The sequence below is a fragment of the Caulobacter sp. DMC95 genome, from assembly GCF_056313785.1.
In genome coordinates this window covers 148,326-259,258 of sequence record NZ_JBQUZP010000001.1, presented here as the reverse complement: position 1 = coordinate 259,258, position 110,933 = coordinate 148,326, and the positions used below count along the sequence as shown (strand labels likewise).

Below are 110,933 nucleotides of genomic sequence, written 5' to 3'. Positions count from 1 at the left end.
GTCGAACAGGGTCGACATCCGCTCGTAGAACAGCGGCAGCCAGTGTTCGAGACCGGCCCGGCGACCGCCCTCGCTGACGGCGGCGTACAGGGGATCATCGCCCGGCGCGCCGAACTCGGCGACATAGCCCTTGCGGAAGCGCGAGATGCCGTCGGCGTCCAGCAGGGCCTCGCTGACCGGCAGGAGATCGATCTCCTTCAGTTGCCTGGTCGAGCGCTGGGTCTCGGGATCAAAGGCGCGGATGCTTTCCAGCGTGTCGCCGAACAGATCAAGACGCACCGGCTCCTCGGCGGCCGGCGGATAGACGTCGATCACCCCACCGCGGATCGCGAACTCGCCACGCTCCGAAACGGTGGAGGCGCGCGTATAGCCGTTGACCGCGAAATAGCGCTCGAGATCCTTAAGATCGACGCTGTTGCCGACTTTGGCCGAGTAGGAGGCGCGCAGCAGCACCTCCTTGGTCGGCACGCGCTGCAACAGAGCCGGCGCGGCGATCACCAGGATGGCGGCCTTGCTTTCGCCAAGACCCCGCGCCAGGCGCGAAAGCGTGGCCATGCGGGTCGCCGAGACGCCCGAGGACGGACCGATCCGGTCGTACGGCAGGCAGTCCCACGACGGGAACAACACCGCCTCGATCTCGGGCGCGAAGAACTTCAGCGCGTCGATAAAGGCGCCGGCCCGGGCGGTGTCGCGGGCGACGAAGGCGGTGAGACCGCCGCGCGCCCGGGCGATGTCGGCCATCACCAGGGCGTCGAAACCCTCCGGCGCGCCGGCGAGCGTGAGGCCGCCGGCGGCCTTGGCGATCTGCTTGGCGTCGTAGCTCATGATGTCAGGCGCCATCTCCAGCCGGGCGCGAAGCGTGCGCCTCGAACCTGAACGCGCGGATCATCGTCATGACGTCGGTCTCAAATTCCGCCGGCGTCGGTTCCTGTCCGACGATCCAGGCGTAGATCTCGCGATCCGACTGTTCCAGCAGCGTCTCAAGCGTGTCGAACTGCTCCGGCGTCAGGTTCGGCCCATGGGTGTCCGCGAACGGCCCCAGGATGAGGTCCGCTTCGCGAAAGCCGCGGTGCCAGGCACGGAAACGAAGGCGTCGAAGGCGGGAGTCGTGGTCGATGGTCATGTGCGGGCGGATATAGAGCGGCGTCAGGGCTTGCGCCACTCCATGATCACGTACCATGGGGCACGTCGGTATCTGTCAGCGCGCGACGGATCACCGCCGTTCGGCGCGGGTTCGTCGAAGTGAGTCAGGATGAGACCCTGCGCTAGGAACCACTGCATGTAGTCTCTGAGCGGCCGATGCCAGTTGATGATCCGGATGCCGCGCCATTCCTCCCACTTGGCGCGAACCTCCAGATAGTGGTCCATCGCGAAGTGCTTGGGGTGACCCAGCAGGTTCTTTTGCCAGCCCTTGTTTGCGCGCGCGGTGGAGAAACTCGTGAGGTTGGCGATCAGCAGAGTTCCTCCGGGCTTGAGGACGCGGGTCATCTCGGCGATGGCGCGATCGGCCGCCGCGATGTCGATCAGCGACAAACACGATACGACGAGATCAAACGTCCCGTCGGCGAAGATCAGGTCTTCGGCGCGCCCCTCGATATAACTTCCGTCCGGGTCGCGGGCCCGCGCCGCTTCCAGCAACTCGACCGTCGGATCCAGTCCGACCGGGTCAAAGCCTTCGGCGCGCAAAATCCTACAGAACCGCCCTTCCCCGCAGCCGACATCCAGCGCGCGGCCGCTGTTCAGGCGACGCAGGCGTGCGATCATCGGTCCGTCGAGAACATAGCGCCGACCGTAATCGCCCTGCTCGCCCATATCGGCGATCCAGGCCTTGGCCGAGGTTTTCCACCCGTCGTCGCTCATCTTTCGAATACTCCGCATCGCCTCTGCGACGATTGACTTTGCCGACTTTCCGCCTATTTATCCCCAGCTTCGGAGCAGGTCTGGCGAATCCGCGCCGCCCGCTCGCCCAAGCACGGGCGGCTCCGAGCAGACCAGCGTGTAAATGACCGAATTTTCCGACCTCGGGCTCTCGCCCACGACCCTGCAGGCGGTCGCCGACACCGGCTATACCACTGCGACCCCCATTCAAGCCCAGGCTATTCCCGTCGCCCTCGCGGGCCAGGACGTCCTTGGCATCGCCCAGACGGGCACCGGCAAGACCGCCGCCTTCACCCTTCCGCTGATCGACCGTCTGCAGTCGGGCCGCGCCAAGGCCCGCATGCCGCGCGCCCTGGTCATCGCTCCGACCCGTGAACTGGCCGACCAGGTGGCCGCCAGCTTCGAGAAGTACGCCAAGGGCACCAAGCTCTCCTGGGCCCTGTTGATCGGCGGCGTGTCGTTCGGTGACCAGGAAAAGAAGCTGGACCGCGGCGTCGACGTGCTGATCGCCACGCCGGGCCGCCTGCTCGACCACTTCGAGCGCGGCAAGCTTCTGATGACCGGCGTGCAGTTCCTGGTCGTCGACGAAGCCGACCGCATGCTGGACATGGGCTTCATCCCGGACATTGAGCGCATCTTCAAGATGACGCCGCCCAAGAAGCAGACCCTGTTCTTCTCGGCGACCATGCCCCCGGAAATCACCCGCCTGACCAAGCAGTTCCTCAAGGATCCGGTGCGGATCGAGGTGGCGCGTCCGGCGACGACCAACGCCAACATCACCCAGCTGCTGGTCAAGGTTCCGACGTCCGATCCGAAGGCCAAGCGCCTTGCGCTGCGCGCCCTGATCGAGAAGGCCGGCATCGAGACGGGCATCGTGTTCTGCAACCGCAAGACCGAGGTCGACATCGTCGCCAAGTCGCTGAAGGTGCACGGCTATGACGCCGCGCCGATCCACGGCGACCTCGACCAGACCCAGCGCATGAAGACCCTGGCGGACTTCCGCTCGGGCGCGCTGAAGATCCTGGTGGCCTCCGACGTCGCCGCGCGTGGCCTCGACATTCCCGCCGTCAGCCACGTCTTCAATTACGACGTCCCGCATCACGCCGACGACTACGTTCACCGCATCGGCCGCACGGGTCGCGCGGGGCGGACAGGCATCACCTACATGCTGGTGACCCCGGCCGATGACAAAGGCTTCGACAAGGTCATCAAACTGATCGGTTCCACGCCGGACGAAGAGAAGCTCGATCTCGACTACTCCAACGCCGTGACGGTGAAGCGTGATGGTGACCGCGATCGCAAGCGTGGTGGTCGTGATCGCGGCGAGCGCGGTGACCGACCTGCGCGCGGCCGCGGTCGTGGTCGTGAGCGCGGCGAAGAGACGGTCGAAGCGGCCGTCGCCGAAGTCGCTGAGGCGCCTGCGGCGACAGAAGAGCGTCCCGCGCGCGAACGCCGCCCTCGCCGCGAGCGTGAGCCCAAAGCCGCCGCGCCCGCGCCGGCCCCGGTCGAAGCCGAGCGTCCGGCCCGCCCGGAGCGTCCTGAACGCCCGGTGCGCGGCGTTCAGCCCGTCCGTGACCGCGACGATGATGATCGCCGTGTGGTCGGCTTCGGTTCGGATGTTCCGGCCTTCCTCGCCCGCCCCCCGCGCGGCGCGAAATAGTCGGCGACGAACAGTCGAACCTTACGAAGGCGCCGGGCGATCGTCCGGCGCTTTTTCGTTTGATGCTCGGGACGCCTACAGCGCGGCGTCGATGAAGCGAAGAAGGTCGTTCAGGTCTGGCCTGAACGCGAACTTGAAGCCTCGCCTCAGACGCGCCAGCAGCGGCGCCGCGTGCGCCGGACAGGGCGAGGCGCAGACATAGCCGCGCCACTCGACCCCGACCTGACGACAGGCCGCCCTCACCCATTGGCTTGTGAAGTTGGCCGGCTGGATCTCGATCACCCGCGCGCCCTGCGATAGGAAAACCGCGTTGGCCAGGGCGGCGCCGCTGGCGCCCACAACGACCTCTGCGTCGCGCATCAGGGCCACCTGTTCACGAGCGCGGAGGGTTTCAGGGCGCACGATCTTGAAGTCCCGAGCCTTCAACGCGCTTTCGAGGGCCGCCTCTCCGACCATCACTCGCATCGACTGGCCGCGCCGGGACAGATAGATGCGGCGGGCGCCCACACCCTGAGGTCCATTGGCGGCGACCCGCTCGGCCAAGGTCGCCAGAAGGCCGTTCGGGTGGTGGAGGAAATGATCCATGCTGGTGGCGAACACCGCCCGTCCAAGCCGAACAGTTGATGCGTCGACTTCCTGCAACCGGACCCCTGGCGCAGCCAGAGCGATCAGATCGCGCTGCCAATCCGTCAAGCGTGGAGCCAGAAGCGGCGTGTCCTTGAGAAGGCCCGATTGCTGGAGCGCCAGGATCGACGACAGCGCGTCGATGATGAAGTGCCCGTAGTTGAAGCCCGCGCCCCACGGCAGGAACACCGCGCCGCTTTCGAAGAACGGTGCCGCCTTGGGTGGAGACAGACTGGCGCCGCCTGGGAAGACGCCGGGGATCGCGGACAGATCGGTCGAGCCATGTCGGACCTCGCCGACCGTGGCGTTGTAGAGCGCGCCATCGGTCCCGATCACCGCGCCGAAGCCCGGATACCACCAGCAAGGCCCCACCGCGCATAAGGCGGGAACATTTACCGGCGGCGGCGTCGAGAGCGTGAACGGCCATGCCAACGCTGCGGGGCCGCCCAGCAGCCCCACGGGCGCGCCGTCCGAGGCATCATGCTCGGGAGACCAAGCCACGCCGGCTTCGCCCCGGGCGAAGCGTTCGCGCAGGGCGTCCGGCAGCATCGGCGGCAGGTCGCGCGCCTCCACCACGGGGCGCAAGGAAATCGGCGCGGTCATGGCCCGCTTGGAGCATGCCGCGCCGCGATTGGCTACTTCTTGATCTGCCCCGCAAGGTACTTGCGGATGCCCTCGCCGTAGGGCGGCCGCAGGCCCAGCATCGGTGCGATATCCTTCTTCAGCTGCTGGAACACCGCCTTGCGGTGGCTGAACTCCCGGAAGCCGTCATAGCCATGATAGGCGCCCATGCCCGCCGGACCGATACCGCCAAACGGCAGGTCTTCCTGGGCCACGTGGAAGATGACGTCATTGACGGTGACCCCGCCGCTGGTCGTGCGCTCCAGAACCCGGTCCTTCTCGGCCTCGTCAGTTCCAAACCAGTAGAGGGCCAACGGCCGATCATTTGCGTTCACATAGTCGACCGCTTCATCGACGGTCTTGTAGCTCTTCACCGGCAGCACGGGCCCAAAAATCTCCTCCTGCATCACCTTCATGTCGTCGGTGGGGTCGATGATCAGGGTCGGGGGGATCTTGCGATGCTCCTGTTGGGACAGATCCTCGCCGGCGGGGTTGATCTCGATGACCCGTGCGCCCTTGGCGCGGGCGTCGTCGACGTAGCCCTTCACGCGGTCATAGTGGCGCTGGGCCACGACGGCGGTGTAGTCGGGATTATCCTTGATCGTCGGGAAGTATCGGCTGACGGCGACCTGGGCTTCCTTGACGAAGCGCTCGACGTCCTCTTGCGGCGCCAAGACGTAGTCGGGCGCGAGACAGATTTGCCCGGCGTTCAGGGTCTTGCCATTCATGATCCGCGCCGCAGCCGTAGCCATGTCCGCGCCGCGCGAGAGGATCACCGGGCTTTTGCCGCCCAGTTCCAGGGTCACCGGCACCAGGTTTTCGGCCGCCGCGCGCATCACGTGCTTGGCCACCGACGTCGCGCCCGTGAACACCAGATGGTCAAATGCCAGGCCTGAGAACGCCTGCCCCACTTCGGGGCCGCCGACGAACACCGCGACTTCCTCCTCGTTGAAGGCCTTGGCGAACATGGCCTTCAGCAGATCCGAGGTCGCAGGCGTGTACTCGGACGGCTTGATCATCGCGCGGTTGCCGGCGGCGAACACACCGGCCAGGGGGGCGAAGGTCAAGTTGACGGGGAAGTTCCAGGGGCTGATCACGCCCACCACCCCCTTGGGCTGCCACTGCACCGTCGCCTTGGCGCCGAACAGGCCCAGGATGGCCGGCGTCGTCTTGCGCTTCTCCGGTTTCATCCACTTCGTCAGATGATCACGGGCGTGTTTCAGCGGCCCGATGGAGCCGGCGACGTCGGTCAGAGAGGTCGCTTCGGGCGAGCGCGAACCGAAGTCGGCGTTTACCGCCCTGGCGATCTCAGCCTGGTGTCCGACCAGCAGATCGATGCACCGGTTCAGCCAATCGATTCGCTTCTCGGCGCTGGGCGGACCCTCACGAAGGTGTGCGGCCTTCTGGCTCTGCAACACGTCGTTCATCGCCGCCTTGTGCGCGTCGAACGACAGATTCACCGGTGCGTTCATGGCTTGTCGCTCCTCCCAGGGGCCGGCCCAACGGCGCGGCGCTCATCTTATCAATGATCACCATGCGGGAGGCGGCGACGGGACGCAAGCGAACGTCGTTCGTTCTTAACGCCTCGTAAGAACTCTACAGCGTAACCTCCAGACCCAAGCGATCGACGTTGCCGCAAGGGCAGCGGCGATGAGGGAAGAAAACATGTCGGACGTCGAAACCACGCTGCGCGGTCCCGAGGCCTATAAGATCGCCTCGCGCGCCCTGGAGCTCATGGAGCGGCATCAGGTTTGGCCGACCGCGCTGAACTTCGAGCTTTGGACGCACTATGTGGCCGACCCGAACGGCGCCCTGGCGCGCGAGCTGACCCGGTTGATTTCGCTCGGTGAGCCGATGACTGAGTTGGTCAGCGAGGAACTCGCGGCGACCTTCTTGCCGAAGGCGCGCTTGAACGAACAGATCCGCGACGCGGGCGACATCCTTTCCAAGGAGCTGGAGGCGGTCTCCAAGGCGATCCAGAATGCTCAGAAGTCCAACGCGGCGTTCGGCAAGGAGCTGGCCGGCGCGAGCAAGAGCCTGGACACGCAAACCGACGTCGCCTCGATCAAGGCGGTCGTTGGCAGCATCGCCGAAGCCACTCGGCGCGTGCACAAGGAAAACCAGTCGCTGGAGGCGCGGCTCGCCGACTCGACCGCCGAGGTCGAACGCCTGCGCGAGCATCTGGAGCAGGTCCGCCGCGACGCTACGACCGACGGCTTGACCAACCTGGCTAACCGCAAGGCCTTCGACGAGGAGCTCGACCGCGCCTGCGCCGAGGCCGAGGAGAACGGCGCCTCGATTTGCCTCGCCGTCCTCGATATCGACCATTTCAAGGGGTTCAACGATACCTGGGGCCATCAGACCGGCGACCAGGTCATCCGCTATGTGGCGTCGGTCATTGGCCGTGTCGCCGCTCCGCCTCGCTTCGCCGCGCGCTACGGCGGCGAGGAGTTCGCCATGATCTTTCCGCGCGAAAGCGCCGCAGTCGTCGCCACCACGCTGGAGGAAATCCGGGTCGAGGTGTCGTCGCGGATGCTCAAGCGTCGCTCGACCAACGAGGATCTCGGCGCGATCACGGTTTCCTCGGGCTTCGCCGAGCGCAAGGCCGGTGAGTCGGGCCACTCTGTCATGGAGCGCGCGGACGCGGCGCTTTACGCCTCCAAGCGCGGCGGCCGCAATCGCGTGACGGCTGCGGAGTCCATGCCGGGCGCGGCCAACGCCGCCTAAGCTCTTTCAGCGTAAGACCTACCTTCACGCCGCCGGTCCATGATCGGCGGCGTTTCTGTTTGCGAAGATTTCGCTAGCCTTCCCAAGGGGCAAAGGCGCCTAGAGTCTGGCCCAACAAACAAGGGAGGCTCCGCCGTGGACTATCAGAAGATCCGTGTCTCGACGCAGGATGGCGTCGCCACCGTCACGCTCGCCGATCCCGCCACCTTGAACGCGGCCAGCCCCGAAGTTGCGCGTGAACTTCACCACGCCTTTTCGTCGATCGCCGCCGGTAAGATCGAGGCGCGTGCGGTCATCCTGACTGGTGAAGGCCGCGGCTTTTGCTCGGGCGCCAATCTGTCGGGCGGCGGCGCAGCCGGTCGCGAGGCGGACGTCGACGGCAAGCCAGACGCCGGTTCGGCGCTGGAGACGACTTATAACCCGCTGATGACGCTGCTGCGCGACTTCCCATTGCCGATCGTCACGGCGGTGAACGGCCCGGCCGCCGGGGTCGGCTGCTCGATCGCATTGATGGGCGACCTGATTGTCGCCGCCGAGAGCGCCTACTTCCTGCAGGCTTTCCGCCGCATCGGCCTCGTGCCCGATGGCGGTTCGACCTATCTGCTGCCGCGCCTGATCGGCAAGGCACGGGCGATGGAGATGATGCTGCTGGGCGACAAGGTTCCGGCCGCTACGGCTTTGCAGTGGGGGCTGGTGAACCGGTGCGTGCCGGATGGTGAGCTGATGGCCACGGCCCAAGCCCTGGCGCTGGAGCTCGCAAAGGGCCCAGCCGCGCTGGGCGTCATTCGCAAGCTGGTCTGGGAAAGCCTGGATAGCGATTGGACCGGTCAACTGCACGCCGAACGCAAGGCCCAGAAGATCGCCGGCAAGACCGAGGATTTCATCGAGGGCGTCACCGCCTTCCTGCAGAAGCGCGCGGCGGTCTTCAAAGGCCGCTAGCCGCCTTAGCCTGCAGGTCCACAAGAGTGGCCATCGCTTCCGCCGCCTGTTCGGCGGGGACAAAAACATGGTCGTGGCGCAACGCCGCGACCATGTTGCAGGCGATTCCGGCGGCGGCGAGCGCACCGGATACGGCGGCGGTCAGACCCACGCCATCAAGGGCCGAATAGACGTTCAGGGTGATCAGGGCCATGGGGTTCTCAATCGGGAACCCCGCCGCCGCCGCCACGTGACGCTCAAGGATCAGGCTGACGCCTTCAGCCTCGCGAAACATCGCCAGCGGCTGCAGAGGCTCCCAGTTATGGTCCCCAGCGGCGCAGAACACATAGTGTCCCGGCTTCAATTCCGGCGTCATGCCGGCGATCATTTCGCGAGCTTCGTGAACGACTTCCGTCATTTTTCCGAAGCGCCGAGGTAGGGCTTGTAGCTCTTCTCCTCGACGATCTCAGACCCGGCGACTTCGTTGATGGCGCGTTTGATCGCGGCGCGCTTGTCGTTGTCGATATAGACCCGGCGCGCCAGCGCCACGAAGCTAGGCCCAAAGTCCTGCCGACGCTCGCAGTCGCGCTTGCCGTCCTCGATGTCCCAGAGCGCCGCGTTGACGTCCGTCAGCTCTTCGGTGAGCTGGGCGATCTCGTTGTTTTCCGGCAGGTGCGCGCGAGCCGTCGCCTCCAGCAGCGCCAGCTCCTTGCGGACATTAGCCTCCTTGGCCGGATCGCCGATGCGCTGAGCCTTGACGCGCAGGATGGTGATCTTGTCGATCAGTTCGCCCGCCGAGATTGGCGCTAGGATGGACATTCAGGACGCTCCGGAAACCAGCTTCTCGAGCGCCTCCCAGGCCGCGTCGACCGGCAGGGCGCCCATGCCGCTTCCGTAGTCCTCCGCGACCAGCATCTCAAGCCGTTGGGCGGCGGGGCGGAACTTCACGGACTTGCGGCGATCCTGCTGCAGCGAGAGCAAGGGCGCGCCCCCAGCGGCCAGCATATGGCCAGGCCCCGCATCATTGGCGACCCCGGCGGCCATGCGGCCGGCTAGTGCGATGACCAGCAGCGGCCCCTTGACGGGCAAACCATCGGTTCGGTTCCGCTCTGGCTGCAGCGCTTGAGGAACTTCGCGCGCGGCGATGGCTGCGTCGTCGGCTTCGTCAGGACCGAACAGGAAGACCGGCGCCCAGCCCTTGCCGAGAATACGTCGGGCGAGGTCCAGATAGTTCTCCAGCGGCCAACGCTTGTCCTGACCGCCTGCGCCGGGCGCCAGACCCACATAGGTCGGACCGGCCGGCAGCAGGGTCTCAGCGGCCTTCAGGGCGTCGGGATGGGTCAGGGCCAGAGGTGTCGGACCGCCCTGCCCGTCGGTCGCCAGACTGAGCAGTCGCGCTAGGCGATCGGTGACCGCGACTGGCCAGTCCGGCGAGCGGGCCAGACGCGCCGCCGAGACGAAGCGTCCCGCCGCCCCACGCTTGGCGACGCCGTTACGGCGCAAGTTTTCCTGGGTGTCGATCACCAGGTCGAAACGGCGCCCGCCGAAGGGCTGCGACCACGGCAAGCTGTCCAGTGGCGCAGCGCCGTTGGCGCCCTCGACGATCACCTCGTCGATATAGCCGGCCACCACGGCCTTCAGCGGCCCGGTATAGACCGTCTCACCCTTGGCGGCGCACCAGCTGATCCGCGCGCCGGGAAACGCCGCGCGCAGGCCGGCGATGAAGGGCAGCTTGATCAGTCCGTCGCCGATCACCTCACCCATGGAATATACAAGAACGGTCTGGACCATGGCCGTGTGTCGCCGTCCGCCGGTCCACGGTCAATCACGGAAATGTAAGTGAGCGCTCACTTGCACTTTCGGTCCTACCTGCGATGCTCGTCTCATGAGCGCGAAACCCCGCATCGAGCGCGCGGCGCTAGAGGCCTTCGTCACTGAGGGCGTCGACGCAGCGACTACCAAGACGATCGCGGCGCGAGCCGGGGTGTCCGAGGGCGCCATCTATCGCCACTGGAAGAGCAAGGACGCCCTGGCGGTCAGCCTGTTCATGGACTGCCACCGGCGCCTGTCCGCCCTGATCGCCGACGAGGCCGCAGCCGCGAGCGGCATCAAGGCCAAGGCTGCAGCGCTGGTGAAGGCCTATTGCGCCGTAGCCGACGAGGACTGGCTGCTGTTCTCGTTCCACCTGCTGCAGCTTCACCATTTCCTGCCCTACTACCAGGAGGATGGGCGCGATCCTGTCACCCTGGTTGAGGACCTGATCAAGCGGGCGATGATCAACGCTGAGATCCCGCCGGGCGACCCGCGCGTGCTGGCCGCCATGGCCATCGGCGTGATCACCCAGACCGCCCAGAACAAGGCCTATGGCCGCCTGGGCGACGACGCCCTCTCCGCCCACGCCTCCCTGATGACCGCGGCCGTCCAGGCCGTTCTGTTCGCGCGATGAAAGGACACCCTTCGATGCGCAGCGTTCTGTTCAACGCCTACTATTGGGTTCTGTCGATCTTCTACGGCCTGTCGGCCGCCTTCGCGGCGCTGGCGCCCGGACGCGAGGCCGTGACCTTCACGCTGCGGCTCTACAGCCGCCGTATGCTGTGGGCGCTGGACGCCCTGGCCGGCGTCAAGGTGCAAGTGAAGGGCCAGGAGAACCTGCCCGCCGGCCCCTGCATCATCGCCGCCAAGCACCACAGCTGGGGCGATGGCTTTGTGATGTTCGCCCATGTCGACAACCTCAGCTTCGTCACGGGAGATCACCTGGAGAAGTTCCCGCTGGTCGGTGCGATTCTGAAGAAGTTCGGCGCCATCGTCGTCGACAGCTGCGGCGGTCCTGAGGCGCGCGAGGCGCTGTCCAAGAGCGCCGCCCAGGTCGCCGCCGAGGGCCGGCGCATCCTGATCTATCCCGAAGGCCACCTGGCCGCGCCCGGCGAGCATTTCCGCTATCGCACCGGCGTCTACTACATGAGCAAGGACTTCGGCCTGCCGGTCGTGCCGGTGGCGACGAACCTCGGCTGCTTCTGGAAGCAGCAGGAGAAGGCGAAGACGCCCGGCGTCGCGACGATCGAGTTTCTGCCCGCCTTGCCCCAGGGCCTGGAGAAGGACGAGTTCATGGCCCTGATGCAGGCGACGATCGAAGGGCGGACCAACGCGTTGATCGCCCAGGCGCGCGGCGAGCCGGTGAAGCCGTCCGTGCTGGTCGAGTGGGATGGCAAGAAGAACGTGCCTAGCGTCGGGCTGAAGGAACAAACCGTTGCCTGACGCCAATCTGGCGCCGCTGCCGCGCCGGGTGGCGCTGGCGACCATCCTGGGCGCATTGTGGACCTTAGCGATCCTGCCAGGCCTCTATATAGCCGGCTTCTCGGTGATAGCTGCCGACGCGCCAGGTTCGCACCAAAATCCTGCCATCGTGACCTTCATCTACGCGTGCTGGGCGTTTCCATTGCTCGCGGTCTTCGCGGCGCTCGGCGGACTCTTTGGAGCCCTGAAGGGGTGGAGCCGGCTGACTGCAATCACGTCCGTGCTTCCCCTCTTGGCGATCGTCGTGGCCGTAAGCGCGTTGGCCCTTTGGGCTCGCCAGTCCTAGACCTCGACCGGACACTCCGCCGGAACGCCCGCGAACGTGCCTTCGGCGCGGCGCTTGGCGAAGTGGGTCTGGGCGCAGCCGCTGGAGCACAGCAGGCCGGTGTCCGACCAGTACAGCGGCGCCTCGTCCTCATGCTTGAAGCGCGGTGAACCCCACGGCAGGCCGCATTCGACGCAGGACGGGGTCTTGGCCAGCATCAGTCGAGGGCCTCCGCCGCCGGTTGGATCGTCACGCTCTCGCCGCAACCGCAAGCGTCAGTTTCGTTCGGATTGTGGAAGACAAACTTCGAGGACAGCTTGGTGACCTCGTAGTCGATTTCGGTGCCGACCAGGAACAGCACGGCCTTGGGCTCAATCAGGATCGTGACGCCCTTGTCCTCGACCACCTCGTCGATCGGGCCCTTCTCCTTGGCGTACTCGAACACGTACTCCTGGCCCGCGCAGCCGCCGTTCTTCACACCCACACGCAGACCTGCGTAGGGCTGGTCGGCCTTTTCCATGATCTCCTTCACGCGCGCGGCCGCAGCGTCGGTCAGGGTGACGACCTTGGGGCGCGGGCGGCGAGGACGAACGGCGATCGTGGGTTCCATGGGGTCCAAACCGATCAGAACATATTGAGTTGCAGCTTGGCCTCATCGCTCATGCGCGAGGCGTCCCACGGCGGGTCGAAGGTCAGCTCGACAGTACAGGACTTAAGGCCGGGGATTTCCATGACCGCGTCCTTGACCCAGCCCGGCATCTCGCCGGCCACCGGGCAGCCCGGGGCGGTCAAGGTCATGTCGATGGCGACGTCCTTGGAGTCGCTGACATCGACCTTGTAGATCAGGCCCAGCTCATAGATGTCGACCGGGATTTCCGGGTCGTAGACGGTCTTCAGCTTTTCAATCAGCTGGTCCGTCAGCCGGTTCAGCTCGTCCTGGGTCAGAGCCGTAACGGGTTCCTGGGAGGCGGCGTCGGTCATCGGGAGCTCAACTGAAGAAACTGCGGGCCTTGGCCAGCGCGTCGACGAACGCGTCGGCCTCGGCCTCGGTGTTATATAGGGCGAACGAAGCGCGCGCGCTCGACGTGACGCCGAAGCGGCGCATCAAGGGTTCCGCGCAATGGGTTCCGGCCCGCACGGCCACGCCGTAGCGGTCCAGCACTTGGGCGATGTCGTGCGCGTGCGCGCCCTCGACCGTGAACGACAACACAGCGCCCTTGCCAGGCGCCTCGCCCAGGATCCGCACGCCGTTGACGCCGCGCAGGCGTTCGGCGACGCGCTCATAGAGGGCGTGCTCGTGGGCGAAGACAGCGTCACGATCCAGGCCGTTCAGCCATTCGATCGCCGCGCCCAAACCGACGGCCTCAAGGATCGCCGGGGTGCCGGCCTCGAAGCGGTGCGGCGGATCGGCGTAGGTGATCTTGTCCAGCGCCACCGAGCCGATCATCTCGCCGCCGCCCTGATACGGTGGCAGAGTGGCCAGGCGCTCGGCCTTGCCATAGAGCACGCCGATTCCAGTCGGGCCGTACAGCTTGTGGCCGGAGAAGACATAGAAGTCGACGTCCAGCGCTTTGACATCGACCTTGGTGTGGACGACGCCCTGGCAGCCGTCCAGCAGCACCGGCGCGCCGGCCGCGTGGGCCAGGCGGACGATCTCGGCGACATCGTTGACCGTGCCCAGCACGTTCGACATGTGGGTGACAGCGACCATCTTGGTCTTGTCCGACAGCAGGCCCTTGTAGGCCTCCATGTCGAGCCGACCGTCGTCCAGCACCGGGATGAACTTCAGGACCACGCCCTTGCGCTCGCGAAGGAAGTGCCACGGCACGATGTTGGCGTGGTGCTCCATCTCCGAGAGCACGATCTCGTCACCGGCGTTCAGGGAGAGACCGAACGAGGACGCGACCAGATTCACCGCCTCGGTCGCACTCTTGGTCCAGACGACCTCATCGCGCTCGGCGTTGATGAAACGCGCCACGGTTTCCCGCGCCTTTTCATAGGCTTCGGTCGTTTCGTTGGCCAACGTGTGCAGGCCGCGATGGACGTTGGCGTAGGAGGTGCGGGCCAGGCCCATCATCGCGTCCAGCACCGCGTCCGGCTTTTGGGCGCTGGCGGCGCTGTCCAGGTAAATCAACGGCTTGCCGTGAACTTCTCGCGCCAGGATCGGGAACTGGGCGCGGATTGCGGCGACGTCATAGGGGGCGTCAGAAGCCATCAGGCCTCGCTCCCCAGCTTGCGGGCGACCCAGGCGGCGGCGACCTCACGCGCGGCCTCGTGTTCGATGCGCTCGATCACCTCGCCGACAAAGGCCACGGTCAGCATGGCCTTGGCGTCCGCCTCCGGGATGCCGCGCTGCTCGGCGTAGAACAGGACCTCGTCGTCCAGGGCCCCGATCGTGTTGCCGTGGGCGCAAGAGACGTCGTCGGCGAAGATCAGCAGTTCGGGCTTGGCGTCGATCTCGGCCTTGTCCGACAGGATCAGGGCGTGGTGGCCCATCCGCGCGTCGGTCTGGTCAGCGCCCTTCTCGACGACGATCCGCCCCTGGAAGACGCCGCGCGCCTGGTCGGTGACCATGCCCTTGGTCAGCTGGCTGGTGACGCCGTCGAGGCCGCCATGGGTGACGACGCTGGTCAGGTCGGCATGGCGCTGGGCGTCCAGCAGATAGGCGCCGTCGAGGCGTACCTCGGCATGAGCGCCGGGATGGCTGACCCGCGTCTCGATCCGCTGGCGACGCGCGCCGGAGGTCAGGACGGTCTGGGCGAACTTGGCCCCGGGAGCGAGCGTGACTTCAGCGGTGACGACCGAGATCGCGTCCGCATCGTCGTCGGCGAAGATGATCCGTTCGACGATCGCGTCCTTGGCCAAACGGATATTGACCGCCACGTCCGAGACGTAGCCCTTGCCACGCCCTTCGTAGCTTTCGATCAGGGTCAGCTTCGCGCCTTCGGAGACATCGACCCAGAGCTCCGCGCCATGCGAGGTCGCATCCGTGGCGGACATGAAGCGCCAACCAACGAAGCGCTCTTCGCCCGCGTCGACAATGAGATCCGTGGGCCCGCGCCCGTTGACGACGCCGCCGGTCATATCGAGCGCGCCGGAAAGCGGGTTCTCCCAGAACCAAGCACGGCCCTGGGGTGAAGCCGGCGGCAGGGTCTTGAGCAGGCCCCGCAGGTCGGTCCAACGCCAGTCCTCGTCGCGCCGCGACGGCAGCGCCGAGAGGTCGCCGGTCTTGAGGGCGGTGGAGAGGGTCATGACAAAATCCTCCCCCCGACGGGGGAGGTGTCGGCGCAGCCGACGGAGGGGGAAGTCCTGGTGACGGCGGGGATGAACACTTCCCCCTCCGGTCCTGCGGACCACCTCCCCCGCTGGGGGGAGGATTTGATCAAGGTCGCCATCAAGCCGCCGCCCCCACGATGCGGTCATAGCCCTCAGCTTCCAATTGCAGCGCCAGTTCCGGACCGCCCGAGGCGACGATGCGACCGGCGGCAAGCACGTGAACCTTGTCGGGTTTGATGTGGTCCAGCAGGCGCTGGTAGTGGGTGATGACCAGCATACCGCGCTCGGGCGAGCGCAGGGCGTTGACGCCTTCGGAGACAATCTTCAGGGCGTCGATGTCGAGACCGGAGTCGGTCTCGTCGAGGATCAGGAACTTCGGCGAAAGCATCGCCATTTGAAGGATTTCCATCCGCTTCTTCTCACCACCCGAGAAGCCGACGTTCAGGCCGCGCTTGAGCATATCGAAGTCGATTTTCAGCGAGGCGGCCTTCTCCTTAGCCAGCTTCAGGAAGGCCGGCGCGGCGATCTCGTCTTCGCCCCGCGCGCGGCGCTGGGCGTTGAGGGCGGTGCGGATGAAGGTCAGGGCCGGAACCCCAGGAATCTCCAGCGGATATTGGAACGACAGGAACAGGCCCTTGGCCGCCCGCTCGTTGGGTTCCAGGGCCAGCAGATCCTCGCCGTTGAGCGTCGCCGAGCCTTCGGTGACCTCATAGCCGTCGCGGCCGGTCAGGACATAGGACAGGGTCGACTTGCCGGCCCCGTTCGGACCCATGATCGCGTGGACCTCACCGGCCGGCACGTCCAGCGTGACGCCCTTCAGGATCGGCTTGTCCTCGACGCGGGCGTGGAGATTCTGGATCTTAAGCATGGGTCTCGTTGAGTTTTCTGTACTCGGCGTCGTGCCCCGCGAAGGTTCCGGCGACGGCGATCTGGCCTTGGATGGCGGCGTTTAACAGCGAAAGATCCTCAGGCGGGATCCAGTATTCTTCGTGGCCGGGCGTACCCGACACCTTGTGCTCGTAGGCGTCTAGGAACGTCTTCGACACCGCGAACTGAACAACGTATCCGCGGCGATAGGTCGTATGCGCCGCGTTCCAGTCCCGCGCCAATTGGGCCGCGAAGACTTCGCTGGTGACCGGCCGGAAGATGGGCTGCTCGATGTCATGCGGCGGAAAGGCTCTCCAGTCCGACGCCTTGATCGCTTGCAGTTCCTCCAGGCCGACAGGCTGGTAGAGGGTGACGCTGGTCATCCCACGCTGCCCTCCAGGCTGATCGCCACCAGCTTCTGGGCCTCGACAGCGAATTCCATGGGCAGTTGCTGCAGCACGTCCTTGACGAAGCCGTTGACCAGCAGGGCCACCGACTCCTCTTCCGACAGGCCACGCTGCTGGCAGTAGAACAGCTGGTCGTCCGACAGCCGGGTGGTGGTGGCCTCGTGCTCGAACACCGACTGGCCGTTGCGGGCCTCGATATAGGGCACGGTGTGGGCCGCGCAGTCCTTGCCAATCAGCAAGGAGTCGCACTGGGTGAAGTTGCGCGCGCCCTTGGCCTTGGGGTGGGCCGAGACCAGGCCGCGATAGGTCGAGGTCGACTTGCCGGCGCTGATGCCCTTGGCGACGATCCGCGAGCGGGTGTTGGCGCCCAGGTGGATCATCTTGGTGCCGGTGTCGGCCTGCTGGTGACCGTTGGTCACCGCGATCGAATAGAACTCGCCCGAGCTCCCTTCGCCGCGCAGCACGCAGGACGGATATTTCCAGGTGATGGCCGAGCCGGTCTCGACCTGGGTCCAAGACACTTTGCTGCGGTCGCCCCGGCAGTCGGCGCGCTTGGTCACGAAGTTGTAGATGCCGCCCTTGCCGGTCTCGGGATCGCCCGGGTACCAGTTCTGGACGGTAGAGTACTTGATCTCGGCGTCTTCGAGCAGGACGAGCTCAACCACGGCCGCGTGCAGCTGGTTCTCGTCGCGCATTGGGGCCGTGCAGCCCTCAAGGTACGAGCAGTAGGCGCCCTTGTCGGCGATGATCAGGGTGCGCTCGAACTGGCCGCTGTCCTTGGCGTTGATCCGGAAATAGGTCGACAGCTCCATCGGGCAGCGCACGCCCGGCGGAATGTAGACGAACGATCCGTCGGAGAAGACCGCGCTGTTCAGGCAGGCGAAGTAGTTATCCGAGGTCGGCACTACGCTGCCCAGGTACTGGCGGACGAGGTCCGGGTGCTCGCGGATAGCCTCGCTCATTGAGCAGAAGATGACCCCGACGGCGGCCAGCTCCTTCTTGAAGGTGGTCACGACGCTGACGCTGTCGAACACGGCGTCGACGGCATACCGCGGAGCGCCCTCGACGCCGGCCAGAACCGCCTGCTCCTTCAGCGGGATGCCGAGCTTTTCGTAAACGGCCAGCAGCTCGGGATCGACCTCGTCGAGGCTTTTGGGGCCTTCCTTGGTTTTGGGCGCGGCGTAGTAGTAGGTGTCCTGATAGTCGATCGGCGGATAGCTGACCTTGGCCCAGTCGGGCTCGTCCATCGCCAGCCAGCGGCGATAGGCCTCAAGACGCCATTCCAGCATCCATTCCGGCTCGTCCTTCTTGGCCGAGATGAAGCGCACGATGTCCTCGGAGAGGCCCTTGGGGGCGAACTCCTGATCGATGTCGGTGGTAAAGCCGTGCTCGTACTTCTCGAGCGCGGCGACGGTTTCGACAGTCTCTTTGACCGCGGCCACTAAGCCACCTCCCGGCGCCGTGCGCCGATACGCTTCCAGGCGGCGAGCCAGGCGTCGCCGCACTTGATCCAATCGTCTTCCGTGCTCGCCCAGCCGCCGCTGATACGCAGGGCGAACGGGGCGAGATCGGCGCGGCCCATGGCTTCCACCACGCGGCTGGCCTTGACCTTGCCCGACGAGCAGGCGCTGCCGGCGCTGACCATGACGCCAGCCAAGTCCATGTTCATGACCTGGACCTCGGAGCCGAAGCCTTCGCCGGCGAAACACAGGGTTTGCGGCAGGCGCTCGGCGCCTTCGCCGAGCACGACCGCGCCTTGCGCCTTGAGCCGCTCGGCCAAGGCGTCGCGCCATTGGGCCTGTTCGGCCATCGAGGCAAGGCCTTCCCCGGCCGCCTTGGCCGCAACGCCGAAGGCGGCGATGCCGGCGACGTTCTCGGTGCCGGCCCGGCGGCCGCGTTCCTGGCCGCCGCCGTGCAGGCACCGGGTGACGGTCGCGCGGGTCCCGGCGATTAGCGCGCCAACGCCTTGCGGCCCGCCCAGCTTATGGGCCGACAGCGCCATGGTGTCGGCGCCGAGACCCGAAAAGTCGATAGCGACCTTGCCGGCGGCCTGGACGGCGTCGACATGCAGCCAGCCGTCGTGGGCGCGAACCAGCACGGAAGCCTCATCCACAGGCTGGATGACGCCAGTCTCGTTGTTGGCCAGCATCAGGCAGACCAAGGTCTTTACCGGCTTTTCAAGCGCTTGCGCCAGCCAGTCGAGATCGCCGACGCCGTTGTTATCCACAGGCAGGACGTCGACAGGCAAGCCCGAGGCCTTGGCCGTCTCGAGAACCGCGTCATGCTCGACGGCGCTGACAATGATGCGCTCGACGCCGGCCGCCTTAGCGCTTTCGATGGCCAAGGCGTTGGCCTCGGTGCCGCCGCTGACGAAGGTCACCGAGCCGGCCGGTACGCCGACCAGGGCGCCGACCTCAGCGCGGGCGCGCTCGACCACGTCGCGGGCGGCGCGGCCAGCGGCATGGACAGAAGAGGGATTGGCCGGGCTCTCCAGGGCGCGCAGCAGTGCTTCCCGCGACTCTGGACGCATGGGCGCTGTGGCGTTGTAGTCGAGATAGACCGATGTGCGGTGCGTGTTCACTCGGCCGCGATCTCCAGCGGACGGGCGGGACGCAGTTCACCCGCCAACACGTCGGCCACCGACACGGAAGCCAGATAGCCGTGGATCTGCCGGCCCATCTCTTCCCAGAGATTGTGCGTCATGCAGCGCTCACCGCCGGCCATGCAGCCCTTGGCCTGACCCTTGGTGAAGTTGCAGCGCGTGGCGCGCAGCGGCTCGTCGACCGCCAGCACGATGTCGGCGATGAAGGTCTCATCCGAGGCCTTGGCCAGGCGGTAGCCGCCGCCCGGCCCCCGGGCGCTGATCACAAGCCCCTTGCGGCGCAGCCGCGCAAAAAGCTGTTCTAGATACGAAAGTGAGATCTGCTGGCGCGCGGCGATCTCGGCCAGCGCTACGGCGCGGCCATCGCTCTCGTCCTGACGCTTGGCCAGGTCGGTCATCGCCATCACGGCGTATCGGCCTTTGGTGCTCAGGCGCATGAGCCTTACCCCTTGCAGATTCCGCGCGCATCGGCTTTTGCGTGTGCTACAAGCCGCGACTTCGCGCGCGGACCGTCTGTCCGCGTTGCGGCTGCGATTTAGGAAGACCAAGCGCGGCGGTCAAGTATTCTGGCCCTCAAAATGCCGGGATCCGCCGTGGCCAGCTGAAGGGGACGATATGCCTGATGTGATTTTGACCGGCGCGTCCGGCCGGATCGAAGGTCGCTATTCTCCGGGCAAGACCGAAACAGCGCCGATCGCGCTGATCCTGCATCCGCACCCCAAGGCCGGCGGTCACATGAACCACCCGGTCTCGGTGCAGCTGTACCATCTGTTCATGAAGCGTGGTTTCGCGACCCTGCGCTTCAACTTCCGTGGCGTGGGCCGGAGCCAGGGCGAGTTCGACGCCGGCATCGGCGAGCTGGCCGACGCGGCCACGGCGCTGGACTGGCTGCAGACCAGCAACCCGACCGCCAGCCAAACCTGGGTCGCCGGCTTCGACTTCGGCGCCTATATCGGCATGCAACTCCTGATGCGTCGCCCGGAAACGGACGGCTTCATCTCGGTGTCGCCGCCGACCAACATGTACGACTTCAGCTTCCTGGCCCCCTGCCCGGCCTCGGGCCTGTTCCTGACCGGCTCGGCCGACACCATCACCCCGCCGGTCGAGGTGGAGCGCGTGGTCACCAAGCTGCGCACCCAGAAGGGCATCACGATCGACTACGAGGTCATCGACAAGGCCACTCACTTCTGGGCCGAGCACCTGCCCAGCGTCGAAAAGAGCGTCAGTGACTATCTCGACAAGCGCCTGGCGGAGAATCCGATCTAGCGACTTTCAGAAGGCCTCCCCCGCGGAGGCCTTCTTCGTTTCAGGGCTCCACAATCCGGCCGCCGGTCATGGGCGCTTTCACGCCCGTGGTGCCGGGGAAGCTGATCGGCAGCCCCTGAGCCGTCCGCGCCGCCAGATAGGCGAAGGCTTCCGCCTCGATGCTGTCGCCGCGCCAGCCATAGGCTTCGGCGGCCTTAACCGGCACGGGCGCGCGCCGGGCGAGAGTCTTCATGATCGCCGGATTGTGCCGGCCTCCGCCGCAGACGATCAAGGCGCTGGGCGTCTCGCCGGTTTGGGCGAAGGCCTTGAAAACCGCCTCGGCGGTGAAGGCCACCAGGGTCGCCGCAGCGTCCTCGGCGGAGAGATGATCCACTGGCGTCAGCAAGAAGTCATAGCGATCCAGCGACTTGGGCGCCGGCGCGTCGAAATAGGCGCTGTCGAGCAGGCTCGCCAAGGCGGCCTCGTCGACACGGCCGGCCAGGGCCAGGCGGCCGTCCTGGTCGAAACGACCCAGGCCCCGCTCCTGCAGCATCAGGTCGATCATGCCGTTGCCGGGTCCGGTGTCAAAGGCCAGCAACGCGCCGTCCGCGCCGATCAGGGTGATGTTGGCCACGCCGCCTACGTTCAGCGCCGCCAGAGGGGCGGTCAGGCCCGAGGCCCGGGCGCGCGCGGCGTGATAGATCGGCGCCAGCGGCGCGCCCTCCCCGCCGACGGCGACATCGGCGGTGCGGAAGTCGAACGCGACCGGACGCCCGGCGAGGCGCGCCAAGCGCTCGGCGTCGAGCAGTTGCACCGTGCGCCCCACCCGCTCGGCCGTCGGCCGCTCGTGAAGGACGGTTTGGCCATGCACCCCCAGCAGGTCGAATTCGCGCCAAGAGAGACCGTGCTCATCCAGAAAGCTCTCGGCGGCCTGGAAGTGCTCATCGGCCACGGCGCGCCGAGCTTCGTCGAAGATCGCAGGCTCAGGCTCGCCGCGCGGCCAGGCGCGGGCGATGTCAGTGGTCTTCAGCAGCAGGTCGCGGGTCGCCTCTCGCAACTTGCGCTCGCCCGCCGGACCAAAGGCGTGGATCTCCACGCCATCGGTCTCCAGCACCGCCATGTCGACCGCATCCAGCGAGGTGCCGGTCATGAATCCCAGGATCTTCATGGGAACGTTGACTGCCATGCCCGTTAAACGGTAGCTAGGCCCCATGATCGACGCTTTCGTCCTGGCCCGCCCCTATTACCGCCCGCTGCCATAGCGGGAGGCCGACCAGACACGTCGCTTAGCCCCCGCCTCGCCGGGGTCGTTTCTTTGCAGTCGATCATGCGCTCCGGTCGCCCAACCCGGAGTCTGAAATGATACCCTCACACACCGGCCAAGCCGTGCTAGACGGCCCGCCACGTCAAATAGAGAGTCGATCCATGCCCGCCGCCTCGTCCTTCAAGTCAGAGTTCCTGCGAACCCTGGAGGCGCGCGGCTACATCCACCAGATCACCCATCCGGAGGAATTGGACACGGCGGCGCAAGGCGGCCCGATCGTCGCCTACATTGGCTTCGACGCCACCGCGCCCAGCCTGCATGTCGGCTCACTGATCCAGATCATGCTGCTGCGCCGCCTCCAGCAGGCCGGCCACAAGCCGATCGTCCTGATGGGCGGCGGCACGACCAAGGTCGGCGATCCCACGGGCAAGGACGAGAGCCGCAAGCTGCTGAGCGACGCCGACATCCAGGCCAATATCGCGGGCATCAAGACGGTGTTCTCAAAGTTCCTGACCTTCGGCGATGGCCCCACCGACGCCATCATGGTCGACAACGACGTCTGGTTGTCGAAGTTCGGCTACGTCCAGTTTTTGCGCGAATACGGCGTGCACTTCACCGTCAATCGGATGCTGGCCTTCGACTCGGTCAAGCTGCGCCTTGAGCGCGAGCAGCCGATGACGTTCCTCGAGTTCAACTACATGCTGATGCAGGCGGTGGACTTCCTGGAGCTGAACCGCGCCCATGGCTGCGTGCTGCAGATGGGTGGTTCGGACCAGTGGGGCAACATCCTCAATGGCGTCGAACTGACCCGCCGCGTCGACCAGAAAAGCGCCTTTGGCCTGACGACGCCGCTGCTGGCGACGGCCTCCGGCGCGAAGATGGGCAAGACGGCGGCGGGCGCGGTGTGGCTGAACGCCGAACAGCTGAGCCCCTACGACTACTGGCAGTTCTGGCGCAACACCGAGGACGCCGACGTCGGCCGGTTCCTCAAGCTGTTCACCGACCTGCCGCTGGACAAGATCGCCGAGCTGGAAGCCTTGGAAGGCGCCCAGATCAACGAAGCCAAGAAGGTGCTGGCTGACGAAGCCACCCGTATGGCCCACGGCGAGGAAGAAGCCCGCAAGGCCCGCGACGCGGCGGAGAAGGCGTTTGAGCAAGGCGCTCTGTCGGCCGACCTGCCGACCTTCGAGATCGCTGCGTCGGAGCTGGAGGCCGGTGTCGTTCTGGCGGCTCTATTTGCTGACGCGGGTCTCGCAGGTTCACGCGGCGAGGCGCGTCGCCTCGCCCAGGGCGGCGGCCTGAAGGTCAACGACAAGGCCGAAGCCGACGCGAACCGCGTGATCACGTCGGCCGATCTCGTCGAGGGCGTGGTCAAGCTGGCGGCGGGCAAGAAGAAGATCGTGTTGGTGAAGCCTGTTTAGTTATGAGTTGATTGTCGTCCCGCCCCTGGCGTAGCGAAGGCGGGACTCGGCTAGACTCAAGGCCATTGGCGGTCCCGGCTCGGCGCACTTCGCGCTGGGCCGGGACGACAAACTTCAAGGAAGCGCTCGATGCTGCAGCCCGGCGACAAGGCTCCCGATTTCGACCTGCCGACCGACACCGGTCGTGTCAGCCTGGCGGCGCTCAAGGGCAAGAACGTCGTCCTGTACTTCTATCCTAAGGACGACACCGCCGGCTGCACTTCCGAGGCGCTGCAGTTCTCGTCGGAAGTCGAGGAGTTCCAGAAGCTAGGCGCGGTGGTCATCGGCGTGTCCAAGGACAGCGCCGCCTCGCACGCCAAGTTCCGCGCTAAGCATGACCTCACCATCGAACTGGCCGCCGACACGCTGGGCGACGTGGTCGAGGCTTATGGCGCTTGGGTCGAAAAGAGCATGTACGGCCGCAAGTACATGGGCATCGACCGTTCGACCTTCCTGATCGACCGCGAGGGCGTCATCCGCGAGATCTGGCGCAAGGTGAAGGTCCCGGGCCACATCAAGGCGGTGATGAACGCCGCCAAGGCGATCAAATAGCCCGCTGCGCTCGCGTTAGGGGCGCGCGCGACTGTTGCAACAACGCATCGGCGTGTGGCGTTTCGGCGAGGAACCAAGGTTCCTGCGTGGCCGTTCCGGTCAGAGATCGTTAAGCATTGAGGCGCAAGGTTCAATTTTGCGACTCGCGCTCTCTTTGGGCGCGAAGACGCTTGCGCGCTTCCGTTTTATCATTGCATATCGCCGGGACCTGAAACGGGGGGTTTCCTGGGGCGATGGCGATCAAACGCTTCAAGCGACTGCGGCAATCTCTGGAAGCCCTTTTTCCCGAACGGCACATCTACATCCGCTCTGGCGGTGAGATGCGCGGCTACGTCTTCTCGACCAACAAGCAGCTGCTTGGCGCCGCAGGCGTGGCTGTCAGCGCCCTCTGGATGGGCGTCTGCACCGCGGCGATGATGGTCAACGCCCTGGCGGTCAGCTCCACTGACCAGCAGGTCATCAAGCAAAAAGCCTACTACGAGCGCCTGAACGCCGACCGTCAGGCGCGCTTGAACAGCGCTGTAGCGCAACTCTCGGCCACCAACGGCTCGCTTGAAGAACTGGCCGCCTCGGTCGAAAAGCGTCATGCCGCCCTCGCCCTTCTGGTCTCCGATTTCAAGGGCGTTCCCGGCGCCGCCGAAGCCCTGACCGTGGCCAAGCCGCGCTTGCTGGCCGCCAGCCCGGTGCAACGCGTCCAGGCCACCCGGATGGACCAGGAGCGCCTGATCGACGCCGCCGAAAGCTTCGCCAAGAGCCGCGCCGAACGGCTGCGGCTGGCCATGCGCATGGCCGGTCTGGACGCCGGCAACTACACTGGCCGCGGCGTGTCGCTGGGCGGCCCGCTGATCGAAGCTAAGGATCCCCGCGCCCTCGCCGCTGTCCTGGACGTTGACGAAGACTTCGCCACCCGGATCCAGCGCGCCGCCAACGACATGTCGGACATGCGCTCGCTGGGTGCGGCGGCCAAGAAGCTTCCGTTCTATCGCCCGACCAGCAACCCGGCCCTGTCGTCCAGCTATGGCGTTCGGTTCGATCCGTTCACCCGCCGGCCGGCCTTCCACTCGGGCCTAGACTTCCCTGGCGGCTATCACACCCCAATCATGGCCACCGCCCCCGGCGTGGTGTCGTTCACCGGCGTCCGTTCGGGTTATGGCAAGACGGTCGAGGTTGATCACGGCGGCGGTTTCAAGACCCGCTACGCGCACCTCGCCGCCATTAGCGTCCGCGTCGGTGAGCGTGTCGCGATTGGCTCGCGGGTCGGCGGCATGGGCTCGACCGGCCGCTCGACCGGGCCGCACCTGCACTATGAAGTCTGGGTCAATGGCAAGGCTCAGAATCCCAACCGCTTCTTGAAGGCTGGTGAGTATGTTCAGCAAGCAAGCTAAGTCGAACAACAAGACCCCCGCGCGCATCGAGCCGCTGCCAACCCCAATGGCCGCCGCGCCGGCTGAGCCCGCGCGTCGCGCGCCGCCCAAGGTCGCCTCGCTTCTGTCGGCCGACCTGACCATCGAGGGCGGCGTCACCGGCGAAGGCGAACTGCAGATCGACGGCGTGGTCAAAGGCGACGTCCGCGTTGGCCGTCTTACGGTCGGGGAAACCGGCCACGTTGAAGGTTCGGTCTATGCCGAGGCCGTCGAGGTGCGCGGCCGGGTGGTCGGTTCGATAACCTCCAAGCAGGTTCGCCTTTACGGCACCTCGTACGTCGATGGCGACATCACGCATGAGCAACTGGCCATGGAAACCGGCGCCTTCTTCCAAGGCCGCAGCCTGAAGTTCCAGCGCCCTGCTCCCGCGCCGTCGCAGCCGGCGCCGCATCCCGAACACCTGACGATCGCCAAGACCGCCGGCTGATTTCCCACCGTCGGAACAGCAAAACGCCCCGGATCGCTCCGGGGCGTTTTCTTTTGGTGGTCAGAGGCCGACGTGCGCTAGGCGCCCTCGCCGCCGTCGCGGGTGTGACCCACGCGCTGCGCCAGGGACGCGGCCATGAAGGCGTCGAGATCGCCGTCGAGGACGCCTTGGGTGTCGGAGGTCTCGACGTTGGTCCGCAGGTCCTTGACCATCTGGTAGGGCTGCAGGACGTAGCTGCGGATCTGGTGACCCCAGCCGATGTCGGTCTTCGTGTCTTCCAACGCCTGCTGCGCGGCCTCGCGCTTCTGGAGCTCGGCCTCGTAGAGGCGCGCCCGCAGCATTTTCCAGGCCTCTTCGCGGTTCTGGTGCTGCGAGCGGCCGGCCTGACAGGCCACCGCGATGCCGGTCGGAATGTGCGTCAGACGCACGGCCGAGTCGGTCTTGTTGATGTGCTGACCGCCCGCGCCTGAGGCGCGGTAGGTGTCGGTGCGCACGTCGGACGGGTTGATCTCGATCTCGATATTGTCGTCGACCACCGGATAGACCCAGGCCGAGGCGAACGAAGTGTGACGGCGCGCGCTGCTGTCATAGGGGCTGATCCGCACTAGGCGGTGCACGCCCGCCTCGGTCTTCAGCCAGCCATAGGCGTTCGGGCCCTTGACCAAAAGGGTCGCGGACTTGATGCCCGCTTGGTCGCCGTCGGTTTCTTCGATCAGCTCCGTCGACATCCCGTGGGCGTTGGCCCAGCGGGTGTACATGCGCAGCAGGATCCCGGCCCAGTCGCAGGACTCGGTGCCGCCGGCGCCGGAGTTGATTTCGACATAGCAGTCGTTGCCGTCGGCCTCGCCCGAAAGCAGCGCTTCCAGCTCGGCGCGACCGGCCCGCTCCTTCAGCGACTTCAACTGGGCGCGGGCGTCGTTGAGCGAGTCCTCGTCGGACTCCATCTCGGCCAGTTCGGCGTATTCGAGGGCGTCCTTCAGGTCGCGCTCGATCGACTGCACGGCCTCGACCTTGGCGGCCAGGTTCGCACGCTCGCGCGACACGGCCTGAGCCTCGGACGGGCGGTCCCAGAGGGTCGGGTCCTCGACCCGGGCGTTCAGCTCATCGAGCTTGCGGAGAGCGACATCCCAGTCAAAGACGCCTCCTGAGCAGTCCCACGGACTGCTCGATGTCAGCCGCAGCGGCCTCGACATCCGGTCGCATCACGTAACTCCGTGACAGTGTTGAAGGGCGCGGGACATAACTTGCGTCGCTGTCCCACGCAATGGAAGTCAGTACAGCCCGCTCAGGGGATCTGGCTTTTGAGTAGGCTTGCCGGGCTGCGCGGCCGGCGGCGGAACTGGCGGCAGGCCCGGCGGCAGATCCTGATACGGGACCGGACCGTCGGTCGGCGCGACCTCGACCTTGGGCTCGGTGCCCGGCCGGAAGGCCTCGCGCACGCCGCGCACCATGGCGAACTTGGCGTTCTTCGGCGGCTTGAAGTCGACCACCGGCTGGCCCTCCAGGGCCACCTTCATGAAGTCCATGAACATCGGCACAGGGCCGGTCGCGCCCGTCTCGCCTTCGCCCAGCGACCGGTTGTCGTCGAAACCGATGAAGACGCCGACGATCAGGTTCGGCGAATAGCCGACGAACCAGGCGCTGCGATACTCGTTGGTCGTGCCGGTCTTGCCCGCCAGAGGGCGTCCCAGCGAACTGACGGCGGCGGCGGTGCCGCGCTGGACCACGCCCTGCAGCATCGAGGTCACCTGGTAGGCGGTGACCGGGTCCATAACCTGCTCGCCCGGCGCGGCGAAGCGGGGGCTCTCGTCGCCATTGAACCCAGCGTCGCAGCGCTCGCAGTCGCGCTTGTCGGCGCGGAAGATCACCTTGCCTTCGCGGTCTTGGACCAACTCGATGAGATGAGGTTCAACGCGGCGGCCACCATTCACAAATGGCGCGTAGGCGGCGGTCAGTTTGAACGGCGTCGTCTCACCGGCCCCCAGGGCCATGGCAAGCACGGGATCCATGTCGCGAACCACACCGGTGCGCTTTGCGAAGTCGACGATCTTCTTCATGCCGACGCCTTGGGCCAGGCGCACGGTCATGGCGTTGATCGACTGCTCCAGGCCCTTGCGCAGCGGCTGCGCGCCGTAGAACTCCTTGTGATAGTTCTCGGGGCTCCACTCCTCGCCGTTCGCGCCCTTGAAGGTGATGGCGCTGTCGACGATCACGCTGGCGGGCGTATAGCCGTTCTCGAGGGCCGCAGCGTAGACGAACGGTTTGAACGACGAACCCGGCTGGCGCATCGCCTGGGTGGCGCGGTTGAAGTTCGAGAGCGAGTAGCTGTAGCCGCCGACCAGCGCCACGACACGCCCCGTGTAGGGCTCCATCGCCACCAGGGCGCCATTGACCGCCGGGATCTGCCGTAGGCGATAGCCGCCTTGAGCGGTCTTCTCCACGAACACCAGGTCGCCGGCCTTCAAGCCCTTGCCGGCCTTGGCCCACGCCATGTCTTCGGCGACGATCTGCCCCTCGCCTTCCTTCTTGACCAGGCGGACACGGCCATCGTTGGACGTCACCAGCGCCGCGCGCCATTGACCCCGCTCGGAAGGCGCGGCCTTGGCCAGCGCCGCCTTTTCCCAGTTCAGGTCGCTGGGTTCCACATGACCCCATGCGCCGCGCCAGCCATGACGGCGGTCGTACTTCTCCAGGCCGTCCATCAGCGACACCCGAGCCGCGCTCTGCAGGCGCGGATCCAGAGTGGTGCGCATGTAATAGCCGCCCTCGTTCAGCCGCGGGCCCAGCGTCGCCATGCCGCGCTGGCGGACTTCCTCGACGAAGTAGTCGGCGTCGCGATAGGCGGCCCGCTTGGGCGCAGCCTGGACAGACAGCGGCTCGGCCATCGCCTTCTGGGCGTCGGCCTTCGAGACCCAGCCCTGCTCGGCCATCTGACCCAGCACCCAGTTACGACGAGTGATCGCCTTGGCTCGGTTTCGGATGGGGTGATAGTTATCCGGCCCCTTGGGCAGCGAGGCCAGATAGGCGCACTCGGCCAGGGTCAGATCCGGCAGAGCCTTGCCGAAATAGTTGTAGGCCGCAGCCCCGACACCGAACGAGCGATAGCCCAGCCAGATCTCATTGAGGTAGAGCTCAAGGATCTGCTGCTTGGTCAGCGATTGCTCCAGGCGATGCGCCAGGATGGCTTCCTTGAACTTGCGGCCGACCGTGGCGTCAGAGGTCAGCAGGACGTTCTTGGCGACCTGCTGGGTGATCGTCGAGCCGCCCTCGAGGCGGCGTCCGCGCACTGCGTTGCCGACGTTCTTGATCATGGCCCGCGACAGGCCGCCCACGTCGACGCCGCCATGCTGAAAGAAGTTGCGATCCTCCGCCGCCAGGAAAGCCTGCGCCAGCTGCGGCGGGATCTGGTCGTAGGGGATGAAGATCCGCCGTTCCTTGGAGTACTCGCCGATCAGGGTGCCGTCCCAGGCGTAGACTCGCGTCGCGGTCGGCGGACGATAGTCCTGCAGCTCGCCGGCGTCGGGCATGTCGTGGAACAGCCATGCGGCGTAGATCGCGATCGCGAATCCCGCGACGGCGATAGCCGACAGCACCGCCACGCCCGCGATGGCCATCCATCGTTCGGTGGGTTTCAGATCCACGCGACCTCCGTCGAGCGAGCCCCCTCGCCCGCTACACACTCTTAACTAGATCGCTTGGCGCGGAACCGTAAGCGGTTTCGCGGTCGCACCTCGACTGGTGCGACGCGATCATTCTCGTCTGTGATTAGAGCGCGACAGTCGAAAGGGGAAGCGTGGTCGCCTAGGACTTGCGAACGCCCGAGGAGAAATACGCCTCGATCGAGTCCCCCACCGCATCGACCAGCCGCGCACGGCTAGCCTTGGAGCTCAGGAACGCCTCATCGTCTGGATTGGTGATGAAGCCCATTTCCAGCAACACAGCTGGAACGTCCGGTGCGAGCAACACGATGAAGCCCGCGTCGCGGTGACTGCGGCGCAGCAGCGCGGTCTCTTCGCCCACATTGGCTAGAAGCAGCTGTGCAAACGCCGCCGAACGGTTCTTGGTCGCCCGTTGCGAGAGGTCGAGCAGGATCTGGCTCACCGCTCGGTCACGGCCAGGCATGTTGGCCTTCATCAGCCAATCATCCTTCTCGAGCACGCGCCCCACCCGATCAGCGCCCTTCTCGGACAGGGTGTAGACCGAAGCGCCCCGCGTCGTCGCGTCGGGCCCAGAGTCCGCGTGGAGCGAGATAAAGAGGTCGGCGTCGGCGCGCCGCGCGATCTGCACGCGCGATTCGAGCGGCACGAAAGTGTCCGTCTCACGCGTGAGCACGACCTGGAAGCGCCCTGTTCTTTCGAGGCGCTCTTTCAGCGCCTTGGCCGCTGCCAGAGTCACTTCCTTCTCGTAGATGTTCGCGCCGACCGCGCCAGAGTCCTTGCCGCCGTGACCGGCGTCGATCACGACCACCTTCTTCAGGCGCAGTGGCGGCGCCTTGACCGGGGCCGAGACCAGCGTCGGCCGCTGGGCCGGGGGCGCGACGGCGCCGTCCACGGCCTTGAGGTCGATCACATAACGATATGCGGTCGCTCCATCGCCCGGCGGTAACAGGAAGCGCCGACGGACTTCGACCTTGCTCGCCAGATCCAGCCGCAGCCGCGCGCCACCGGCGACCTCGTCGATCAGCCACCGCTTGACCAGACCCTGACCGGCGCCCTGCAGGTCGCCGGAAACCATGACGTTCGGGAGCGCGATGACGAGACGCTGGTCGGCCGCGCCATCGGCGAGCAGCTTTCCAGCCGCCGCACGGTCGAGATCAATCACGACCCGCGTCTCGACGCGATCCCCGCCAAAGCGAACCTTCTGCACCCCCGCAGGCGCAGCAGGACCTTTCGCCGTGGCCACGGCCACGCCGGCGAGCGTCATGCCGCTGACGATCAGCATGGCCCTGACCCAGCCCATCCGAGCGAAACTGATGAGACGTCTACGCATTCCCGCCCGCGACACCCGGAACTGGTCAACTGAAGCTCAATATCGATCACCCCGGGTAGCGAAAGGGTTAAGTCACGTTCGTCCTGGGAAACCTTTTCTTTTGCGCGCCAATGTGGCTACAGTCCCGCCGCACGTGAAATCCGTGATCGTCACGACTCCGCGTGAGCCGTTCAGGCGTCGAATTTGGTCTTGAACCCCTTTCGACACTGGAGCGGCAGTTTAGATAGTGTTCGAGACGTGGTCGACCTGGCGGGCAAGACGCCTGCAGAGACGCCGCGCCACGGGGCCCGCGTCGGGCTCAAACGCCGTCCCGGCGACGACGCGCCATCCAATCCCGCGCCAGACGCGGTAGGGACAAACGAACCTCAATGGGCTGCGCCGCACCCGACCGCCTTTGGCACCAGACCCTTCGCAACCGCGCTGACGGTGCGACGGTCGGCGACGCGCGCGCCCTTCATTCATATCGGCGACCGGGCCTCGCGCCCGCAGCGCGCCGCGGAGAATTCCTTTATGTCGAAGAAGATGCTGATCGACGCAGCACACGCCGAAGAGACGCGTGTGGTCGTCGTGGACGGTACCCGGGTTGAAGAGTTCGATTTCGAAAGCCAAACCCGCAAACAACTTCGTGGAAACATCTATCTCGCCAAGGTGACGCGCGTCGAACCCAGCCTGCAGGCTGCGTTCATTGAGTACGGCGGCAATCGTCACGGTTTCCTGGCGTTCAACGAGATCCACCCCGACTATTACCAGATCCCGGTCGCCGACCGTGAAGCGCTGATGCGCGACGACTCCGGCGATGATGAGGACGACACCCCGATCTCGCGTCGCGCCTCAGGTGGCGACGACGAGGACGACGTCAATGGCGGCGATCGCGCGATCGACGACGACGAGGACGACGTCGAGGAAGAACTGGCGCGCCGCAAGCGCCGCCTGATGCGTAAGTACAAGATCCAGGAAGTGATCCGCCGCCGGCAGATCATGCTGGTCCAGGTCGTCAAGGAAGAGCGCGGCAACAAGGGCGCGGCCCTGACCACCTACCTGTCGTTGGCTGGCCGCTACGGCGTTCTGATGCCCAACACGGCGCGTGGCGGAGGCATCAGCCGCAAGATCACTGCGGTCACCGACCGCAAGCGCCTCAAGAGCGTCGTCCAGAGCCTGGATGTGCCGCAAGGCATGGGCCTGATCGTCCGCACGGCCGGCGCCAAGCGCACCAAGGCCGAGATCAAGCGCGACTATGAGTACCTCCTGCGTCTGTGGGAAAACATTCGTGAGAACACGCTGCACTCGATCGCGCCCGCGCTGATCTACGAGGAAGAAGACCTCGTCAAACGCGCCATCCGCGACATGTACGACAAGGACCTCGACGGCATCTGGGTCGAGGGCGACGCCGGCTACAAGGAAGCGCGTGACTTCATGCGCATGCTGATGCCGAGCCAGGCCAAGAAGGTCTTCAACTACCGCGATCCGACGCCGCTGTTCGTCAAGCACAAGATCGAGGACCATCTGGCCCAGATCTATTCGCCGGTCGTGCCGCTGCGCTCCGGCGGTTATCTGGTGATCAACCAGACCGAGGCCCTCGTCGCCATCGACGTCAACTCGGGCAAGGCCACGCGCGAACGGAACATCGAAGCCACCGCGCTGAAGACCAACTGCGAAGCGGCTGAGGAAGCCGCTCGACAGCTGCGCCTTCGCGACCTGGCCGGCCTGATCGTCATCGACTTCATCGACATGGATGAAGCCAAGAACAACCGCACGGTCGAGAAGGTCCTGAAGGACGCGCTCAAGGACGACCGCGCTCGCATCCAGATGGGCAAGATCTCGGGCTTTGGCCTGATGGAGATCAGCCGCCAGCGTCGCCGAACCGGCGTTCTGGAAGGCACCACCCATGTCTGCGAACACTGCGAAGGCACCGGCCGCGTCCGCTCGGTGGAGTCCAGCGCGCTGGCCGCCCTGCGCGCGGTCGAGGCCGAGGCCCTGAAGGGCTCGGGCAGCGTGATCCTGAAGGTCTCGCGCTCGGTCGGCCTCTACATCCTCAATGAGAAGCGCGACTACCTGCAGCGCCTGCTGGCCACGCACGGCCTGTTCGTGTCCGTCGTGGTCGATGACAGCCTGCACGCCGGCGATCAGGAGATCGAGCGCACCGAACTGGGCGAGCGCATCGCCGTGGCGCCGCCGCCCTTTGTCGAGGAAGACGACGACTTCGATCCGAACGCCTACGAGGACGAGGAAGAAGAAGACGAGATCATCCTCGAGGACGAGGACGATATCGACCGCGAGAACACGGACGATGACGACGCGTCGGCGCGCAAATCGGCTCGTGACGACGATCGTGGCGACCGCAAGGGCCGTCGCGGGCGTCGTGATCGTGGCCGCGGCCGTGGTCGCCGTGATGAGCGCGAAAGCGACGGCGACGGCGAGGGTGAAGACGAGGATGTCGCCGCCGAGGGCGCGGATGAAGATCGCGCCGAATTCGGTGATGACGATGACGGCGGCCGTCGCCGTCGCCGTCGGGGTCGTCGGGGTGGCCGCCGCGGTGGTCGCGAAGACGGCGATCGTCCGACCGACGCCTTTGTGTGGATTCGTCCGCGCGTGCCCTTCGGCGAGAACGTCTTCACCTGGCACGATCCGGCTGCGCTTGTTGGTGGCGGCGAGTCCCGTCGTCCCGCGCCTGAGCCGCGTGCCGGGGCGTCGGCGGAGGTCGCGCCGCGTCCCGAACGCGCCGAGCGCGAGGACCGCCCGGGTCGCGAACGTGGCCGCCGGGGTCGCGACCGTGGCCGTCGCCAGCGCGATGAGGCCCCGGTCGCCGAGGTGACCGCCGTCGAAAGCGTGAGCGCCGAACCGGCCGAACCGTTCGAAGCGCCGATCCTGGCTCCGCCCGTGATCGCCGCGCCGCCTGCTGACGTTTGGGTCGAGCTGCCGGAAATCGACGAAGCGCCCAAAAAGCCCAAGCGCTCGCGTTCGCGCGGCAAGAAGGCCGCCGAAGCTGCTGTCGAGGCGGTGGAAGTCGTCACCGAGACGACGACGGAGGCTCCCGTGGCCAACGCCGCTGAGTCTGAGGCTGTCGAGGTGGCGCCGCCTGCTCCAGCGGTCGAGGCTGCGCCGGAGCCTGCGCCGGTCGTCGAAGCCGTCGAAGACGCCAAACCCGCCGAGCCCGATCCCAACGAGATCACCGCGCCGCCGGAGAAGCCCCGTCGGGGCTGGTGGCGCCGGTAGGCTCCAATGATAGCGGCCCGCGCGTCTTCCCGGCGCGCGGGCCGAATTCTTTCGCAGGACGAGCAAGAACCCTTGTTCCCTCGCCTTCGCGATCCAAGTTAGACTGGTGAGAGCTCGCGGGGGCGCGATCTGGAGTTCACTTGATGACCTCGCGTAGCGGGCGGGCCAATCGGAGACTGGGTGGGGCTGTATGCGCCCTCGCCGTGCTCGCCTCCACTCTATCGACGCCCCAATCGGTGAGGGCCCAGAGCGACGGCCCCTCTTTGATCCGTGACACGGAAATCGAAGAGATCCTGCATCGTGACTCTGATCCGATCTTCGCGGCGGCGGGCCTGGATCCGAAGAACGTTCGAATCCTGATCGTCGGCGACAAGTCACTGAACGCCTTCGCGACCCAGGGCCTGCAGATGGGCCTGAATACGGGTCTGATCCTGCAGACCGAGAACCCCAATCAGCTGCGGGGCGTCATCGCTCACGAGACTGGCCACCTGGCCGGCGGCCACCCCATCCGTTCCGACGAGATGATGCGTGCGGGCCTCAAGCCGATGATTCTGACCATGGGTCTTGGCGTTCTGGCCGCGCTCGCGGGCGCGCCTGACGCCGGCGCCATGCTGATCGGCAACGCTCAATACGCCGGCGCTCTCGGCGCCCTTGGCTACAGCCGCGAGCAGGAGTCGCGCGCCGACCAGGCCGGCGCTGGATTCCTGGAAGCCACCGGCCAGTCAGGACGCGGCCTGGTCGAGTTCTTCGACAACTTCCGCTACCAGGAAGTCTTCGATCAGGCCCGGCGGTACGCCTATTTCCGCAGCCACCCGCTGTCCTCAGAACGGATCGAAGTGCTGCGCAGCCGCGTCGAACGTCAGTCGCACTACCAGGCTGTCGACACCCCCGAGGATCTGGCCCGCCACGAGGTGATGAAGGCCAAGCTTGAGGGGTTCCTCAACCCGCAAATCGCGCTGATGAAGTACAAGGAGACCGACACCGGTTTTCCGGCCCGCTACGCGCGCGCTATCGCCTACTACCAGATGAAGGAGCCTGATCGGGCGCTGAAACTGCTGGACGGTCTGATCGCCGACCATCCCGACAACCCCTACCTCTGGGAGCTGAAAGGCCAGGTCCTCTTCGAATTCAACCGCGTGGAACAAGCTGAGGAGCCGCAGCGCCGCTCGGTGGCGCTGAAGCCGGACGCGGCCCTGCTGCGCATCAATCTGGGCCAGACGCTGATCAACCTGAATGATCCCAAGAAGGTCGAGGAAGGCGTTCAGGAGCTCAAGCGCAGCCTTCTGAACGAGCCTGACAATCCGGTGACCTGGCGCTTGCTGGCCCAGGCCTATGACAAGCAGAAGAAGGATGGCGAGGCGCGTCTGGCGACGGCCGAGCAGTACTTCTCGCTTGGCGCCGTTCGCGAGGCTAAGGTGTTCGCCATGCGCGCCCGCGAACTGCTGACCAAGAACACGCCGGACTGGCGTCGCGCGACCGACATCGTTCTGGCCTCGCGCCCCACGAATCAGGAACTGAAGGACCTGGCGAAGGAAAGCGCCATGCCCTCCTCCACCGGTCACTGACCGCCCCGCCTCCAGAGACCTCCATGACCCTGCTTCGTCGCGCCGCGCCCCTCGTCCTTCCCTTGACCATCGCCGGGCTGGCCCTTTCGGCCTGCGATCAGTCCAAGCCTGACAAGGCGTTTGGTGAGAAGGTTCGCGCCTACCTGCTGGAACACCCCGAAGTTCTGATGGAGGCTAGCCAGAAGCTGCAGGAAAAGCAGGCCGCGCAGCAGGCGGTGTCGTCGCAAAAGGCCATTGGTGAGTACCGTCAGGCGATTGAACGCGATCCGCGTGACATCGTCATCAATCCGGCGGGCACGATCACGGTGACCGAGTTCTTCGACTACCGCTGCGGCTTCTGCCGCCAGGCCACGCCGGCGGTGCTCGAGCTCGTTCAGAAGAACCCGGACATCCGGCTGGTGCTGAAGGACTTCGTGATCTTCGGCAACGACAGCGAGGCGGCCGCGCGCATCGCCTTGGGCGCCAAGGACCAGGGCAAGAGCCTGGAGTTGCACAAGGCGCTGATGGCCGAGAACGCGCTCGACGCTAGGGGCGCCCTGCGCATCGCCGAGGGTCTGGGCATCGACATGGCCAAGGCCAAGGCGGTCGGCGAAAGCCAGGCCATCACCCAGCATCTGGCCGACACCGACGCCCTGGCGCGGACCCTGAACCTGTCCGGTACGCCGGCTTTCATCGTCGGCGACACCCTGGTGCCCGGCGCCGACATCAACGCCCTGAAGCTGGCGATTGAGCAGACGCGAGCCGCCAGGGCCAAGGCCAGCTGATCTAGATCAGCCCCGCCAGCGGCGAGCTGGGATCGGCATAGAGGCGCTTCTGCATCCGGCCCGCCAGATAGGCCTCGCGACCAGCGATGACAGCGTGCTTCATCGCCTTGGCCATTCGGATCGGATCCTTGGCCTCGGCGATGGCGGTGTTCATCAGGATGGCGTCGCAGCCCAGCTCCATGCCGATCGCCGCGTCTGACGCCGTGCCGACGCCGGCGTCGACCAGCACCGGCACCTTGGCGTTCTCGATGATGATCCGCAGGTTGACGCGGTTCTGGATGCCCAGGCCCGAGCCGATCGGCGCGCCCAGCGGCATGATGGCGACCGCGCCCGCTTCTTCGAGTTTGCGGGCGTAGACCGGGTCGTCCGAGCAGTAGACCATCACCTGGAACCCGTCGGCGACCAGCAGCTTCAGCGAGCGCAGGGTCTCTTCCATGTCTGGAAACAGGGTCTTGGGATCGCTGAGAACCTCGAGCTTGACGAGGTCCCAGCCGCCGGCCTCGCGGGCCAGGCGCAGGGTGCGCACCGCGTCCTCGCCGGTGAAACAGCCGGCGGTGTTGGGCAGATAGGTGAACTCGGTCGGTTTGACGTAGTCGACCAGCAAGGGCTGGCTGGGATCGGTCAGGTTCACGCGGCGCACGGCCACCGTCACGATCTCGGCCCCGGCGGCGCGCGCGGCGGCAGCGTTGGTCGCATAGTCCTTGTACTTGCCCGTGCCGACGATCAGGCGCGAGCGAAAGGTGCGGCCCGCGACAGTCCAGGTTTCGTCGGAGTCAGCGGCGGCGGCGTTGGGGGAAACATGCGCGTTCATGCGGCTGGTTTACGCCCCGTCAGCCGCCGTTTCAAATACGCAGGATCAACCGCCGCCGATAAAAGTGACAATCTCGATGCGGTCGCCGTCAACCAGCGCCGTATCGGCGTAGCTGGAGCGCGGCGCGATCTCGAGGTTGCGCTCGACCGCCACTTTGCGGGCGTCCAGGCCCAGGCTGGTCACCAGATCAGCGATCGTGACCACCCCGGCCACATCCCGCTCTTCTCCGTTCAGTAAAAGCCTCATCTCTCCTCCGAAGCGAGCCGTGCTTGTGACCCGGCGGAAGCGGCTATACAAGACCCTCGGAATCGACGGCGGAGCCGCATGGTAAAACCGATCCACGTGCTGAGCGGGCCCAACCTCAACCTGTTGGGAACACGCGAGCCCGAGATTTACGGCAAGGACACCCTCGATGATGTCCGGGCGCGCTGTGAGGCGCGGGCGGCTTCGCGCGGCGTTTCGGTGGTCTTCCGCCAGTCCAACCATGAGGGCGTCCTGATCGATTGGGTGCACGAGGCGCGTGAGTCGGCCTCTGCACTGGTCATAAATCCGGCCGGCTACGGCCATACCTCGATCGCGCTTCTGGATGCGCTCAAGACCTTGAGCATCCCCGTGATCGAGTGCCATCTGTCCAACCCGGCGGCGAGGGAGGAATTCCGCCGCCATACCTACGTTTCGCTGGCGGCCACGGGGATCGTCTCCGGCTTCGGCGCGGCGAGCTACGAACTGGCGATCGAGGCCGCCTTCGGCCTGATCCGCGAATAGCAACGATAACGTCCGGCGCCTTCCGCCGCCCGACGCAGCAGAAGAACAAGGTAAGCTTCCATGTCGAACCCCAAGGCCCCCGCCGATCCGGTCGAAGCTCCTGCGATCGACGCCCGTCTGGTCCGCAAGATCGCGGACATCTTGAAGGACACGGGCCTGTCCGAGATCGAAGTCGAGCACGCCGGCCTGAAGATCCGTGTCGCGCGTGAACTGACCGCCGCGCCCGTCAACTATGTCCAGGCCGCAGCGCCGACCTACGCCCCGGCGCCCGCCGCCGCCCCGGCCGCCGCAGCGCCCGCTCCGGCCGCTGAAGCCGCCCCGGCGCCCGCCGCCGCGCGTGGCGACGCCGTCAAGTCGCCGATGGTCGGCACGGCCTATCTGTCGCCGCAACCGGGCGCTGACGCCTTTGTGAAGGTCGGCGACACGGTGTCGGCGGGCCAGACTCTGCTGATCGTCGAAGCTATGAAGACCATGAACCCGATCGCCGCCCCGAAGGCCGGCAAGATCGTCGAGATCCTGGTCGCCGACGCCCAGCCCGTCGAGTTCGGCGAGCCGCTCGTCGTCATCGAGTAACGCTCATGTTCGACAAGATTCTCATCGCGAACCGGGGCGAGATCGCGCTCCGGGTTCACCGCGCCTGTAAGGAAATGGGCATCGCCACAGTAGCGGTCCATTCCGAGGCTGACCGCAACTCCATGTGGGTGCGCCTGGCTGACGAAAGCGTCTGCATCGGGCCGGCGCCCGCCGCCAAGAGCTATCTAAACATCCCGTCGATCATCGCGGCCGCCGAAATCACCGGCGCCCAGGCGATCCACCCGGGCTATGGTTTCCTGTCGGAGAACGCCCGCTTCGCCGAGATCGTCGGCGCGCACGGCTTCACCTTCATCGGCCCAAAGCCCGAGCACATCCGGATGATGGGCGACAAGATCACCGCCAAGCAGGCCGTGAAGGACGTCGGCATCCCGGTCGTTCCAGGCTCTGACGGCGGGGTCTCGACCGAGGAAGAAGCCTTCGAGGCCGCCGAGAAGATCGGTTTCCCGGTGCTGATCAAGGCCGCCGCCGGCGGCGGCGGTCGCGGCATGAAGGTCGCCCAGACCCGCGAAGACCTGGCCGAAGCGGTCTCGACCGCCCGCGCCGAGGCCCGCGCCGCCTTCGGCGACGACACGGTCTATATGGAGCGCTACCTCCAGAAGCCGCGCCACATCGAGCTGCAGGTCATCGCTGACAGCCACGGCAATGTGGTGCACCTGGGTGAGCGCGACTGCTCGCTGCAGCGCCGCCACCAGAAGGTGCTGGAAGAAGCCCCCTCGCCGGCCCTGTCGGCTGAAGGTCGCGCCAAGATCGGCAAGATCGTCGTCGATGCGGTCAAGGCCATTGGCTACCTGGGCGTTGGGACCATTGAGTTCCTGTGGGAGAACGACGAGTTCTTCTTCATCGAGATGAACACCCGCCTGCAGGTCGAACACCCGGTCACCGAAGCCATCACTGGCATCGACCTGGTGCGCGAGCAGATCCGCATCGCCGCCGGTCTGCCGCTGTCGTTCACCCAGGACGACGTCGTCTTCGAAGGTCACGCCATCGAGTGCCGGATCAACGCCGAGAACGCACGGACCTTCACGCCCTCGCCCGGCACGATCACCGACTTCCACGCTCCCGGCGGTCTGGGCGTTCGCCTGGATTCGGCGATCTACACCGGCTACGCCATCCCGCCCTACTACGACAGCCTGATCGGCAAGCTGATCGTGCACGGCCGAGACCGGGCCGAGTGCATCGCGCGCCTGAAGCGTTGCTTGGGCGAGATGGTGGTCGGCGGCGTCGAGACCACGATCCCGCTGTTCCAGGACCTGCTGGTGCAACCCGACATCTTGGCCGGCGACTACAACATCCACTGGCTGGAACGCTGGATCAAAGCCCAAGAAGCTTGAGGTCCGGTTTGCGATGGACGACGCCTTCACGGTCGACGATCTGATCGCCTGCTATGCGCGCGGCGTCTTTCCGATGGCCGACGCGCGAGAGGACGAGAGCCTCTTTCTGATTGATCCCGAGCGGCGCGGCGTGCTGCCGCTCGGGACTTTCCATATTCCCAAGCGCCTGGCCCGCACAGTTCGCAACGGGCCCTATGAGGTCCGTGTCGACACCGCTTTCGACGCGGTCATCGAAAACTGCGCCGCCTCAAGGCCCGGGCGGCTGGACACCTGGATCAACCATCCGATCCAGCGGCTGTATGGTCAGCTCTATGCGCGAGGCCTCGCCCATAGCGTGGAGACCTGGCTCGGCGACGAGCTTGTCGGCGGGCTCTATGGCGTGTCGCTGGGCGGGGCGTTCTTTGGCGAGAGCATGTTCTCGACCGCTCGCGACGCCAGCAAGGTGGCCCTCGTCCACCTCGTCGCGCGGCTGGTAGCGGGTGGGTACCAGTTGCTAGACACTCAGTTTCTGACCGAGCATCTGTCGCAGTTTGGCGTTACCGAGATCAGCCGCGCGGACTATCGCCGCCGGCTTTCCAAGGCGCTGGCGATACAAGGCGACTTCTACGGTTTAGCGGCCGGCGCGACCGGGATCGACTGTTTGCAGGCGATCAGCCAAGCGTCATAGACTGGGTGCTGCAGCGGGTTCAGGCCCGGCGAACTGGCGTACATCCAGCCCTTGTAGATTTGACGCCCTGGCGGGGCGGCGCGACCGGCCTGAGCCTTGGGCTGGGTATCGACCACCACATAGGCCGCTGATTCTGGCGCGACCTCGTCGGCGGCGGCGGTTTCGCAGGCGCGCACGGTGAAGATCAGCGTCTTGTATCGGATCGGCTGACCAATCGGGACCTCGAAGCGCATTGTCTCGGTCGTGACCTTGTCCAGCGCCTGGACAATCGCCACAGAATAGCGCGCCCGCTTCGCGGGTTCAGGCGGTTTGGTCGTCGTGGCGGTCGGCTTGGCGGCAGGCGCAGCGCCCGGCGCTGGCGACGCCGGCGGATTTGGATTGGCGGCAGCGGGCGCGACCTGGACTGGCTGGGCGGGTCTAAGCTCTCCGGCCGGCGTCGTAGGAGCCGGCCTTGGAGAAGGCGCCGCGGGCGCTGAAGTCGCGACGGGGGCGGCGGCCGGGGTCTGGGCTTGAGGCGCAGCCGCCTGACGCGCGACGGCCATACCTGCCACAGCCAAGCCGGACAGGACGCTAAGCGCCGCGATCAGAGACGCCCCGCGGGCCATCGCCCTATTCCGGCGACCAGGCTTGATAGTCGCTTGTCGCGGCTTGGCGCTCACCGCCGCGGGTCAGCGACCCCTTCGGACGCCAGGCGTGCACGGTGCCGGTCAGGTTCGGAAGCGTGTCCTTCTCCCATTCGCGGCGCTTCAGAGGCTCACGGGTCGGCGGCTCGTCCAGCGTATAGTGCAGCCAGCCGCTCCACTCGGCCGGGACCTTCGAGGCCTCGGCGTAGCCGTTGTAGATCACCCAGCGGCGCTTACGCTGATCGTAGCTGTCGCTGTTGTCGCGCGCTTCGAAGTAGCGATTGCCGTAGTCGTCCTGACCTACGAAGACACCGCGGCGGCCAATGTGGAAACGCTGCCCGAGGGTCGCGCCGTTCCACCACGTGAAGATCGCTTTCAGCACTACGTTCGCACCTGAATCTGCAAGGCTTTGCGCGTCCGCGACAAGCGCGGCGAAGCGGGCGGACCATAGCGCCCCGCGCCGTCACCGTCCAGCCGCGCGCCGGTCGCGGCGAACTTCAACATCTTGTGGATTAGCACCGCACGACCCTCAACATCTATTGAGGGTCGCGAACCAAGGTTCTAACTTGTGGTGCGACCTTACGCCCATCCCGACCGTGTGGAATCACGCGTTAGGGATTTGGTAAGCACTCACGCTGGCGCCCAGACCAGGAAACACCCATGCGCAACGCCGCCAAAGCCGCAGGTCTTGCTCCCGCGATGGAATGGCGCGACCTGGAGCGGGCTGACAGCGTGACGGTCGTGTCAGCGCCTGCGACTTGGTCTGACGCGCGGGTTGAAGCCTGGCTGGACTGGGGTGGCGAGATCGAGCCCAAGGCGCCGCTGGGCGGCGGTCCGGCGCGATACGCCGCCCGCGTCGCGCAATTGGGCCTCTCGCGCGGCCTATTCGGTGACAAGGCCGATGCAAACGCGTTCCGCGACGCGCTGCTGACAACCATGCTGGCGGGGATCGCGACGCCGACCGCAGGTCAAGCCGGTGCGAGGCTACTGCCGGACATCAACGAGTTCGAATTTCAGAGCCAGGCGCGAGACATCCTGGGGCAGCGCCGCGCAAGCGTCTTGGCCTCTCAGGCCGCTGCGCGATTGAACGCTGCGCTCGATCAGGTCGCTGACGCGGTGCGTCGCTGCCAGGGCGACAGCCGTGCTTGCAGCGACGTGCGCAAGAATCCCGCCCTCGCCCGCGCTGCGCGGAAAGCACGCGACCTCGGCGCTGACGACCAGACGATCCTCGACGCCATCGCCCTGGCCGACCAGCCGCGCTCGCCGCTGACCTCATCCGCCGTCAAGGCTGAGCAGCCCCTGGTCGCCGCCGCGACGCGCCAAGCCGTCTCCGCCGGCGATGAGGCCGCGAGCTTGGCCGCCCAAGTCGGCTGGGGAACCAACACCCTGACCCTGGCGCTGTCACCGACCGACGCCGAGGCTCTATCGCGAGGCGCCGCGATCGGCGCGGCGATCGACGCCAGCGCTTTTCTGGACGCCGACGGCTTCGACATCGAGCGCTTCACTTTCGTCTGCCATCTGTGGGCCACGGCGCTGGAGCTGGATCGCGGCGAGCGCCCCGCCCGGCTTTCGCTCGCCGGCGTGGGCGACTGTCTGTTGAGCCAAGGCTACAGCCAGACGAGCATCGAGGGCAAAGACGGCGCGGCCGCCCTCTGGGCTCTGGCCGTCGGCGCGGCCCTCTCGGCCAGTGCTGAAGCCGCCGCCGTGCTAGGGCTGGACCCGGTGTTCGACCAGGACCGCCAAGGCGTTCTCAAGACCATAGCCGAGCGCCGCGTACGGGCCGCCGCCCTTCGCTCGGCGCTGGCCACGGAAGCCGCCGCCGCGCTGGCGACCGCCCACGCGCTGGCCCGCAAGCATGGTTTGCGCTCGGCTGGCCTGGTCGGTCCGTTCGTCGACGCCGAAGCAACGCTGCGTCTCGGCGGCGCCCCCGTAGGCGCGGCGGGCGCGATGGCGCCGGTTTCGGTGGCCCAGACGGCTGACGGTTTCCTGATGCCGACGTTCAGCGCCGCCGCGTTCGAGGCGCTGTCGACCGAGGGTGTCGACCTCGACGCCGCCCGTCGTCATGCGCTGGGCCACGGTTCGCTGGCCGAGAGCCCCGCGATTGACCACGCCATGCTGCAGGCGCGCGGCTTCACCGCTCATGAGATCGAGAAGGCCGAGAACGCCCTTCGGGAGCATCACGGGATCCGCGCAGCCTTCGCCCCATCCGTGGTCGGCGCCGGCTTCCTGCGCGACGTGCTGGGCGCATCGGCTGAGGATGTCGCCCGCCGGGATTTCGACACCCTGGCCTTCGCCGACTTCTCGGTCGCGGAGATCGCGGCGGCGGAACGCCACGCCTTGGGCGCGGGTACGCTGGGCGACTGCGAGGCGCTGAATCCCGATCTTCGCGAGGCCTTCCGTTCCGTCGAGAACGCCACGTTCCCAGAAAGCCTGGCCATGTTGGCGGCCGTGGAAGGCTTCGCCTGTCTGCCAACGGCGGTGACGGTCGTGATCCCGCACGACGCGCGGCCGGCCGATGCGGTGCGGGCTCAGGCGGCGGCGGCCAGAGCCGGCGTTCGCGCCCTGCAGCTGCAACGCGCGCCGACGCCCGCCGACTTCAAGCTTGACCTACCCGAAGACCTCGCGACCGAACCGCCCCGGCCGGCCCCTCAGCGCGAGCCGGTCGTGACCGAACGTGTCGTGGAAAGGATCGTCGAACGAGACCGCTCGCGCCGCCGCCTGCCCGACCGTCGCAAGGGGTACATCCAGAAAGCGGCCATTGGGGGCCACAAGGTCTATCTGCACACCGGCGAGTACGAGGACGGCGAGCTCGGCGAGCTCTTCATTGATATGCACAAGGAGGGCGCGGCCTTCCGCAGCCTGATGAACAACTTCGCCATCGCCGTCTCTCTAGGTCTGCAGCACGGCGTGCCACTGGACGAGTTCGTCGACGCCTTTGTCTACACCAAGTTCGAGCCGGCGGGTCCGGTCACGGGCAACGACTCGATCAAGTCTGCGACCTCCATCCTCGACTACATCTTCCGCGAACTGGGCGTGTCGTACCTTGGCCGCGACGACCTCGCTAACGGCGATCCCGGCGAGTTCAACGCCGACGGACTGGGCTCAGGCAAGCGCTTGGCCGAGGATGACCTGCTGGACGACGAAACAGATCCCGTTCCAGCCAGCCGCTTCATTTCCAAGGGTTTTTCGCGCGGCGCTACGCCCGACAATCTGGTGTTCGCCAGTTTCGGTCGGCGTCGTGTCGAAGGCGCCGATCGCCCCGGGGCGGATGGTGAGATGTGTCCGGCGTGCGGTGATCTTTCGCTGGTGCGCCGCGGCGGCATGACCGTCTGCGACACCTGCGGCGCCCAATCCGAACGCCCCGGCCCGGTTGCGTCCTCTTGAGGTCGTTTGGCTGGCGTTAAGTTTGCTGGGTCAGGGTGCGGATAAGTCCTTCCGCTCGGAACCTGCGCTAGAATGAAATTGATCGCTTCGCTCGCAGCCGCCGCCCTTGGCGTAGTGCTGGTCGCCGGCCCGCCAGCCAGCGCCCAGAACGCCAGCCAAATCGCGGCCGTGCGCAACGGCGCCAATTGCCCGCGCTGCAACCTTTTCCAGGCCGATCTCTCCAACCTGACCTTGAAGGGCAAGAACCTCGCCGGCGCGCGGTTGCGGCAGGCGGATCTCTCGACGGCCGTCATGAACCGAACCAGTTTCGCGGGCGGCGACCTTCGGGACGTCAACGCCTACGGCACGGTGCTGACAGGCGTCAGTTTTGCCAGGTCCGACCTCACCAACGCCAGCTTCGTCGGCGCCTATCTGCAGGGCGCGAATTTCGCGGGCGCAAGGCTTTCAGGGGCCAACTTCTCAGGCGCCGAAATGGACCGAGCGACGGGTTTGAAGCAAAGCCAGTTGAGTCAAGCTTGTGGCGATGACTCCACGTTGTTGCCGCGCGGGCTCTCCATTCCCCGCTGCCGTTAAATCCCCGTCATTACCGCAATTTAAGTGGTCTCTGGCCCTCCGACGGTTCAAACCGTAACTCACACAGTCGCGTATGGACTGCACGGAGAAGTCGATGTTCCGCTTGGGCGCTTCCATCGCCGCCTTGACGCTGAGCCTGCTGGCCATGACCAGCCCGGCCCACGCGTCGGTTGAAGACAAGGACGTCGCCAAGCTGACCTCCTTTGGCGGCATGTGCGCCAGTTGTGATCTGGCGGGACGTAAGCTGATGAACGCGAAGTTCACCGGCGCGAACTTCGCCAAGGCCGTGATGATTGGGGCCGACCTGCGCGGCGCGATGTTCTATGGCAGCAACTTCGGCGGCGCCGACCTTAGCCGCGCCGACATGCGCGGCGCCGAGATGCGCGGCGCCAATTTCCAAGGCGCGAACTTTACCGACGCGCGAATGTCAGGGGTTGAGAGCAGCGGCGCGAATTTCCAACAGGCGATGCTGCTACGTGTCGATCTGTCGTCCTCCGAACTACACGGCGCGCACATGGTGGGCGCGAACCTGCAGCGCGCGCGCCTGTCAAACGCCGAACTGACCGGAACCAACCTGGCCAGCGTCAATGCTCGCGACGCGGACTTTTCGAACGCCGATATCAACCACGCCAATTTGAGCGGCGGCCGTTTCGACGGCGCGAGCTTCCGCAACGCAGATATGACCGGCTCCAGCCTTCGGGGCGCCCTGTTTGGCGGAGCGGATTTCAAGAACGCCGATCTGACCATGGTGAACCTGGGCGGCGCGGATCTGTCGGGCGCGCGCGGCCTTGATCAGGATCAGTTGGACGAAGCCTGCGGCGACAGCGGAACGCGCCTGCCCTCGGGCCTCAGCGTTCGCTCCTGTAACGGCCTCCGCGGTAGCCAGCACTTCATGCTCCTGCGCGCTGTGCCCAAGGCTCCGCCCGCCCCTCCGGCTCCGCCGAAGCCCCCCAAGTCGCCCAAGTAGTGAGCTCCGACGCGAGAAATAAAAAGCCCTCCGATCACCAGACCGGAGGGCTTTTTGATGCTTAGGTCGAACTGGCTCTACACCTTGATCGGCGGCGCCGTGCGGATGTGCAGCTCCTTGAGCTGCTTGTCGAGCACGTTGGCCGGCGCGTTCATCAGCAGGTCCTGGCCCTGCTGGTTCAGCGGGAAGGCGATGACCTCGCGGATGGCGACCTGGTCAGCCAGCAGCATGACGATACGGTCGATGCCGGGCGCGAGACCGCCGTGCGGCGGTGCGCCGTAGCGGAAGGCGTTCAGCATGCCGCCGAACTGCTCCTCGACCACTTCCGGGCCGTAGCCGGCCGTGGCGAAGGCTTTGAGCATGATTTCCGGCTTGTGGTTCCGGATCGCGCCCGAGCACAGCTCGTAACCGTTGCAGACGATGTCGTACTGGTAGGCGCGAATGGTCAGCGGATCCTGGGTCTCCAGGGCTTCCAGACCGCCTTGCGGCATCGAGAACGGGTTGTGCGAGAAGTCGACCTTCTTCTCGTCCTCGTTCCACTCGAACATTGGGAAGTCGACGATCCAGCAGAACTTGAACTGGTTTTCGTCGACCAGCTTCAGCTCCGTGCCGACGCGGGTGCGCGCGAGGCCGGCGAACTTGGCGAACACCGCCGGATCGCCCGCCACGAAGAACGCGGCGTCGCCGGCGCCAAGGCCCAGCGTTTCCATCAGGGCTTGCGTCGGCTCGCCCAGGTTCTTGGCGATCGGGCCGCCCCAGCCGCCCTGGTCTTCAGACCAGAACACATAGCCCAGACCCGGCTGACCTTCGCCCTGCGCCCAGCTGTTCATGCGGTCGCAGAAGGCGCGGCTGCCGCCTGTCGGGGCCGGGATCGCCCAAACCTGGTTCTTGGCGTCGGCGCCCAGGATCTTGGCGAACAGACCAAAGCCGCCGTCCCGGAAGTGCTCCGAGACGTTCTGCATCTTGATCGGGTTGCGCAGGTCCGGCTTGTCGCTGCCGTACCAGGCCATCGATTGGGCGTAGGTCAGGCGCTCGAAGCCCTTGTGCTCAAACGATTGACCAAAGTCATTGGTGAAGGTGTGCGTGCCGTCGATCGGCGAAACCGGCTTGCCGTTCGAGAACTCTTCGAACACGCCGTGCATCACCGGCTCGATCGCCGCGAAGACATCCTCCTGGGTGACGAAGCTCATCTCGACGTCGAGCTGGTAGAATTCCAGCGAACGGTCGGCGCGAAGGTCCTCGTCGCGGAAGCACGGGGCGATCTGGAAATAGCGGTCGAAGCCCGACACCATCAGCAGCTGCTTGAACTGCTGGGGCGCCTGGGGCAGCGCATAGAACTTCTCGGGGTGCAGACGCGAGGGCACCAGGAAGTCGCGCGCGCCTTCCGGCGAGCTGGCGGTGAGGATCGGCGTCTGGAATTCGTTGAAGCCCTGCGCGAACATGCGGTTGCGGATCGACTGGATCACACGCGAGCGCAGGACGATGTTCTTGTGAAGCGTCTCGCGGCGCAGGTCGAGATAGCGGTGCTTGAGGCGGATTTCTTCCGGATAGTCCGGCTCGCCGAAGACCGGCAGCGGCAGCTCGGCGGCCTCAGACAGCACCTCGACGGCCGAGACGCGGATCTCGATCTCGCCGGTCGGCAGGTTCGGGTTCACGACGCTGGCGTCACGCGCGATGACTTCGCCGTCCACACGGATCACGCTCTCTGCGCGGAGGCGCTCGACCACGCTGAAGCCGGGGGTCTCAGGATGCAGAACCAGCTGCGTCAGACCGTAGTGGTCGCGCAGGTCAATGAAGACCAGCCCGCCATGGTCGCGCTTGCGGTGGATCCAGCCGGACAGACGCACGGCCGCGCCGGTGTCGGAAGCGCGCAGGGCGCCGCAGTTATGGGTGCGATAGGCGTGCATGGTGGTCATGAAAGTCTTGAATACGCGCTGATTTGCAAGGCGCGGTAAGGCGCACGTGGGCGCCGCGATGTCAAGGATTCTGGGACGGCCCGTGCGCCTGGACGGCCCGTCCCTAGAAGGTTGTTCGGGTCTAGACGGCGCGGATGATGGCCAGGAAGTCGGCCGCCTTAAGGGAAGCGCCGCCGACAAGGGCCCCGCCGACCTCCGCCGCGGCGAGAATTTCGCCTGCGTTCTCGGGCTTCACCGAACCGCCGTAGAGGATGGGAACAACCTCGCCCTGCTCTCGGAAGATCGAAATGAGCTCGGCGCGGATGGCGGCGTGCATCTCGACGATGTTGTCGACGGACGCGGTGCGGCCCGTGCCGATAGCCCACAACGGCTCATAAGCGACATTGAAGGCCTTGCCCGCCAGCGACGGCGGAATCGACTCGCGCACCTGGGCTACGACGAAAGCCACGGCGTCGCCGGCCTCGCGGGTTTCCAGGGTTTCGCCGACGCAGATGATCGGCTCCAGGCCAGCTGCTAATGCAGCCTCGGCCTTGCCCGCCACTTGGGCGGAGGTCTCGCCGTGGTCGGTGCGTCGCTCGGAGTGGCCGCAGATCACCAAAGATCCGCCCGCGTCGGCGATCATGTCCGCTGAAATGTCGCCTGTATGCGCGCCGCTGGCCTTGCCGTGGCAATCCTGAGCGCCCGTTGCGACGGGAGACCCGGCCACCGCTTCGCTCAGGCGAGCCAGAAGGGTTGAGGGCGGGAAGATCGCCACGCGGGCGACCGAGGGCTGGCTGTTGAGAGCGGCCGCAACGGCGCGGGCCTCATCCAGAGCGGCCGAAAGGCCGTTCATCTTCCAGTTTCCGGCGATCAAAGGCCGGGGCTTTGTGCTCGAAAGGGTCATGAGCGCCTTCTTGGGGTCACGCTCCCTTGGGAAGTCAAGCCCACGCCGCTTGCCCCCCCGCCTTCGGCTCTACTATACCCGCTGCTCTCGACCGTCGCGTTCGTATGCGCAGCGGTCTGTCTGGAAGGTTTTCGCGCTCATGCTCGCCGGTTTCCGCAAGTTCGCCAAATCGCCCTTCGCGGTGGTGCTGTTTGGCTTGCTGATTGTCAGCTTCGCCATCTTTGGCATCAGCGACGTGTTCAAGGGGCCGCAAGGTTCCGGCGTGATCAGCGCCGGCTCGCGGACCATGTCTGCGGCGGACTTCAAGCAGCGCTTCGACAACTATCGCAAGGCGATGGAGCAACGAAATGGCGCCACGCTCACGCCTGACCAGGCTGTCGAGCAGGGCGTCGATCGTCAGATCGTCCAGGAACTGGTGCTGCAAGAATCGCTGGCGGCCGCGCTGCACAAGATGGGCGTCGCGCCGTCTGACAAACTGGTCGCCGACACCGTGCGTGAACAGATGAGCCAGTTGCCACCCACGACGCGCCCATTCGACCCGATCACCGGCAAGTTCGATCCTCAGGCCTATGCGGTGCTTATGCAGCAAAACGGCATGACGCCGGAGGGCTATGAGGCTTCGCTGCGCGACGAAATCGCCCAGACCCACTTCTTCTCGGCGATCGCCGACGGCCTGAAGGCGCCGCGCATCTATGCCGCGCTTCAAGGCGCCTACATGCTAGAATCCCGGGAAATCTCGGCCTTTGTCGTCAATCCCGCTTCCGTTCAGCGTCCCAACCCGCCGACCGACGCCCAGCTGACGGCGTTCATGAAGGAGAACGCTGACCGTCTGACGCGGCCGGAGACGCGGGTTCTTTCGATCATGCGCGTGAGCGCTTCGGCGCTGGAGCCGTCGGTGACGATCAATCCAGCGGATGTCCAGAAGGCCTTCGACTTCCGGAAGGACAGCCTGGCCAAGCCGGAAACCCGGACGATCATCCAGATCTCCGCACCGGACGCCAAGGCGGCCACGGTGATCTCGCAGCGCCTCGCCAAGGGCGAAGACCCGGCCGCCGTCGCCAAGGCTTACGGCAAGGCGCCGCTGGTCCTTACCGACAAGCCCAAGACCGCCGTTCCGGATCGCAAAGTGGCGGCGGCCGCTTTCGCCCTCCAGGCTGGCCAGGTCAGCGGCCCGATCGCGGGCGACCTTGGCGTCGCTGTGGTCAAGGTGACCAAGATCACGCCCGGCGCCGTCGCCTCACTGGACAGCGTCCGCGCGCAGATCGAAGCCGAGGTTCGCGCCCAGACGGCGCAGGCCAAGGCCTATGAGCAGACTCAAACCTATCAGGACGCTCGTGATGCGGGCGCCGACCTGATCTCGGCGGCCAGCAAGGCCGGCGCGCTGGTGATCACGACGGCGCCGGTGACGGCGCAGGGCGCGGACCAGATGGGCCAACCTGTCGCTGGCCTCACGGCCGACATCGTCAAGACCGCGTTCGACCTGTCGCAAGGCGGGGAGAGCGAACTGGTCGAGGCGGGCAAGGGCGACTACTACGCTGTGAAGGTCGAGCGGATCATTCCCGCCGCCCTGCCGCCTCTTGCTGAAATCAAGCCGCAACTGACCGCCGTCTGGTTCGGCCAGGAAATGGCCAAGCGCATGAAGGCCAAGGCCGACGAACTCGCCGCCCGCGCCAAGAAGGGCGAAAGCCTGGAAGCGGTCGCGACAGCGGCTCAGTCGAAGGTCCAAAAGATTCCGGGCGGTCTGACGCGCCAGAACGCGCAGCAGAACATGGCCTTGGGCCAAGAGTTCTTGGGCGCGGCCTTCACGGCCAAGCCGGGCGCCATCTTCACGGCGCGCGCCGGTCAACAGGGCGAGGCCTATCTCGTCGCCAAGCTTGACGCGGTCCGCCCCGCGCCGACCGCCAACGTGGCGCAGATCACGGTGCTGGCCGCCGGCCAGGCCGCGAACGGCCTGATGCGCGATCTAGCCGAGGCCACGCGCGTCATCGCTCGCGCCCAGATGAAGGCCAAGAGCAACCTGACCCTGGCCCGCCAAGCCATCGGCGTTGACACCGACGCCCTGGCCAAGGCTGAGGCCGCCAAGGCTGGAAAGAAAGCCGAGTAATGAGCCTGGAGCCCGCGTTCGACGCCTTCTCGGAAGCCTATGGCTCCGGGCGGCAGCAAGTCGTTTGGACCCGCCTTATCGATGATCTGGAGACGCCGGTTTCGGCCTATCTGAAGATCGCGCAGGCTCGTCCTTACAGCTTCCTGTTCGAGAGCGTTGAGGGGGGCGCCTGGCGCGGTCGCTATTCGATCGTGACGATGAACCCAGACCTCGTCTGGCGCTGTCGCGGTGATCAGGCTGCAATCGCCGAGGGCGACGATATCGCCGCCGGTCGGTTCACGCCCCAACCCGGTGGCGCGCTGGACAGCCTGAGGGATCTGGTGGCGCGCTCGCGCATGGAGCTCCCTAAAGACTTGCCGCCGATGGCCGCCGGCGTGTTCGGCGCCTTGGGCTACGACCTGGTGCGCCTGGTCGAGCGCCTGCCGGACGTCAATCCGGACGCCTTGAACCTTCCTGATGGGATCATGACCCGCCCGTCGATCGTGGCGGTTTTCGACGCCATCGCGCAGGAGATTATCCTGACGACGACCGTGCGCCCCCAAGCCGGCGTATCGGCCAAGGCGGCGCACGACGCCGCCCGGGCGCGGATCGAAGCGGTGATCGCCGACCTGCACCGGCCCCTCGCCCACGACGCGCCGCGCGCGCCGCGCGGGCCGATGGATTTCACCACGCCGGTCAGCCGCGCCGACTACGCCGAGGTGGTCGCAAAGGCCAAGGATTACATCGCCGCCGGCGACATCTTCCAGGTGGTGGCCAGCCACCGCTTCCGCAGTCCCTTCGACCTGCCGCCATTCGCCCTCTATCGCTCGCTGCGGCGGACCAACCCGTCGCCATTCCTGTTCTTCCTGAACCTGGACGGCTTCAACCTGGTTGGCTCCAGCCCCGAGATTCTCGTGCGTCTGCGTGACGGCAAGATCACCATCCGGCCGATCGCGGGCACCCGCCCGCGCGGCGCGACCCCAGAGGAAGACGCCGCGCTCGAGGCCGAGTTGCTGGCCGATCCTAAGGAGCGCGCCGAGCACCTGATGCTCCTCGATCTTGGCCGCAACGACGTGGGCCGCGTGGCGATGCTGAACCAGCACGGCCGTAACACCCCGCCGGAACAAGCCCGCCCCAAGGGGCCGAATGTTCGGGTGACTGAGAGCTTCACGATCGAGCGCTACAGCCACGTGATGCACATCGTCTCCAACGTCGAGGGGACAGCGCCCGAGGGCGTCGATCCCGTCGACGTTCTGATGGCCGCCCTGCCCGCCGGCACCCTGTCGGGCGCCCCCAAGGTTCGCGCCATGGAGATCATCGACGAACTCGAGGTCGAGAAGCGCGGCATCAGCTATGCGGGCGCGGTCGGCTATTTTGGCGCGGACGGCGCCGTCGATACCTGCATCGTGCTGCGCACGGCCCTGGTCAAGGACGGCATGATGTACGTCCAGGCCGGCGGCGGCATCGTCGCCGACAGCGATCCGGACGCCGAGTACGACGAGACCCTGCACAAGTCCCGCGCGCTGAAGCGCGCGGCCGAAGAGGCCTGGCGATTCAGCTGAGCCTGAGGGCTGCTCTATCCGCTAGGGACCACCCAGCCTATCGTTGGGAAGGTGCTGCGTCACAGCTGGGGGCGCCAGCACCATGACGGTGGCGAAGCTGAGCGCGCAGAACGCGGCGAAGGCTGCGGCGGCCAGTACTGGCCCCATCTTCTGGACACGTTGCTTGGGCCGCAGCAGAGCGCGCACATAGGCGACGGCGACAGGGTCCAAAGCGGAATCACGCGGGTCCATGAGCCTATGATGCTCAACTCCGCGACCGCTGTAACCGTTACTGAAAGCCGCAGGCGAAAATGGCGCTACACATCCGCCCGCCTCGCGCTAGAACCGACCTCCGAAAGGCGGCGTCATGATCCTGGTCATCGATAACTACGACAGCTTCACCTACAACCTCGTTCACTATCTGAACGAGCTTGGGGCCGACACGGCCGTCTATCGCAACGACGCGCTCAGCGTGACCGAGGCGCTGGGCCTGAAGCCGGCCGCCGTGCTGTTGTCGCCGGGGCCCAAGGCGCCGGATCAGGCCGGCATCTGCCTGCCGCTGCTTGAGGCCGCGCCGGCCGACCTGCCGATCCTGGGCGTCTGCCTTGGCCACCAGGCGATCGGGCAAGCGTTTGGCGGCGAAGTAATCCGCGCTAAGGCCGTCATGCACGGCAAGGTCAGCAAGGTCCACCACAACGACAAGGGCATCTTCAAGGGTCTGCCCAACCCCTTCACCGCCACGCGCTACCACAGCCTGGCCGTCCGCCGCGAAGACCTTCCGGCCGATCTGGAAGTCACCGCCTGGACCGACGACGGCGAGATCATGGGCGTGCAGCACAAGACGCGTCCCATCTTCGGCGTTCAGTTCCACCCCGAGTCGATCGCCACCGAGGGCGGTCACCAGATGCTGGCCAACTTCATGGATCTGGCCGGGGTCAAGCGAGACGCGGCGGTCTGGGTCTAGGCTTTTCAGATGTCTGACGCTTTCAAGCCCCTGCTGGCCAAACTCGCCGATGGTCAAACCCTCGACGATAGCGACGCCGAACTGTTCTTCGCCGCCTGTCTGCGCGGCGAGCCGACGCCGGCCCAGGTCGCGGCCGCCGTCACCGCCATCCGCCTGCGTGGCGAGACCGTGGGCGAGATCGCGGCCTGCGCCCGCGCCATGCGCCGAGCAGCCATCCCGTTGGAGCATCCGTACGACGTTATCGACGTCTGCGGCACCGGCGGGGACGGCCTGCACACGCTGAACATCTCCACGGCGGTCGGCTTCGTGGCCGCCGGGGGCGGTCTCAAGGTCGCCAAGCACGGCAACCGGGCCATCACCTCGAAGTCGGGCACCGCCGACGTGCTGACCGCCCTGGGCGTCAATATCGACGCCACGCGCGAGCAGCAGCGCAAGGCCCTGGACGAGGCCGGCATCTGCTTCCTGTTCGCCCAGGCTCACCATGGGGCGATGAAGCATGTCTCGCCGATCCGCCAGCAGCTGGGCTTCCGCACCATTTTCAACCTGCTCGGCCCGTTGACCAATCCCGCCGGCGCCAAGCGGCAGGTGGTCGGCGTCTCGGCGCCGCGCTTTGTCGAGCCGATCGCCAAGGCGCTGGGCGCCCTTGGAGCCGAACGCGCCTGGTCGGTGCATGGCTCGGGGATGGACGAACTGACGACGACCGGCGAGACCGAGGTCGCCGAGTGGCGAGACGGCGTCGTCAGGCTGTTCAAGATCACGCCCGAGGCCGTCGGCCTGCCCCGCGCTGCTCTGGCCGATCTGACGGGCGGAGATCCTCATTTCAACGCCGCCGCCCTGACCCGTCTGTTTGACGGCGAGACGGGCCCCTATCGGGACATCGTCTTGCTCAACGCCGCCGCCGCTTTCCTGGTCGCCGACAAAGTCGAGACCTTGGTCGAGGGCATCGCCCTGGCGGGTGAGGTGATCGACAGCGGACGCGCCAAGGCCGCTCTCGCAGGCCTCGTGACCGCCACCAATACGGACGTAACCGCGTGACCGACATTCTGGCCAAGATCGCCGCCTACAAGCGCGAGGACGTCGCAAGCCGAAAGGCCGCACGCTCTCAAGCCCAGATCGACGCCGCCGCCAAGGGCGCTTCGGCGCCGCGCGGGTTCAAGGCCGCGCTTGAAGCGCGCCACGCCCCGGGGAAGCTGTCGCTGATCGCGGAGATCAAGAAAGCCTCGCCCTCGAAGGGCCTAATCCGCGAGGACTTCGATCCGCCGGTTCTGGCTAAGGCCTATGAAGCCGGCGGCGCGGCCTGTCTGTCGGTGCTGACCGACACGCCGAGCTTCCAGGGCGCGGATGAATATCTTGTCGCTGCTCGGGCTGCGGTCGCCCTGCCCTGCATCCGCAAGGACTTCTTGGTCGATCCCTGGCAGGTGGCCGAGAGCCGGGCCCTAGGCGCCGATGCGATCCTCGTAATCCTGGCGATGATCGACGACGTACTGGCGGCGGAGTTGATGGCCGAAGCCAAACGCCTGGGCATGGACGCCCTGGTGGAGGTTCACGATGAGGCCGAGATGGCGCGCGCTGGCGCGCTGGGCTCGGATCTGGTCGGGATTAACAACCGCGACCTCAAGAGCTTCGTCGTCGATCTGGCGGTGACCGAGCGCCTGTCAGCTCAGGCGCCGCCAGACGCGCTGCTGGTCACCGAAAGCGGGATCTTCACTCACGATGACGTCGTGCGGATGGAAGGCGCCGGCGCCAAGGCGATGCTGGTCGGCGAGAGCCTGATGCGCCATGCGGATGTGACAGCCGCGACGCGGATCTTGATCGGTTAAACCCAAAACGGGCTTTTCTGGCGCTGGCGCCTGAGGGCGAAACAGTCCCATCCTTCCAAATGTCGCCGCGCCGAGAACGCGGCTGAGGAAACGTGCATGAACTGGCTCGCGCGAGTCGTGAAATGGGCCCTGGCCACGAATTTCAAGCTGCAGGGCTGGAAGATCGAGGGCGCACCGCCCGAAACGCGGAAGTTCGTCGTGATCGCCGCGCCCCATACCAGCAATTGGGACTTCGTCTATTTCGTCGGCGCCGCCGACGCCCTGAACCTTGATCTCAGCTTCATCGGCAAGGCCTCGCTGTTCAAGCCGCCGTTCGACCAGATGATGCGGGATCTTGGCGGGATACCGCTTGATCGCGAGCGCTCCAAGGACATGGTCAAGGCGATGGTCGAGGAGTTCGGCCGCCGTGACACCTTCATGCTGACGATCGCGCCGGAGGGCACACGCGGCAAAGCCCGGCAGTGGAAAACCGGCTTCTATCACATCGCCATGGGCGCCGAGGTGCCGATGGTGCTGGGCATGATGGACTACAAGCGAAAGGTCGTGGGCCTTGGCCCCGCGATCTACCCGACCGGCGACTACGCCGCCGACATGCGGCGGATCGCCGGCTTCTACCAGAGCTGCACGCCCAAGTTCCCTGAGATGGCCACCGGGTTCGACGACCAGGACCTCACGACGGGCGCGTGAGCCGGAACGCTGGTTTATAAGGCGGGCGCCGTTCTGCGGGAGAATCGGATGCGCGCCTTGCTGACCACCTTGAAGCGCCTCGCGCAGCGTCCAATCAGGTCTACTCTCGGTCGACTAAGCCCAACCGCGCACGCTACCTCTGTCACCGCGCCGACCGACGGGCTCCAGGCCCCCCAGGAACTCTGGCACCTGGTCGGGGCCGCAGACGCCGACTTCGTGCGGGTCGGGCAGCAGTTCAAGGCGCTGTTCCTTGACGCGGGCCTGCAACCTCACCACGCCATCCTCGACGTCGGCTGCGGCATCGGACGCGCAGCCGCCCCTCTCGTCGACTATCTCGATGAGAACGGCCGCTACGCGGGCTTCGACGTCATGGCCGAAGCGATCGACTGGTGCCGCGCAAATATCGCCGTCGGAGACTCCAGGTTCGAGTTCCTCCACGCCGACATGCACAGCGACCGCTACAATCCGAGCGGAACCCAGCCGGCCAGCGCCTATGTCTTTCCCTACCCCAACGCCAGTTTTGACTATGTCTGGTTGGGTTCGGTGTTCACCCATCTGCTGGCGGCGGATCAGGCGCAGTTCGCGCGCGAGATCGCCAGGGTCCTGCGGCCGGGCGGCATCAGCATCGTCTCCTGGTATCTGATTGATGAGGAGGCGCGGGCCAACACCGGGTCCGGCCAGATCGCCTTCGACTTCGTCCATCCACTGGACGGTTGCTGGACGGCGACGCCCGACCTGCCCGAGGCCGTGATTGGCTACGATCTGGCGCACGTGCGAACGCAGTACGAGGAACTGGGCCTGGAGATCCTGAACCAAGCCCTCGGCGTCTGGCGGCGCGAACCGATGCAGGACCAGGACATCATCGTGGCGCGCAAGCGCTCCTGAAAGGCTTTATTAAGTTTTTGATTCTTCGGCGCTTTCCGATCGCCCCCACCCTAACCCCCTGAAATAACGCCGCTTTTCCCGTTAACGAAGCTCGGCTTGACTTTGACGCGGAACACCACGAGAACATTCGCAAGGTTTGCGGTTTGTTCCGCGCTCCACCTGAGGCCGACATGCTCACGCGCAAGCAGCACGAACTGCTGATGTTCATCCATGAACGGATCAAGGAAACCGGCGTCTCGCCGTCGTTCGACGAGATGAAGGAAGCCCTCGATCTGGCTTCCAAGTCCGGGATCCACCGCTTGATCACGGCCCTGGAGGAGCGTGGCTTCATTCGTCGTCTGGCGCATCGGGCGCGCGCGCTGGAGGTGGTGAAGCTCCCGCAGCAGGCTACGACCGCTGCGCCGCCCAAGGGGCGCGGCGCATTCCGCCCGCAGGTCTTTGAAGGCGGCGGGGCGCCGCTCCCGTCCAGCAGCACTGCCGTCCCGGCCAATGACAGCCGCGACCTTCCTATCCTGGGCAAGATCGCCGCGGGTACGCCAATCGACGCAATCCAGCACGAACGCGATCGTTTGCCGGTGCCAGAAACGATGCTCGGCGGCGGCGAGCACTATGTCCTTGAGGTCCAGGGAGACTCGATGATCGAGGCTGGGATCCTCGATGGTGACTATGTGATCATCAAGAAGGGCGACACCGCCACCTCGGGCGAGATCGTCGTCGCGCTGGTCGGCGAGGAAGCCACCCTAAAGCGCCTGCGCAAGAAGGGGGGCTCGATCGCTTTGGAGGCGGCTAATCCAAAGTACGAGACGCGCATCTTCGGTCCGGATCAGGTCGAGGTGCAGGGTAAGCTGGTGGGCCTGATCCGCCGTTATCACTAGACCCAGGCGCGCAGCGCTCCGGCGATTCAGGCCCTGATCCGACGAGGATCGGGGCCTTTCTCCTATTTGCGACTAGGGCGTAAGACGTCCGGCCTCCGCTAACCGTTGGGCTGCGGCGTCGAAGCCCGCCCAGGCCGCCGCCGCAAGCGCACCGCCGGTGCTGACCCGGCGCACGCCGAGCCCCGCAAGGCTCTCCACCGTCATGTCGTCGCCCCAGAGCAGAATATTTACAGGCTTGGGCGCGACCGCTTCGACGATCGCTCGAATCTCAGCCGGATCCGTAACGCCAGGCGCATAGAGGCAGTCCGCGCCAGCGCTGGCATAGGCCTTCAGCCGTTCGAGGGTCGCCCCAAGGTCACGGCGGCCACGCAGATAGCCTTCGGAGCGCCCCACCAGCATCACGTCGCGCCCGCTAGCGTCAATCGCCGCACGCGCCGCCTTGAGCCGCTCTACGGCGACGGAAAGTTCATAGAGCGCCACGCCCGACCAGTCCTCGATCGAGAGACCCGCGACACCCGCGTCTATGGCCAAAGTCACGCTCTCGGCGACCTTGGCTGGCGTATCTCCGAAGCCATTTTCGAAGTCCGCATTGACCGGTAGATCAGTGGCGGCGCAGAGCATCTTCAGGTGAGTGATCACCTCATCGCGCGTCACCGCTCCGTCGCTCTTGCCCAGCGCCCAAGCCATGCCTGCGCTGGTCGAGGCCAGGGCCTTGAAACCAAGGCCTTCCAGCCGCTTTGCGCTGCCGACATCCCACGGATTAGGCAGGATGAAGCAACCTTCCGCATGGAGGGCGCGAAATATGGCGCGCCGTGGGGCGTATGGATCTGACATAGTGGGGGCCTCCTGATAGAGCGCGGTCCGGCGCCCGATTCTAACCCGCCACGCACCAGAAGGCGTCAGTATCCGCTCCACGGTCGCTCGCCACGTAAGGGCTGCGCCCAGACAATGCGCCAACCGTCCGGCCGTCGGTAGAGTTCGGCTGAGCCTTGCCGTGCAAAGTCCTCGCCTGTCAGCAGCACGGTTTCGGCGCACAGCGGCGGCACGCGCGGCGGCGGCTTTCCGCGAACCACGACGATCTCGCTCCGAACGCATAGGCCGCTCAGCACCTCGGCGTCAGGCGTCTTGCGCGACCATGCCAGGGACAACCGCACAGGCGCGCCAAGTTTCGGTCCGCAAATCCATCGGTCGCAGCCGTAGAGACTCCAGGCTGTCGGCTCCAGACCCCGCCTCCGCGCCCAGAGCTCAGCGCCGAACCGCTTGGCGTCAGTCCGGAGCAGAACCGCCGCGTCACCCGATCGCACGGCGGCGGTCGCGCCGTCGGCGGCGACCCAGGCGTCGGGTGGTGATGGCCTGGGCCAAACGGCGACAGCCAAGGCGAGCGGCGCGCCGATCCAACGAAGACGCCCTTTCCAAAGGCAGAGGAGCATCAGCCCCAGGAACGCGAGCACGAGCACCTCTGGTGGTGCGCTGGCGACGACATGCTGCGCGCCGTGCGCTTGAGCGAACAGGTTCGCAACGCCGAGCATGGCGTCAACGCCCCAGCCGGCGATAGCCAGGAAGGGCGCGCTTAGTCCCAAGGGCTCCAGAAGAGCGCCGATAGCCAAAAACGGCATGATCACGAACGAGGACAATGGCGCCACGAGCAGGTTTGCTGGCAGACCCCACACCGCGACGCGGTTGAAATGCTGCATGGCGAACGGCGCGGTGGCCAAGCCCGCCACAAAGCTGGCCGCGACGCTGGCGGCCAACCAGGCGACGGCCGCCTGCGGCCCTTGGATCCACCAGGGTGTCGACAACTCCCGCACCGGCCGGGGCCAGGCCTCGGCTAGAGCCACGAGCGCGGCTGTCGCAGCGAAGGACATCTGAAAGCCCGGCTCGCCCGCCGTTTCGGGCTTGAGCAGAAGGATCAGCAGCGCCGCCAGCGCCAAGCCATGCAAGGTGATCGCGCGTCGATCAAAGAGGATCGCCAGGAAGGCTACGCTGGCTGTGATGGCCGCGCGTTCGGCGGGCGGTGGCGCACCGGATATGACCAGATAGCCCAGAACCGCGACCAGCCCGCCGACGGCGGCGATCTTCTTACCCGGCGCACGCAAGGCCAACCATGGCCAGGCAGCGACCCCGAGACGGAAAACGACAAAGACAAATCCGCCCACAATCGCCATGTGCAATCCGGAGATCGACAAGATGTGCGCAAGGCCGGAGGCGCGCATAGCGTCGGTCTGCGCCTCGGTGATCCAGGCTTCGTGGCCCGTCACCATGGCGGCGCCAATACCGCCGCTGGACGGCCCCATCCGGGCGAGGAGCCGCTGAGCCAGATTCCAACGGAGAGCGTTCACCGCCATGGCAAGGCGTAAGCGCAGCGGCGGCGGATCCAACTGAACGCTCTCGATCTCGCCAACGGTGAAACCGACGCCGCCAATCGAGTCGAACCACGCGTCCCGCGCGAAATCGTAAGCGCCGGGCGCGGCAGGCGGCGGAGGCGGTCCCAGCATCGCACGAAGGCGAATCGCTTCTCCGGGTTGCGGGACTGGATTCTCACCGATCGTCACGCGTATCCGGCGCGGCGTTTCTTCTGGCGACAATCCGGCGATCCTGACCGGAGCAATCAAGAGGCGCTGGCCGCCGGCGCCGGGGCTGACGACGTCCACGACGAACCCTTCGACACGCCGCACCAACCGTTCGCCGCTCATGACGGGTGCGGTGACACGCTCGCTACGGACCTTGGCGGCGAAGGCGCCCGCCGCGCCGAACGCCGCTAGACCCAACAACACCGCGATAATCGGCGGCGCATTCCAGCGGCGGGTCGCCCAGGCCGCAACACCAAGACTCGCCGCCATGACCCCCAGGACCCAGAGCGTCGGTTCGGCCCTCGCCTCCAGATACGCCGCCGCGCCCAAGCCGAAGGCCACGGGCGCCCACAGAAACCGGCGCTCAAGGTTATTCCCGACCTCGTCCGCGGCAGCACGCCCCATCCGCGCCCAACGCGCCGCACCGAATGCAGTCGCTGGCGCATTGGCCGGACGGTCAACGCCTAACACTCGGAAACCGCTGTATTTTTCGCGATCTTGCATCGCATTTCGCGTTGCGGAAAACCGCTAGGCCCGGCCATGAGCCGCGTGCTAAGACGCCTCGCCTGCGTCGCATCGCGGCGAACGTCTCCCAGCGCCGCCATGGCGCATTGTCCTGCAGCCTTGAAGTCCATGTCGAACCCCACACCCACCGGCGTCGTCACGCGCTTCGCCCCCTCGCCCACCGGTTTCCTGCATATCGGCGGCGCTCGTACGGCGCTGTTCAACTGGTTATATGCACGCCATACGGGAGGGAAGTTCCTAATTCGCGTTGAGGACACCGATCGCGAGCGTTCGACCGACGCCGCCGTCGCCGCGATCTTCGAGGGACTGGACTGGCTGGGCCTCAAGTCAGACGACGAGGTGATCTTCCAACACACCCGTGCCCCGCGTCACGTGGAGGTGGTGCATGAGCTGTTGGCCAAGGGCCGCGCCTATCGCTGCTGGATGACCGTCGAGGAACTGGAAGTCGCGCGCGAAAAGGCCCGCGCCGAAGGCCGTGCGATCCGCTCGCCTTGGCGCGACGCCGCCGAAGGCGACCTCAGCATGCCCCACGTGATCCGTTTCAAGGGCCCGCTGGACGGCGAGACCGTTGTCAACGACATGGTCAAGGGTCCCGTCACCTTCAAGAACATCGAGCTGGACGACCTCGTGCTGCTGCGTGCGGACGGCGCGCCGACCTACAACCTCGCGGTCGTGGTGGATGACCACGACATGGGCGTGACCCACGTGATCCGTGGCGACGACCATCTGAACAACGCCGCTCGCCAGACCCTGATCTATCAGGCCATGGACTGGCCTGTGCCGGCCTTCGCGCACATTCCGCTGATCCACGGGCCAGACGGCGCCAAGCTCTCCAAGCGCCATGGCGCTCAGGCCGTCGGCGAGTTCGCCGACCTTGGCTATATCCCCGAAGGCATGCGCAACTACCTGGCCCGCCTCGGCTGGGGTCACGGCGACGACGAGGTCTTCAACGACGAACAGGCGATCAGCTGGTTTGACGTCGCTGACGTCGTCAAAGCTCCCGCGCGTCTGGACTGGGCCAAGCTGAACCACATCAACGCCCAGCATCTGCGCAAGGCCGATGACGCCCGTTTGACTGCCCTGGCCCTGGCGGCGGCTGAGAAGCGGGGCGAGCCCCTGCCCGCCGATGCGGCCGACCGCATCGCGCGCACGGTTCCTGAGGTCAAGGAAGGCGCCAAAACGATCCTCGAACTGGTCGATCACTGCGCATTCGCGCTAAAGACCCGTCCATTGACGCTGGAAGAGAAAACCCAAAAACAGCTCACCGAGGAAACGGTCGAACGGCTGAAGCGTCTGCGCGACCAACTGGCCGCCGCCCCCGCCTTTGACGCCGCAACCCTGGAAACCGTGTTGAAATCATTCGCGGAATCGGAAGGTGTCGGCTTCGGGAAGTTTGGCCCGGCCCTGCGCGGGATCCTCACCAGCGGCGCCCCTGCCCCCGACTTGAACAAGACCATGGCGGCTCTCTCCCGCGATGAGGCGATTGGCCGTCTTGACGACGCGCTGGCGCCTCGCGCATGAGGCGCTATAACGCACCCGCGAAAAGCGAAAGTTGGACTGCCCGTCCCAATAATGAAGGGGTCTACGGATGACCGATAAAGCCACGCTGACGATCGGCGACAAGAGCTATGAGCTGCCGATCCTCAAGGGCAGCACGGGTCCGGACGTCATTGACGTCCGCAAGATCTACGGTGAGAGCGATCATTTCACGTTCGATCCGGGCTTCACCTCGACCGCCTCGTGCGAGAGCAAGATCACCTATATCGACGGCGACGCGGGCATCCTGCTGCACCGCGGTTACCCGATCGACCAGCTGGCCGAGAAGTCCTCGTTCCTTGAGGTCTGCTACCTACTGCTGAACGGCGAGCTGCCCAAGGCCGACGAGTTCGCCAAGTTCGAGCACAACATCACCTACCACACGATGTTGCACGCTCAGTTCGACCGCTTCTTCGAAGGCTTCCGTCGCGACGCCCACCCGATGGCGGTCATGACCGGCGCCGTCGGCGCCCTGTCGGCGTTCTATTCGGACAGCATCAATGTCGACGACGCGCGTGAGCGCGAGATCAGCGCCCATCGCCTGATCGCCAAGATGCCGACGATTGCCGCCCGCGCCTACAAGTACACGGTCGGCCAGCCGTTCGTGTCGCCGCGCAACGACCTGTCGTACTCGGAAAACTTCCTGCGCATGTGCTTCGCCGTGCCGGCCGAGGACTGGAAGCCGAATCCGGTGCTGACCCGCGCCATGGACCGGATCTTCATCCTCCACGCCGACCACGAGCAGAACGCCTCGACCTCGACCGTCCGTCTGGCCGGTTCGTCGGGCGCGCACCCGTTCGCCTGTATCGCCGCCGGCATCGCCTGCCTGTGGGGCCCGTCGCACGGCGGCGCCAATCAGGAAGCGCTGGAGATGCTGGAGACCATCGGTTCGGTCGACAACATCAAGGACTACGTCCAGGGCGTGAAGGACCGGAAGTACAAGCTGATGGGCTTTGGCCACCGCGTGTACAAGAACTTCGACCCGCGCGCGAAGGTCATGCAGAAGACCGCGCACGAGGTTCTGGCCGAACTGGGCCACAACAACGACCCGCTGCTGCAGGTCGCCCAGGAACTGGAGAAGGTCGCCCTGAACGACCCGTACTTCGTCGATCGCAAGCTGTACCCGAATATCGACTTCTATTCGGGCATCACCCTGCGCGCGATGGGCTTCCCGACCAACATGTTCACCGTGCTGTTCGCCCTGGCCCGCACCGTCGGCTGGATCAGCCAGTGGAAGGAAATGTTCGAGGACCCCACCCGCAAGATCGGTCGTCCGCGTCAGCTCTACACGGGCGCCACGCAGCGCGACTACGTCACGCTCGACAAGCGCTAAGCGCGAGCGTCTTGTGTTCACGGATCAGGCCCCGCTTTGGCGGGGCCTTTTTCGTTTCAGCGCTTGAGCAAGAAGCTCAGGACCTCGGCTACCGCTCGATAGAGCGCTTCGGGGATCTCCTCGTCGATTTCGATCGTCGAGAGCGCCTGGGCCAAGACAGGATCTTCCTCGATCGGGACCCCATGCTCTTTCGCCGTCTCGATGATCTTCTCACCAATCCAACCCTGGCCTGAGGCGATGACCTTGGGCGCATTCGGCTCCTCGTAGAGGAGAGCGACCGCGATCCGAGGTTTGGAGGACGGGCCGGAGATCCCGCTCATGAGGCTTGATCCACGAAGTGCCCCAACGGCCCGCCACCGGGCATCGGCGGCGCGCCTGAGTGCACTGCAACCTCCGGCGTCAGCTCCGCCTGGCGCAGCGCCGCGCCCAACGCCTCCTCGCCTGCTCGTAGTCTCGCAATGGTGTCTGATCGCTCCGCCCACAGCGAAACGCGGGCCCGTGAGCCAGCGAGAACCACCTGCGCATGCACCGGTCCTAGCGGCTCGACATCAATCGAAAAGCGCGCGCGATAGGTTTGCTCCAAAGTCGCCGCGCCGCCTCCCCCTGCGCCACCGCCATCGCGGCTGATCTCAAACTGTGCGACGGCGACGCCTTGCGGGGTGACGAACGGCAGGTCGAAATTCAGCTTCGCCGCGACCAGTCTAGCTTCTGCGGGCTCATGCTCGGGGACCAAGCCCTCGGGCAACGAAGCGATCTGCATCAAGTCCTGCCGCGCCAGAGCCGATTGCGTCCCCTTCAACAGGCGCCGCGCCACCGTTTCTGGCGTGCCCAATAGCGGCGGTCCTGGGTCCAGGGGCTTCTGCCCGGTCGTGGGTCCGCCGGCATAAGGTGGCGGCGGCGTCCGGGGTCGTTCTTCAGCCGCGCCGGCATAGCCGCGGGTGACGAGCGATCGAGGTTCCGCCAATGACGGACGCTGCGGCGCGTCTTCGCCGTCCTCCGGCTCGGCCTGCAACAGCGTCGGCAAGCTGCCCCCGCTGGGCGAAATCTTGCTCGGGGCGCGCTCTGCCGCCTTGTGCGGGATGGCGACAAACGCCCCAAACCGCGCAGCGAGTTCCGGGTCTGCGTCCTGGCTAGCAGGAATGGCGGCGGGGTTGATCGCAGGGCGCGCCGACGCAGCGTTGTTCGTATCCTCCGCAGTCATGGCCGCCGGAGCTTGAGCCTTGGCGAGCAAGGGCGCTTCAGCGGCGGCGGCGGCGGCGGCCGGGCGGCCTTGACTGGTCGGCGTGGCGGTCAGCGGGTTCGAGCGCGTGCTAGGGCTGTGCGCCAGCGTTTCTCGTACCGTTGGCCCTGGCGTGTCTGGCGCTTCGACGGTCGCGTTTTCACTTGCCAAAGAGACCGGCGGCCTGACGGCGTCGCCGGGGGGCTCGACCTTGGCCAGCCAGGCGGACAAGGCGCTACGAAACACCCAGAGCGCCGCCTTGAGGTCGCCTTCGGCGATGGGGCGGCGTGGTGCGCCGGCGCCCTGCGGCGAGACGGCCGCCCGGGCCAGGTGTGCTTCAAGCAGAACCCCAGATCGCTCGACCGCCTGACGAAGACCCGGTCCCGTCGTGATGTCGTGGATCGCCGGGGTCTTGGCTAGCAAAGCGCGCCCGGCGTCTCGGACGGCAGGTGGCGTGTCGGGTTCGTCAACAATGGCTCGGAGATCCGCCATGAGCGGCGCTAGGCCGGCTTGCCGCGGCACGGCCTCAGCTGTCGCCAACCGGACGACTCGCGCTGTGCGCGGATCCAAGGTCGGCTTTGGCGCTACAGGCCCCGTGGCGACCTGTGCAGGCGTGGATCGACCGTCGAGCGCAGCGGAATGACCAGCGTCCTTCGTCGCCGACTGTGAAGCCGTCGTTGCCTGTCCTAGAACCGATGCCGCGTTGCCTGCTGGCCCACCGGCAATTTCGGCGAGCTGGGCGGTCGCGCCAGCCAAGGCCTGCCGGGCTAGAGCCTGGGCGATCGCGCTGGACTCCACAGCGGTCCCAGCCGGAAAGGTTGGAATGATCGGAGAGACGGGCGCGGTCGGGTCTACAGCCACGACAACGACTCCACAGCGAGCGCTTCGTAGAGGTTAAGGCCGCGATCGTGAATCGGGGGTTAACTTTCGACGCCTCGCAAGGACCGGCCTATGCGGGGACTTCTGCGGGCGCGCGCAAGAAACTCAGCAACGCCTCGGCGGCGGCTTCAGACGGGTCGGGCATGCCACGCCCCATCTTGTCGAGCGCAAGGTACTGCTCCGCCACCTGCTTGCCGCGTAGAGCGGGGTCATCCAGCCTGATCGCGATCTCGCGCGCGAGACGCTCGCCCTGGCAGTCGTGTTGAATGAACTCCGGCGCCACCGCCTTGCCGGCTGCGATGTTGAATAGCGTGATCCACCGCGGCTTCATCAGCCGTTTGATGATGGCGTAGGTGACCGCGCCAGTCTTGTAACCCACCACAATCGGACGCCCAGCCAGGGCCAGTTCGGTGGTCACGGTGCCGCTGCACGCCAAGGCGACATCCCCTGCGAGGAAGGCGTCATCCTTGAGACCCTCGTCCTCGATCACATGTGCGCGGAACGGCCAACCGGCGACCCGAGCTTTCACCGCCTCGGCGACGGTGTAGGCGGCCGGAACCACAACCTGCAGCGCTGGCCGTTGCGCCTTCAGACGTCGAACCGCGTCCTCAAAGGCCGGCATCACGCGCTCGATCTCGGAGGGGCGGCTGCCCGGCAGGACCAGAAGTATCGGCTCGGAGGCTGACGCACCGATAGACGCGCGTAGGCGGGCGGGATCTGCGTGATCGAAACGCTTGGCGAGGGCGGAATTGCCGACAAAGACGTTCCGAAGGCCTGCGGCGTCAAAGTACGGCCTATCCATAGGCTGGATAGACAGCAACAGATCCACGGCCTTGGCGAGCGCATGGGCCCGGCTTTCGCGGTACGCCCAGACCTGGGGTGCGACATACTTCACGAGCGGCAGGTTTGGATCGAGCTTGCGCAGCGCATGCGCCAAGCGAATGTTGAAGCCCCAGCTATCGATCAGAACCGCCACGTCAGGCTTCTCGCGCGCGGCAAGGGCGATGGTGTCCTTCAACCGCGCCATCGCCCTTGGATAGGCCTTAAGGCTCTCCAGTATGCCAAGGATCGACAGTTGAGCGATATCGAAGGGGCTCTCGACGCCCTCCTCGGCCATCTTGGCCCCGCCGATACCGACAAAGGTCACACCATCTCCGAGGCGCGCACGCAGCGCCTTGGCGAGGCCCGCCCCAAGCGCGTCGCCGGACGCCTCGGCGGCGACGAGCATCACCTTGAGAGGCTTATCACCGTTCTTCGTCACGGCCGCTCCTGCGGGTCGACCCCCAGAATGAACAGGCCCACATCGTCTGCCGCCGCGATAACGGCCTCACGATCAACCACCAGCAACCGCCCAGTCTCGCCGACGATGCCCGCCAAGCCCGCCCGCGCGGCGCGGTGAACCGTTGCGACGCCGATGGTGGGCAGATCCACGCGCGTCTCCTGGATCGGCTTGGGCGCCTTAGCCAGAACACCCAGCCGGCGTTCGGCTCGTCCGCGGACCGCCTCGGGGAGGTCGGCCACGCGGCGGAGCATCGCGTCCGTTCCTTCCTGCGCCTCGACCGCAAGCACCAAGCCTTCGCAGACGACCGCGCCCTGCCCGATGTCCAGTCGCCCGATCTCGCGCGCGACGTGCAGCGCCTTGTCGATATCGGCCATGTGCTCGGGAGCCGGCGAGATCTTGCCAAGGCGGCCGCGCGGCAAGGTCATCTCGCCCATCACCTCATGGGCGCCCTCGATCTCGAAGCCTTCTTTCTCGAACTCGTCGAGCACGCGGCGGAGCAGCGCATCGTCGCCCTTTCGCGCGGCGACGATCAAACCTGGCAGAACCTTCAGCCCTCGTGCATCTGGCATCAGCGCGGAGAAATCAGGACGGCTGACGTTGCCCGCAAAGCAGACAACCTGACAGCCCTGATCTCGTAACGCCTTGAAGATCTTGCCGAACTCGCCCAGCCCCACCTCTGCGCCTGGGTGGCGCGCCAACGAGGCGTCCGCGAACGTGCGCAAACGCATAACGGCGAAGGCCCGTCCAGCGGCCTCGCAGTGGGACGCCAGTTCGACGGGAAGCGACCCGCCGCCAGCGATCAGGCCCAACTTGCGCATCGTGAAAACCTAGACTTCCCGCTCCGGAAGGCAGAGCGGGCGATTGGCGTCGGCGCGGATGAAATCGACGATCTCCATCACTTCGGTGTTGCCAGCGTGGATCTCGACAACGTCGTCGAGGCGCTCCTGGAAGGTGCCCTCGTCCGCGAACATGAGGCGGTAGGCCGCTCGCAGCGCATTGATGGTCTCGCGCGGGAAACCACGACGCTTGAGGCCCACGAGGTTCAGGCCCTCGAGGTGCGCGTGATTGCCCCATACTGAACCATACGGAATGACATCCTTGGTCACTGCGGCGAGACCGCCGATGAAGCTGTAACGGCCAATGCGGGAGAATTGGTGCGCGGCGGCTAAGCCGCCCATGAACACGTAGTCGCCGATCGTGACGTGGCCGCCCAGCGTCGCTCCCTTCGCCAGCACGACGAAGTCACCGACCGCGCAGTCGTGCGCGACGTGCGAGCCGACCATGTAGAGACCATCTGATCCGATCGTGGTCATGCCCTTACCGGAGGCGGTGCCGGTGTGCATGGTCACGTGCTCGCGGATGATGTTGCGCGGGCCGATAATCAGTTCGGTGCGCTCACCCTTGTGGCCCAGGTGCTGCGGGGGCCCGCCGAGGTTAGCGAACGGATGCACGACGCAGCCTTCGCCGATCGTCGTCGCGCCCTCCACCACCACGTGCGAGAGCAGGCGCACGCCAGCCGCCAGCGTCACATCCGGGCCCACGATGCTGTAGGGCCCGACCTCGACGTCCGGCGCGAGCTTGGCTTCGGGTGCAATGATGGCGGTGGGGTGAATGGTCATGCTTTGGGGCCCGTCTCGACGACCATGGCGGCGAACTCAGCCTCGGCGGCGACCTTGTCGCCGACCTTGGCCACGCCTTTGAACTTGAAGATCGAGGACCGCGCGCGCACGACCTCGACTTCCATGCGGATCACGTCGCCCGGACGGACCGGGTTGCGGAAACGCGCGTTGTCGACCGACATGAAGAAGATGGTCTTACCCTCGGTGTCGACTTCTAGCGACTTGCTCATCAGCACCGCGCCGGTCTGAGCCAGAGCCTCGATGATCAGCACGCCAGGCATGACCGGGTTGCCCGGGAAGTGACCCTGGAAAAATGGTTCATTGATCGTCACGCACTTGATGCCGACGATCGACTGATGGGGCTTGTAGTCTTCGGCCCGGTCGACCAGCAGGAACGGATAGCGGTGCGGGATACGCGCCAGGATTTCCGCGATGTCGATATCGGTCTGCACCGTTTGCTCGGCGTTCTCGCTCATGGTCTGCCCCTCGTGCCTCGACCGCCCGCCATGCGCGACAGCCATGCGGTCTCCCTGAGCCACCGCTTCAGCGGCCGCGCGGGGAATCCCGTCCAAGTTTCACCGTCCGGCACGTCCTTGAACACCGAGGCGGCGGCCCCGATGCTCGCGCCCGAGCCAATGTTCAAATGATCGGCCACCCCGGCCTTGCCGCCGAAGGCGACGCCGTCGCCGACGACTGTGCTGCCCGAAACGCCGGTATAGGCCGCAAGTACGCAATTACGCCCGATACGGACGTTGTGCGCGACATGAACCAGATTGTCGATCTTGGTGTTCTCGCCGATGGTCGTATCGTCGAAGGCGCCGCGATCAACGCAGCTATTGGCGCCCAGCGTCACGTTGTCCTGAAAAACGACACGTCCGAGTTGCGGAAGATCCACCATGCCACGGGGGCCAAGCGCGGCGCCAAAACCCGCCTCGCCAACGACAGCGCCGGCGGAGATCGATACGCCGTCGCCCAGCAGCGCGAACCCGATGACCGCGTTGGCGCCGATGCGGCAATCGCGGCCGATCAGCACGCCGGGCCCGATCACCGCGCCGGGGCCGATACGCGTTCCTCGGCCAATCCGGGCGCCCTGCCCGATCGTCACGTTCGGCGATAGCTCTACGCCAGTCTCGAGCGTTGCGTCGGGATGAACGGCAGCCGCCCCAGCTTGGTGGCGGCGCGGCGCGTACAGACGGTTGGCGGCGACGGCCCAGGCGGCCTGTGGCCGAGCAGTGACCAACGCAGCGCACGTCGCGGGCAGGAGATCCTTGTGCTCGGCCCGCACGAAACACGCCCCGGCCCGCGTAGCCGAAGCCGCATCCTTCCGCTTGATGTCGGAGAAGAAGGTGACCGCTTGCCCGTCCGCAGCGTCCAGCGGGGCGACGTGGGCGATCTGCCTATCGGCCAGGGAGACATCCGCCAGTTCGGCGGCGCTCGCCTGGGCCAATTCGGAAAGCAGCGCCGGACCCAGGTTATCGAAAAAACGCGGGTCCGGCATGGTTCCTCACGACGAAAAGGTCCCCCTACGTAACCACGTGGGGGACGATTCGCTTACCTGTTCGTCGGTTGCAGCGCCGCAGCGCCCGGAACTTGCTGGTCCAGACGCTCACGATCGAAGGTCAGCGTCTTGATGCGCGCATCCAGGGCGGCAACGACCGCGTCGGTGATGTCCATGGCCGGGTTGGCCAGCATCACGGACTCGCGGTCCAGCAGGATGCTGCACTTCTGGGCCTGATAGACCTGCTGGATCGGGGTGTTCAGCTCAGAATAGACGCGCGAGAGGGCCTTCTGTTCGGTCGCCTCGACTTCCTTCTGACGAAGCTGGCCTTTGCGCTGCCAGGCGTTGGCCTTGGCTTGCAGGGTCGCGGCTTGCTGCTCGAGAGCGTCTTGAGCGATGGTCGCCTTCTTGGCGTCCAGAGCCTTGGCTTCATTGTCGAGCGCGGTGCGCTCGCCGGTCAGCTCGGCGTTCACCTGCTGGATGATGGTCTTCAGGCGCGCATCGACGGCCTTGCCGACCTGCGAGCTGCCCACGGCGCGAGGGCTCGAGAAGATGCACACGCCCGGCAGGGCCGGGCCGTGCGTGACGGCAGGCGCGGCCGGCGGGGCGGCCGGAGCCGTCTGGGCCGCGGCGCTGGTCGCGATGGCGAGAGCGACAACGCTGGACGCGGCCGCGGACAGGAACTTGGACATGTCTATTGGAACCTTGTGGAGGTGGAGAACCGGAACGTTTCGGTTCGGTCGTAGCTTTCCTTGGACAGAATGCGGCTGAAGTCGAAGCGAATGGGGCCCATGGGGGACTTCCAGTCGATCGAGATACCCGCCGAGGCACGCAGGCCAAGGTTATCCCGGATGTTCGGATCGAAGACGCCAGGCGACTTCTGACGATCCACGTCATCCAATAGACCGGCCGTACCCACATCGCTAAACAGGGCGGCCTTGATGCCATACTGCTCAGGGAGGAACGTCGGCACGGTCAGCTCGAAGGTGCTGATGGCGTAGAGCTTCGCGCCCATCGAATTGTAGGAGCTCGAGATGTCGCGCGGACCGATACCGGCGATCTCGAAGCCGCGGAACGAGGTGCCGCCGCGATAGAAGCGGTCGTTGATGCGAACATTGTCGCCGCCCCAGCCCTCAATGTAACCGACCGAGCCGGTGGCGCTGAACACCAGATCCTTGGTGAAGCCCCAGTACCAGCCCGCGTCAGCCTCGGTCTTGAGGTACTTCACGTCGCCGCCGACGCCGGCCAGGTCCTGGTTCAGGTCGGCGAACCAGCCCCGGGTCGGGTTGATCGGGTCATTCCGTTTGTCGATGCGCAGGCCGTAGCCGATCAGCGAGGTGATGTAGGCGCCCCGCTGCAGGCAGAGGATCTGCGAGACAGAGCCGCTGGTGCAGAGGCTGTCAGCGACGCTCACCTCGTCCTGACGCACGGTGTAGCGCAGGCTCATCGACGAGTCGTTGGTCAACGGGAAGCCGAACCGGACGTCGCCGCCGATCGACTTGGTGTCGTAGGCCGCGTACTCCGACAGGTCGTAGCGGAAGGTGTAGAGGTTCACGCCCGCGACCAGGTTGCGGCCAAGGAAGCGCGGTTCGCTGAAGCCGAAGTCGATCTGCTGGCGCAGCGAACCCACGGACGCCCGGGCCCGCAGGTTCTGGCCGCGGCCGCGGAAGTTGCGCTCAGTGATGCCAACGTCGAGCACCAGCTTGTCGATCGAGCTGTAGCCCGCGCTGAACGACAATTCGCCGGTGGGCTGCTCCTCGACCTTGACCCGGAGGCTGGTGCGGTCGGGCGCGGAACCGGGCGCGTCCTCGATCTCGACTTCCTTGAAGAAGCCCAGGCGCCGCATGTTGTTCTTGGAGCGGTCGACCAGGACACGATTGTAGGCGTCGCCCTCGGCGACCTCCAGTTCGCGGCGCAGGACATAGTCGAGCGTACGGGTGTTGCCGACGATGTCGATGCGATCGACATAGACGCGCGGCCCTTCACGAACCTGGAACACGACGTCGACGGTCTTGGTCTCGCGGTTCGGCACATAGCGCGGGCGCACGTCGACGAAGGCGAAACCGGCCGCGCCGGCCGCGAACGTCAGCGCGTCCGTAGCCTGCTCGATCCGCTCATCTTCATAAAGCTGACCGGCGCGAACGGGCAGGATTTGGGCCAGCAGGTTGCCGTCCAGCTTTTTCAGTTCGGTTTCGACCGTGATCTTGCCAAACTTGTACTTGGGCCCTTCCTCAAGCGTGTAGGTGACCGCAAAGCCGTTCTTGTCCGGCGCAAGCTCGGCGACGGACGAAACCACACGGAAATCAAAGTAGCCACGATTGCGATAGTGCTTGCGCAGCTGCTCGCGGTCGTACTCGATCCGGTCGGGGTCGTAGTTATCATTGCTGGTCAGGATCTTGTACCAGCGGCTTTCCTTGGTGACGATGACGTCGCGGAGGTCGTTGTCCGAGAACTCGGCGTTACCCAGGAAGTTGATGCCAAGCACGCCGCTCTTGGCGCCTTCGCTGATCTCGAACACGAGGTCGACGCGCTTTTGCGGCAGCTCGACCACCTTAGGGGTAACCGTCGCAGAGATACGGCCGGAACGGCGATAGAGCTCGATGATGCGCTGGACGTCGGCCTGGACCTTGGCGCGGGTGAAGATGCCGCGCGGACGGATCTGCACCTCGTCCTTCAGCTTGTCTTCCTTCAGGGACGAATTCCCCTCGAAGACCACCTGATTGATGATCGGGTTCTCAACGACCTTCACGACAAGATCGCCGCCCACCATATCGATCTTCACATCCGCGAAGAGGTCGGTGCGGGCCAGTGTCTTAAGCGCCAGGTCGAGCCGCTGGGAGTCGACCGTATCGCCCGGTTGGATCGGCAGATAGGACAGCACGGTGCCTTGCTCGATCCGCTCGTTGCCCTGCACCAGAATGCGCTGGACCACGCCCGTCTGGGCCGCCTGAGCGAAGGCCTGCTGCGGCGCCACCAGGGCCGTGGAGCCGAGGAGCAGCGCCATACCCGTGGCGAACGCGGCGCTTTGGGCGCGAAGTTTGTTCATGTGACCAATCATGGACGGAGGACGGGCGTTCACGTGAAAAGCCCGCCGATGAATTTGAACACGTCGTAGCGGTTGAGGTCGTTCCATGCCGCGAACAGCATGAAACCCAGGATCAAGGCAAGCCCCGCGCGGAAGCCGGCGGCCTGGAACTCGGCCCGCAAAGGCCGTTTCGCAACAGCCTCATAGGCGTACATCACAAGGTGGCCGCCATCGAGAACGGGTATCGGCAACAGGTTCATGAAGCCGATGCTGACCGACAGGCTGGCGATGAGCCAGAACTGTGAATAGAGCAGACCAATGGCCAAGGCCTTGGGGTTCGGCGCCTGCTCGACCACGCCGTTGGTGACCGCGCCCGCCGTATGACCGATGCCGATGATCCCGCTGATCTGGTCGGCAGGAAGCTGCCCCATCAGGAGTCTGCCGAGGTAGAAGGCGATCGTTTTGATCATGTCCCAGACCTCGACCGTCGCGTCTGGGATCGCGCTGAGCAGCGAAGAGCGCTCGAACCGACCGCCGGGCGCGCTGCGCAGTCCCAGTTCACCGACCTTTACCCGGCCGCTGATCTCATTCTGGCGCTCCACGAGGCGCGGCGTGGCGGTGAGATGCACCGTGCGCCCCTCACGCTCGACCGCGAAGTCGATAGGCAGGTTGGCCCGCAAAGCCACATAGCCCTGGATGTCCTGGAACGAACGAATCTGACGGTTGTCCGCCTTCAGGATGACGTCACCCGGCTTGAAGCCAGCGGCGGCGGCCGGCGTACCGGCGACGACCTCTCCAACGGTTGTCGAGGTCTTCTGGGCCCCGAACGACACCAAGATCACGGCGAAGACGAGGATCGCCAGGATGAAGTTGGCCATCGGACCCGCCACGGCGATGAAGGCGCGTTGCCAGACGGGTTTGAAATGGAAGTATCGGTTGACCGCCTCGTCGCCCTCGCGGCGACGGATCTCGTTGCGCATCGCGTCGAGGTCGTTCTGGTCCGGCACGCTGGCGGCGTTCTCATCACCCGCGAAGCGGACGTACCCTCCAAGCGGGATCGACGCCACGCACCATTCCACCCCCTGCTTGTCACGCCAGGAGATCAGGGGCGCCCCGAAACCGATGGAAAAGCGCTCGATGGCCACGCCGCAAGCGCGCGCAGCCCAATAGTGTCCGAGTTCGTGCACCGTCACCACGACGGACAACACGAACACCAGCGACACAAGCATGATCAGAAAGCCGATCATCGCGCGAAAATACTCTCCCCGGTCAGGCCCGCAGACGCTTCTGCGCGACAACCTCGGCCGCAATGCGGCGAGCGCTGCCATCGATCAACATAGCGCTCTCGACAGCGTCGCCCTCAGAGACGGAGAGATCACCCAAGCTGTTCATACGCTCAAGGGTCCCCGCCACCGCGCCGGCAATATCGAGAAACCCGATACGGCGGTCAAGGAAAGCAGCCACAGCGACCTCATTGGCGGCGTTCATCGCCGCCGGCGCGGCGCCACCCAGCCGAAGCGCTTCGCGAGCGATCCCGATCGAGGGAAAGCGATCCAAGTCGGGCGATTCGAAGGTCAGTTGACCGTAGGCGGCGAGATCAAGGCGCGGCGCGGGCCATGGCAACCGATCGGGCCACGAGAACGCGCAAGCGATCGGCGCGCGCATATCCGGCGGACCCAGCTGCGCCAATGTGGAGCCGTCGACGTACTCCACCAGGCTATGAATCACCGACTGCGGATGAATCACGACGTCGACCCGGTCTTCCGGCGTTGAGAACAGATACGACGCCTCGATCATCTCGAGGCCTTTGTTCATCATGGTCGCGGAATCGACCGAAATCTTGGCGCCCATCGACCAGTTGGGGTGAGCGATCGCCTGTTCGGGCGTGGCGCGCGCCATCGCCGCCCGATCCCAAGTCCGGAAAGGACCGCCGGAGGCCGTCAGGATCAGTCGCGACACACGGTGAGCGCAGTCGGGCTGCAGCACCTGGAAGATTGCCGAGTGCTCGGAATCGACAGGAATGATCGCGCCGCCGGCCGCCTTGGCGATGGCGAGCAGCGCCGGCCCAGCGCAAACAAGGCTCTCCTTGTTGGCCAGCGCGACAACGGCCCCGGTGCGCGCCGCGGCGACTGTGGGCGCCAGGCCCGCCGCGCCGACGATCGCCGACATGACCCAATCTGCGCCCATCGCGGCGGCTTCGCTCACCGCCTTAGCGCCAGCAGCCGCCTTGACGCCCGTGCCGGCCAGCCCGGACCTCAGTTCATCGAGAAGGCTCTCGTCTTCGATCACCGCCAGGGCGGGCTTCCAGCGCGTCGCCTGTTCAATCAAGCGCTGGACATTTCGACCAGCGGCCAGCGCCAGGATCTGCACCGGCGCGCCAGACTCTTCGAAAAGGCTGAGGGTCGAAAGGCCGATCGATCCGGTCGAGCCCAGCACCACCACCTTGCGGGGCGAGATCAATGTGACCATCCGATATGATCAACCAGACGCACAGCGGCGATCACGATGGCAGCGAACATCAGCCCGTCCACGCGATCCAGCAGTCCCCCGTGCCCCGGGATCAGGTCCCCACTGTCCTTGACGCCAAACCGGCGCTTGAGCATCGATTCCCATAGATCGCCGGCCATTGTCGCCAGACCACCCAACAGGCCGATCAGCGCCGCGACAGGCCAAATCAGGTTGAGCTTGGCTGATGACGCGACAACGACGGCGCCGATCGTGGAGGCTGCAAGGCCACCAACAAACCCCGCCCAGGTTTTGTTTGGCGAGATCCGTGGCCACAGCTTCGGACCTTTGAAGATGCTGCCTGCGACATAGGCGAAGATGTCGGCGAACCAGGTCACCACGAAGAGCAGTAAGGTCCACCAGAGCCCGTCCTCCAGCGAACGCACCCAAACCAACGCGATGACTGCGGGCGCGATATAGACGACGCCATAAGCGGCGTCGGCGCGCCGCTCGACGGCGCCGCGCGCGATGAGCCCCGCCAGGAACGAGCCCGCCAGAACAACCGCCCAAGCGATAACAAATTGCTGAAAGAACGCCGAGATCACCGCGACGCCGCAGAAGACGCCCACGACGGCCCCGACGGCGTTCGGCGCCTTTGGCGCGCTGATCTTGCCCCACTCACGGGCCAGCAGCCCAACGCAGACTAGGGCTAGAGCCATGAACCAATAGCCGCCAAGCCAGACTGCGGCCACGACGGTGGGAACGAGCACGGTCGCCGAGACCACGCGCGTTCTAAGATTGCTCCAGTTGAAGCGCTTAGCCGGCGACGGCGACGTCATCGGCAGCGACCCCTCCATACCGGCGGTCGCGGCCGCGATACTCGGCGATGGCCGCCGCAAGCGCTTCGGGCCCATAGTCCGGCCAGAGAACGTCCTGGAACACGAGCTCGGCGTAGGCGCAGTCCCAAAGCAGGAAGTTCGAGATCCGACGTTCACCGCTCGTGCGGATAATCAGGTCGGGTGCCGGCGCAGACGCTGTCGATAGCAGCTGTTCGAAGGTCTTCTCGTTCAGGTCGGAAGCCTTGGCCTCGCCCCGCTCCACCCGTTCGGCGAACGCGCGTGCGGCGTCGGTGATGTCGGCCTGACCGCCATAGTTGAAGGCGACCTGCAGAACGAAGTCCGAGTTCTGCGCCGTACGCCGCTCGGCGCGCTCAATCACTTCGGCGATGTCCGCTGACAAGCCCGTGCGGCGCCCGATGATGCGAACGCGCACGCCGGCCTTGGCCAGTCGCTCAAGGTCTGATTCGACATAGGCCTTGAGCAGGCTCATCAGCTCAGAGACTTCTTGAGCCGGCCGGCTCCAGTTCTCGGTCGAGAAGCCAAACACGGTTAGAACACCGACGTTCTGGCTCTGAGCGCCCTCGACCGTACGCTTGAGCGCGTTGACGCCCGCGCGATGCCCCAGCACACGCGGCATGCCCCGCTGCTTCGCCCAGCGGCCGTTGCCATCCATGATAATGGCCACGTGCAGGCGCTCCGTGGACGGCTGCCCCCCGGCGCGCCCCGAAACATCCTGCGGACCGGTGGTCGCCGGCATTCGCTTCAACCTTCCCTCTTCGCTCCCCATGAAAACTCGCGAGGCGGGCGATCAAACCTGCATGATCTCATGTTCCTTGGTTTTCAAGGCCTCGTCGATCCGCTTGATGGCCTCGTCGGTCATCTTCTGGACCTCGGTTTCCATCTTCTTGCGCTCGTCCTCGGCGATGGCCCCGTCCTTCTCGGCCTTCTTGAGGTCGTCATTGGCGTCGCGGCGGACGTTACGCACGGCGATCTTCTGCTGCTCGGCGTACTTGCCGGCGATCTTCTGCAGGTCCCGTCGGCGCTCTTCGGTCAGCGGCGGGATCGGGATGCGCAGGTTCTGGCCTTCGACCACCGGGTTCAGCCCCAGGCCCGAGGCGCGGATGGCCTTCTCGACCGAGACCACGACACCACGATCCCAGACGCTGACATTGATCTGGCGCGGCTCGGGCACGCTGACCGACGCCACTGCGTTCAGGGGCGTCGTAGAGCCGTAGGCTTCGACCATCACCTGGTCGAGCAGGCTGGCCGAGGCGCGGCCGGTGCGCAGGCTGCCGAACTCTTCCTTCAGGGCGGAAACGGCCTTGTCCATACGGTCGCGATAGCGCGACAGGACGGGTTTTTCGGCGGCGGCCATGTGGCTCTCCTCGCTAGACTTGATTTCAGGCGGCGCGGTCTTCGGCGACCACGGTGTGGGTCCCCTCGCCTCGCAGGACCGTCAGCAGATTGCCGCGCCCCTTGATCGAGAAAACCACGATCGGAATATTGCTGTCGCGCATCAGTGCTACGGCCGAAGCGTCCATGACGCGGAGATCCTTGGCCAGGACGTCCATGTAGCTCAGGCGATCATAGCGTTGTGCCGTCGGATCCTTCTTGGGATCGGCGGTGTAGACGCCATCGACGCTGGTGCCCTTGAACAGGGCGTCACATTGCATCTCAGCAGCGCGCAGGGCCGCGGCCGTGTCAGTCGTGAAGAACGGGTTGCCGGTGCCGGCGGCGAAAATCACCACGCGCCCCTTTTCGAGGTGGCGCTGGGCGCGGCGGCGAATATAGGGCTCGCAGACGGTGGCCATCGGGATCGCCGATTGCACGCGGGTCTGCACGCCGATGCGTTCCAGGGCGTCCTGCATGGCCAGCGCGTTCATCACCGTGGCGAGCATGCCCATGTAGTCGGCGCTCGAGCGCTCCATTCCCTTGGCGGCCCCGGCCATACCGCGGAAGATGTTGCCGCCGCCAATGACCAGGCAAAGCTCGACGCCCGACTTGACGATCTCGGCGACGTCCTCAGCGACAGATTGAACCGTGTTGGTGTCGATGCCGTAGGGCGTGTCGCCCATCAGGACTTCGCCGGAAACTTTCAGCAGGATGCGGCGATATTTCTGGGGCGCGCTGGTATCGGACATGGGACCGCTATTCCTGAGTCGTCGGCACGCACATTACGTGCGTTCTACAGAAGTGGGATGGGTTTTGCCAACCAAGGTGCGTACGCCGGATGGCAGGCGTGAAAAGGGCGCGGCGCGCGTCGAACGCGCCGCGCCCAGTTTCTCGAACCGACGCCAGGTGGCGTCGGCGATCAGACCTTAGGCCTGGCCAGTCATCGAGGCGACTTCAGCCGCGAAGTCGTCTTGCTTCTTTTCAACGCCTTCGCCCAGGGCCAGACGCGTGAAGCCCTTCACAGTGACCGGAGCGCCCAGGGTCTTGGCAGCCTCCGCCACCAGTTGCTCGACGGTCTGATCCGGGTTCATGACGAAGGCCTGCTTCAGCAGCACGACTTCTTCCAGGAACTTGCGGATACGGCCTTCGATCATCTTTTCGACGACCGCCGGCGGCTTGCCCGACTCGAGCGCCTGCTCGGTGAACACGGCCTTTTCACGCTCGATGGCGGCCGGGTCCAGATCGTCCGGCGACAGCGACAGCGGGGCGGTCGCAGCGACGTGCATCGCGATCTTGCGGCCCAGTTCGCGCAGGGCGGCCTTGTCGCCGGTCGACTCGACGGCCACCAGCACGCCGATGCGGCCGAGGTCCGGCGCGGTGGCGTTGTGGATGTACGAGGCGACGACGCCGTTCTCGACCGTCCACTTGGCGGCGCGACGGACCATCATGTTCTCACCGATCGTGGCGATCAGGTTGGTAAGGTGGTCCTGAACGGTTTCGCCACCGGCCAGCTTGGCGGCGGTGATCGCATCGACCGAGCCGTCGGTGCCGAGCGCAGCGCCGGCGATCTGACGGGCGGCGCCCTGGAACAGGTCGTTGCGCGACACGAAGTCAGTTTCGGCGTTCACTTCGACGGCCGTAGCGGTTTCGCCAGCGCCTTGCTCGGCGGTGGCGATGGCGACGAGGCCTTCGGCGGCGGCGCGATCAGCCTTCTTGGCGGCCTTGGACAGGCCCTTGGCGCGCAGCCAGTCGATGGACGCTTCGATGTCGCCGTTGTTTTCCGACAGCGCCTTCTTGCAGTCCATCATGCCGACGCCGGACTTTTCGCGCAGTTCCTTGACGAGGGCGGCGGTGATCTCAGCCATCGAAAATCTCCAGATTCAAACGGTTGGCGTCCGGGCGTTTAGCCCGCCAAATCGATAAAGAGTTGGGACCGGACGTCTTAGTCCGGTCCCATGTCAGGGTCGCGACGGTCCCCGCACGGAGCGGGGACACGTTGGAAATCAGCCTTCGGCCGATTCCGCAGCCGGAGCCGCTTCGGCGGCCGGAGCTTCCGGCGCCATTTCGCGGGCCAGGGCCGGCTCGACCGGAGCGACCGAAGCGCCCAGGTCAACGCCAGCGGCGGCTTGGCCAGCGGCCAGACCGTCCAGGACGGCGTCGGCGATCAGGTCGCAGTACAGCTGCAGAGCGCGAGCGGCGTCGTCGTTACCCGGGATCGGATAGGTGATGCCGTCCGGATCGCAGTTGGTGTCGAGGATGGCGACGACCGGGATGTTCAGCTTGCGGGCTTCCAGGATCGCGATCGCTTCCTTGTTGGTGTCGATCACGAACATAATGTCGGGGATACCGCCCATGTCCTTGATGCCGCCCAGCGACAGCTCCAGCTTGTCGCGCTCGCGGGTCAGCTGCAGCAGTTCCTTCTTGGAACGACCTTGAGCTTCACCGGCCAGCACGCCTTCCAGTTCGCGCAGGCGAGCGATCGAGCCCGACACGGTGCGCCAGTTGGTCAGGGTGCCGCCGAGCCAGCGGTGGTTCACGTAGTACTGGGCGCAGCGCTTGGCGGCCGTGGCGACCGGGTCGCTGGCCTGGCGCTTGGTGCCAACGAACAGCACGCGACCGCCGGCGGCGGCGACTTCACGGACCTTCACCAGGGCTTGGTGCAGCAGCGGAATCGACTGCGACAGGTCAATGATGTGGATGTTCGAGCGCGAACCGAAGATGTAGCGGTCCATCTTCGGGTTCCAGCGGTGCGTCTGGTGACCGAAGTGAGCGCCGGCTTCCAGGAGCTGACGCATGGAGAATTCGGGAAGAGCCATCGGGCCTTTGTCCTTTTTCCGGTTGAACCTCCGTGGACACCCCCGACCCAGACCATTCTGGAGCGGGACCGGAACGGCGACGCCGGGATGTCTCCCCGGTGCAGCCGAACGTCCACGTGTGGAATGGCCGCGCAAATAGTCACTGTTGAGCGAAAAGGCAAGCCCGCTGTTGGGTCATGCGCCGCAAAGTCATACCGGATTGACGTTGATCCGACGCATCGAGCTGACCGTCGTCATCCACAGGAAGCGCTGGCGGTGTCGCAAATCTTCCATCGGATCATGGCTCAATGGCCCCGCTTGTAGCGCGGTGGAGATCGGCATGCTCGCGGTGTTCGACATGGACGGCACGTTGCTGAACGGCGACTCCACGGCGGTTTGGCTTTGGGAGCGCGCGAAGCAATCGCCTTTGCGGATGCTGGGCATGCTGGCCATCGCGCCACTCGCCGTGCCGATGGTGGCTGTGGCCGCGACCCGCCGCGTCGGCGCGTCAATCCTGTTATGGATCGCGACGGTAGGATTGACGGAGGAACGGCTCTTGGCGTCCTGCGACGACTTCGCCCGGGACTTCGTCGAGCAGCGATGCAGCCTGTCCTGGAAGCCACGCGCTCTCGCGACTTTAAACGATCACGCCGCCGCTGGCGACCGCGTGGTCGTCGTCACGGCGGCGCCGGCGTGCCTGGCGAACGCTCTCCTCCGGACCCTGGACCGACGCGTGGAGGTGCTTGGCACGTCGCTGAAACCCGGTCTCGGCGGTTGGATCGCCAACATCCATTGCCGCAACCAGCGCAAGTGCCAGGCTTTGGCCGAAGCCGGCCACGGCGCTCGCTGGGCCTATGCCTACACCGACAGCCTGGATGACCTGCCGATCCTGCGCGCTGCCGACAGGCCCGTGATCGTCAAAGGCGGCAAGGCGGCCGAGCGACGACTATTCCGCGCTGGGCTTCTGAACGGTCGTGCAGCCGCCTGGTGAGGCGACGCCACATCAGTCAGGCCTGCGCGCCGTGACGACAATCCAGGGCCGCCGACCTCGCCCGTAGTCGCCACCCTCAAAGCTTTGCACGGGCAGGACATCCCAGCCCGCAGACGTCCGATAGACGTCCTCAAGCGCCTCAGCCGCAGAATAGTTGAAGTAGCGACCCAGGCCATCGCGCCCATCGAAATCGCCGGCCCTATAGGTCGCCATATGCAGGCCGCCGGGTTTCAGCGCCCTGAAAATTCCAGCCAGGACAGAGGCAAGCGACGCACGCGGGACATGAAGCAGGCTCGCATTGGCCCAAACGCCGTCATAGGCGTTCCGAGCGTCCAAGTGATCGAACCGCATGAGACGCGTACGGCACGCTTAAGCTTGGCCTCGGCCCGTTGCGCCATGGCCGGCGCAGCATCCGTGGGATCCACAACGAGGCCGCGCACCAACATCGCCTCGCTGTCACGATCGTCACTGCAACCCAACTCCAGGACGTGCGCCCCAGCCGGGAGTTGGCTCAGAAAGCTATCGAGAAGGCGACTCGGCGCGTCCCGCGCCGTCGCCGCATAGGTCTCAGCTTCGTTGGCGTAAAAGCGCAACGTCGCGTGGTCATACGCAACATCATAATCCGCCTTCTCAGCCGAGGTCATTGCGGCGCCTCTCCAGGATTAGGGGCGCCAGGCGCAGGACCGATGCGGCATCCTCGCGCGAAGCCGCCTCGAACAAGACCGCACACAGCGCGTGTCTCGCCCCACTCTCGTCCAACGCGCTCCATCCACACCTACCTCAAGCGGACAGGGTATGGGAATATTTTCCTATACGTCTTCCAGGAGTGCGACGCCCGGCGCTGTCTTGAGAGCGCCCCGCAGAGCCGCATCCAAGGTATAGCGGCCAGGCAACCGTAGCTCGATCTCCCGGCCACCGCCGATCGCCGCGACGAAGGTGACCTCGCCGCCCTTCTGGGTCTGGGCCGGCTCAAGGCGTCGCTTCAAGGCGTCGATCTCGGCGGCAGACGGCGACAGGTGCACCCGCAGACCCGCTACAACATTCTCGACAGCCTTCTCGATCGGTTCGGCGTCATCACCGAAGAAGCGCACCTCCCCGTCCCGCGCCTTGGCGCGAACCTTGATCGCCACCGCCTTGCCGGGCTCCAGAACGTCTCGGCATTTACGAAGAGACTCCGGCGGATAAAGCACCTCGTACTCGCCCGTCGGATCAGAGAGCGAGACGAAGGCGAACTTCTCGCCGCTCTGCGAGGCCCGCTCCTGGCGACGGCGCACGACCCCGCACATCCGGAAGGCTTCCGCGCCGGCTTCGGCCTGGGCCATCGCCTCGGCGAGCATGACGGTCCGGCGGCGACGCAGCATGCCGACCATGTCCTCCAGAGGGTGGCCAGTCAGGTAGAAGCCGACGGCCGATAGTTCCTCATCCAGAAGATCGACCTGGTTCCAGTTCTCGGTCTTCGACAGACGTGGCCTGCCCGCGCCAGGGTCGGAACCGAACAGGCCGCCCTGCCCGCCCTGGCGGTCCGCGTGACAGCTCTGGGCGTGGGCGATCAACACATCGGCAGAGGCGACGATCTGGGCGCGGTTCTTGTGGATCGAGTCGAAAGCGCCCGCCCGCGCGAGGTTTTCAATGGCCCGTTTGTTGACCTGCTTGGGGTCGATGCGCTCGACGAAGTCAAAGACGTCGCGGAACGGCCCACCCTCCTCACGCACTGCCACCAGGTGCTTCATCGCCTCCAGGCCGACATTGCGAATGGCGCCGAGCGCGTATAGCACCTCGCCGTTCTCAACCTCGAAGTCCGCGCCGGACCGGTTCACGTCCGGCGCGCGCACCGTAATCCCAAAACGCCGCGCGTCCTGATGGAAGACCGCCAGCTTGTCGGTGTTCGACAAGTCCAGGCTCATCGACGCGGCGAAGAACTCAACTGGCGTATTCGCCTTCAACCAAGCGGTTTGATAAGAGATGAAGGCGTAGGCGGCGGCGTGCGACTTGTTGAAGCCGTAACCGGCGAACTTGGCGACCAGTTCGAAAATGGAGCCGGATTGCTCCTCTGGAACCCCCTTCTCCTTGGCGCCGGAGACGAAGCGGATCTTCTGGAGATCCATCTCCTCCTTCTTCTTCTTGCCCATGGCGCGACGCAGAAGGTCGGCTTCGCCCAGGCTGTAGCCGGCCAGGATCTGGGCGATCTGCATCACCTGTTCCTGGTAGACGATGACGCCGTAGGTCTCCTTCAGCACCGCCTCAAGCGACGGGTGCAGGGTGTCGACGGGCTTACGGCCGAACTTACAGTCCACAAACGTGTCGATGTTATCCATCGGGCCGGGACGGTAGAGAGAGATCAGCGCGGTGATCTCTTCGATCGAGCCGCAGCGCATCTTGCGCAGCGTGTCGCGCATGCCCTGGCTTTCCAGCTGGAACACGCCGACCGTCTGGCCGGAGGCGAGCAGTTCGTAGGTTTTGGTGTCGTCGAAAGGCAGCTTGCCGAGATCGATCTCGAAGCCGCGCTTCTTCAAGTGCTTCACCGCGCGATCCAGCACGGTGAGAGTCTTCAGGCCCAGGAAGTCGAACTTCACCAGACCTGCGCTCTCCACCCACTTCATATTGAACTGGGTGGCGGGGAGATCCGAGCGCGGATCCTTGTAGAGAGGCGTCAGTTGCGTCAGCGGCCGGTCGCCGATCACCACGCCGGCGGCGTGAGTCGAGGCGTTCCGGAACAGGCCTTCCAGCTGTAGCGCGACGTCAAGGCAAGCCGAGACGTTGGTGTCTTCCTTCTTGGCCTGCTTGAGGCGCGGCTCCAAATCGATCGCTTGGGCCAGGGTCACCGGCGCGGCCGGGTTGTTGGGCACCATCTTGCAGAGCCGGTCGACGAGGCCCAGTGGCAGCTGCATCACGCGCCCCACGTCACGCAGCACCGCGCGCGCCTGCAGCGAGCCGAAGGTGATGATCTGCGCGACGCGATCGCGACCGTACTTCTCCTGCACGTACGAGATGACCTCTTCGCGCCGCTCCTGACAGAAGTCGACGTCGAAGTCGGGCATCGAAACCCGTTCGGGATTGAGGAAGCGCTCGAACAGCAGACCAAATCGAAGCGGATCAAGGTCGGTGATGGTCAGCACCCAGGCCACCAGCGAGCCCGCGCCCGAGCCCCGCCCCGGACCGACGGGGATCCCGTGGGCCTTACCCCACTTGATGAAGTCCGAAACGATCAGGAAGTAGCCTGGGAAGCCCATCTTCTTGATGATGCCGAGCTCGAAATCGAGCCGCTTCCAATACTCTTCCTCGGGCGCCGACAGGGTCAGTCCCTCAAGGCGCATCTTCAGGCCTTCGCGCGCCTGATGCTCGAGCTCTTCGGCCTCGTTACGACCATCGCCGGTCGGGAAGCTGGGCAGGATCGGGTCGCGCTTGTGCACCATGAAGGCGCAGCGCCGGGCGATGTCGAGGGTGTTGTCGCAGGCCTCGGGCAGATCGGCGAACAGCTTGCGCATCTCGTCCGCCGGCTTGAACCAGTGTTCGGGCGTGACGCGCCGCCGCTCGTCCTGACCGACAAACGCGCCGTCGGAGATACACAGCAGCGCGTCGTGCGCCTCGTAGAACCCCGGCTTGGCGAAATAGACGTCATTGGTCGCCACCAGCGGTACGTCGTGATCATACGCCCAGTTGACGAGACCCGGCTCCGCCGCCGCCTGACGCGGGAGTCCGTGGCGCTGCAGTTCGACATAGAAGCGGTCGCCGAACACGCGATGCATCTCGGCCAGGGCGGCCGAGGCTTCGGCGGTCTTACCGGCCGCGAAGAGAGCGTCAACGGGGCCGTCAGTCCCACCCGACAGCAGGATCAGGCCCTCGCTGTACTCAGCCACCTTGGCCCAAGGCACGACCGGCTCCGGCAGTTCGGCGCTGTCGAGATAGGCGATCGAAGACAGTTCGGAGAGGTTTAGATAGCCCCGCTCGTTCTGGGCCAGCAACATGACGGTCGGCGCACGCGCCCAACGCTCGGTGGGGCCTCCGCCGATGCCGACCACGGGAATGGCGCAGCCGATAATCGGCTGCACGCCCGCATCCTTGGCGTAGGAGGAGTATTCAAGCGCACCAAAAAGATTGGCGCGATCAGCAAGCCCAGCGGCAGGCATCTTGGCCTCAGCGGCCAACTTGCCGATCTGGTCGGCCTTGATGGCGCCTTCCAGCAGCGAATAGGCCGAACGGACCCGAAGGTGGACGAACTCTTGCCCCTCCGTCTCCGACATGACCGACCTCCGCTGGATCATCGCCATCAGGCGACTCAGGCCACCAAGTTGGCCACCGTGCACATCATCCAGACGAAGCCGACGACGGAAACAAGGGCCAAAGACTCACGCGCGACACGGATCATCGGAACCTCCACAGATTTCTTGCTTTGTTCCATATTCCGGTTTTGTTCTGTTCACAAGATGTTCCACGCCACTCCCGTGCATTTTCTTCGCGCGGAAGTCCGATTAACGCCCCAGAACACCTCGAAACGGGTGGCCAAGCCGCGAGGAGTCGGCCAGACCAGCGCCATGCGCCTGATCATCGACACGGACACGGCGGGAGACGACGTGTTCTCCCTGATGCTCGCCCTGACCCGTCCGGGGGTTAAGGTTGAAGCCATCACCATCGCGCACGGCAATGTGGGCTTCGAGCAGCACGCCGAGAACGCGCTGGTCACGCTGGAGCGCTGTGGACGCGCTGGCGAGGTTCCCGTCTATCTGGGCGCCCAGTTCCCCTTGATGCGCGCGCCGCTGGACGCTGCCTACGTTTTCGGACGCGACGGCATGAGCGACAGCGGCTTCGCCAAGACCGCGCAACGCCCCGCAGACGGCCACGCGGTCGATGAGCTCGTGCGGCGGATCATGGCCGCGCCCGGCGAGATCACGCTGATCGCCCAGGCGCCTCTGACCAACATCGCCCTCGCCTATCAACGAGAGCCCCGCATCGCCACAGCGCTGAAACATCTGTGGGTCATGGGCGGCACCGATAACGGCGTCGGCAATGTGACGCCGGCGGCGGAGTATAATTTTTACGCCGATCCGGAAGCGGCCAAGATGGTGGTCAATGCGGGCTTCAACCTCTCCATCGCCACCTGGACCCTGACCCTGAAGGACGGCCTATGGACGACCGGGCAGCTCGACGCGCTCGCCGCCCTAGGCACCGAGAAGTCTCGGTTCTTCACCGACGTGAACCGCGCGTCGCTCGCCTTCGCGCGCGAGACGGAGGGCCTGGACGGCAGCCTTCATCCCGATGCGCTGACCTGTGCGATCGCGCTGGATGAGGCCCTGATCTTGGAGGCCGAAACCTGCGTGGTCGATGTCGAGACCGTAGGCGAGCTCACCCGCGGCTATCTGAGCGTCTCGCACGCGATCCTGCCCGATATCGAGATCGCCGACCCCGCGCTCAAGCGCCGTCCGCCGAACGCTCGCGTGGTCAAGGCCATCGACCGCGAAGGCTTCTTCGCAGCGATGCGAACCGCCTTGCTCTAGCCTCTCTGGACCTCGAGGTGGCCGTCCTTGAGGGCGACCACACGATCCATGAAGCGCGCGAGCTCCATATTGTGGGTGGCGATCACCGCCGCAACGCCCTGCTCGCGGCAGATCTGGTAAAGGGATTGGAAGACGGCGGTCGATGTCGCTGGATCCAGGTTACCCGTCGGCTCGTCGGCCAACAGGAGCTTCGGGCGATTGGCCAGGGCCCTGGCGATCGCCACGCGCTGCTGCTCTCCGCCCGACATCTGCGCCGGTTGGTGGTTCAGGCGGTGGCCAAGACCCAGCCCCTCCAGCAACGTCTTCGCCCGCGCTTCCGCGTCACGGCGGCTCTTGCCGGCGATGGTCAACGGCATGGCGACGTTCTCCAATGCGGAGAACTCCGGCAGCAGGTGATGGAACTGATAGACGAAGCCGACGGTGCCCAGGCGAATGCGCGTGCGCGCCCGCTCCGAAAGCGTGGAGCAGTCACGCCCCTCAAGGGCTACGAGACCAGCGTCGGGTCGCTCCAGAAGACCAGCTGAATGCAGCAGGGACGACTTGCCCGAGCCCGACGGGCCGATCAAGCCGACGACCTCGCCGGGATAGACGTCCAGATCGACGCCCCGCAGGACCGGCAGATCGCCCGCTTCGGTCTTGTAGACGCGCTTCAGGCCGCGCAGGGCGAGGACAGGGTCACTCATAACGGAGCGCCTCCACCGGATCGAGACGCGAGGCACGCAGGGCGGGCGGAAGCGTCGCCAGGATGCTCATCGCGGCCGAGGCCAGCACGATGCCGCCAACCTCACGCCAGTCGATCTTCGCCGGGATGTGGGACAGCATATAGACGTCTGCGTTGAACACGGACGTCCCGGTGGCCCATTCCACGAAGTTCTGGATCGGGGTGATGTAGGCGCAGAACAGCACGCCCAGCGCCAAGCCGCACAGGGTGCCGGCGACACCGATCGAGGCGCCAGCCATCAGGAAGATGCGCAGCACCGCGCCTTGGCTGGCGCCCATGGTGCGCAGGATGGCGATGTCCTTGCCCTTGTTCTTCACCAGCATGACCAGGCTGGAGATGATGTTCAGGGTCGCGATCGCCACAATGCAGAACAGGATCAGCCGCATCACCTTGCGCTCGACCTGCAGCGCGGTGAAGTAGCTGTGGTTCTTGTCCATCCAGTCGTTGACCAGCGCGCCCGGTCCACTGGCGACTTCGACCGCCTGCTTCAAATCCTTGGCCTTGTCAGGATCGTCGACCTTGATCTCGACATAGTCGACCGTGGTGTCGCGACCGAAGAACAATTGGGCCTGCTCCAGCGGCATGTAGATGAAAGCCTCGTCGAACTGGCTCATGCCGACGCTAAAGACGCCCCCGACGATATAGTTCTTCTCACGCGTCGAGCTGCCGAACGCCGTCGCGGGCCCCGAGGGAGAGATTACAGTGATCGGGTCGCCGGGCTGAACGCCAAGAGTCTGAGCCATGCGATCGCCGATGAGCACGATGTCGCCGCCGTACTCGCCCTGGCCGAAGCCCTCCATCGAGCCTTTCTTGATATTGCCCGAGATCAGGGACATGTGCCTCAGGTCGCTGGTCGCCACGCCGCGTACGATCGCGCCAGTCACCTGAGTGGGGCCGATCACCATCGCTTGGGCCTCGACCATCGGCGCAGCCTGGATGACCCCCGGCGCGGCCTTGATCCGACGGATGATGGTGTCTCGGTCCGGTCCGTTGATCAGCGGCGACTGGGCGTAGAGGTGCCCATTGAAGCCGAGGATCCGGCCGAGAAGTTCAGCACGGAACCCGTTCATGACGCTCATCACGGTGATCAGGGCGAAGACCGCCAGCATCACCGCGCTGAACGAGATGATCGAGATCAGCGCCACGCCGCCGTTCTTGCGCTTGGCGAACAGGTACCGGCGAGCGACAGAGCGCTCCCAGCGACTGAAGGGACCGGCGGCGCGGGCGTCTGGCATCAGGCGGTCTTGCTCTTGGTCAGGCCGTCCAGGACGGATTCCAGCGAGGCGGTATGGCGCTCGCCGGTCTTGCGGTTCTTGATCTCGACCACGCCATCGGCGATGCCTTTGGGACCAACGATCAGCTGCCAGGGGAGACCGATCAGGTCCATCGTGGCGAACTTGGCGCCGCCACGGGCGTCGGTGTCATCGTAGAGCACGTCACGGCCAGCGGCCTTCAGCGCGTTGTAGGCCGTTTCGCAGGCCGCATCGCACGCCGCGTCGCCTTGGCGCATGTTGACGATGCCGACATCGAACGGTGCGACGCTCTCCGGCCAGATGATGCCGCCCTCGTCGTGGCTGGCCTCGATGATCGCGCCCAAGAGGCGCGAGACGCCGACGCCGTAACTGCCCATCTGGACCGGGACCTGCTGGCCGTCGGGGCCCTGGACCGTCGCCTTCATCGGCTCGGAGTACTTCGTCCCGAACGAGAAGATGTGGCCGACCTCGATGCCTCGCGCCGACAGGCGGTCGCCTTCGGGCAGGGCGTTGAAGGCCGCCTCATCGTGCATTTCCTCAGTCGCGGCGTAGAGCGCCGTACGCTGGTTCACGATCGGCTGCAGATCCCCGTTGATCCAGTCGAGGTCCGGCCCCGGAGCCGGCATCTCCACCAGATCCTTGTGGCAGAAGACGGCGCTTTCGCCCGTTTCGGCCAGGACGATGAACTCGTGGCTAAGGTCGCCGCCGATCGGACCGGTATCGGCTCGCATCGGTACGGCCTTCAGGCCCATCCGCGCGAACAGGTTCAGGTAGGCCACGAACATGCGGTTGTAGGACTTGCGCGCGCCCTCGGCGTCGAGGTCGAAGCTGTAGGCGTCCTTCATGTAGAATTCGCGGCCGCGCATCACGCCAAAGCGCGGACGACGCTCGTCCCGGAACTTCCATTGGATGTTGTAAAGGTTCTTGGGGAGGTCCTTGTAGCTCTTGATCGAGGCGCGGAAGATGTCGGTGACGACTTCCTCGGCCGTGGGACCAAACAGCAACTCGCGCTTGTGGCGGTCGGTGATGCGCAGCATCTCGTCGCCGTAGTCTTCGTAGCGACCGCTTTCGCGCCACAGGTCGGCGAGTTGGATGGTGGGCATCAGCAGCTCGATGGCGCCGGCGCGATCCATTTCCTCGCGGACGATCTGTTCGATCTTGTTCAGCACCCGCAAGCCCAGCGGCAGCCAGGCATAGATGCCCGCCGCTTCCTGGCGGATCATGCCGGCGCGAAGCATCAGCTGGTGCGAAACGATCTGGGCGTCGGACGGCGCTTCCTTCAGCACCGGCAGGAAATAGCGCGACAAGCGCATCAGCTTGGAAACTCCGGGAATTCGAGAAGGGCCTGAGATAGCCCCTCGCCCGACAGCTTGGCAACGCAGTAGAGCCTGCCCGGTTCAGATCTTTGATCCGAACCGGACCAGCAGGCTCGTCCGCCCAAGCTTGGAAGCGCGACGATCGCAGAAACCGGCCACCACTTTCTGCGGTCGCGCTTCGGGCCAAAGTAAGGCTCCGCCGTAGAAAAAAGAGAGGCCGCGCGGATCGCCGCGCGGCCTTTCAGTCATCGTCGGGGAAGACGCCACAGAGCGAGACCGGCAAGGCCGATCTCCTGGGAACTACCCTACCGACCAAACAGCTGTTGGGGCACGGTCAACCGCCGGAAGCGCTAACAATGAGGCCATTCGCCCAAGCCTTGAGCGTTTGGAGGTAGATCGGTCGCCGTACGCCCAAGGCTTGTGCATTCGCACATCAGACGGCCGCCGGCAGGTCCGGAAGCGTTATGAGCTTGAAGTGTACGATCAGGAAGAACAGCCCAAACACCACGGCCGACAGCCAGGTGGTGGTGATGAACTTGCGCTTCAGGTTCGGATTCATCGGCGCCCCTGGGTCAACGCCCGGCGGTGGCTTGATCCCAGCTTCGAAGAAGCTGCGCGATCCCAGCGGCAGGACGGCGAAGAGCACCGTCCACCAGATGGTCATATAGATCGCGAACCAGGTGATCGGGCTCATCAGTGATGTGCGTCCTTCGGCGTTTCCATGAGCTCGACAAGCATGCCGCCCATGTCCTTGGGGTGTACGAAGATGATCAGCGTGCCATGGGCGCCGATGCGGGGCTCGCCCAACACCGTCGCGCCCTTGGCCACGAGCGCGTCACGCGCTTCGTAGATGTTCTCGACCTCGAAGCAGATGTGGTGCTGGCCGCCCTTGGGATTCTTGGCCAGGAAACCGTGAATCGGCGACTTCTCGCCGTAGGGTTCGATCAACTCGATCTGGCTGTTGGGCAGATTGACGAAGCAGACCCAGACTCCCTGCTCCGGCATCGCCCACTTTTCGGTGATGGACGTGGCGCCAAGCAGATCGCGGTACATCTTAACCGACTCATCGATGGAAGGCGTGGCGACGCCGACGTGGTTGAGCTTGCCGATCATCTGGAGGAACTCCCGCTGCTTTTCTGGTTGTTGGCTGTTGGCCTAGCACCAGTGCTGCAACGCGGAAAGATGGGGCGTCCACGGACCCGCCGCAGACGCCCTGTAGCTCAAAGCCGAAGAACTGTGGTTTCAACGACGGGCTTGCGTTCCCAAATGCGGAAAGCGGCCTTCTTCACGGCGCGGGAGATAGCCCCCTCGATCGTCTCGTCGATCTCGCGCGCGTCGCCGTCCAGCTTCTTGTAGGCGGTCTCGGCCTCTTCGCAGAGGTCGTCCAGCGCGTCTTCCAGCGAGTACTCATCGTCTCCCGTCAAGCCGATGCCGCGGATTTGCGGGCCAGAGACGATCTTGTTGCGGCCATCGAGCACGATCGACACCGCCAGCACGCCGTTGAAGGCCGCGTGGCGACGCTCACGCAGCGCTTCGCCGTTCTCTGGCGTCACCACGCCGCCGTCGACATAGAGGCGCCCTGCGGGGACCTCATCGATGATCCCGGGTTGGCCCGGCGCCAGCAGCACCATGTCGCCGTTACGCGGGCTGACGGCGTGAGGCACCTGGAGATCCTTGGCCAGGGCGGCGTGCTCGATCAGATGACGACGCTCGCCATGGGTCGGAACCGCGATATGCGGACGCACCCAGGCGTACATCTGGCGGAGTTCATCCCGGCACGGGTGGCCCGAGACGTGGATGCCGGGCGTGTCGCGCTCGGTGTGCAGGCGCACGCCGCGATCGGCCAACTTGTTCTGCAGGTTGCGGATCGGGATCTCGTTGCCAGGGATCACCCGCGAGCTGAAGATCACGTGATCGCCCGAGCCCATCTTGACGTGGGGATGGCTGCCGTCGGCGATCCGCGACAACGCCGCGCGCGCCTCCCCCTGGCTGCCGGTGCAGAGATACAGCACCTCGTTCTCGGGCAAATGCTTGGCCTGGTCGTCGTTGATAAACGGCTCCAGACCCTCTAGCAGGCCGACGGACCGCGCGGCGGCGGCCATCCGATGCATCGACCGACCAGCAAGACTGACTTTACGGCCGCAGGCCTGAGCCGCGCGGATCACCGTGTCCATCCGGGCCACGTTCGACGCGAAACAGGCCACTGCGATCTTGCCGCTGAGGCTCTTGATCAAAGCTCCAAGCGCCTCTCGGACATCGGCTTCGGAACCGGCCGAACCTTCCTGGAAGACGTTGGTGCTGTCGCAAACCATGGCCAGCACGCCTTCGTCGCCAAGACGGCGGATGGCGGCCTCGTCGGTCGGCGCGCCGAGTTGCGGCTCGGGGTCGATCTTCCAGTCGCCTGTGTGGAGCACAGTGCCCAAGGGCGTCTTGATCGCAAGGCCATTCGGCTCGGGGATCGAATGGGTCAGGGTGATCAGTTCCAGCTCGAACGGGCCCAGCTTGAAGCTGCCGCCCAGCGGAACCTCGGTGATCTCCACCTCGCCCAGCAGATCCGCGTCACGCAGCTTCTCGCGCAGCAGGAAGGCGGTGAAGGGCGTGGCGAACACCGGCGCCTTCAGGCGCGGCCACAGCCAGTGGACGGCGCCCAGGTGATCCTCGTGCGCGTGGGTCAGTACGATGCCGAGAATATCGTCGGCATAGGGCTCGATATAGGTCGGATCGGGCAGGATGATCTCGACACCGGGCGTGGTCTGATCGCCAAACGTCACCCCCAGGTCGACCACGATCCACTTGCGATCGTGCGCCGGCCCAAAGCCGTACAGGTTGAAATTCATGCCGATCTCGTTCGACCCGCCCAACGGCAGGAAGACGAACTCGTCGTTCTTGGACTTTTTCATCACGTCTCGGAGATGGTGTTTCGGCGGTAGATTTCGAGGAGACCCCGGATCGTCAGATCGGAGTCGAAGTGGTCGATGCTGTCGGTCGCGCCCTCGAACAGCGAGGCGACACCGCCCGTGGCGATGACGGTCATGGGCTCGCCGCGCTCGGCCTTGATGCGCGAGACGAGGCCCTCGATCAGGGAAATGTATCCCCAGAAGACGCCCGACTGCATAGCGGACACGGTGTCCGTGCCTACGATCTTGTTACCGGCGGGACGCTGGATGGCGATACGCGGAAGCTTTGCCGCCGCCTCGTGCAGAGCCTGCATCGACAGGTTGATGCCGGGCGCAATGATGCCGCCCTCGAAGGCGCCGTCGGCAGCCACGATGTCGAACGTCGTGGCCGTGCCGCTGTCGATCACCACCAGCGGGCCCGGATAGATCATGGCCGCGCCGATCGCATTGACCAGACGGTCAGCGCCGGCCTCGGAGGGCTTTTCTATCCGAACGTCTATGCCGAGCTTGGCGTTCTCGCCGATGACCAACGGCTCAACGTTGAAATAGCGCCGGCTGAGGTTACGCAGGTTGAAGATCGACTGCGGCACGACGCTGGAGATGATCACCGCATCGATCGCCCGGAAACCCAACCCCTGCATCGACAGCAGTTGCGAAAGCCAGACCACGTACTCATCGGCGGTGCGCGTGCTCTCGGTCGCCGAGCGCCATTGCGCCACCCACGCCGCCCCGTCGTGGATCGCGAACATGGTGTTGGTGTTACCTTGCTCAATGGCCAGCAGCATCAAGCGCCTCCAAAAAACACATCGCCGGCGGTGATCCGGCGCACACTGCCATCGGCCAGGCGCAGGCGAAGCGCGCCATCAGCGTCGAGAGCTTCGGCGATCCCCTCGACGGTCTCATGGCCAAGACGCGCCACGCAAGGCTCACCCAGCCCATGGGCGCGCGCGGTCCAGGCGTCCGCAATGGCGGGAAACCCCAGGACATCCCAGGTGCGGCGCCAGCGCTCGAAGGCGTCTGCCAGAACCTCGGCGGCCTCTTGCGGCGACGGCGGCGTCTCCAGATAGGTGGCGATGGCGGTCGCCGGGCGCTCAGCGTCGATCGGCTTGCGCCTGAGGTTCACGCCGATCCCGACCGCGAGCCAAAGACCGCCGAACGGCGAAGCGCCCGACTCGACCAAGATGCCGCTGACTTTCAGCCCGGCGAGCAGAGGGTCGTTCGGCCACTTCAGGCTGATCAGGTGGCTGGGGACGTAGCGGGCCAGCAGATCGGCGACCGCCAGGGCAGCGACGAACGAGACCTGCGCCGCCTCGGCGGGGGGCTTGTCGGCGCGGAGCAAGAGCGTCGCGGCGAGGTTGCCCTCCCCGGTCTCCCAGACACGCCCCCGACGACCACGGCCAGCAGTTTGCCGAAGACCCAGAAACCACAGGGGTCCCGCCTCGCCGGCTTCCGCCCGGCGACGGGCCTCGGCGTTCGTCGAGTCAATCTCGTCGAAAACGACGATGGGGGGGACAGTGACGGGCGAAACGCCCGTCACGTCACGCGTGACCAAAGGCGGCGGCGGCGGCCTTGGCGGCCGGCTCGAGCCAGACCAGGGCCACAAGCACGATCGGGAACGAGAAGATCGCCGCAGCGAAACCCACGGCCCGAGCCGACGGCGACGGCGCGTCCACGGCGCCCGCAGCGTCGTCGAACCACATCGCCTTGATCAGGCGAAGGTAATAGAACGCCGCGACCACGGAGCCGACCAGACCGATCACGGCGGCCCACTGCATCACGACATCGCCCGTGCCCATGGCTGCCTTGAAGACGAAGTACTTCGCCCAGAAGCCCGAGAACGGCGGCAGGCCCAGCGCCGACAGCGAGAACGCGGTCATGGCCAGGGCGACGCCCGGCCGCTGCTTCACCAGACCGGCCATATCCTGGATCGTCTCCATCGGCTTGCCGTCGCGGTTCAGCGCCTGGAGGCAGGCGAAGAAGCCCGTGACGTCCACCATGTAGAGCGTCATGAAGATCAGCATCGACTGCAAGCCGACCTCGCCGCCCGCGGCGACGCCCAGAAGCGCATAGCCGACATTGGCGATCGAGGAGTAGGCCCAAAGGCGCTTGAGGTTGCTTTGCGCCAGACCGGCGAAGGCGCCCACGAAAACCGATAGCAGAGCCGCGATCACCAGGACCTGGCGCCACTGCGCCTCGGACGCCGGGAAGGCGTCGCCGAGAACCCGGGCAAACATCATCATGGCGGCCAGCTTCGGCGCAGCGGCGAAGAAGCCGACGACCGGCGTCGGCGCGCCTTCATAGACGTCCGGCGTCCACATGTGGAACGGCGCGGCGGAGACCTTGAACGCCAGGCCGCAGATCACGAACACCAGGCCAAACAGCAGGCCCACGCCGTGCGAACCGCCGTGAGCGGCGGCCAGAGCGATCTGGCTGAAGTGGGTCGAACCGGTGAAACCGTAGATCAGCGAGCTGCCGTAAAGCAGCAGGCCCGACGAGAGGGCGCCGAGCACGAAGTACTTCAGGCCCGCTTCCGACGACTTGGCGTCGTCGCGGCGCATGGCGGCCAGGACGTACAGTGCGAGCGACTGCAGCTCGACGCCGACATACAGGCTGATCAGATCGCCAGCCGAAGCGGTGACGCCCATGCCGAGAGCGGCCAGGACCACGAGCACCGCGTACTCGAACTTCTGGTCGCCGCGCTGAGCCAGCCAGCGATCGCCAAGCACGACAGCAACGGCGCTCGACAGATAGATGGCGACCTTGGCGTAGGTCGCGGCGGCGTCGGCCACATAGACGCCGCCAAAGGCAGCGCCCTTGGGACCGAGCACCGCTGTCGCGGCGGCGGCGATCAGCGACGCGACGGCCGCCAGCGTGAAGATGGCCCCGACCTTGCCCCGAAAGGCGCCGGCGACCAGCAGAACCAGAGCCGCGATCGCGAGAACGACCTCAGGCAGGACGAGCGAGAAGTTGGCGGAAAAGGTCATTGGCTCCTCACCCACCCACGGCGGCGCGCCAGGCGCCGACGAGCGCGTCGACAGACGTCGCGGTCAGGTTGAACACGAGATTGGGATAAACACCCAGCACTAGGGTCGACACGATCAGCGGGGCGAAGATCAGGATCTCGCGCTTGTCCAGATCGGTGATCGTAGCCAGTTGAGGGTTGGTGATCTCACCGAACATCACGCGGCGGTACAGGGTCAGAGCGTACATGGCCGACAGGATGACCCCGGTCGCCGAGACGATCGCCGTCCAGGTCGAGGCCTTGTACACACCGGTCATGGTCAGGATTTCGCCCACGAAACCCGACGTGCCCGGCAGGCCAACATTGCCCATGGTGAACAGCAGGAACACCGCCGCGTACATCGGCATGCGGTTGGTGAGACCGCCATAGAAGGCGATTTCACGGGTGTGCATGCGGTCATAGACCACGCCGACGCAGAGGAAGAGCGCGCCCGAGATGATCCCGTGGCTCAGCATCTGGAACAGAGCGCCCTGCTCGCCCGCCGCATTGCCCGAGAAGATGCCCATGGTCACGAAGCCCATGTGGGCGACCGACGAATAGGCGATCAGCTTCTTGATGTCGGTCTGACGGAAGGCGACCAGCGAGGTGTAGACGATGGCGATGGCCGACATCGCAAACACCAGCGGCTGGAACATCTCCGAGGCGTGCGGGAACATCGGCAGGCTGAAGCGCATGAAGCCGTAGCCGCCCATCTTCAGCAGGATGCCGGCCAGGATGACCGAACCGGCCGTCGGGGCCTCGACGTGCGCGTCGGGAAGCCAGGTGTGGACGGGCCACATCGGCATCTTCACCGCGAACGAGGCGAAGAAGGCCAGCCATAGCCAGGTCTGCAGCCACGGGGCGAACTTGAAGGTCATCAGGTCGGGGATCGAGGCGGTGCCAGAGATCCCGATCATCGCCAGGATCGCGGCCAGCATCAGCACCGAGCCGAGCAGCGTATAGAGGAAGAACTTGTAGGCCGCGTAGATGCGGCGCTTGCCGCCCCAGATGCCGATGATCAGGAACATCGGGACGAGGCCGCCCTCGAAGAAGAGGTAGAACAGCACAAGATCCAGCGCGCAGAACACGCCGATCACCAGAGTCTCCAGGACCAGGAAGGCGATCAGGTACTCGACGACGCGCTTCTCGACCGACTTCCAGCTAGCCACAATGCAGATTGGCAGCAGGAACGCCGTCAGCAGGACAAACAGCACCGAGATGCCGTCGATGCCCATGCGGTAGTGCAGGCCCGCGAACCAGGCGACGTCTTCCACGAACTGGAAGCCGGGGTCCTTCGGGTCGAACTGTGCGGTAAGAACGATCGACAGACCAAACGTGACCAGCGTGGTCACGAGCGCGATCCACTTGGCCAGGGTGTCGGTCTTTTCCCCCGCGCCATGCAGGGCGCGCGCGGCGAGGATCACCGCAACGCCGGCCAGGGGCGCGAAGGTCGTAAGGCTGAGAAGGCCGCTCATGAGCTCCGTCCCCCTCAACGGAATGCGTACAGGGCGAAGGTCAGCAGGCCGGCGACGCCGAGCAGCATGACAAACGCGTAGTGGTAGAGATAGCCGGTCTGCAACTTTCCGGTGCGCTTGCCGACCTCATATGAGACCGCGCTCACGCCATCGGGACCCAGGCCGTCGATGATCTTCTGGTCGCCGCCCTTCCAGAACAGGTCGCCCAGGAACTTGGCGAAGCGCACGAACGTCGCCTCGTAGAGTTCGTCGAAGAACCACTTGTTATAGAAGAAGACGTACAGCGGCCCCTTGCGCTCGGCCAGCTTCAGGCCGAGGCGCTCATTGCCCTTGATCAGGTACACATAGACCGCGATCAGCAGACCAATCAGCGAGGCGATCAGCGGGCTCCACTTCACCCAGGTCGCCACCTCGTGCGCTTCATGCAGCACGTGGTTGGTCGGGGCGGTGTAGATGGCGCCGCGCCAGAACTCTTCCTGGTGGTGGCCGACGAAGTAGCCGGTGAACACGAAGCCGGCGGCGACGGCGCCGATCGACAGCACCACCAGCGGGAACAACATCACCCACGGGCTCTCGTGCGGCTTGTGGTCGTGGCCGTGGCCATGATCGTCGTGCGCATGAGCGTGGTCATCATGGCCATGCGCGGCGTGCCCATGGTCGTCGTGGCCATGGTCATCATGACCCCAGCGCGCCGTACCGTTGAAGGTGAAGAACGCCAGGCGCCAGGAGTAGAACGAGGTCAGACCCGCGACGAGCACGCCAATCACCCAGGCGAACATGGCGAGCGCGTTGTGACCGCCCGCAGCGAAGGCCGCCTCGATGATGGTGTCCTTCGAGTAGAAGCCGGCGAAGCCCAGGTGCAGCGGCGGGAAGCCGAGGCCCGTGATGGCGATCGTGCCGATCGTCATGGCGATGAAGGTCACCGGCAGCAACTTGGCCAGGGCGCCGTAACGACGCATGTCCTGCTCGTGGTGCATGCCATGGATCACCGAGCCGGCGCCCAGGAACAGCAGGGCCTTGAAGAAGGCGTGCGTGAACAGGTGGAACATGGCCGCGTGGTAGGCGCCGACGCCAGCCGCGAAGAACATGTAGCCCAGCTGCGAACAGGTCGAATAAGCGATCACGCGCTTGATGTCGTTCTGGGTCAGGCCGACCGTGGCGGCGAACAGGGCCGTCACCGCGCCGATGACCGTGACGATGTTCTTGGCCACAGGGGCGTATTCAAACATCGGCGACAGCAGGCACAACATGTAGACGCCGGCGGTCACCATGGTGGCCGCGTGGATCAGCGCCGACACCGGGGTCGGGCCTTCCATGGCGTCGGGCAGCCACGTGTGCAGGAAGAATTGCGCCGACTTACCCATAGCGCCGATGAACAGCAGGAAGCAGGCGATATCCATCAGCGGCCACATATGGCCGGCGAATTCCCAGGTCTTGCCGGCGTTGGCCTGGATCACCGGGAACAGCTCGGCGAACTGGATCGTGCCGAACGCCCAGTAGGTCGTCATGATGCCCAAGGCGAAACCGAAGTCGCCGACGCGGTTGACGACGAAGGCCTTGATGGCGGCGGCGCTGGCCGACGGCTTCTTGAACCAAAAGCCGATCAGTAGGTACGAGGCCAGACCCACGCCTTCCCAGCCGAAGAACAGCTGCATGAAGTCGGCGGCGGTGACCAGCGACAGCATGGCGAAGGTGAAGAGCGACAGATACGCGAAGAAGCGCGGCTTGCTGTCGTCCTCGGCCATGTAGCCCCAAGAATAGATGTGCACGAGGGCCGAAACCGTCGTGACCACGATCAGCATGGTCGCCGACAGGGCGTCAATGCGGATCGCCCAGTTGGCCTGGAAGTCGCCGATGTGGATGAACGGCAGCAGGTTGACCGTGAAGGCCTCCATGTGCCCCCAGGTCCATTGGCTGAACGTGTACCAGGACAGCGCGCACGACAGGATCAGCGCGCCGGTCGTGACCGACTGCGAGGCCACGTTGCCGATACGACGGCCCAACAGGCCGGCGATCGCCGCAGCGATGATCGGCGCGAAAACGAGAATGGTGACAAGCGTCTGCATGACGTCGCTTAGCCCTTCATCATGCTGGCGTCGTCAACCGCGATATCGCCGCGGTTGCGGAAGAAGGTGACGAGGATCGCCAGACCCACGGCCGCCTCGGCGGCGGCGACGGTCAGGACGAACATCGCGAAGATCTGGCCCGCCACGTCGTGCAGATAGGCCGAGAACGCCACGAGGTTGATGTTCACCGCCAGAAGGATCAGTTCGATCGACATCAGGATGACGATGACGTTCTTGCGGTTCACGAAGATGCCGAAGACGCCGATCGTGAACAGGATCGCGGCGACGACGAGATAGTGCGGCAGGCCGATCATTCGGAGATCCCCTCACCCGGCTTGATCTGAACCAGCTCCATGCCGGTCTTGGGCGTGCGGGCGACCTGCTTGCCGATGTCCTGGCGCTTGACGCCCGGCTTGTGGCGCAGGGTCAGGACGATGGCGCCGATCATGGCCACCAGCAGCACCAGGCCCGCCAGTTGGAAGAAGAAGACATAGTCGGTGTAGAGCACCCGACCGATCGCCTCGGTGTTGGGCACCCCGCCCGGCGAAGCGTTCGGCACGGCGTTCTTGGCGGCGGCGCCGTTCGTGGCGACGGCCGCGACGACCATCACCATTTCGATGGCGATCACTAGGGCGACCAAGCCGCCGAACGGCAGGTACTGCACGAAGCCTTGGCGAAGCTCGGCGAAGTCCACATCCAGCATCATGACGACGAACAGGAAGAGCACCGCGACCGCGCCGACATAGACGACGACCAGAAGCATCGCCAGGAACTCCGCGCCCAGCAGGACGAAAAGGCCGGCGGCCGAGAAGAAGGCGGTGATCAGGAAGAGCACCGAGTGCACCGGGTTGCGCGCCGACACGACGAGGAGACCCGCCGCTATGGTCACGAAAGCCAGTAGATAAAATGCGATCGCCTGCACGGGCATTGGCCCTGGGCTCCCCTGAAATCTTAAGTCCAACAACGGCGCGCCGTGTGACGCGTCGCCTACCCCGGATTCGGCCCCGTCTTTAACGGTACGGCGCGTCCAACTCCAGATTCTTCGCGATCAGGCGCTCCCAGCGGTCGCCGTTATCGAGAAGGCGTTCCTTGTCGTAGTAGAGCTCTTCGCGGATCTCGGTCGCGAACTCGGTGTTCGGGCCCTCGACGATCGCGTCGACCGGACAAGCCTCCTGGCAGAGGCCGCAGTAGATGCACTTGACCATGTCGATGTCGTAGCGGGTCGTCCGGCGGCTGCCGTCCTCGCGCGGTTCGGCCTCGATGGTGATCGCCTGCGCCGGGCATATGGCTTCGCAAAGCTTGCAGGCGATGCAGCGCTCTTCGCCCGACGGATAGCGGCGCAACGCGTGCTCACCGCGAAAACGGGGCGACTGCGGGTTGCGCTCGTTCGGATAGATCACGGTCTTCTTCGGCGCGACCATGTACTTCATGGCCAGGCCGAACGCGCCCGCGAAGTCCAGAAGGGCAGCGCCCTTGACCGCCTGAGTGATGCGCTGGAACACCAGAGCTCTCCTAACACTTTTCCTTAGGGAGGGGACGGACGTCCCTACCCTGCTCTTTTTGCTGCCGCCGCAACGTCTGCTCGAGGACGCACTTCTTGGTCTTGTCGTCAGCCTTGCGGCGCGCCTCGACCTTGTCCTCAAGCGTCCGCTCCGGCGGCCGCGGAATGCTTTCGTTCCAAGTCGAGCAGCCAGCCAAAAGGCCGATCACCGCCATCCCGAGAACGACCTGCCTCATGTCCCCGTCCGGGGAATGACGCAGGTGTAGTTCGATAGCTGGACAGGGTCGCCCCCGTCCTGCTTGGCCCGGATGGTTCCACCCGAAGCCTTGCACTTGTCGCCCTCGCGCCGGAGGTCGTCATAGCTGACGACGCCGTCGCCGAGGGAATAGGACCGATCCGGCGCCGAGACCGCCTGGCAGGCCGCCAGGGCGGCGCCGGTCAGGCTCAAGGCCAGGATCGTGGTCCGGCGCATCAGGCCGCCGGACCGAACACGCGCCAGGCGGCGACCGCGGCGACCAGCACCAGCGACGTCGGCAGGAACACCTTCCAGCCCAGACGCATCAGTTGGTCGTAGCGGTAGCGAGGCACGATGGCCTTCGCCATGGCGAACATGAAGAACCAGAAGCAGATCTTGGCGTAGAACACCAAGGCCAGGAAGAAATTGGCCGCGAACGGATGCCAGCTGTTCAGGAAGTCGGTCGGGAACCCGGGGTTCCAACCGCCGAAGAACGGGACGCTGATCATCGCGCACATCAGGACGATGTTTGAATACTCGGCGACCATGAACAGCAGGTAGGGGGTCGAGCTGTACTCGACCTGATAACCGGCCACGAGTTCCGACTCGGCTTCCGGCAGGTCGAAGGGCGGGCGGTTCGTCTCGGCCAGGGCCGAGATGTAGAACATGCCCATGGCTACGACCATGACAGGCAGCAGGATCAGATTGTTCAGCCCAGCGCCGCCGAAGACGTTCCAGTTCCAGATCCAGCCCGACTGCTTCTCGACGATGGTCGACAGGTTCATCGAACCGGCCAGCAGGATCACCGTGATGATGATCAGGCCGATCGACACTTCGTACGACACCATCTGAGCCGCAGAGCGCAGGGCGCCCAGGAACGGATACTTCGAGTTCGAAGCCCAGCCGCCCATGATGATGCCGTAGACGCCCAGCGAGCTCATCGCCAGCAGGTAGAGAATGCCGACGTTGAGGTTCGAGACGACCCAGCCCGGCGCGAAGGGCACGACGGCCCAGCCGACAAAGGCCAGGATGAGGCTGATCAGCGGCGCTAGGATGAAGACGACCTTGTCGGCGCCCGCAGGGATCACGATCTCTTTCAGCACGAACTTGAAGAAGTCGGCGAAGGACTGCAGCAGGCCGAACGGCCCCACGACGTTCGGACCCTTGCGCATCTGGACGCCGGCCCAGATCTTGCGGTCGGCCAGCAGCAGGAACGCCAAGCTCAGCAGCACCCAGATCACGACCAGCAGGATCCCGCCGGTGGTCAGCAGGGTCCAGGAGACGGCGGGGTTGGCGAAGAACGCTTGCATCGGCCTACTCCGCCGCGATCTTGGCGGCGCCCGAGGCCACGGCCGCGCACTCGGCCATGGTCACGCTGGCGCGCGCGATGGGGTTGGTCAGGTGGAAGGCCTTGATCGGGCTTTCGAACGGCGCGTCCGAGACCTCGCCGTCAACGCCCAGGGCGCCGACGTCGAACGACGTCGCCACCGAACCCGGCGCGTAGTCGATCTGACCGAAGGTCGGATGGTCGGCGAACAGCTTGGCGCGCAGTTGGTCCAGGCTGTCGTAGGGCAGCTTGTGGCCCAGCACCTCGGACAGCGCCCGCAGGATCGACCAGTCTTCCTTGGCCTCGCCCTTCGGGAACACGGCGCGGCGGCCCATCTGGACGCGTCCTTCCATGTTCACATAGAGGCCGTTCTTCTCGGTATAGGCCGCGCCCGGCAGGATCACGTCCGCCTTATGGGCGCCGTTGTCGCCGTGGGTGCCGAGATAGATCTTGAAGGCGTCCGAAGCAGCGGTTTCGCACTCGTCGGCGCCGAGCAGGAACAGCACGTCCAGAGCGCCGGGCTTCAGCATGTCGGCGGTCGCAAGACCGCCCTCGGCCGGGACGAAGCCCATGTCGAGGCCAGCGACGCGCGCGGCGGCGGTGTGCAGGACGTTCCAGCCGTTCCAGCCTTCGCGGACGACCTTCACGGTCTTGGCCAGGCCGGCGGCGGCTTTGAGGATCGCCGCGCCGTCGGCGCGGGCGAGAGCGCCCTGGCCGATGATGATCGCGGGACGTTCGGCGGCCTTGAAGGCGGCGACGAAGTCGTTCTTGCTCTTGGCCAGGCCCGACAGGGTCTTTGCGCCGGCGCCGAGATAGTCGTAGCCGAAAGTCAGGTCGGCCTGCTCGCCGACCACGCCGAAGCGGGTCTTGCCGGCCAGCCACTGCTTGCGGAAGCGGGCGTTGAGCACCGGGGCCTCAAGACGCGGATTGGCGCCGACGAACAGCACCACATCGGCGTTCTCGATGCCGGCGATGGTCGAGTTGAACAGCCAGCCTTCGCGCGGACCCGCGCCCAGGGCCGAACCATCCTGACGGCTGTCGAGGTTCTTCACGCCGAGGGCGGTGAAGAGATCCTTGGCCGCCTTCAGGCTTTCAGCGTCCTGCAGGTCGCCGGCGATGACGCCGACGCGCTCCGGCGCGCTCGTCTTCACCTTGGCGGCGATGGCGGCGAAAGCCTCGGCCCAGGTCGCTGGCTTCAGCTTGCCGCCAACGCGGACGTACGGACGGTCAAGGCGCTGACGGCCCAGGCCGTCAACCGCATAGCGGGTCTTGTCCGAGATCCACTCTTCGTTGACGTCGTCGTTGATGCGCGGAAGCACGCGCAAAACAGCCGCGCCGCGCGCGTCGACGCGGATTGACGAGCCCAGGGCGTCCATGACGTCGACGCTCTCGGTCTTCTTCAGTTCCCACGGACGGGCTTCGAAGGCGTAGGGCTTGGAGGTCAGGGCGCCGACGGGGCAAAGGTCGATGACATTGGCGCTGAGCTCCGACGTCACCGCCGCGCCCAGATAGGTCGTGATTTCAACGTCTTCGCCGCGCGAGATCAGGCCGATCTCCGGCGAGCCGGCCACCTCGGTGATGAAGCGGACGCAGCGCGTGCACTGGATGCAACGCGTCATCACAGTCTTGATCAGCGGGCCCATCGACTTTTCTTCGACGGCGCGCTTGTTCTCTTCATAGCGGCTGTCGTCACGGCCATAGCCGACCGCCTGGTCCTGCAGGTCGCACTCGCCGCCCTGGTCGCAGATCGGGCAGTCCAGCGGGTGGTTGATGAGCAGGAACTCCATCACCCCTTCGCGGGCCTTCTTGACCATCGGAGTCTTGGTGAAGATCTCCTGGCCTTCGGCGGCCGGCAGGGCGCACGAGGCCTGCGGCTTCGGCGGGCCGGGCTTCACTTCAACCAGGCACATCCGGCAGTTGCCGGCGATGGACAGGCGTTCGTGATAGCAGAAGCGCGGGATCTCTTCCCCAGCCAGCTCCGCCACCTGCAGAACCGTCATGCCGGGTTCGAACTCGACCTCGACGCCATTGACCTTGGCGATTGCCATTCTTGTTACTCCGCCGCGATCAGCTTGGCGCCCTGCACGTGCAGGCGACCGCTACGATAGGAAGCGATCCGCTCCTCCACCTCATGGCGGAAGTGACGGAACAGGCCCTGGATCGGCCAAGCGGCCGCGTCGCCCAGGGCGCAGATGGTGTGACCTTCGACCTGGGTCGTGACGTCCAGCAGGGTGTCGATCTCTTTCGGATCGGCCTCGCCGGTGACCATGCGTTCCATGACGCGCCACATCCAGCCCGTGCCTTCACGGCACGGCGTGCACTGGCCGCAGCTCTCGTGCTTGTAGAAGTACGAGAGGCGAGCGATGGCCCGGACGAGGTCGGTGTCCTTGTCCATGACGATGACGGCGGCGGTGCCCAGGCCCGACTTCAGGTTCCGCAAGGCGTCGAAGTCCATCGGCAGGTCTTCGCACTGCTCGGCCGGGATCATCGGAACCGACGAGCCGCCCGGAATGACGGCCTTCAGGTTGCCCCAGCCGCCCCGGATGCCGCCGCAGTGATCCTCGATCAGCTGGCGGAACGGGATGCTCATCGCCTCTTCGACGTTGCAGGGCAGGTTCACGTGCCCCGAGACGCAGAAGAGCTTGGTGCCGGCGTTGTTCGGACGACCAAAGCCGGCGAACCAGGCCGCGCCGCGACGCAGGATCGTACCCGCGACGGCGATCGATTCGACGTTGTTGACCGTGGTCGGCATGCCGTAGAGGCCAGCGCCGGCCGGGAACGGCGGCTTCAGGCGCGGCTGGCCCTTCTTGCCTTCCAGGCTTTCCAACAGGGCCGTCTCTTCGCCGCAGATATAGGCGCCGGCGCCGTGGTGGACGTAGAGATCGAAGTCCCAACCATGGACGTTGTTCTTGCCGATCAGCTTGGCCTCGTAGGCCTGCTTGATCGCCGCTTCCAGGCGCTCGCGCTCGAAGACGTACTCGCCGCGGATGTAGATGTAGCAGGCATGGGCCAGCATCGCGCGCGAGGCGATCAGGCAGCCCTCGATCAGGAGGTGCGGATCATGCCGCATGATCTCCCGGTCCTTGCAGGTGCCTGGTTCGGATTCGTCGGCGTTGACCACCAGGTAGTGAGGACGACCTTCCTTCACTTCTTTGGGCATGAACGACCACTTCAGGCCGGTCGAGAAACCGGCGCCGCCCCGGCCGCGCAGGCCGGAGTTCTTCATGTTCTCGATGATCCAGTCGCGCCCGGCGTCCAGGATGTCCTTGGTGCCATTCCAGCAGCCGCGCTTCTTCGCGCCCTCAAGGCCCCAGTCGTGGAGACCGTAGAGGTTCGTGAAGATGCGGTCCTTGTCTTCGAGGATACCGACCATGACTCAGCTTTGCGGATCGAATGGATGGGCGCGCACATAGCGCGTCCGACGAATGATGACATAGGCGAAAAGCGACCAACCCACGCCAATGATGGCGAGACCGGCCACAACCGCCCAGAACGGCGCGCCTTCGACGACACGACCCCAGATCAGGAGGATCGCGCCGATGAGGCAGGCGACGAAACCGACGCTGCGCTCGCGGCGATGCAGACCCCGCAGGGTGTCGGCATACGCCGCCTTGCGCATGTTGAGGTCGCTGTCGTCGATCATGACGAGGCGCCCTCCCCCTTGGTCGCCCGCATCCAGCCCAGGATGAACCAGATATGCGAGCCAAGGCCCGCGACGATGGCGCCCAGGAAGACCAGCCGCAGCCAGTCGATCCGCAGCGACACCGCGCCATAGATCGCCACGCCGGCCAGCACGAAGCACACCGCGTTGATGACGAGCATCGCAGTGAGGCGCTTCTTCTGGAGGGCGGCGTCAGTGGTCATGTTAGGCGGCAGGCTCCGACTTCGGGGCCTTCTTCGGCTTTTCAGGCAGGTTCGGGATCTTGATCTTCTTGGCGGCCGAGCCGTCGTACAGCTTCGGATCGATCAGGGTGTGGATCGCGCCCTTCGGCTCCGAAGCGCCACGGCCCTCATAGCTGCCCGGCTTCGGCGCCTTGCCGGCGGCGAAGTCGTCGAGGATCGTCGCCAGGCTCTCCGGCGTCAGGTCCTCGTAGTAGTAGTCGTTGATCGCGGCCATCGGCGCGTTGCAGCAGGCGCCGAGGCACTCGACCTCTTCCCAGCTGAACTTGCCATCGGCCGAAACGTGGTGAGCCGGACCGATCTTATCTTCCAGCACCTTGCGCAGGTCGAGCGCGCCGCGCAGCTGGCAAGGCGTGGTACCGCACAGCTGCACGAAGGCGACCTTGCCGACCGGCTGCAGCTGGAACATCACATAGAAGGTCGCGACCTCCAGCACGCGGATGACCGGCATCTCGAGCTGCTTGGCGATCTCCTGGATCGCCGGCTCGGAGATCCAGCCCTCCTGCTTCTGGGCCAGCCACAGCATCGGGATCACCGCCGACTGCTTGCGCTCGGCGGGGTACTTGGCTTTCCACCAATCGGCCTTGGCCTGGCTTTCCTTCGAGAAGGCGAAGCTGGCGGGCTGTTCTTTAGCGAGACGACGGACGCTCATCGGGCGAAATCCACGCGGGCGATCTTGTCGCCCTTGAAGGTGTAGATGGCGGCGACCTGGAACGGCGCATCGCCGTTACCGCGGTCGACATGCTCGTGATCGATCACGTTGGACCCGACCACGATGCGGTTCAGCAGCGTCGCTTGGTTCTTGGGGAACTCGGCGAAGGTCTTGGCGTAGAAGGCGCGATAGGCCTCGATGCCCTTACGAGCAACGTCACCGTTCAGCCCGGCGACGACTACGTCGTCGGTGAAGTGGGCGCAATGCGCGTCCAGATCCTGGGCGTTGTAGGCATCGAGCTGCGCCTGGGCTATGTCGGCCAGGCTCAACGGTCGATCTCCCCGAACACGATGTCCAGCGAGCCCAGGATGGCCGAAACGTCGGCCAGCTGGTGGCCGCGGTTCAACCAGTCCATAGCCGCCAAGTGCGGGAAGCCCGGCGCGCGGATCTTGCAGCGGTAAGGCTTGTTGGTGCCGTCCGAGACGACGAACACGCCAAACTCGCCCTTCGGCGCTTCGACGCAGGCGTAGACTTCACCGGCCGGCGTCTTGAAGCCTTCAGTGTAAAGCTTGAAGTGGTGGATCAGCGCTTCCATCGAGCGCTTCATCTCGGCGCGGCGGGGCGGCGAGACCTTGTTGTCTTCCGACAGGACCGGGCCGTGCGTCTTACGCAGCATCTCGCAAGCCTGGCGGATGATCTTGGTCGACTCGCGCATCTCCTGCATGCGGCACAGATAGCGATCATAGCAGTCGCCGTTCTTGCCCAGCGGGATGTCGAACTCGAAGTCGTTATAGTTCTCGTACGGCTGGTTGCGGCGCAGGTCCCAGGCGATGCCCGAACCGCGCACCATCACGCCCGAGAAGCCCCAGCTGATCGCGTCTTCCTTGCTGACCACGCCAATGTCGACGTTGCGCTGCTTGAAGATGCGGTTGTCGGTGATCAGACCCTCGATGTCGTCGCAGATCTTCGGGAAGGCCTTGGCCCAGGCGTCAATGTCCTCGACCAGTTCCGGCGGCAGGTCCTGGTGGACGCCGCCCGGACGGAAGTAGTTGGAGTGCAGGCGAGCACCGCAAGCGCGCTCGTAGAACACCATCAGCTTCTCGCGCTCCTCGAAGCCCCAGAGCGGCGGCGTCAGGGCGCCGACGTCCATGGCCTGGGTCGTCACGTTCAGCAGGTGGTTCAGGATGCGGCCGATTTCCGAGTAGAGCACGCGGATGATCTGGCCACGGATCGGCACTTCAACGCCGAGCAGCTTCTCGATCGCCAGGCAGAACGCATGCTCCTGGTTCATCGGCGCCACGTAGTCGAGGCGGTCGAAGTACGGCACGTTCTGCAGATAGGTGCGCGCTTCCATCAGCTTCTCGGTGCCGCGATGCAGCAGGCCGATGTGCGGATCGACGCGTTCGACGATTTCGCCGTCCAGCTCCAGCACAAGGCGCAGCACGCCGTGCGCGGCCGGATGCTGCGGGCCGAAGTTGATGTTGAACTTGCGAACAGGCGTTTCCGGAACGGCCGGAACCGCGGCTTCGTCTCGGACAAGTTCAGTCGCCGCGATGGGCGATGGCGTTCCGGTCATGACTATGGACCTTCGTTACGCTGTTCGATGCTGAGCGACACGATCAGTCCCGCGATCAGCAAGACGACGCCCAGCAAGGTGATGATGGTGGTCGCGACGTCCCAGCTTTGGGAGATCGCGGCCTGAGACAAAGGCAAGGCCAGCAAGACCGAGGCGGCTCCCAGCAGCGCGCTGCGCAACTCGGCCACCTCCATCCGCCGGATGCTGGCGCCGATCGCCAGCGTGATCACCGAGATCATGATCGCGACGCCCAGCGACTTGTTCTGATCCGCCGAGATCGTCGGCGCCTTCGTGAACCACCCCGTCAGCCGCATTCCGATAGTCATCAGGAACGCGGTCGAAAAGGCGACCAAGAAGAACGCTGTGGCGGAACGGAACGAAGGCCGTCGCAAACCCATGAGTCGGCATCCCCTTGCTCGCTATTGCGCCTTCTCGTCACCGGGGAGCGCGTACTTGGCGCCTTCCCAGGGCGAGAGGAAATCGAACGCACGGAACTCGGTAATCTTCACAGGTTCATAGACGACGCGCTTGAGTTCGTCGTCGTAGCGCACTTCCACATAGCCCGTCATCGGGAAGTCTTTCCGAAGCGGGTGGCCGTGGAAGCCATAGTCGGTCAGGATTCGACGCAGGTCAGGGTGACCGTCGAAGAAGATCCCGTACATGTCGAACGCCTCACGCTCGAACCAGTCGGCGACCGGAAAAACCGGCGTCACGCTGGGAACGGGTGTGTCCTCGTCGGTCGAGACCTTCAGGCGGATCCGATGGTTCTTCACCAGCGACAGCAGATGATAGACGACATCGAAGCGTGCAGCACGCTCTGGATAGTCCACGCCGGTCAGGTCGATCAGCTGGTGGAAGCGGCACGCCGCGTCGTCACGCAGGAAGGTCAGCGTTTCGATCACTGACGCCGCGCGGGCGACGATAGTCAGCTCGCCGAATGCGACAGAATGTCCCAGCACGCCCGGAGCGCGTGCGACAATGTCCTGACCAAGCAGTTCCAGGGCTTCGCTCATCGCTCGATCGTCCCCGTCCGGCGAATCTTCTTCTGCAGCTGCAGCACGCCGTAGACGAGCGCCTCGGCGGTCGGCGGGCAGCCCGGTACGTAGATGTCGACAGGCACGACGCGGTCGCAGCCGCGCACGACGCTATAGCTGTAATAGTAATAGCCGCCGCCATTGGCGCAGCTGCCCATCGAGATCACGTAGCGCGGCTCAGGCATCTGGTCGTAGACCTTGCGCAGAGCCGGCGCCATCTTGTTGGTCAGCGTGCCGGCGACGATCATAACGTCCGACTGACGCGGGCTGGCGCGCGGCGCAAAGCCGTAGCGCTCAAGATCGTAGCGCGGCATCGAGGCCTGCATCATCTCGACGGCGCAGCAGGCCAAGCCGAACGTCATCCACATCAGCGAGCCGGTGCGGGCCCAGGTGATGAGATCGTCGGCGGCGGCCGTGATGAAGCCCTTATCGGCCAGTTGCTGCGAGACGCCGTCGAAGAACGGGTCATGCAGCTTGGGGTCATAGCCCTCGACCGTCGAGCGGCCGGCGGACAGCGCCGGGACCGGGGACGAGTTGGCGGGAACGATCACTCCCATTCGAGGGCGCCCTTCTTCCATTCATAGATGAAGCCGACGGTCAGGACGCCCAGGAAGGTCATCATCGACCAGAAGGCGAACTGCGCGACGTCTTGCGGCAACTTCATCAGCGTGACCGCCCAGGGGAACAGGAACGCCACTTCCAAGTCGAAGATGATGAAGAGGATCGAGACCAGATAGAACCGGACGTCGAACTTCATCCGCGCATCGTCGAAGGCGTTGAAGCCGCACTCATAGGCGGACAGCTTTTCCGGGTCCGGCGCCTTGGGCGCGAGCACCGCGGCGGCGAGCAGGAAGACGATACCGATGGCCGCCGCGATCCCGAGAAAGATCACGATCGGCAGGTATTGGAGAAGGAAGGCGGTCATGACAGCCCTTGGCTTGAATCGAGCGGGTTGTAGCCCACTGTCGCCAGCGCTTCAAACACCCCGCGCACATTGAGAAACGATCGCAACTGGACGCGATTTGTCGGTTCTTCGAGATGGCCGTTGACACGAGTCTTCACCCGACATATCAGACGCGCCTCGCCGATTGGCGGGTCGCACTTTCGCTTCGGCGAAGGGGTATGCGG

General features: G+C 65.6%; 117 protein-coding genes and 1 pseudogene (1 of these 118 only partly in view). 35 read left to right on the top strand and 83 right to left on the bottom strand.

The genetic code is table 11. The annotated features are described in order from the left end of the window. The 3 genes in view from mfd to ACT53N_RS01280 are tightly spaced (at most 23 nt apart) and all read right to left on the bottom strand, a layout consistent with a single transcriptional unit that may run on beyond the window. Positions 1-825 carry the 5' portion of a transcription-repair coupling factor gene (mfd, locus tag ACT53N_RS01290; RefSeq protein ID WP_476062195.1) on the bottom strand. The gene continues 2,643 nt to the left of window position 1, outside the view, so the window shows 825 of its 3,468 coding nt (coding positions 1-825); the start codon lies at positions 823-825; the stop codon falls past the left edge of the window. Between the two features lie 4 nt (positions 826-829). After that, positions 830-1,123, bottom strand: a complete 294-nt coding sequence (locus ACT53N_RS01285; RefSeq protein ID WP_476062194.1) for an FAD assembly factor SdhE — start codon at positions 1,121-1,123, stop codon at positions 830-832. Between the two features lie 23 nt (positions 1,124-1,146). Further along, positions 1,147-1,878, bottom strand: a complete 732-nt coding sequence (locus tag ACT53N_RS01280) for a class I SAM-dependent methyltransferase (RefSeq protein ID WP_476062193.1) — start codon at positions 1,876-1,878, stop codon at positions 1,147-1,149. A gap of 124 nt (positions 1,879-2,002) precedes the next feature. Here ACT53N_RS01280 and ACT53N_RS01275 point away from each other — a divergent pair, with 124 nt between their 5' ends. Then, positions 2,003-3,538, top strand: coding sequence for a DEAD/DEAH box helicase (locus ACT53N_RS01275; RefSeq protein WP_476062192.1), 1,536 nt, complete (start codon positions 2,003-2,005; stop codon positions 3,536-3,538). A gap of 75 nt (positions 3,539-3,613) precedes the next feature. On the opposite strand, the gene ACT53N_RS01270 is transcribed toward ACT53N_RS01275, so the two are convergent. Both ACT53N_RS01270 and ACT53N_RS01265 read right to left on the bottom strand, forming a co-directional pair. Further along, entirely contained in the window at positions 3,614-4,765 is a 1,152-nt protein-coding gene (locus ACT53N_RS01270; protein WP_476062191.1) for a glycosyltransferase family 61 protein, read from the bottom strand. 32 nt (positions 4,766-4,797) lie between these two features. Further along, entirely contained in the window at positions 4,798-6,255 is a 1,458-nt protein-coding gene (locus tag ACT53N_RS01265; protein ID WP_476062190.1) for a coniferyl aldehyde dehydrogenase, read from the bottom strand. A 193-nt stretch (positions 6,256-6,448) separates the two neighbouring features. On the opposite strand from ACT53N_RS01265, the gene ACT53N_RS01260 reads away from it, so the two are divergent. Further along, positions 6,449-7,510, top strand: coding sequence for a GGDEF domain-containing protein (locus ACT53N_RS01260; protein ID WP_476062189.1), 1,062 nt, complete (start codon positions 6,449-6,451; stop codon positions 7,508-7,510). A gap of 135 nt (positions 7,511-7,645) precedes the next feature. Beyond that, the gene (locus ACT53N_RS01255; protein WP_476062188.1) at positions 7,646-8,449 is read left to right on the top strand and encodes an enoyl-CoA hydratase/isomerase; all 804 of its coding nucleotides are present in this window, start codon (positions 7,646-7,648) and stop codon (positions 8,447-8,449) included. Here the strand turns inward: ACT53N_RS01255 and ACT53N_RS01250 are convergent. From ACT53N_RS01250 to ACT53N_RS01240, 3 genes are read right to left on the bottom strand one after another with little or no spacing between them, the layout of a single operon-like run. Further along, positions 8,436-8,846 carry an ACT domain-containing protein gene (locus ACT53N_RS01250; RefSeq protein ID WP_476062187.1) on the bottom strand — a complete coding sequence of 137 codons (411 nt, stop codon included), beginning with the start codon at positions 8,844-8,846 and terminating at the stop codon, positions 8,436-8,438. The genes ACT53N_RS01255 and ACT53N_RS01250 overlap by 14 nt on opposite strands. Beyond that, on the bottom strand, positions 8,843-9,247 hold the full coding sequence (locus ACT53N_RS01245; protein ID WP_476062186.1) for a DUF6165 family protein: 405 nt from the start codon (positions 9,245-9,247) through the stop codon (positions 8,843-8,845). The genes ACT53N_RS01250 and ACT53N_RS01245 overlap by 4 nt, the downstream gene beginning before the upstream one ends. Further along, the gene (locus ACT53N_RS01240) at positions 9,248-10,219 is read right to left on the bottom strand and encodes a glycosyltransferase family 9 protein (protein WP_476062185.1); all 972 of its coding nucleotides are present in this window, start codon (positions 10,217-10,219) and stop codon (positions 9,248-9,250) included. A gap of 94 nt (positions 10,220-10,313) precedes the next feature. On the opposite strand from ACT53N_RS01240, the gene ACT53N_RS01235 reads away from it, so the two are divergent. From ACT53N_RS01235 to ACT53N_RS01225, 3 genes are read left to right on the top strand one after another with little or no spacing between them, the layout of a single operon-like run. After that, on the top strand, positions 10,314-10,874 hold the full coding sequence (locus ACT53N_RS01235; protein ID WP_476062184.1) for a TetR/AcrR family transcriptional regulator: 561 nt from the start codon (positions 10,314-10,316) through the stop codon (positions 10,872-10,874). Beyond that, entirely contained in the window at positions 10,871-11,683 is an 813-nt protein-coding gene (locus tag ACT53N_RS01230) for a lysophospholipid acyltransferase family protein (RefSeq protein WP_476062183.1), read from the top strand. The genes ACT53N_RS01235 and ACT53N_RS01230 overlap by 4 nt, the downstream gene beginning before the upstream one ends. Beyond that, positions 11,676-12,008: a hypothetical protein gene (locus ACT53N_RS01225; protein ID WP_476062182.1), complete on the top strand. Its 333-nt coding sequence runs from the start codon at positions 11,676-11,678 to the stop codon at positions 12,006-12,008. The genes ACT53N_RS01230 and ACT53N_RS01225 overlap by 8 nt, the downstream gene beginning before the upstream one ends. On the opposite strand, the gene ACT53N_RS01220 is transcribed toward ACT53N_RS01225, so the two are convergent. From ACT53N_RS01220 to ACT53N_RS01175, 10 genes are all read right to left on the bottom strand, one after another. Then, on the bottom strand, positions 12,005-12,205 hold the full coding sequence (locus ACT53N_RS01220; protein WP_476062181.1) for a hypothetical protein: 201 nt from the start codon (positions 12,203-12,205) through the stop codon (positions 12,005-12,007). The genes ACT53N_RS01225 and ACT53N_RS01220 overlap by 4 nt on opposite strands. Further along, the gene (locus ACT53N_RS01215) at positions 12,205-12,606 is read right to left on the bottom strand and encodes a HesB/IscA family protein (RefSeq protein ID WP_476062180.1); all 402 of its coding nucleotides are present in this window, start codon (positions 12,604-12,606) and stop codon (positions 12,205-12,207) included. The genes ACT53N_RS01220 and ACT53N_RS01215 overlap by 1 nt, the downstream gene beginning before the upstream one ends. A gap of 5 nt (positions 12,607-12,611) precedes the next feature. Beyond that, positions 12,612-12,968 (bottom strand): SUF system Fe-S cluster assembly protein, encoded by a 357-nt coding sequence (locus ACT53N_RS01210; RefSeq protein WP_476062179.1) that lies wholly within the window; start codon positions 12,966-12,968, stop codon positions 12,612-12,614. Between the two features lie 7 nt (positions 12,969-12,975). Next, entirely contained in the window at positions 12,976-14,202 is a 1,227-nt protein-coding gene (locus ACT53N_RS01205) for an aminotransferase class V-fold PLP-dependent enzyme (protein WP_476062178.1), read from the bottom strand. Further along, positions 14,202-15,239, bottom strand: a complete 1,038-nt coding sequence (sufD, locus tag ACT53N_RS01200; protein ID WP_476062177.1) for a Fe-S cluster assembly protein SufD — start codon at positions 15,237-15,239, stop codon at positions 14,202-14,204. The genes ACT53N_RS01205 and sufD overlap by 1 nt, the downstream gene beginning before the upstream one ends. Positions 15,240-15,381: 142 nt before the next feature. Beyond that, complete coding sequence (gene sufC, locus ACT53N_RS01195) at positions 15,382-16,131, bottom strand: Fe-S cluster assembly ATPase SufC (protein ID WP_476062176.1); 750 nt, start codon at positions 16,129-16,131, stop codon at positions 15,382-15,384. Further along, positions 16,124-16,513, bottom strand: coding sequence for a hypothetical protein (locus ACT53N_RS01190; protein WP_476062175.1), 390 nt, complete (start codon positions 16,511-16,513; stop codon positions 16,124-16,126). Before ACT53N_RS01190 ends, sufC begins: the two co-directional genes overlap by 8 nt. Then, positions 16,510-17,979 carry a Fe-S cluster assembly protein SufB gene (sufB, locus tag ACT53N_RS01185; RefSeq protein WP_476062174.1) on the bottom strand — a complete coding sequence of 490 codons (1,470 nt, stop codon included), beginning with the start codon at positions 17,977-17,979 and terminating at the stop codon, positions 16,510-16,512. Before sufB ends, ACT53N_RS01190 begins: the two co-directional genes overlap by 4 nt. Then, positions 17,979-19,118 carry a cysteine desulfurase family protein gene (locus ACT53N_RS01180; RefSeq protein WP_476062173.1) on the bottom strand — a complete coding sequence of 380 codons (1,140 nt, stop codon included), beginning with the start codon at positions 19,116-19,118 and terminating at the stop codon, positions 17,979-17,981. Before ACT53N_RS01180 ends, sufB begins: the two co-directional genes overlap by 1 nt. Beyond that, positions 19,115-19,576, bottom strand: a complete 462-nt coding sequence (locus ACT53N_RS01175; RefSeq protein WP_476062172.1) for an Rrf2 family transcriptional regulator — start codon at positions 19,574-19,576, stop codon at positions 19,115-19,117. Before ACT53N_RS01175 ends, ACT53N_RS01180 begins: the two co-directional genes overlap by 4 nt. Positions 19,577-19,754: 178 nt before the next feature. Here ACT53N_RS01175 and ACT53N_RS01170 point away from each other — a divergent pair, with 178 nt between their 5' ends. Beyond that, complete coding sequence (locus ACT53N_RS01170; RefSeq protein ID WP_096051276.1) at positions 19,755-20,405, top strand: alpha/beta hydrolase; 651 nt, start codon at positions 19,755-19,757, stop codon at positions 20,403-20,405. 40 nt (positions 20,406-20,445) lie between these two features. On the opposite strand, the gene ACT53N_RS01165 is transcribed toward ACT53N_RS01170, so the two are convergent. After that, positions 20,446-21,552 (bottom strand): anhydro-N-acetylmuramic acid kinase, encoded by a 1,107-nt coding sequence (locus ACT53N_RS01165; RefSeq protein WP_476062171.1) that lies wholly within the window; start codon positions 21,550-21,552, stop codon positions 20,446-20,448. Positions 21,553-21,595: 43 nt separating this feature from the next. On the opposite strand from ACT53N_RS01165, the gene ACT53N_RS01160 reads away from it, so the two are divergent. The 5 genes from ACT53N_RS01160 to ACT53N_RS01140 all read left to right on the top strand — a co-directional run bounded on the left by ACT53N_RS01160 (position 21,596) and on the right by ACT53N_RS01140 (position 25,511). Then, positions 21,596-21,646 (top strand): hypothetical protein, encoded by a 51-nt coding sequence (locus ACT53N_RS01160; protein WP_024265744.1) that lies wholly within the window; start codon positions 21,596-21,598, stop codon positions 21,644-21,646. Between the two features lie 97 nt (positions 21,647-21,743). After that, positions 21,744-23,069, top strand: coding sequence for a tyrosine--tRNA ligase (tyrS, locus tag ACT53N_RS01155; protein WP_476062170.1), 1,326 nt, complete (start codon positions 21,744-21,746; stop codon positions 23,067-23,069). 129 nt (positions 23,070-23,198) lie between these two features. Then, a complete protein-coding gene (locus ACT53N_RS01150) occupies positions 23,199-23,660 on the top strand; it encodes a peroxiredoxin (protein WP_476062169.1) in 462 nt (153 codons plus the stop codon). Positions 23,661-23,893: 233 nt separating this feature from the next. Next, entirely contained in the window at positions 23,894-25,045 is a 1,152-nt protein-coding gene (locus ACT53N_RS01145) for a M23 family metallopeptidase (protein ID WP_476062168.1), read from the top strand. Next, positions 25,026-25,511: a bactofilin family protein gene (locus ACT53N_RS01140; RefSeq protein WP_476062167.1), complete on the top strand. Its 486-nt coding sequence runs from the start codon at positions 25,026-25,028 to the stop codon at positions 25,509-25,511. Before ACT53N_RS01145 ends, ACT53N_RS01140 begins: the two co-directional genes overlap by 20 nt. Before the next feature lie 77 nt (positions 25,512-25,588). On the opposite strand, the gene prfB is transcribed toward ACT53N_RS01140, so the two are convergent. The 3 genes from prfB to ACT53N_RS01125 form a co-directional block, all read right to left on the bottom strand. Then, positions 25,589-26,714 (bottom strand): peptide chain release factor 2 gene (gene prfB, locus ACT53N_RS01135; RefSeq protein WP_476062166.1). Its coding sequence is split into 2 segments (ribosomal slippage): positions 25,589-26,644 and positions 26,646-26,714, totalling 1,125 coding nucleotides; the frame shifts between segments, so codons are not numbered across the junction. 68 nt (positions 26,715-26,782) lie between these two features. Next, positions 26,783-29,152 (bottom strand): penicillin-binding protein 1A, encoded by a 2,370-nt coding sequence (locus ACT53N_RS01130; protein WP_476062165.1) that lies wholly within the window; start codon positions 29,150-29,152, stop codon positions 26,783-26,785. Positions 29,153-29,312: 160 nt separating this feature from the next. Further along, positions 29,313-30,500, bottom strand: coding sequence for an N-acetylmuramoyl-L-alanine amidase family protein (locus ACT53N_RS01125; protein ID WP_476062164.1), 1,188 nt, complete (start codon positions 30,498-30,500; stop codon positions 29,313-29,315). A gap of 368 nt (positions 30,501-30,868) precedes the next feature. On the opposite strand from ACT53N_RS01125, the gene ACT53N_RS01120 reads away from it, so the two are divergent. The 4 genes from ACT53N_RS01120 (at position 30,869) to ACT53N_RS01105 (ending at position 36,042) form a co-directional block, all read left to right on the top strand. Next, entirely contained in the window at positions 30,869-31,087 is a 219-nt protein-coding gene (locus tag ACT53N_RS01120; protein ID WP_476062163.1) for a hypothetical protein, read from the top strand. Next, entirely contained in the window at positions 31,011-33,713 is a 2,703-nt protein-coding gene (locus ACT53N_RS01115; RefSeq protein WP_476062162.1) for an Rne/Rng family ribonuclease, read from the top strand. The genes ACT53N_RS01120 and ACT53N_RS01115 overlap by 77 nt, the downstream gene beginning before the upstream one ends. Before the next feature lie 143 nt (positions 33,714-33,856). Beyond that, positions 33,857-35,278 carry a M48 family metalloprotease gene (locus ACT53N_RS01110; protein ID WP_476062161.1) on the top strand — a complete coding sequence of 474 codons (1,422 nt, stop codon included), beginning with the start codon at positions 33,857-33,859 and terminating at the stop codon, positions 35,276-35,278. A gap of 23 nt (positions 35,279-35,301) precedes the next feature. Further along, on the top strand, positions 35,302-36,042 hold the full coding sequence (locus ACT53N_RS01105) for a DsbA family protein (protein WP_476062160.1): 741 nt from the start codon (positions 35,302-35,304) through the stop codon (positions 36,040-36,042). Between the two features lies 1 nt (position 36,043). Here the strand turns inward: ACT53N_RS01105 and ACT53N_RS01100 are convergent, their stop codons facing one another. Then, positions 36,044-36,853 carry a thiazole synthase gene (locus ACT53N_RS01100; protein WP_476062159.1) on the bottom strand — a complete coding sequence of 270 codons (810 nt, stop codon included), beginning with the start codon at positions 36,851-36,853 and terminating at the stop codon, positions 36,044-36,046. Between the two features lie 45 nt (positions 36,854-36,898). Further along, positions 36,899-37,099 (bottom strand): sulfur carrier protein ThiS, encoded by a 201-nt coding sequence (gene thiS / locus ACT53N_RS01095; protein WP_476062158.1) that lies wholly within the window; start codon positions 37,097-37,099, stop codon positions 36,899-36,901. 78 nt (positions 37,100-37,177) lie between these two features. Between thiS and aroQ the strand changes: the two genes are divergently transcribed. The 4 genes from aroQ to aat are packed head-to-tail and all read left to right on the top strand — an operon-like array spanning position 37,178 to position 40,210. Then, a complete protein-coding gene (gene aroQ / locus ACT53N_RS01090; protein WP_476062157.1) occupies positions 37,178-37,618 on the top strand; it encodes a type II 3-dehydroquinate dehydratase in 441 nt (146 codons plus the stop codon). A 60-nt stretch (positions 37,619-37,678) separates the two neighbouring features. Further along, complete coding sequence (gene accB / locus ACT53N_RS01085; protein WP_476062156.1) at positions 37,679-38,191, top strand: acetyl-CoA carboxylase biotin carboxyl carrier protein; 513 nt, start codon at positions 37,679-37,681, stop codon at positions 38,189-38,191. 5 nt (positions 38,192-38,196) lie between these two features. Beyond that, a complete protein-coding gene (gene accC, locus ACT53N_RS01080; RefSeq protein WP_476062155.1) occupies positions 38,197-39,543 on the top strand; it encodes an acetyl-CoA carboxylase biotin carboxylase subunit in 1,347 nt (448 codons plus the stop codon). A gap of 13 nt (positions 39,544-39,556) precedes the next feature. Next, on the top strand, positions 39,557-40,210 hold the full coding sequence (gene aat / locus ACT53N_RS01075) for a leucyl/phenylalanyl-tRNA--protein transferase (RefSeq protein ID WP_476062154.1): 654 nt from the start codon (positions 39,557-39,559) through the stop codon (positions 40,208-40,210). On the opposite strand, the gene ACT53N_RS01070 is transcribed toward aat, so the two are convergent. Together ACT53N_RS01070 and ACT53N_RS01065 are read right to left on the bottom strand one after the other, a co-directional pair. After that, a complete protein-coding gene (locus ACT53N_RS01070) occupies positions 40,147-40,815 on the bottom strand; it encodes a DUF2155 domain-containing protein (RefSeq protein WP_476062153.1) in 669 nt (222 codons plus the stop codon). The genes aat and ACT53N_RS01070 overlap by 64 nt on opposite strands. Positions 40,816-40,819: 4 nt before the next feature. Continuing rightward, positions 40,820-41,215, bottom strand: coding sequence for an NADH:ubiquinone oxidoreductase subunit NDUFA12 (locus ACT53N_RS01065; protein ID WP_310211305.1), 396 nt, complete (start codon positions 41,213-41,215; stop codon positions 40,820-40,822). Positions 41,216-41,493: 278 nt separating this feature from the next. Here ACT53N_RS01065 and ACT53N_RS01060 point away from each other — a divergent pair, with 278 nt between their 5' ends. From ACT53N_RS01060 to ACT53N_RS01050, 3 genes are all read left to right on the top strand, one after another. Beyond that, a complete protein-coding gene (locus ACT53N_RS01060; RefSeq protein ID WP_476062152.1) occupies positions 41,494-44,217 on the top strand; it encodes a TSCPD domain-containing protein in 2,724 nt (907 codons plus the stop codon). 72 nt (positions 44,218-44,289) lie between these two features. Next, positions 44,290-44,790 carry a pentapeptide repeat-containing protein gene (locus ACT53N_RS01055; RefSeq protein ID WP_476062151.1) on the top strand — a complete coding sequence of 167 codons (501 nt, stop codon included), beginning with the start codon at positions 44,290-44,292 and terminating at the stop codon, positions 44,788-44,790. A 94-nt stretch (positions 44,791-44,884) separates the two neighbouring features. After that, positions 44,885-45,757 (top strand): pentapeptide repeat-containing protein, encoded by an 873-nt coding sequence (locus tag ACT53N_RS01050; protein WP_476062150.1) that lies wholly within the window; start codon positions 44,885-44,887, stop codon positions 45,755-45,757. A 77-nt stretch (positions 45,758-45,834) separates the two neighbouring features. Here the strand turns inward: ACT53N_RS01050 and aspS are convergent, their stop codons facing one another. Together aspS and tpiA are read right to left on the bottom strand one after the other, a co-directional pair. Then, entirely contained in the window at positions 45,835-47,673 is a 1,839-nt protein-coding gene (aspS, locus tag ACT53N_RS01045; RefSeq protein WP_476062149.1) for an aspartate--tRNA ligase, read from the bottom strand. Positions 47,674-47,794: 121 nt separating this feature from the next. Beyond that, a complete protein-coding gene (gene tpiA / locus ACT53N_RS01040; protein ID WP_476062148.1) occupies positions 47,795-48,556 on the bottom strand; it encodes a triose-phosphate isomerase in 762 nt (253 codons plus the stop codon). A gap of 139 nt (positions 48,557-48,695) precedes the next feature. On the opposite strand from tpiA, the gene ACT53N_RS01035 reads away from it, so the two are divergent. After that, a complete protein-coding gene (locus tag ACT53N_RS01035) occupies positions 48,696-50,660 on the top strand; it encodes a peptidylprolyl isomerase (protein ID WP_476062147.1) in 1,965 nt (654 codons plus the stop codon). Then, a complete protein-coding gene (gene trpE / locus ACT53N_RS01030) occupies positions 50,660-52,201 on the top strand; it encodes an anthranilate synthase component I (protein ID WP_476062146.1) in 1,542 nt (513 codons plus the stop codon). The genes ACT53N_RS01035 and trpE overlap by 1 nt, the downstream gene beginning before the upstream one ends. 21 nt (positions 52,202-52,222) lie before the next feature. Here trpE and ACT53N_RS01025 read toward each other — a convergent pair whose 3' ends face one another. After that, positions 52,223-52,432, bottom strand: a complete 210-nt coding sequence (locus ACT53N_RS01025) for a hypothetical protein (protein ID WP_476062145.1) — start codon at positions 52,430-52,432, stop codon at positions 52,223-52,225. Positions 52,433-52,547: 115 nt separating this feature from the next. Here ACT53N_RS01025 and ACT53N_RS01020 point away from each other — a divergent pair, with 115 nt between their 5' ends. From ACT53N_RS01020 to lexA, 6 genes are all read left to right on the top strand, one after another. Then, positions 52,548-53,144, top strand: a complete 597-nt coding sequence (locus ACT53N_RS01020) for an anthranilate synthase component II (protein ID WP_476062144.1) — start codon at positions 52,548-52,550, stop codon at positions 53,142-53,144. A gap of 9 nt (positions 53,145-53,153) precedes the next feature. Continuing rightward, positions 53,154-54,179: an anthranilate phosphoribosyltransferase gene (gene trpD, locus ACT53N_RS01015; RefSeq protein ID WP_476062143.1), complete on the top strand. Its 1,026-nt coding sequence runs from the start codon at positions 53,154-53,156 to the stop codon at positions 54,177-54,179. Continuing rightward, positions 54,176-54,964 (top strand): indole-3-glycerol phosphate synthase TrpC, encoded by a 789-nt coding sequence (trpC, locus tag ACT53N_RS01010; protein ID WP_476062142.1) that lies wholly within the window; start codon positions 54,176-54,178, stop codon positions 54,962-54,964. Before trpD ends, trpC begins: the two co-directional genes overlap by 4 nt. A gap of 96 nt (positions 54,965-55,060) precedes the next feature. Continuing rightward, positions 55,061-55,651, top strand: coding sequence for a lysophospholipid acyltransferase family protein (locus ACT53N_RS01005; protein WP_476062141.1), 591 nt, complete (start codon positions 55,061-55,063; stop codon positions 55,649-55,651). Positions 55,652-55,699: 48 nt separating this feature from the next. Further along, entirely contained in the window at positions 55,700-56,536 is an 837-nt protein-coding gene (locus tag ACT53N_RS01000) for a class I SAM-dependent methyltransferase (protein ID WP_476062140.1), read from the top strand. Between the two features lie 170 nt (positions 56,537-56,706). Next, complete coding sequence (gene lexA, locus ACT53N_RS00995; protein WP_476062139.1) at positions 56,707-57,411, top strand: transcriptional repressor LexA; 705 nt, start codon at positions 56,707-56,709, stop codon at positions 57,409-57,411. Positions 57,412-57,483: 72 nt separating this feature from the next. Here the strand turns inward: lexA and ACT53N_RS00990 are convergent, their stop codons facing one another. The 3 genes from ACT53N_RS00990 to ACT53N_RS00980 form a co-directional block, all read right to left on the bottom strand. Further along, positions 57,484-58,245: an isocitrate lyase/PEP mutase family protein gene (locus tag ACT53N_RS00990; protein ID WP_476062138.1), complete on the bottom strand. Its 762-nt coding sequence runs from the start codon at positions 58,243-58,245 to the stop codon at positions 57,484-57,486. A gap of 65 nt (positions 58,246-58,310) precedes the next feature. Beyond that, positions 58,311-60,485 (bottom strand): ComEC/Rec2 family competence protein, encoded by a 2,175-nt coding sequence (locus tag ACT53N_RS00985; RefSeq protein ID WP_476062137.1) that lies wholly within the window; start codon positions 60,483-60,485, stop codon positions 58,311-58,313. Beyond that, a complete protein-coding gene (locus ACT53N_RS00980; RefSeq protein WP_476062136.1) occupies positions 60,446-60,616 on the bottom strand; it encodes a hypothetical protein in 171 nt (56 codons plus the stop codon). Before ACT53N_RS00980 ends, ACT53N_RS00985 begins: the two co-directional genes overlap by 40 nt. On the opposite strand from ACT53N_RS00980, the gene gltX reads away from it, so the two are divergent. Then, entirely contained in the window at positions 60,615-62,027 is a 1,413-nt protein-coding gene (gene gltX, locus ACT53N_RS00975; RefSeq protein WP_476062135.1) for a glutamate--tRNA ligase, read from the top strand. The two genes, ACT53N_RS00980 and gltX, sit on opposite strands and share 2 nt — an antisense overlap. Positions 62,028-62,094: 67 nt before the next feature. Beyond that, positions 62,095-63,375 (top strand): citrate synthase, encoded by a 1,281-nt coding sequence (gene gltA / locus ACT53N_RS00970; protein WP_268067711.1) that lies wholly within the window; start codon positions 62,095-62,097, stop codon positions 63,373-63,375. A gap of 56 nt (positions 63,376-63,431) precedes the next feature. On the opposite strand, the gene ACT53N_RS00965 is transcribed toward gltA, so the two are convergent. The 17 genes from ACT53N_RS00965 to rpsB all read right to left on the bottom strand — a co-directional run bounded on the left by ACT53N_RS00965 (position 63,432) and on the right by rpsB (position 80,389). Next, positions 63,432-63,695, bottom strand: a complete 264-nt coding sequence (locus tag ACT53N_RS00965; RefSeq protein ID WP_476062134.1) for an EscU/YscU/HrcU family type III secretion system export apparatus switch protein — start codon at positions 63,693-63,695, stop codon at positions 63,432-63,434. After that, positions 63,692-65,086 carry a flagellar hook-length control protein FliK gene (gene fliK, locus ACT53N_RS00960; protein ID WP_476062133.1) on the bottom strand — a complete coding sequence of 465 codons (1,395 nt, stop codon included), beginning with the start codon at positions 65,084-65,086 and terminating at the stop codon, positions 63,692-63,694. Before fliK ends, ACT53N_RS00965 begins: the two co-directional genes overlap by 4 nt. A 457-nt stretch (positions 65,087-65,543) precedes the next feature. Continuing rightward, entirely contained in the window at positions 65,544-66,734 is a 1,191-nt protein-coding gene (lpxB, locus tag ACT53N_RS00955; protein ID WP_476062132.1) for a lipid-A-disaccharide synthase, read from the bottom strand. Continuing rightward, the gene (lpxI, locus tag ACT53N_RS00950; RefSeq protein WP_476062131.1) at positions 66,731-67,573 is read right to left on the bottom strand and encodes a UDP-2,3-diacylglucosamine diphosphatase; all 843 of its coding nucleotides are present in this window, start codon (positions 67,571-67,573) and stop codon (positions 66,731-66,733) included. The genes lpxB and lpxI overlap by 4 nt, the downstream gene beginning before the upstream one ends. A gap of 9 nt (positions 67,574-67,582) precedes the next feature. Then, on the bottom strand, positions 67,583-68,374 hold the full coding sequence (gene lpxA / locus ACT53N_RS00945; RefSeq protein WP_476062130.1) for an acyl-ACP--UDP-N-acetylglucosamine O-acyltransferase: 792 nt from the start codon (positions 68,372-68,374) through the stop codon (positions 67,583-67,585). Next, positions 68,371-68,850, bottom strand: a complete 480-nt coding sequence (gene fabZ / locus ACT53N_RS00940; protein WP_476062129.1) for a 3-hydroxyacyl-ACP dehydratase FabZ — start codon at positions 68,848-68,850, stop codon at positions 68,371-68,373. The genes lpxA and fabZ overlap by 4 nt, the downstream gene beginning before the upstream one ends. Then, a complete protein-coding gene (gene lpxD, locus ACT53N_RS00935; protein WP_476062128.1) occupies positions 68,847-69,872 on the bottom strand; it encodes a UDP-3-O-(3-hydroxymyristoyl)glucosamine N-acyltransferase in 1,026 nt (341 codons plus the stop codon). Before lpxD ends, fabZ begins: the two co-directional genes overlap by 4 nt. Before the next feature lie 53 nt (positions 69,873-69,925). Then, positions 69,926-70,564, bottom strand: coding sequence for an OmpH family outer membrane protein (locus ACT53N_RS00930; RefSeq protein WP_476062127.1), 639 nt, complete (start codon positions 70,562-70,564; stop codon positions 69,926-69,928). Positions 70,565-70,566: 2 nt separating this feature from the next. After that, positions 70,567-72,930, bottom strand: coding sequence for an outer membrane protein assembly factor BamA (bamA, locus tag ACT53N_RS00925; RefSeq protein WP_476062655.1), 2,364 nt, complete (start codon positions 72,928-72,930; stop codon positions 70,567-70,569). Between the two features lie 17 nt (positions 72,931-72,947). Continuing rightward, positions 72,948-74,144 carry a M50 family metallopeptidase gene (locus tag ACT53N_RS00920; RefSeq protein WP_476062126.1) on the bottom strand — a complete coding sequence of 399 codons (1,197 nt, stop codon included), beginning with the start codon at positions 74,142-74,144 and terminating at the stop codon, positions 72,948-72,950. 22 nt (positions 74,145-74,166) lie between these two features. Then, a complete protein-coding gene (gene dxr / locus ACT53N_RS00915) occupies positions 74,167-75,366 on the bottom strand; it encodes a 1-deoxy-D-xylulose-5-phosphate reductoisomerase (RefSeq protein ID WP_476062125.1) in 1,200 nt (399 codons plus the stop codon). Beyond that, on the bottom strand, positions 75,354-76,199 hold the full coding sequence (locus ACT53N_RS00910; RefSeq protein ID WP_476062654.1) for a phosphatidate cytidylyltransferase: 846 nt from the start codon (positions 76,197-76,199) through the stop codon (positions 75,354-75,356). Before ACT53N_RS00910 ends, dxr begins: the two co-directional genes overlap by 13 nt. Next, positions 76,159-76,938: a polyprenyl diphosphate synthase gene (uppS, locus tag ACT53N_RS00905; RefSeq protein ID WP_476062124.1), complete on the bottom strand. Its 780-nt coding sequence runs from the start codon at positions 76,936-76,938 to the stop codon at positions 76,159-76,161. The genes ACT53N_RS00910 and uppS overlap by 41 nt, the downstream gene beginning before the upstream one ends. A gap of 51 nt (positions 76,939-76,989) precedes the next feature. Beyond that, complete coding sequence (gene frr, locus ACT53N_RS00900) at positions 76,990-77,556, bottom strand: ribosome recycling factor (RefSeq protein WP_310211248.1); 567 nt, start codon at positions 77,554-77,556, stop codon at positions 76,990-76,992. Positions 77,557-77,581: 25 nt separating this feature from the next. Continuing rightward, complete coding sequence (pyrH, locus tag ACT53N_RS00895; protein ID WP_476062123.1) at positions 77,582-78,322, bottom strand: UMP kinase; 741 nt, start codon at positions 78,320-78,322, stop codon at positions 77,582-77,584. A 177-nt stretch (positions 78,323-78,499) separates the two neighbouring features. Beyond that, positions 78,500-79,438 (bottom strand): translation elongation factor Ts, encoded by a 939-nt coding sequence (gene tsf, locus ACT53N_RS00890; RefSeq protein WP_476062122.1) that lies wholly within the window; start codon positions 79,436-79,438, stop codon positions 78,500-78,502. Positions 79,439-79,576: 138 nt separating this feature from the next. Then, complete coding sequence (rpsB, locus tag ACT53N_RS00885) at positions 79,577-80,389, bottom strand: 30S ribosomal protein S2 (protein WP_476062121.1); 813 nt, start codon at positions 80,387-80,389, stop codon at positions 79,577-79,579. Positions 80,390-80,708: 319 nt separating this feature from the next. Between rpsB and ACT53N_RS00880 the strand changes: the two genes are divergently transcribed. After that, positions 80,709-81,359: a haloacid dehalogenase-like hydrolase gene (locus tag ACT53N_RS00880; protein WP_476062653.1), complete on the top strand. Its 651-nt coding sequence runs from the start codon at positions 80,709-80,711 to the stop codon at positions 81,357-81,359. 12 nt (positions 81,360-81,371) lie between these two features. On the opposite strand, the gene ACT53N_RS00875 is transcribed toward ACT53N_RS00880, so the two are convergent. From ACT53N_RS00875 to sidA, 4 genes are all read right to left on the bottom strand, one after another. Next, entirely contained in the window at positions 81,372-81,572 is a 201-nt protein-coding gene (locus ACT53N_RS00875; protein WP_476062120.1) for a hypothetical protein, read from the bottom strand. Between the two features lie 17 nt (positions 81,573-81,589). Continuing rightward, positions 81,590-82,003, bottom strand: coding sequence for a class I SAM-dependent methyltransferase (locus tag ACT53N_RS00870; RefSeq protein ID WP_476062119.1), 414 nt, complete (start codon positions 82,001-82,003; stop codon positions 81,590-81,592). Between the two features lie 165 nt (positions 82,004-82,168). Next, entirely contained in the window at positions 82,169-85,600 is a 3,432-nt protein-coding gene (gene dnaE, locus ACT53N_RS00865; RefSeq protein ID WP_476062118.1) for a DNA polymerase III subunit alpha, read from the bottom strand. A gap of 35 nt (positions 85,601-85,635) precedes the next feature. Continuing rightward, complete coding sequence (gene sidA / locus ACT53N_RS00860; RefSeq protein WP_096051222.1) at positions 85,636-85,725, bottom strand: cell division inhibitor SidA; 90 nt, start codon at positions 85,723-85,725, stop codon at positions 85,636-85,638. A gap of 166 nt (positions 85,726-85,891) precedes the next feature. Here sidA and ACT53N_RS00855 point away from each other — a divergent pair, with 166 nt between their 5' ends. After that, positions 85,892-86,851 (top strand): nucleoside hydrolase, encoded by a 960-nt coding sequence (locus tag ACT53N_RS00855; protein ID WP_476062652.1) that lies wholly within the window; start codon positions 85,892-85,894, stop codon positions 86,849-86,851. Here ACT53N_RS00855 and ACT53N_RS00850 read toward each other — a convergent pair. From ACT53N_RS00850 to ACT53N_RS00705, 30 genes and pseudogenes are all read right to left on the bottom strand, one after another. Next, positions 86,848-87,534, bottom strand: coding sequence for an ABC transporter ATP-binding protein (locus ACT53N_RS00850; RefSeq protein ID WP_476062117.1), 687 nt, complete (start codon positions 87,532-87,534; stop codon positions 86,848-86,850). The two genes, ACT53N_RS00855 and ACT53N_RS00850, sit on opposite strands and share 4 nt — an antisense overlap. Next, entirely contained in the window at positions 87,527-88,807 is a 1,281-nt protein-coding gene (locus ACT53N_RS00845) for a lipoprotein-releasing ABC transporter permease subunit (RefSeq protein ID WP_476062116.1), read from the bottom strand. The genes ACT53N_RS00850 and ACT53N_RS00845 overlap by 8 nt, the downstream gene beginning before the upstream one ends. Continuing rightward, positions 88,807-90,138 (bottom strand): proline--tRNA ligase, encoded by a 1,332-nt coding sequence (gene proS / locus ACT53N_RS00840; RefSeq protein ID WP_476062115.1) that lies wholly within the window; start codon positions 90,136-90,138, stop codon positions 88,807-88,809. Before proS ends, ACT53N_RS00845 begins: the two co-directional genes overlap by 1 nt. Continuing rightward, positions 90,138-90,556, bottom strand: a pseudogene (locus ACT53N_RS00835) (hypothetical protein). Before ACT53N_RS00835 ends, proS begins: the two are co-directional and overlap by 1 nt. A gap of 18 nt (positions 90,557-90,574) precedes the next feature. Continuing rightward, on the bottom strand, positions 90,575-90,835 hold the full coding sequence (locus ACT53N_RS00830) for a DUF1467 family protein (protein WP_096051218.1): 261 nt from the start codon (positions 90,833-90,835) through the stop codon (positions 90,575-90,577). After that, positions 90,835-91,254, bottom strand: coding sequence for a methylmalonyl-CoA epimerase (gene mce, locus ACT53N_RS00825; protein WP_476062114.1), 420 nt, complete (start codon positions 91,252-91,254; stop codon positions 90,835-90,837). The genes ACT53N_RS00830 and mce overlap by 1 nt, the downstream gene beginning before the upstream one ends. A 107-nt stretch (positions 91,255-91,361) precedes the next feature. Then, positions 91,362-93,041: a ribonuclease J gene (locus tag ACT53N_RS00820; protein WP_476062113.1), complete on the bottom strand. Its 1,680-nt coding sequence runs from the start codon at positions 93,039-93,041 to the stop codon at positions 91,362-91,364. Continuing rightward, positions 93,041-93,826 (bottom strand): type III pantothenate kinase, encoded by a 786-nt coding sequence (locus ACT53N_RS00815; protein WP_476062112.1) that lies wholly within the window; start codon positions 93,824-93,826, stop codon positions 93,041-93,043. The genes ACT53N_RS00820 and ACT53N_RS00815 overlap by 1 nt, the downstream gene beginning before the upstream one ends. Then, positions 93,823-94,575 (bottom strand): biotin--[acetyl-CoA-carboxylase] ligase, encoded by a 753-nt coding sequence (locus ACT53N_RS00810; RefSeq protein WP_476062651.1) that lies wholly within the window; start codon positions 94,573-94,575, stop codon positions 93,823-93,825. Before ACT53N_RS00810 ends, ACT53N_RS00815 begins: the two co-directional genes overlap by 4 nt. A 1-nt stretch (position 94,576) precedes the next feature. Continuing rightward, positions 94,577-96,037 (bottom strand): NADH-quinone oxidoreductase subunit NuoN, encoded by a 1,461-nt coding sequence (gene nuoN, locus ACT53N_RS00805; protein WP_476062111.1) that lies wholly within the window; start codon positions 96,035-96,037, stop codon positions 94,577-94,579. Continuing rightward, entirely contained in the window at positions 96,030-97,532 is a 1,503-nt protein-coding gene (locus ACT53N_RS00800) for an NADH-quinone oxidoreductase subunit M (RefSeq protein ID WP_476062110.1), read from the bottom strand. Before ACT53N_RS00800 ends, nuoN begins: the two co-directional genes overlap by 8 nt. Next, a complete protein-coding gene (nuoL, locus tag ACT53N_RS00795; protein ID WP_476062109.1) occupies positions 97,529-99,580 on the bottom strand; it encodes an NADH-quinone oxidoreductase subunit L in 2,052 nt (683 codons plus the stop codon). The genes ACT53N_RS00800 and nuoL overlap by 4 nt, the downstream gene beginning before the upstream one ends. Before the next feature lie 8 nt (positions 99,581-99,588). Next, the gene (nuoK, locus tag ACT53N_RS00790; protein WP_010919806.1) at positions 99,589-99,894 is read right to left on the bottom strand and encodes an NADH-quinone oxidoreductase subunit NuoK; all 306 of its coding nucleotides are present in this window, start codon (positions 99,892-99,894) and stop codon (positions 99,589-99,591) included. Then, positions 99,891-100,508: an NADH-quinone oxidoreductase subunit J gene (locus ACT53N_RS00785; protein WP_476062108.1), complete on the bottom strand. Its 618-nt coding sequence runs from the start codon at positions 100,506-100,508 to the stop codon at positions 99,891-99,893. The genes nuoK and ACT53N_RS00785 overlap by 4 nt, the downstream gene beginning before the upstream one ends. Before the next feature lie 82 nt (positions 100,509-100,590). Next, positions 100,591-101,082: an NADH-quinone oxidoreductase subunit NuoI gene (gene nuoI, locus ACT53N_RS00780; protein WP_476062107.1), complete on the bottom strand. Its 492-nt coding sequence runs from the start codon at positions 101,080-101,082 to the stop codon at positions 100,591-100,593. A gap of 10 nt (positions 101,083-101,092) precedes the next feature. Then, positions 101,093-101,317 (bottom strand): hypothetical protein, encoded by a 225-nt coding sequence (locus ACT53N_RS00775; protein ID WP_476062106.1) that lies wholly within the window; start codon positions 101,315-101,317, stop codon positions 101,093-101,095. Beyond that, positions 101,314-101,553 (bottom strand): hypothetical protein, encoded by a 240-nt coding sequence (locus ACT53N_RS00770; RefSeq protein WP_476062105.1) that lies wholly within the window; start codon positions 101,551-101,553, stop codon positions 101,314-101,316. Before ACT53N_RS00770 ends, ACT53N_RS00775 begins: the two co-directional genes overlap by 4 nt. Further along, the gene (gene nuoH / locus ACT53N_RS00765) at positions 101,553-102,626 is read right to left on the bottom strand and encodes an NADH-quinone oxidoreductase subunit NuoH (RefSeq protein ID WP_476062104.1); all 1,074 of its coding nucleotides are present in this window, start codon (positions 102,624-102,626) and stop codon (positions 101,553-101,555) included. The genes ACT53N_RS00770 and nuoH overlap by 1 nt, the downstream gene beginning before the upstream one ends. A gap of 4 nt (positions 102,627-102,630) precedes the next feature. Continuing rightward, positions 102,631-104,691 carry an NADH-quinone oxidoreductase subunit NuoG gene (gene nuoG, locus ACT53N_RS00760; RefSeq protein WP_476062103.1) on the bottom strand — a complete coding sequence of 687 codons (2,061 nt, stop codon included), beginning with the start codon at positions 104,689-104,691 and terminating at the stop codon, positions 102,631-102,633. A 5-nt stretch (positions 104,692-104,696) separates the two neighbouring features. Then, complete coding sequence (nuoF, locus tag ACT53N_RS00755; protein WP_476062102.1) at positions 104,697-106,016, bottom strand: NADH-quinone oxidoreductase subunit NuoF; 1,320 nt, start codon at positions 106,014-106,016, stop codon at positions 104,697-104,699. 3 nt (positions 106,017-106,019) lie between these two features. Further along, complete coding sequence (locus ACT53N_RS00750) at positions 106,020-106,286, bottom strand: hypothetical protein (protein WP_476062101.1); 267 nt, start codon at positions 106,284-106,286, stop codon at positions 106,020-106,022. After that, positions 106,283-106,507, bottom strand: coding sequence for a hypothetical protein (locus tag ACT53N_RS00745; protein ID WP_476062100.1), 225 nt, complete (start codon positions 106,505-106,507; stop codon positions 106,283-106,285). Before ACT53N_RS00745 ends, ACT53N_RS00750 begins: the two co-directional genes overlap by 4 nt. 1 nt (position 106,508) lies before the next feature. Beyond that, positions 106,509-107,195, bottom strand: coding sequence for an NADH-quinone oxidoreductase subunit NuoE (nuoE, locus tag ACT53N_RS00740; protein ID WP_476062099.1), 687 nt, complete (start codon positions 107,193-107,195; stop codon positions 106,509-106,511). Then, positions 107,192-107,524 carry a nuclear transport factor 2 family protein gene (locus tag ACT53N_RS00735; protein ID WP_476062098.1) on the bottom strand — a complete coding sequence of 111 codons (333 nt, stop codon included), beginning with the start codon at positions 107,522-107,524 and terminating at the stop codon, positions 107,192-107,194. The genes nuoE and ACT53N_RS00735 overlap by 4 nt, the downstream gene beginning before the upstream one ends. Next, complete coding sequence (locus ACT53N_RS00730; protein WP_476062097.1) at positions 107,521-108,771, bottom strand: NADH-quinone oxidoreductase subunit D; 1,251 nt, start codon at positions 108,769-108,771, stop codon at positions 107,521-107,523. The genes ACT53N_RS00735 and ACT53N_RS00730 overlap by 4 nt, the downstream gene beginning before the upstream one ends. A 2-nt stretch (positions 108,772-108,773) precedes the next feature. Then, positions 108,774-109,169: a hypothetical protein gene (locus ACT53N_RS00725; protein ID WP_010919819.1), complete on the bottom strand. Its 396-nt coding sequence runs from the start codon at positions 109,167-109,169 to the stop codon at positions 108,774-108,776. A 21-nt stretch (positions 109,170-109,190) separates the two neighbouring features. Then, positions 109,191-109,784 carry an NADH-quinone oxidoreductase subunit C gene (locus ACT53N_RS00720; RefSeq protein WP_476062096.1) on the bottom strand — a complete coding sequence of 198 codons (594 nt, stop codon included), beginning with the start codon at positions 109,782-109,784 and terminating at the stop codon, positions 109,191-109,193. Then, positions 109,781-110,383 carry a NuoB/complex I 20 kDa subunit family protein gene (locus ACT53N_RS00715; RefSeq protein WP_476062095.1) on the bottom strand — a complete coding sequence of 201 codons (603 nt, stop codon included), beginning with the start codon at positions 110,381-110,383 and terminating at the stop codon, positions 109,781-109,783. The genes ACT53N_RS00720 and ACT53N_RS00715 overlap by 4 nt, the downstream gene beginning before the upstream one ends. Then, a complete protein-coding gene (locus tag ACT53N_RS00710; RefSeq protein WP_010919822.1) occupies positions 110,353-110,730 on the bottom strand; it encodes an NADH-quinone oxidoreductase subunit A in 378 nt (125 codons plus the stop codon). Before ACT53N_RS00710 ends, ACT53N_RS00715 begins: the two co-directional genes overlap by 31 nt. Then, on the bottom strand, positions 110,727-110,933 hold a 207-nt coding region (locus ACT53N_RS00705), incomplete at its 5' end, for a hypothetical protein (RefSeq protein ID WP_476062094.1). The genes ACT53N_RS00705 and ACT53N_RS00710, both read right to left, overlap by 4 nt.

Coding starts and splice junctions, on each gene's coding strand:
- thiS (WP_476062158.1), bottom strand. CDS start 37,099: ATGAGGCTTTTACTGAACGGAGAAGAGCGGGATGTGGCCGGGGTGGTC.
- ACT53N_RS00770 (WP_476062105.1), bottom strand. CDS start 101,553: ATGCGCCGGACCACGATCCTGGCCTTGAGCCTGACCGGCGCCGCCCTG.
- ACT53N_RS00820 (WP_476062113.1), bottom strand. CDS start 93,041: ATGAAAAAGTCCAAGAACGACGAGTTCGTCTTCCTGCCGTTGGGCGGG.
- nuoK (WP_010919806.1), bottom strand. CDS start 99,894: ATGATCGGCCTGCCGCACTATCTCGTCGTCGCCGCGATCCTGTTCACG.
- ACT53N_RS01175 (WP_476062172.1), bottom strand. CDS start 19,576: ATGCGCCTGAGCACCAAAGGCCGATACGCCGTGATGGCGATGACCGAC.
- uppS (WP_476062124.1), bottom strand. CDS start 76,938: ATGCCGGCGACCACCGGTCCGCAGGATGTTTCGGGGCGCGCCGGGGGG.
- trpE (WP_476062146.1), top strand. CDS start 50,660: ATGAGCCTGGAGCCCGCGTTCGACGCCTTCTCGGAAGCCTATGGCTCC.
- ACT53N_RS01070 (WP_476062153.1), bottom strand. CDS start 40,815: ATGGCCCGCGGGGCGTCTCTGATCGCGGCGCTTAGCGTCCTGTCCGGC.
- ACT53N_RS01190 (WP_476062175.1), bottom strand. CDS start 16,513: ATGACCAGCGTCACCCTCTACCAGCCTGTCGGCCTGGAGGAACTGCAA.
- ACT53N_RS00845 (WP_476062116.1), bottom strand. CDS start 88,807: ATGCCAGACGCCCGCGCCGCCGGTCCCTTCAGTCGCTGGGAGCGCTCT.
- dxr (WP_476062125.1), bottom strand. CDS start 75,366: ATGGTCACATTGATCTCGCCCCGCAAGGTGGTGGTGCTGGGCTCGACC.
- mce (WP_476062114.1), bottom strand. CDS start 91,254: ATGATCGGCAAGCTCAACCACGTCGGCGTCGCCACGCCTTCCATCGAT.
- ACT53N_RS00855 (WP_476062652.1), top strand. CDS start 85,892: ATGCGCCTGATCATCGACACGGACACGGCGGGAGACGACGTGTTCTCC.
- ACT53N_RS01120 (WP_476062163.1), top strand. CDS start 30,869: ATGGGCTGCGCCGCACCCGACCGCCTTTGGCACCAGACCCTTCGCAAC.
- ACT53N_RS01055 (WP_476062151.1), top strand. CDS start 44,290: ATGAAATTGATCGCTTCGCTCGCAGCCGCCGCCCTTGGCGTAGTGCTG.
- ACT53N_RS01210 (WP_476062179.1), bottom strand. CDS start 12,968: ATGACCGACGCCGCCTCCCAGGAACCCGTTACGGCTCTGACCCAGGAC.
- ACT53N_RS01280 (WP_476062193.1), bottom strand. CDS start 1,878: ATGCGGAGTATTCGAAAGATGAGCGACGACGGGTGGAAAACCTCGGCC.
- lexA (WP_476062139.1), top strand. CDS start 56,707: ATGCTCACGCGCAAGCAGCACGAACTGCTGATGTTCATCCATGAACGG.
- ACT53N_RS01245 (WP_476062186.1), bottom strand. CDS start 9,247: ATGTCCATCCTAGCGCCAATCTCGGCGGGCGAACTGATCGACAAGATC.
- ACT53N_RS00830 (WP_096051218.1), bottom strand. CDS start 90,835: ATGAGCCCGATCACCTGGTTCGCGATCTATATGACCATCTGGTGGACG.
- ACT53N_RS01145 (WP_476062168.1), top strand. CDS start 23,894: ATGGCGATCAAACGCTTCAAGCGACTGCGGCAATCTCTGGAAGCCCTT.
- ACT53N_RS00870 (WP_476062119.1), bottom strand. CDS start 82,003: ATGACCTCGGCTGAGAAGGCGGATTATGATGTTGCGTATGACCACGCG.
- ACT53N_RS01235 (WP_476062184.1), top strand. CDS start 10,314: ATGAGCGCGAAACCCCGCATCGAGCGCGCGGCGCTAGAGGCCTTCGTC.
- aat (WP_476062154.1), top strand. CDS start 39,557: ATGGACGACGCCTTCACGGTCGACGATCTGATCGCCTGCTATGCGCGC.
- ACT53N_RS01105 (WP_476062160.1), top strand. CDS start 35,302: ATGACCCTGCTTCGTCGCGCCGCGCCCCTCGTCCTTCCCTTGACCATC.
- ACT53N_RS01125 (WP_476062164.1), bottom strand. CDS start 30,500: ATGCGTAGACGTCTCATCAGTTTCGCTCGGATGGGCTGGGTCAGGGCC.
- ACT53N_RS01020 (WP_476062144.1), top strand. CDS start 52,548: ATGATCCTGGTCATCGATAACTACGACAGCTTCACCTACAACCTCGTT.
- gltA (WP_268067711.1), top strand. CDS start 62,095: ATGACCGATAAAGCCACGCTGACGATCGGCGACAAGAGCTATGAGCTG.
- ACT53N_RS01270 (WP_476062191.1), bottom strand. CDS start 4,765: ATGACCGCGCCGATTTCCTTGCGCCCCGTGGTGGAGGCGCGCGACCTG.
- ACT53N_RS01275 (WP_476062192.1), top strand. CDS start 2,003: ATGACCGAATTTTCCGACCTCGGGCTCTCGCCCACGACCCTGCAGGCG.
- nuoH (WP_476062104.1), bottom strand. CDS start 102,626: ATGCAAGCGTTCTTCGCCAACCCCGCCGTCTCCTGGACCCTGCTGACC.
- ACT53N_RS00775 (WP_476062106.1), bottom strand. CDS start 101,317: ATGAGGCAGGTCGTTCTCGGGATGGCGGTGATCGGCCTTTTGGCTGGC.
- tsf (WP_476062122.1), bottom strand. CDS start 79,438: ATGGCTGAGATCACCGCCGCCCTCGTCAAGGAACTGCGCGAAAAGTCC.
- fabZ (WP_476062129.1), bottom strand. CDS start 68,850: ATGAGCGAGAACGCCGAGCAAACGGTGCAGACCGATATCGACATCGCG.
- ACT53N_RS01165 (WP_476062171.1), bottom strand. CDS start 21,552: ATGAAGATCCTGGGATTCATGACCGGCACCTCGCTGGATGCGGTCGAC.
- ACT53N_RS00985 (WP_476062137.1), bottom strand. CDS start 60,485: ATGCAAGATCGCGAAAAATACAGCGGTTTCCGAGTGTTAGGCGTTGAC.
- ACT53N_RS01230 (WP_476062183.1), top strand. CDS start 10,871: ATGAAAGGACACCCTTCGATGCGCAGCGTTCTGTTCAACGCCTACTAT.
- ACT53N_RS01250 (WP_476062187.1), bottom strand. CDS start 8,846: ATGACGGAAGTCGTTCACGAAGCTCGCGAAATGATCGCCGGCATGACG.
- ACT53N_RS01205 (WP_476062178.1), bottom strand. CDS start 14,202: ATGGCTTCTGACGCCCCCTATGACGTCGCCGCAATCCGCGCCCAGTTC.
- rpsB (WP_476062121.1), bottom strand. CDS start 80,389: ATGGCTCTTCCCGAATTCTCCATGCGTCAGCTCCTGGAAGCCGGCGCT.
- nuoF (WP_476062102.1), bottom strand. CDS start 106,016: ATGGTCGGTATCCTCGAAGACAAGGACCGCATCTTCACGAACCTCTAC.
- accB (WP_476062156.1), top strand. CDS start 37,679: ATGTCGAACCCCAAGGCCCCCGCCGATCCGGTCGAAGCTCCTGCGATC.
- ACT53N_RS01025 (WP_476062145.1), bottom strand. CDS start 52,432: ATGGACCCGCGTGATTCCGCTTTGGACCCTGTCGCCGTCGCCTATGTG.
- sufD (WP_476062177.1), bottom strand. CDS start 15,239: ATGACCCTCTCCACCGCCCTCAAGACCGGCGACCTCTCGGCGCTGCCG.
- ACT53N_RS00990 (WP_476062138.1), bottom strand. CDS start 58,245: ATGTCAGATCCATACGCCCCACGGCGCGCCATATTTCGCGCCCTCCAT.
- ACT53N_RS01060 (WP_476062152.1), top strand. CDS start 41,494: ATGCGCAACGCCGCCAAAGCCGCAGGTCTTGCTCCCGCGATGGAATGG.
- tyrS (WP_476062170.1), top strand. CDS start 21,744: ATGATACCCTCACACACCGGCCAAGCCGTGCTAGACGGCCCGCCACGT.
- ACT53N_RS00980 (WP_476062136.1), bottom strand. CDS start 60,616: ATGGACTTCAAGGCTGCAGGACAATGCGCCATGGCGGCGCTGGGAGAC.
- ACT53N_RS00725 (WP_010919819.1), bottom strand. CDS start 109,169: ATGGGTTTGCGACGGCCTTCGTTCCGTTCCGCCACAGCGTTCTTCTTG.
- nuoL (WP_476062109.1), bottom strand. CDS start 99,580: ATGCAGACGCTTGTCACCATTCTCGTTTTCGCGCCGATCATCGCTGCG.
- ACT53N_RS01000 (WP_476062140.1), top strand. CDS start 55,700: ATGCGCGCCTTGCTGACCACCTTGAAGCGCCTCGCGCAGCGTCCAATC.
- ACT53N_RS01240 (WP_476062185.1), bottom strand. CDS start 10,219: ATGGTCCAGACCGTTCTTGTATATTCCATGGGTGAGGTGATCGGCGAC.
- ACT53N_RS00850 (WP_476062117.1), bottom strand. CDS start 87,534: ATGAGTGACCCTGTCCTCGCCCTGCGCGGCCTGAAGCGCGTCTACAAG.
- ACT53N_RS00720 (WP_476062096.1), bottom strand. CDS start 109,784: ATGAGCGAAGCCCTGGAACTGCTTGGTCAGGACATTGTCGCACGCGCT.
- nuoE (WP_476062099.1), bottom strand. CDS start 107,195: ATGAGCGTCCGTCGTCTCGCTAAAGAACAGCCCGCCAGCTTCGCCTTC.
- trpD (WP_476062143.1), top strand. CDS start 53,154: ATGTCTGACGCTTTCAAGCCCCTGCTGGCCAAACTCGCCGATGGTCAA.
- ACT53N_RS00880 (WP_476062653.1), top strand. CDS start 80,709: ATGCTCGCGGTGTTCGACATGGACGGCACGTTGCTGAACGGCGACTCC.
- lpxD (WP_476062128.1), bottom strand. CDS start 69,872: ATGCCGGACCCGCGTTTTTTCGATAACCTGGGTCCGGCGCTGCTTTCC.
- pyrH (WP_476062123.1), bottom strand. CDS start 78,322: ATGTCCGATACCAGCGCGCCCCAGAAATATCGCCGCATCCTGCTGAAA.
- bamA (WP_476062655.1), bottom strand. CDS start 72,930: ATGATTGGTCACATGAACAAACTTCGCGCCCAAAGCGCCGCGTTCGCC.
- ACT53N_RS01035 (WP_476062147.1), top strand. CDS start 48,696: ATGCTCGCCGGTTTCCGCAAGTTCGCCAAATCGCCCTTCGCGGTGGTG.
- ACT53N_RS00910 (WP_476062654.1), bottom strand. CDS start 76,199: ATGGAGGGGTCGCTGCCGATGACGTCGCCGTCGCCGGCTAAGCGCTTC.
- ACT53N_RS00745 (WP_476062100.1), bottom strand. CDS start 106,507: ATGACCACTGACGCCGCCCTCCAGAAGAAGCGCCTCACTGCGATGCTC.
- sufC (WP_476062176.1), bottom strand. CDS start 16,131: ATGCTTAAGATCCAGAATCTCCACGCCCGCGTCGAGGACAAGCCGATC.
- ACT53N_RS01005 (WP_476062141.1), top strand. CDS start 55,061: ATGAACTGGCTCGCGCGAGTCGTGAAATGGGCCCTGGCCACGAATTTC.
- aspS (WP_476062149.1), bottom strand. CDS start 47,673: ATGACCACCATGCACGCCTATCGCACCCATAACTGCGGCGCCCTGCGC.
- ACT53N_RS00750 (WP_476062101.1), bottom strand. CDS start 106,286: ATGATCGACGACAGCGACCTCAACATGCGCAAGGCGGCGTATGCCGAC.
- ACT53N_RS01100 (WP_476062159.1), bottom strand. CDS start 36,853: ATGAACGCGCATGTTTCCCCCAACGCCGCCGCCGCTGACTCCGACGAA.
- ACT53N_RS01110 (WP_476062161.1), top strand. CDS start 33,857: ATGACCTCGCGTAGCGGGCGGGCCAATCGGAGACTGGGTGGGGCTGTA.
- ACT53N_RS00715 (WP_476062095.1), bottom strand. CDS start 110,383: ATGGAAGAAGGGCGCCCTCGAATGGGAGTGATCGTTCCCGCCAACTCG.
- proS (WP_476062115.1), bottom strand. CDS start 90,138: ATGCGCTTGTCGCGCTATTTCCTGCCGGTGCTGAAGGAAGCGCCGTCC.
- ACT53N_RS00730 (WP_476062097.1), bottom strand. CDS start 108,771: ATGACCGGAACGCCATCGCCCATCGCGGCGACTGAACTTGTCCGAGAC.
- fliK (WP_476062133.1), bottom strand. CDS start 65,086: ATGGCGGATCTCCGAGCCATTGTTGACGAACCCGACACGCCACCTGCC.
- dnaE (WP_476062118.1), bottom strand. CDS start 85,600: ATGTCGGAGACGGAGGGGCAAGAGTTCGTCCACCTTCGGGTCCGTTCG.
- ACT53N_RS00930 (WP_476062127.1), bottom strand. CDS start 70,564: ATGTCCAAGTTCCTGTCCGCGGCCGCGTCCAGCGTTGTCGCTCTCGCC.
- ACT53N_RS00965 (WP_476062134.1), bottom strand. CDS start 63,695: ATGAGCGGGATCTCCGGCCCGTCCTCCAAACCTCGGATCGCGGTCGCT.
- ACT53N_RS01050 (WP_476062150.1), top strand. CDS start 44,885: ATGTTCCGCTTGGGCGCTTCCATCGCCGCCTTGACGCTGAGCCTGCTG.
- ACT53N_RS01150 (WP_476062169.1), top strand. CDS start 23,199: ATGCTGCAGCCCGGCGACAAGGCTCCCGATTTCGACCTGCCGACCGAC.
- ACT53N_RS01285 (WP_476062194.1), bottom strand. CDS start 1,123: ATGACCATCGACCACGACTCCCGCCTTCGACGCCTTCGTTTCCGTGCC.
- ACT53N_RS00785 (WP_476062108.1), bottom strand. CDS start 100,508: ATGCCCGTGCAGGCGATCGCATTTTATCTACTGGCTTTCGTGACCATA.
- gltX (WP_476062135.1), top strand. CDS start 60,615: ATGTCGAACCCCACACCCACCGGCGTCGTCACGCGCTTCGCCCCCTCG.
- accC (WP_476062155.1), top strand. CDS start 38,197: ATGTTCGACAAGATTCTCATCGCGAACCGGGGCGAGATCGCGCTCCGG.
- nuoG (WP_476062103.1), bottom strand. CDS start 104,691: ATGGCAATCGCCAAGGTCAATGGCGTCGAGGTCGAGTTCGAACCCGGC.
- tpiA (WP_476062148.1), bottom strand. CDS start 48,556: ATGACCCTTTCGAGCACAAAGCCCCGGCCTTTGATCGCCGGAAACTGG.
- ACT53N_RS01140 (WP_476062167.1), top strand. CDS start 25,026: ATGTTCAGCAAGCAAGCTAAGTCGAACAACAAGACCCCCGCGCGCATC.
- ACT53N_RS00710 (WP_010919822.1), bottom strand. CDS start 110,730: ATGACCGCCTTCCTTCTCCAATACCTGCCGATCGTGATCTTTCTCGGG.
- ACT53N_RS00920 (WP_476062126.1), bottom strand. CDS start 74,144: ATGATCGGCTTTCTGATCATGCTTGTGTCGCTGGTGTTCGTGTTGTCC.
- ACT53N_RS01115 (WP_476062162.1), top strand. CDS start 31,011: ATGTCGAAGAAGATGCTGATCGACGCAGCACACGCCGAAGAGACGCGT.
- ACT53N_RS01220 (WP_476062181.1), bottom strand. CDS start 12,205: ATGCTGGCCAAGACCCCGTCCTGCGTCGAATGCGGCCTGCCGTGGGGT.
- lpxA (WP_476062130.1), bottom strand. CDS start 68,374: ATGACCATTCACCCCACCGCCATCATTGCACCCGAAGCCAAGCTCGCG.
- ACT53N_RS01265 (WP_476062190.1), bottom strand. CDS start 6,255: ATGAACGCACCGGTGAATCTGTCGTTCGACGCGCACAAGGCGGCGATG.
- lpxI (WP_476062131.1), bottom strand. CDS start 67,573: ATGCGCAAGTTGGGCCTGATCGCTGGCGGCGGGTCGCTTCCCGTCGAA.
- ACT53N_RS00875 (WP_476062120.1), bottom strand. CDS start 81,572: ATGGCGACCTATAGGGCCGGCGATTTCGATGGGCGCGATGGCCTGGGT.
- frr (WP_310211248.1), bottom strand. CDS start 77,556: ATGGCCGCCGCCGAAAAACCCGTCCTGTCGCGCTATCGCGACCGTATG.
- aroQ (WP_476062157.1), top strand. CDS start 37,178: ATGGTAAAACCGATCCACGTGCTGAGCGGGCCCAACCTCAACCTGTTG.
- ACT53N_RS01170 (WP_096051276.1), top strand. CDS start 19,755: ATGCCTGATGTGATTTTGACCGGCGCGTCCGGCCGGATCGAAGGTCGC.
- ACT53N_RS01260 (WP_476062189.1), top strand. CDS start 6,449: ATGTCGGACGTCGAAACCACGCTGCGCGGTCCCGAGGCCTATAAGATC.
- sidA (WP_096051222.1), bottom strand. CDS start 85,725: ATGATCCGTGTCGCGCGTGAGTCTTTGGCCCTTGTTTCCGTCGTCGGC.